This window comes from Lacrimispora struthionigena, assembly GCF_048627165.1.
In the GTDB taxonomy this organism is placed as follows: domain Bacteria; phylum Bacillota; class Clostridia; order Lachnospirales; family Lachnospiraceae; genus Lacrimispora.
This window is the reverse complement of record NZ_JBMBWP010000001.1, coordinates 865,071-980,413: the sequence shown is the minus strand read 5'-3', so window position 1 is coordinate 980,413 and position 115,343 is coordinate 865,071. Positions and strand designations below refer to the sequence as shown.

The window sequence follows — 115,343 nt, the reverse complement described above, 5'->3', positions numbered from 1 at the left end:
AAACACTCTCACCTCCAGATAACAGTATCAGGGAACGGGATCTATCAATACTTGTATAAGTATTCTTCCACTTCCCAGTCCGTTACCTGCGCACGGAACATACGCCATTCAGCTTCCTTTGCCTCTAAGTATTTGGTGTAAATGTGCTCACCCAGAACTTCTTTCATAAACTCATCCTTACGGAACATTTCAATGGCCTCTCCCAGTGTTTCCGGAAGCTGCTCGATGCCTTTTGAAGCCATCTCTTCTACCGACATGGAATAACCATTGCAGTCCACACTTTCCGGCGGAGTCATCTTCTTTTCTATTCCGTCAAGACCTGCCGCCAGACAGGCTGCAAGTGCCAGATAGGGATTGACTGCTGAATCCGGGCTGCGCAGCTCGATGCGTGTACTTTCTCCTCTTGCACAGGGAATCTTAATCATAGAGCTTCGGTTGGACCGGGCTGACCATGCCACATAAACCGGAGCATCATATCCGGGTACAAGACGTTTGTAGGAATTGACCAACGGATTGGTTAAAATAGTCATTCCCTGCATATGATGGAGAATGCCTGCCATAAACTGGTAAGCCGTCTGGCTTAATCCCAGCTCATCCTCCGGATCCTCAAACATATTCTTACCTGATAAATCAGAAAGGGACATGTTAATGTGCATTCCGGAACCATTGACACCAGCCTTGGGTTTTGGCATAAAGGTGGCATGAAGACCGTGGCGCTTTGCAATTGCCTTAACTGCCATCTTAAATGTCATGATGTTATCAGCCGTCACCATACCTTCTGCGTACTGAAAATCAATCTCATGCTGACCCGGGGCAATCTCGTGGTGGGATGCCTCAATCATAAAGCCCATCTCTTCCAGGGTAAGGATCATGTCTCTTCGGACATTCTCTGCCTGGTCAATGGGGGCTACATCAAAATAGCCTGCCATTTCATGGGTATCTGTGGTGGGCTGACCTTCCTCATCCATGTGAAAAAGGAAAAATTCGCATTCCGGGCCTGCATGAAATACAAACCCCATATCATTTGCTTTTTTTAATACCTTTTTCATAACAAACCGGGGATCTCCTTCAAAAGGAGTCTGGTCGGGGCAGTGTACATCGCACATCAGCCTTGCAACTTTCCCCTGCTGGGGACGCCATGGGAATATCTCAAAGGTATCCAGATCCGGATAGAGATACATATCAGATTCTTCACTTCTTACAAACCCCTCTATGGAAGAACCATCAAACATACAGCGGTTATCCAGGGCTTTTGACAGCATATTCTTTGTGATTGCAACGTTTTTTAACATGCCGAATATATCGGTAAACTGAAGACGGATAAATTCCACATCTTCTTCTTCCACAATGCGGAAAATATCTTCTTTGCTGTACTTGCTCATAAAACACTCTCCTTTTCTCATGATTGAATAAAGAGCCCCGCCTTATGGGACTCTTTGCCACTTATGCGATCCTTGCAAAGCGTCTCTGCTCTATGGGGAACGAGGTTCCTGAAGAAAATAATAATACCTGGAAAAAGGGTGGGCAAACACAGCCTCACTTCATGGACCATCTTCGCACCACCCCGTCATATGTGTAAAATATAACAGCTGGAAAAAAATTTGTCAATGTGTTTTTTCATTCCTGCTTTGATACCGGAGCGCCCGGACTGCATTTAAGATCGCAAGCACAGAAACGCCTACATCGCCGAAAACAGCTGCCCACATGGTGGCAATTCCTGCTGCTGAAAGGATCAGAATCAGCACCTTCACACCTATGGCAAAAATAATATTCTGCTTTACAATTCCCACAGTTTTTCTGGCAATCAGGATTGTATCAACCAGTTTCGTAAGCTCATCAGTCATGATTACCACGTCTGCCGCTTCCACGGCTGCATCAGAGCCAATCTGACCCATGGCTATTCCTACATCGGCACGGGCAAGAACCGGCGCATCGTTGATGCCGTCTCCAACAAATGCAATCGCTGCACCCTCATGCTTCTTTGTCAGCAGCTCTTCCACCTTGCCTACTTTATCGCCGGGAAGAAGACCTCCATGAACCTCATCAAGTCCAAGCTTTTCTCCCACCAGTTTTCCTACCTCAGGTTTGTCGCCGGTAAGCATTACCAACTTTTTCACTCCAGCTGCCCTTAAGCCCTTTAAAGCTTGTGGAACATCTTCCCTGATGGTATCTGAAATGGTTACACTGCCCAGATACGTGTTGTTATCTGCTATATAAAGGGTTGTTCCTGCCATGGAATCTGCTGCAGTTACAGCAATTCCCTGTCTTTCCATAAGTCTGGCATTCCCGATATAAAGCTCTCTTTCCTTATTCTGTGTATAAACCCTTGTTTTTACTCCAAATCCTGCAATTTCTTCTGCAGCGCCTACCATTGACGGATCAAGCGCTTTCCCGTAAGCTTCTTTTACCGAATGGGCAATTGGGTGATTGGAATGAAATTCACCATAGGCAGCAAGCTCTAAGAGCTCTTCTTTTGTTCCTGCAAGCGGATCCACACTGGTAACCTGGAATTTTCCGGTTGTTAACGTTCCTGTTTTATCAAAAACTACCGTATCCAGATTTGCCATGGCTTCCAGATAGTTGCTTCCTTTTAACAGAATTCCCTGGCCAGAGGCCGCTCCAAGTCCTCCAAAAAAGCTTAATGGAACGGATATTACCAGTGCACAGGGACAGGAAACAACCAAAAAGCTGCAGGCACGGTAAATCCAGGTTCCCCAGTCACCGGTGAATAAAGGCGGAATAACTCCAAGCATTAAGGCGAGCACTACGACGACTGGCGTATAGACTCTTGCAAATCTGGTGATAAAGTTTTCTGCTCTGGCCTTTCTCGAACTGGCATTCTCCACCAGTTCCAGGATTTTGGCAACTGTGGAATCATCAAAAAGTCTGGTAACCCGAACCTCTAAAACACCACTTAAATTGATGGAACCGCTTATAACCGGATCATTCTCTTTGAGCTCCACAGGCATGGATTCCCCGGTTAATGCTTTGGTATCAAGACTGCTGCTGCCTTTCACCACAACTCCGTCAAGAGGCACTTTTTCTCCAGGCTTTACTATAATGATATCGTCAACTTCCACTTCATAGGGATCTACCTTCTCCTCCGCTCCATCACGAAGCAGATTGGCATATTCCGGATTAATGTCCATAAGATCTGTTATGGATTTTCTTGACCTGTTTACTGCATAATCGTTAAACAGCTCACCGATCTGATAAAACAGCATAACGCCCACTGCTTCTTCCAGAGCTCCGATTCCGATTGCTCCAAAGGTCGCCACTGACATTAAAAAGTTTTCATCAAAGAACTGACCATTTTTTATATTTCTGACTGCTCTTAAGGGGATATCATAGCCTGCAGCCAGGTAAGAGATAATAAATAAGATCCAGTACCAGAAAACTTTTCCCTCGGCCGCCATGGCAAGAGCAAAGAATACGGCACTTATGACCAGTCTGATTCCCATGATTTTCTGTTTCTTTGTCATAACTGCTCCTTTTGCTTACCGAAGGATTTTAAATTCTGCTTCCGGTTCAATCTTATAGGCTGTTTTCTTGGCTGCTTCCATAATCTCATCCACTTTTTCTTCTGATACTTCCATGGTTAATCTCTGGGTCATAAAGCTTAAGGATGCGCTTTCCACACCATTTAATTTTTTAACCTCTTCTTCAATTTTAGCTGCACAGTTTGCACAGCAAAGGCCCTCTAATTTCACTATTTTTTTCATCTTTCCTCTTCTCCTTTTCTCTCTATTTGATGTGAATCCTTATTCGCTTATATGCTCCATTCCCTGAGCCAGGATGGTTTGTATATGACCATCTGCCAGAGAATAAAAAACGGTCTTTCCTTCTCTTTTAAACTTCACCAGACGCATCTGCTTTAACACACGAAGCTGATGGGAAATAGCCGACTGCCCCATGGAAAGCAGATTGGCAATGTCACAGACACACATCTGGGACTGGCTGAGCACATAGAGAATTCTGATTCTGGTTGGGTCTCCAAAAATTTTAAAAAAATCTGCAAGATCCATGAGCTGCTGCTCTTTTGGCATAGCTTTTAATACCTGATTTACAACATTCTCATGAACACAGATAAAATCACACTGATCAATATCTCCATCACGAACTAGTTTCTCTTCTTCTGCCATCTGTTACCTCCTTACATATTAATATGTGAATAACTGTTCATATGTTAATATTAATCATTCATTCATAATTTGTCAAGTACCTTTTGCCAGGGTATTGACACTTTTTTCCTGTGATGATAGACTATAAGTCCTTTTCCATATCTAAACTCACATCTTAATTCAGGAAAAGAGAATATTGATACCACGGTAGAGTCCCCGGAATGAAATCCGGAGAGCTGTGCTGGCTGTTACGCCTGCACTGACCGCTTGGAAAGATATTAGAACGTTCTGACCAGTTATGACAGACCTCTTCCCTTTTATGGCAGGAGCTGCCCGCTGCAGGAATGAACCGTTCACAAATATTACTACCAGGAGGAATTTTTATGATTCAAGTGGAACACATGAACAAGACGTTCAAAGTCACAAGAAGAAGTGCCGGATTTTCCAATGCGGTAAAGGCGCTTTTTCACAAGGAGACCGACACGGTCCATGCTCTGTCCGATATTTCCTTTTCCATCGGAGACGGAGAGATGGTAGGCTATATTGGCCCCAACGGTGCCGGAAAAAGCTCCACCATTAAAATTTTAAGCGGCATTTTAACTCCGGATCATGGGACATGCCAGATTAACGGCCGAATTCCATGGAAGGACAGAAGGGAACATGTAAAGGACATCGGCGTTGTATTCGGTCAGCGCACCCAGCTTTGGTGGGATGTTCCTGTAATTGATTCCTTTGAACTGCTCCGCGACATCTACGAGATCCCCAGTCACCAATACTTAACTACATTAGAAGAACTCACTGAACTTCTTGCACTGGAAGAGATTATTAAAACTCCGGCAAGACAGCTTTCTCTGGGTCAGCGCATGCGCTGCGAAATCGCAGCCTCTCTTCTTCATACCCCAAAGATCCTTTTTCTTGATGAACCCACCATTGGACTGGATGCCGTATCAAAGCTGGCAGTCCGGGATTTTATCAGAAAGCTGAACCGGATCCACAAAACCACAGTTCTCCTTACCACTCATGACATGCAGGACATTGATGCACTTGCAGACAGGGTTTTGCTGATCGGGAAAGGCCGGCTATTATTAGACGGAACTCTTTCTGATCTGAAATCCCGCTGTGAGCCCCCATGCGCCACCCTGGATGAGATTGTCGCCTCCCTTTACCGGGAATTTCAGATTTAGGAGGGGCAAGATGAAAAAATACTGGTCTTTTTTCCGCATCCGTTTTATCCGGGGATTGCAATACCGTACTGCCGCCCTTTCCGGAATGGTGACACAATTTGTATGGGGAGCCATGGAGATCCTTTTATTCCGGGCGTTCTATCAGGCTTCCCCCGAAAGCTTTCCCATGACCTTTGAAGCGCTGTCCACTTATGTGTGGCTCCAGCAGGCATTTCTGGCTCTTTATATGGTCTGGTTCTGGGAATCAGAACTTTTTAATTCCATCACCACCGGAGATGTGGCCTATGAATTATGCCGGCCAATCCGCCTTTACGATATGTGGTTTGTAAGAGGTCTGGCTGTCCGGCTGTCCAAAGCAGTGTTGCGCTGCATGCCCATCCTGATATTTTCCTGGTTTCTTCCTGCTCCCTACGGACTTACGCTGCCGGGAGATGTGAGAACCTGGGCAATTACAATTTTATCCATGACACTGGGACTGCTTCTCATCGTTGCTTTTAACATGATTATCTATATGTCCGTATTCTACACTGTTTCTCCACAAGGGATTAAACTGTTTGTTACCTCTTTAGCGGAATTTTTAAGCGGTTCCGTAATACCGCTTCCCTTTCTTCCAGACCACGTACGAACGATTGTGGAATTTCTTCCCTTTGCCTCTGCACAGAATGTTCCGTTTCGGATCTTTGCCGGAGATATAACAGGACCCGATCTTACCATCAGCATCTTAAAACAGACATTCTGGGTATTAGCATTTGTACTAATCGGTCGGTATTTGGAAAAGCGGGCATTAAAACGGGTTGTCATACAGGGCGGTTGAAAGGAGGATACCATGAGTTCAGTCAGGCTTTACTTTAATTTCTTTTTCATGCATTTAAAAAGCATGATGCAGCACAAAGTTTCATTTTTTATGACATTAATCGGGCAGTTTTTAATCTCCTTTAATGTATTTTTAGGAGTTTATTTTATGATGACCCGTTTCCACCAGGTGAACGGATTTTCTTACAGCGAGGTGCTTTTGTGTTTTTCCATTACTCTTATGGCTTTTACACTGGCAGAAACCGTTTTCCGAAGTCTGGATACCTTTGAAACCATAATTGGAAACGGAGAATTTGACCGTATTCTACTCCGTCCGAAAAACAGCCTGTTTCTGGTTCTTTGCAGCAAGGTAGACTTAACCAGATTCGGACGGCTTATTCAGGCTGTTGTCATGCTGGTTTATGGAATTTGCTACAGCTCCATAAACTGGACACCCCTTCGGTGCATTCTCGTAGTACTGATGATTTTAGGGGGTGTCTGTGTTTTTGGAGCCATTTACCTGATTTTTGCATGCTTATGCTTTTTTACTCTGGAGGGGCTGGAATTTATGAATGTATTTACAGATGGAGCCAGGGAATATGGGAAATATCCCATCGGGATTTATGGGAAAACCGTTCTTTTCATTTGTACTTACCTGGTTCCCTTTGCTCTGTTCCAGTATTATCCTTTTTTATATCTGACTGGGAAATCAGACAACCTGTGGTACAGCCTGCTGCCGCTGTTTAGTGCCCTTTTTCTCATTCCTGCATTTCTGTTATGGAAATTAGGGTTAAGGCACTATCAGTCCACCGGCTCCTGATTCAATAAAAATGCATCCCCACGGCTTTTAAAGTCCGCGGGGATGCATTTTATTATCTCATTTGTTTTATTGCATTAATGACCGCAGCTTTCTCCATGATGGTGATGACCACAATCGTGATCTTCACTTCCCTCATGATGATGGCTGCATTGTGTCTCCGGATCAAACTGAAGGCTTCCTGACAGCAGGGAATTTACCGCCTCATCAGCATTTCCTTCCACTCCCGGATATAACTCGATTCCGGCTTCTGACAGTGCATTTCTCGCTCCTGCTCCAATCCCCCCGCAAATAAGAGTTTTTACACCCAGTCTGGTCAGAAAACCTGCCAGGGCACCGTGACCGTCTCCATTGGTATCCACAATATCCTGTGATATCACATTTTTGTCTTCCACCTCATAGATTTTAAACTGTGTGGTTTGTCCAAAATGCTGAAATACATTTCCTCTGTCATAAGTAACCGCAATTTTCATAGCAAGACCTCCTGTTATTTAGTCAATGACTCAATATCCATATCATAGAATTATTTTCGTCATATGTCAATAACTTTTGTCCCTTTCTGTATGATTCGTCCAAACAAAGTTATAAAAACCAGTATGGATACCATTACGCTTATAAAATCTGAGATTGGTTCTGTGTAAAAAATATAATTAACTCCCAGCCATGCAGGCAGTATCACCGCTCCAAGAAGGAAAATTGTCTTTCTGAACATGGAAAGTGAAATTGCTGCTTTCGCCGCCCCCAGACCGGTGAATCCGTCAACAATAACGTACTGTAGTGCCAAAGGTATTATTCCCATGGTATAGATCTTTATCCCGCTGACAGTCAGATCAACATAAGACTGGTCCCGTGTGAAAATATGTACAAAGACCTGGGGAACTGTATGGGCAATCAGAAACATCACTGTGGTAAAGCCAACTGCCAGAAGGGCAATATGGCGCTCCGCCTGTCTGATCCGCTCCGGTCTTCCTGCCCCTAAATTATAACCCAGAATGGTCTGGGTCCCTGTTGTAATACCTCCAAGAGGCATAGTTACCATTAACATAAAGCTTTGCACAATGGTCATACAGGTGAGAAGCTTTTCACTGCCCTCACCCCCATAATGCATGATTACTGTATTTAACGAAATGATAAGCACGTTATCAAATGCAATAATGAGGAACGGGGAGAGTCCCAGTGTTAGAATTCTCTTCATCACTTCTAAGTCATACCCCTGAAAGGTGATGCGAATGGGAGGGATTTTACCAAAAAGAAATCGAAGAACATAGATACAGGATATCACCTGGGACAGAACGGTTGCGATAGCAGCGCCTTTTACCCCCATTCCGAAAACAAAAATAAAAATGGGATCCAGGATTATATTGCTCACTGCTCCACAGACCACGGATTTCATGGCTGTCCTGGCATATCCCTGACTTACAATGAAAGGATTTAACCCTGCGGAAAGCAATGCAAACACGGTTCCGGTAAGATATACGGTAAGATATTCATTTGCATAGGGAAATACCGTCTTTCCTGCGCCGAACCACATGAGAAGGTGGTCTTTTAACAGAAAGGATACCGCTGTGATAAGAACGGAAAAAGTCAATAAGAGCAGGAAGCAGTTGGCTAGAATCTGGCTGGCAGCTCTCTGGTTTTTCTCTCCCAGACGGATACTCATAAGGGGAGATCCTCCTGCTCCCACTAAAAAAGCAAAAGAAGAAATCAGGGTCACAATGGGACCGCAGATTCCAACTCCTGCCAGGGCGACTTCCCCGATCGCCGGGATATTTCCAATATACATACGGTCTACGATACTATATAATACACTGACAAACTGAGCCAGCATGGAGGGGATTGCAAGCCTCCATACCAGCCCTTTTATATGATCTGAATTTAAATCGTTTTCTTTTTTCACTTGTAACTCCACTATTTTGTCTGATTTGTTATCTCTCCCTGAGAACCAAAGGTATAAGATACATTGTCGATCACCATGGTCTTATCATGAACTACCATTCCATTGGAATCCAGATAATACCACGTTCCATCCGGTTGAATCCAGCCGGTCTGTCTTTCGTAGTTTTTCATGTAATACCGTTCCCCGTCAATGGTTTTAAAGCCATCTGCCGGAATCATGGAACCGTAATCTGCAAAGGATAATTCGATGGTAACATCCCCATCGATTCCTGCCACCCTTCCTTTATCCGTACACTGCCAGATGGTTCTGTTTTGATAATCATTGACCGTTCCATATCTGGCATACCATACATCATAGGGAACCTGGCTCATATCGATATGAAGAGACAGCCATTTATTATTTGCATAGACAATCGGGCGATACCCCGCATCTGCAATGGCTTTACAGAATGCGTTGATATTATCCGTAATCTGCTGTTTGGAAAGCTTATTATCAAGAAGATACTGGGATTCCACGTCATAAGCGATTGGGTAAGAAACTTTGTAATCCTTTACCTGACGCAGCACATACTTTGCCTCTTCCACTGCAGTTTGTGTATCAAGAGCCTGGGTATAAAAAAATACACCGGTTTTAAGCCCATTTTCCGAAGCATGCTTCATATTCTCTGAAAAATAGGGATCCATATCATTGAGATAACCGATCCGAACCATAGCAAAAGAAACTCCGTCCTCTGCCACCTTCTTCCAGTCAATCCCTCCATTTGCCTCATTCTGCCTGTTCTGGTATTTGGTCACTGTAATTCCCTTTGCTAAAACTCCTGTAATAGGATTACCGGATGCATCAATGTATTGTCCGTTCTCCAGTTTCCAGGCTTCTGCCGAATAACCGTTTAAAGGGGTAGCAAATGCCTCAGAAGCCATAAGACATGCAATCAGATAAACGGCGATCTTCAATCTTATGTTTTTTTTCATTGTATCCTCCAATTACTGCTTTTAATCGATATCATCTTTCTCTTTTCTAAACCCATTGATGTCGTGAACCAAGGTCTTTACGCTGTAAAGGAACCGGTCAAAGGCACCAAATTTATAAATGCTGATCACCAGCATTCCAATGGGAACAGCCAGTATCATTCCGGCAATCCCGCTTATTTTAAATCCCAAATATAAAAATAATAATGTCATTAACGGGTCAAGCCCCATGGTATCTCCTACGATCTTCGGCTGAATGATCTGTCTCAATACCAGTGTCAGTACGTAAATCACAATCAGACCTACACCAAAGGCATATTCTCCTGAAACAATCCGAAGAATTGCCCAGGGAATCAGAATAGTACCAGTCCCAAGGATAGGAAGGAAATCAAGAATCGCAATAATGACAGCAAGCAAAAGTGCATACTTGACTCCCAAAACCAGAAATCCTGCCGCCAGTACACCTGCGATAATGAACATTATCTTAAACTGAGCAAGAAAATAGCCTCCTACCAGATGCTTTACGTCCTTTTTCAGATAATCATAATATTTGGAAAACCCATCAGGAGTATACCGGTCTAAAAAAACGAGAATTTTATCCCGGTCCACAATAAAAATATAGGAAGAAAATATGGTTACAACCGTGTAAACAAGTGCTGCAGGAATACTCTTTACCACATTGCCCGCAGCCATAAAGGTAGGCGATGCGATTTTCTGCACCATAACATTTAAATATTCTCCAATATGTGTTACAAATACATTCACCGAATCCTGAATCCCCTTGGGAAGAAAACGCAGCAGATCTTCTGCCGTCAGAAGCATCTTTTGAACCTCAACCCAGGCAGAATCATAGTAAAGGGGAATATCCTTCACAAATCCTGCTGCTTCCGAAATCAGTTTTGATATGATTAAATAAAAAGCACCAATAATAAGAGCCAGTACTGCCACCACAATCAGCACAGAACTATGCTTTCTCACCAGCTTCAGGCGTTTCTCCAACAAACGCACAAGAGGATTGGCAATGGCGGAAATCACCCAGCCAATCACGAAAGGAAGAAAGAAATTCAGTATTCTTGGTCCCCAGATGCAGATTAAATAGGTAAACACAATAGGAATAATAATATTTAATAAGATTCTGCTATATTTTTTTACAAATTCCATGCTTATCTCCTGCCTTTATAATACCCCAAAAAGTCCAAGTGATAAATAGTCTGATCAAAGAAATTTCTCCAGGAAATCATAAAGCTTTTCCATCTCCTCATCCGTACCAATGGTGATCCTTAAATAATTATCAAGCCTTGGTTGTTTAAAGTAACGAACGAAAATCTGTTTTTCTCTCAACGCCAGGTAAATATCTTCCGCTTTTCTCTCTTTATGACTGGCAAAAATAAAATTAGCCATGGAATCAGGGAATACAAAACCAAGTTCACTGAGACGTTTTTTCGCTTTCTCTCTTGTGGTTATAATTTTTTCAATCGTCTGTCTGAAATAACTGTCATCCTTTACCGCTTCCTCTCCCAGAACCTGGGCTGGCATATTCATAGTATAGGAATTATAAGAATACTTCACATCGTTTAAAGCCCGTATCAGTTCTTTGTTACCCATGGCAAAACCGATTCTCATTCCTGCCATAGACCGGGATTTGCTAAACGTCTGCACAACCAGCAGATTATCGTATTTTTTTATCAGCCTGGCCGCACTTTCACCGCCAAAATCAATGTAAGCTTCATCCACAATCACAACCGACTCCTGATTGTGGGCGATGATGTCTTCCACCTCACTTAATGGCATAAAAACGCCAGTGGGCGCGTTGGGGTTCGGGAATATGATTCCCCCATTCTCTTTATAATAATCTTCCTTACAAATCAGAAAATGCTCATCAAGAACAGGTGTCTCAAAAGGAATATGAAACAGCTCCGCCCATACCTGATAGAAGGAATACGACACATCGGGAAATAAGACTGGCTTTTCAGAATTGAAAAATGTGAGAAATGACATGGCAATCACATCATCAGACCCGACTCCCACAAAAATCTCATCTTCATCCATCTGATAGTATTCACACAGTGCCTTTGTCAGAAGGTTGGAAGACGGATCCGGATATTTGCGGAACGTATCATAATCCATCTCACCCATGGCTTTTTTTACCAGAGGTGACGGAGGATAAGGATTTTCATTGGTATTCAGTTTAATTAAGTTCCCGCCCTTTGGCTGTTCACCTGGAACATATGGGGTTACTGTTCGGATATTCGCCTGCCATGCTTTCATCTTATGCCCTCCCGGTCTGCTCTAAGTCCATATTCCTGTGCAATTGCATGAAATGCAGGAAGTGAACGTTCAATCTGTTCATAAGATACACAATACGCAATCCGCGCATAGCCAGGACAGGCAAAAGCACTTCCCTGTACCAGAAGAACGCGGTGTTTTTTACAATACTCACAAAACAGTTTGTCATCTTCCGGAGTTTTTATAAACAGATAAAATGCACCTTCCGGCTTAATACATTCAAATCCGTATTCCGTTAAACTGTTATAAAGAAGCTCCCTGTTTTTATTATAAGCAGACAGGTTTACTTTTTCATCCACGCAGCGAAGAATCACTCTCTGCATCAGAGACGGAGCATTGACAAAGCCCAGAACCCGGTTTGAAATGCTGGCAGCCGCAATCACAGCCTTTGAATCCTCCACCTCATCGGGAATGACCAGATATCCGATTCTTTCCCCTGGCAGAGATAAGGATTTGCTGTAGGAATAGCAGACCACTGTATTTTTGTAAAACAGCGTCACATATGGAACCTCAACACCGTCATAAGCAAGCTCTCTGTAAGGCTCATCTGAAATCAGGAGTATGGAAGATCCATACTCTTTTTCTTTCCGCTCCAGAATAGTGCCAATTTCCCGAAGGGTTTCAGAAGAATAAACCACGCCGGTTGGGTTATTGGGAGTATTTATAATGACTGCCTTAGTCCTGTTTGTGATTCTGCTTTCAAATTCCAGGAGATTGGGCTGAAAGGTTTTTGTATTAGGCGGAATAACAGAAAGCACACCGTCATAATTGCGTACGTATGAACCGTATTCCATAAAATAGGGTGCGAATACAATTACCTCATCACCAGGATCTAATATGGTCTTTAAAATCACATTCAGACCACTGGCGGCCCCTACCGTCATAAGGAGATTACCTCCACGAAAATGAGTCCCGAACCTTCGGTTGATGGACTGTGCTATGCCTTCTCTTACGTCATCAAAGCCTGCATTGCTCATATATCCATGAACCATGGTTGATTCTTCCTCGTTCATAATATCAAGGATGGCCTGCTTTACTGCTTCCGGTGCGGGCACATTGGGATTACCGAGGCTGAAATCATAGACATTTTCTGCACCATATTCGGCAGCCATCTTCTTTCCCTCTTCGAACATGGCGCGGATGGCGGAATTGTTTTCTACAAGGGGTCTCATCTTGTCTGCTATCATATCATTATTCCTTCCTTTATCCTGAAATGGTTTACGTGGATTATAACACATATGAAAAAAGAGGTCTATTCTTTCTTTACAATTCCTGATCTGTACTAAGGGCATTTTTTAACAAAGCATCCTTTACCCTGTCATAGCATTCCTCAAAGTTGTCTTCCTGAACCCGGATTACAGTTAAACCGGCACGAACTGGAAGCAATTCTTTGGATACCTGGCTCATCATCTGATATCTTAATTCCTTTAAAATTCGCCTGCATTTTACCTTAATATCTTCTTCTTTGATATTCCGGCACAGAATCAGGATCTCATAATCCCCATCCAGGCACATGATATCGTCTTCTCTGAAAAACCGTTTCATGAACAATGCCTGTTCCAGAAATGCCTGTCTGGCGGAATTTGGGTCATTGTTTCCACCATGAAAGGAAAACAGCAAAAGACCTGAAGTTAAAAATCTGTGGCGTGATAAATAATTCTGCATCCTTCCCACTGCTGCATCACGGTTCTGGAAGAACCGTACTCCCTCTGGCAGTAACGGAGTTCTGCATTCTTCCACCTGACTATATAACTCGCCAAGTTCTTCAATATCCAGCATCACGCCATAAAGGAAACTGTCTCCTGATTTCACAGATAATCTGGAATGGCAAAGAATCCATTTGTATCCGTTGCGGGTCAGGATACGGTACTCCACGCCCTTTAAGCTCTCATCAGGACTTAAGGTCTCCGTCATTAACCTGATTTTTTCCCTATCACCCGGGTGTATCATATTTAAAAGCCGATTCTGGAAGAGCTCATTCAGCTCATGATTGCTATAGCCAAGTATCTCAAGGAATCGGGGGCTTGTATACAAAAACTCCATATCTTCGGATTTTCTGCAGCGGTAATATCCGCCCAGCATACCGGAGCTTAAAAATTCCAGTTCGTCATTTTTAAACCGCAGGGTCCTGTTGGCTTCCTGAAGACGCTTCTGTGCCAGTACCGTATCGGTAATATCCATGCAGGCGCTTACAATTGCAAATCTTCCATCCTCCGCCTGTACCACCCGGCCCTTGGCCACCATCCACAGCCAGGATCCATCTTTTTTTCTCATCCGGTGACGGAACGTGTATTCCATTCCCGGAGCCATAAAGCGGAGCGTATTCCCCTGTATCATGTTTAAATCTTCCGGGTGCAGAAGGTTTCTTCCTAACCCATCGGTATCCCTGGCAAATTCCTCATAAGAATCGTAATTTAAAATACGAAGCATCTCATTATTGGCAAAATACAAAGGCAGCCCCTTATCACAGTAAACTCCAAATAAACCGCCTGGCGCCATCTGGGCAAAAACCGCGCTTGCTGCCCATTGATTCTCTTCTGCAATATTATTAAAGGAGATATTCTTACCGGCAATCTTAAGTACATCTCTTAGCATGTTCTGGGAGTCTTTCAGCTTCTGCCTCTGCTCCATCTGCTCTGTCGCATCTCTTACTGCCCCATAGTAAAGGCGGTGATCATCCTGCTCCCGTAAAAAGAAGACCCGCAGATGCACCCACATTAATTCTCCACTGGTGCGGTAACGGCGAAATGTACCCTCTGCCCCCTGCAGCGGATTGTTATATGCCTCCTCAAAAATATTCAGAACCCAGTCCATATCCTCTCTGTATACCTTGTTTAACACATACCGTTTTCGTTCTTCCATATCAATTGGATTATCTCCGGTTACACGGTAATATTCCTCATTCACACGGAGAATCTCACACCGGTCCTCGTAGATCTCATACAATGCAATGGCACCAAGCATGTTGTTAAGCATGGCTTCACTGATGATATTCTCATTAAACAGATCTTCCAGTTTCAGCTGCTTTAGCTGCCGTGCCTGAATTCCTCTGTAATCTAAGTTGTTGTCTTCATCCAGAAGTTTTTCTAATACGTGTACCGGGAGGGGCTCATGATAATAAAAGCCCTGTCCGTAAATGCATCCAATATTGATCAGGAAATCAACCTGTTCCTTTTCTTCCACACCCTCTGCTATAACCTTCAGCTGCATCACTCTGGCCATGCGGACAATGGTTTCTAAGATTCCCATCCCTCTTCCCTTACTGTTCTCGTTCATATCAAGGAATTTGGTATCAATCTTGATTACATCCACATTCACATCCTTTAACATGTTTAAGGATGAATACCCGCTTCCAAAATCGTCCATAAATACAGGGAAACCGGCCCTGCGCAGATCTTCCACAACTTTACGGATCAAATCGTAATCTTCTGCATAAGCACTTTCCGTAATCTCAATCTCCAGATATTTGGGATCAATCTCATAGCGGCTCACCAGCTGTTTAAACTTCTCCACAACATCAATGGCATAAATATCCATGCGGGACATATTAACCGAAATCGGGATGGGGCGCCTTCCCTCTTTAATCCAGGTGCTTAACTGTCTGCATACCATCTCCCAGACATACACGTCAAGATATGTAATAAAGCCGTTCTGCTCCAGCAGCGGAATAAATTCTCCAGGTGATATCACCCCTCTCTGGGGGTGCTGCCATCTGACTAAGGATTCCAGACCGATAATCCTGCCTGTCAGCATATTGCACTGGGGCTGGGCATAGAATATAAATTCCTTCTTCTCAAGTGCCCGCTGAATTTCAGAAAGCAGAACCTGATCACTTTCCATCTTCCGCTTCATTCCCGGATCATACCAGCCCACACGTTTCGTATAATTGCCCTTTACAGAATTAAGCGCTATGGCAGCCCTGTCATACATCATGCTTACCGGAAGGCTTAAATCCTCAACCCGGTACACACCAAATGCAGGCATAAATCCTGCGTTGCCCCCATACTGCTTGGCATAGATGTTAATCACATCCTCCAGTTCTTCCAACACAGACAAATCTTCTGGAATGAGGATCACAAAATCATCTCCGCCCATATAACCGGCGACAGAGGAGTAAAACTTCTCGATCTCTTTTAAATAATCGCCAATTCTAATTAAGAAACGGTCCCCCTCCTCTTCTCCGTACCATTCATTAAACAGCTTAAAATGTTCAATATCGATTGCCACCATAAAAAAACCGGTGGAATCTGTATTTTTTAAAAGATAATCTGCTTTCTCAAAAAATGGCCCATAACGGTAAAGACCCGTCATGGAATCCGTCTCTTCCCTTATCTCCCTGAGCCGTCTTTCCTCTTCTTCATCCTTCCTCTTTCGCTCATCGATATCCTGAATATAACACATAATGATGGCATCTTTATCCGGATCTTCCCCGCTGCGGAATAAAACCAGAATCAGATTCATCCAGCAGTATCCGTCACCTGGCATCTTCCTGCGGAACTCTCCCCTTAATACCCGGTCGCTGTCCCTTAAACGGGTGGCCATGGAAGATAAATCCCAAAATTCTTCAAAGCTCTGCTTTTCATCGGGATGCACCATGAAATTCAGTGTTTCCGTAAGAATCTGATCCAACCGGCCTTCCTCAGGAGACAACTCCAATTTTTCGCTATCATGAAATAAAACTTTATAAGTATTCGCTAAAAAATTAAGTTCCAGCAATCCGTCATACACCGTTGACTCAGTCAGGTAATAAAACAGATTTTTATTTTTTTCATCTACCGGCCGTGACATAATAAGCCTGCAGTTTTCACTGCCCGGCCAGTCAATCTGCCCGGAAGAAATTGACATCCAGACCTGAGAAGCAGTATTATAAGAAATCACCGGACCGCTGTTCTCACCTGCCCAGGGGCAGTCCGTACAGGGAGCCGATTTTACTCCTATCCCTTGATAGCAGTGCATTCCTACCTGTAAATTCGGATAATATAATTTTGCCATATCATTCAGATATACAATCTTGTAATCCTGGTCAATTATGTAAATACCAGCTTCTCCGTTTTCACACGACATACGCTTCATAAGCTCCCGCCTCTCCTGCAATATATCTTCTTTGCAGTAACTAAATTAAGGTATATTATAGTATGAAAATGTAGTTTTCGTCAACACGTTAGCAATATACCGTAGCAGAATTTTTATTCATGTCAAATCATAATTATACATATTTTATCAAATACCTGCCCAGTTACATTTCTATAATCATAATTACTCTAGGTATCTTTTCCCTGTTTTTATGATAAACAGGGAATTTTACGTTCTTCTAAATGAAGCCTGTCTATTGATTATTGGACGAAATATTATTAATTCCAGGGTTTAATATACAAGGAATTTTTCTTATTTTATTAATAAATATTTTTATGGAAGAAACAAAAAGCATGACAGCCACGGAAGCTGCCATTTTTTCTCAGACGGCTTCCCTGGACGGCTGTCATGCCTAAATATTTCTTTTTACTGAAGTGCCTTCACCTGCTCTGCAAATTCATGAGACAGGGTAAATCTGCCTACGTAACCCACTTCTCCTGTCATCAGAACACTGTAATCTTCCTTGATTTCCACTTCCAGAACCCCGCCTGGCATATGCACATACATCTTTGGATCTGTCAGCCCCATACGGTATGCGGCTCCTGCTGCTGCACAGCCGCTGGTTCCGGAGGCAAGGGTATAACCAGCTCCTCTTTCATAGATCTCAATCTCAATATTGGTGCGGTCCAGCACCTTTAAAAGCTGGGTATTAATCCGTTCCGGAAAATACTCGGCATTTTCAGAATGCTTCCCGATCCGGCATACCAGATCTTTTGATATATCATTTAACCAGATTACACAGTGGGGATTACCGATGCTTACACAGGTAACGCGGTAAGGGATGCTGCCAAACAGCATGGTTTCATTTAAAACCTCTCTTCTTGGGCCTGTAACAGGTATTTCATAACTGTAAAAGCTGAGTTTGCCCATGGAGACTTTAATCTTGGTTCCCTCTTCATTTAAATACTGGATGGTCTGCTCTCCGCTTAAGGTGTTGATTACAAACTTATTTTTCTGGACATAACCAGCATCCTTTAAATATTTTCCGAATATCCGTACACCGTTTCCGCTTAACTCCGCTTCACTTCCATCAGGATTTAATATTTTTACTTCCAGCTTATCCTGCCCCATGATGGGTCCAACCAACAGCCCGTCTGAGCCTACACCAAAGTTCCGGTCACAAATCAGCCGGATATTCTCCTTTGTCAGTTTGCATTCATTTTTATTGGGATCAAAAATAAGATAATCATTTCCAAGACCATGATATTTTTCCAAAGTTATATTCATTCTAATGCCCCTTTCCCGTGCCTGACAATTAAGTCACACAGTTCCTGATAAGAGATTCCTGCAGCTTTTGCTTCCTGGGGAAGTAAGCTGTAGGGTGTCATCCCCGGTAATGTATTTGCCTCCAGACAGTAAATACTGCCATCTTGTTCCATCATAAAATCCACTCTGGAGTAATAACCAAGTGAAAGAGTCTTATGTACTTTTACAGCCAGATCCGCCAGATGATCCGCTTCTTCTTTTGAAAGACTGGCAGGACAAATCTCCTCTGTCTTACCCGGCTGGTATTTGTTCTCATAATCATAAAAGCCGCTTATGGGCTTAATCTCAATAGCCGGAAGTGCTGTTCCTCCAAGTATACCCACTGAAAATTCCCTACCGGTAATTTTCGCCTCAGCAAGCACCGTGTTTTCACAGGAAAATGCAGTCTCAAGTGCCTTCTTCCACTGCTCTTCCTCTTCCACCATGGTTACTCCTACGCTGGACCCGCAACCGCATGGTTTGACAACACAGGGAAATACAAAAGGCTCTGCGACAGATCCTTTTTCATAAAGTCTCCATTCAGGAGTTGGAATATTCTCCTCCCGCATTAAAAGCTTAGCCAGATGCTTATCCATGGCTTTAAAGCAACCCTCGTATCCAGTTCCCGTATAAGGAATCCCAAAGCCGTCAAGAATTGCCTGAATCTGGCCGTTTTCTCCTGCTCCTCCATGAAGTGCCAGAAAAACCATCTCCGACTCCATACATGCTTCCATTACCCGATTTCCCATAATTCCACGTAGGCTGCCCCTCCGTTTCACATGTTCTAGATCGGGAGCGCTCTCGCCAATGCGACTGGAAAATTCCATACCGTCTTTTAAACGGTAAAACCGGATTTCTTCTCCGTCCGGAATTCCCAGATAAGAATCTATCAAACATACTTCATGCCCCTGCTCCATCAGCGCATTGGTAATCATGGCTCCTGAGGATAAGGACACTTCCCGTTCCGGGCTGTATCCGCCCGCCAGTACTGCTATTTTCATCATTCATTCCTTTTCATTCCAGTATTTGATTGATACTATCTATTATAAACAGCACTTTCCAGCATTTCTATTAATATAATGCTTTATATATTGCAAATTGTGTTGTATTATAAAACGGAAGGGAGGTGTCACCTGTCACAATGAATAACTATGAAAAACGGGGATATTTAAACAGCAATTTTAAGCTGTTTCACCTTATGGACGAAGGTAAGCAAAGCTATGATTACCACTATCATGATTTTGATAAAATAATTATTTTTATTCAGGGATCTGTTACATACCGGATTGAGGGCTGCGCCTATTCTCTGGAACCATATGACATCATTTTAGTAAGCCATAACGACATACACCGGCCGGATATAGCAGCACACATTCCTTACGAACGAATTATCGTCTATCTTTCACCCGGATTTTTGAATGCATACCAGTCAGATGATTATGATTTAAGCGCCTGCTTTCAAAAATCCAGAGAGCTCCATTCCCATGTACTGAGAATCCACTCCATGGAAAAAAGCAGTTTGTACCGGACATTAACCAACCTGGAATATGCCTGCACCCATGACGGCTATGCAAAAGATTTATACTGCCAGGTAGTTTTTCTTGAATTCATGATTCAGTTAAACCGTGCCTCTCTGACAAACAGAGTCCAGTATCTGCCACCGTCTACCGGAGATGCCAGGATCTTAAGTATTATGGATCACATTAACAGCCACCTGACGGAAGACATGACCGTGGATTTAATCGCAGAATCCTTCTTTATCAGCCGCTATCATCTGATGCATCTTTTTAAAGAAGAGACAGGCTATACCCTCTTTGATTATATTACGGAAAAGCGCCTTCTGCTTGCAAGAGAACGCCTAAGAACCGGTATTTCCGTTACCGATGTATGTTTTTCCTGCGGATTTAAAAATTATTCTACGTTCTCCAGAGCTTATAAAAATAAGTTTCACATCTCGCCGTCAGAGACTATAAAAGAGGATACTGGTTTTTTATAATATAACTGCCAGACATAAAACATGCGCATGAGTCCGGTCATTTGCCAGATCCATGCGCATCTTCTTATGAGTATTCTATTATTCATGCCTTCCGTTATTCTTCCAGGAACAGAACACATACAGTGCACCAGTGAGTGCGAAATAAAACCAGGTTGCAGGGTTACTGTACCAGGTTGTAAAAAATGACAGAATTAAATACATGGCGAACTGGGCATAAAACAGATAACCAATTGGATTTCTCACCCGCTTTACAAGCCGCATCAGGAAAAATGCCACTGCCCCCAGGATACAGCTGAACAAGATGACTCCAACGATACCAAAATCATAGAAGGAATCGTAAAAAAGAGTCACTGTAGTCAGTTCTTCTTTGGTCACATAAATAGGAAAATCCACCAAAGCAGGTACCAGGAATTTTAATCCGGAAAGCGCCCATAAAGGAAACAGCGATCTAAGTCCAAAGGTATGGGAAGGAAGCCATTCCACCAGGCAGTTAAAATTGTCATAGTTATTGGCAATATACATGTACGGCTGTGTGATGAAAATAGGCATCTGACTGTATTTCATCTGAAAAATACCGTTTAAGTAGGTAACATCATGACCTCTTGCTATGGTAAGAATCACATAAATAGGAATCATGCCAAGCAAAAGCCCCACTCCGTATATGATCTTCAGCCTGTGTTCCATGGCAATATAGGTAAGAATCGCCAGACCTACAGCCAGGATCAGCTGAAAACGGGAAACACATAATACCGGAATCGCACAGGCGATTAAGTCCATCAGCACTGTAAGAACCAGTCTAAATCCGTTTCGTCCCTGCTCAATACTGAAATACAGCACAGAAAGAGCTGGTATCAGAACGCAGGATACAGTAAAATAATGAATTCCCGTAATATGAAATGTGGAATAGGCATGAGGCATTCCCTTAATGAAAAACGGGATAAATCCCAGTATAGCCGCCTCAATTAAAAATGCGCCAAGAGACAGTACCGTGGTCAGCAGCATAGCCAGAAAAAGAGGTTTTTCGTATCCTTTAAAGCTAAACCAGCTGGAACGCTGTCCTCCTGCAGAGCCCTGTGTTCTGATCATAAATTCAAAGGTCATATAAAAACCCAAGTATGCCACCAGAAAGCAAAGCCAGGTAATGATACTCCAATCAGAAGAAAGCTCAGAAAGCTTTAAGCAGGCAACGCCCTCTCCGCCTACCCAGAACAGGGAAAACAATCCCCGTAAATGAATGATATTCTCCGTTCTCCTGTAATCATACCAGTAGAGAAAGAGTGCCGCAAGCATGAGGATTAAACCGGAAAGCCAATAATAACCGGCTCTTGCAAATAGATAAGATGCTGCATAACTGATCAGATAAACGCTCATCGTAACATATCCCCTTTTGTAAATAATCGCCTTTTCACCTTTTTTCGGAAAAAATGCAGCCGCCTTAACGGCAACAGCTGCATTCTTTCCCATTCATTCCATTAGGAACGGCTAATAAAATCTTTCATATAATCTTCTACTTCTTTTACAGTAACAAAAGTCATGGCCTGCTCGGCAACTTCCTTAAGCTCCTGTGTGCTATATCCGGTAATCAGCTTTCTTGCATTTAAAATAGCAGAAGCACTCATACTGAACTCATTTAGGCCAAATGCCAGAAGAAGGGGGATCAGCATCGGATCGCTTGCAGCTTCTCCACACATCCCTACCATAATTCCTTCTTTTCTTCCACACTCAATCACATGGCGGATGCTTCTTAAAACAGCCGGATTAAGAGGTGAGTAGAGGTAGGATACCTTGTCATTACCACGGTCTACAGACATGGTGTACTGAGTCAGATCGTTGGTCCCGATACTGAAGAAATCAACTTCTTTTGCAAATACATCTGCCATCAGCGAAGCTGCTGCTGTTTCCACCATGATTCCGACCTGAATATCTTTTTTATAGGAAATGGATGCTTCATCCAGTTCTTTTTTAATCTCTTCGATCAAAGCCTTTGCTTCCCGGTACTCCTCAAGGCAGGTCACCATAGGTACCATAATGCGGATATTACCAAATGCGCTGGCTCTTAAAAGTGCCCGAAGCTGGGGACGGTAAACATCATCCTTGCGGTCCAGACAGAAACGGATCGCACGATAACCAAGGAATGGATTCTCATCCTTTTCCAGGCCCATATACGGGATCTCTTTGTCTCCGCCGATATCCAGAGTACGGATAATAACCGGCTTGCCATTCATGGCTGATGCTACCTTGCGGTATGCCTCAAACTGTTCTTCTTCGGTAGGCATGCTTGTACGGTCCATAAAAAGGAATTCCGTACGGAACAGGCCAACGCCTTCTCCGTCATACTGAATAACCTTATCCACATCTTCCGGTTTTCCAATGTTGGCAACCAGTTCAATGGTCACTCCATCTTTTGTTACAGTTGGTTTTCCAATGTACTGTTCCAGTTCTTTCTTTTCCTTTAAAAATGTATCTCTTTTTGCGGTGTACTCTTCTCTTACTGCCTGATCCGGGTCTGCAAATACCACTCCCTCTGATCCATCTAATATAAGCTCTGTACCGTCTTTAATCTGGCTCATGATGCCATCTAATGCAACAACTGCCGGAATCTCCAGGGCTCTTGCAAGAATGGCACTGTGTGAGGTCTTTCCACCCAGTTCTGTCACAATACCAGTTACATTGGCAGGATTAATTCCAGCTGTCATGGACGGAGTTAAATCTCTTGCCACAATCACACTTCCTGCCGGAAGAGCTCCGATATCCACGGAACTGACTCCCAGTAATATCTTTTGCATGCGGGTCTTAATATCCCTCATATCGGTAGCACGCTGCTGCATCAGTTCATCTCCCATAGAGGCAAACATATCCGCATACGTGTTGCATACAGTCTCAATTGCAAATTCGCTGTTAACCATCTCCCCAGAAATGGAAGTTTCAATTTCGCCTACCAGCATGGGATCTGAAAGCAGCAGAAGATGTCCGTTAAGAATCTCCGCCTCCTTTTCTCCCACTCTTGTGGCAAGATCCTTTGCCAGAGCGTCTGTTTCTTCCATCGCCTGGTTTACAGCCCTCTGAAAGCGGGCTTTTTCCGCATCCACATCTGTAATTGTGTCTTTTTTAATCTTCAGTTCTGTCTCTTCTACGATAACGGCTTTCCCAATTCCGATTCCCGCAGATGCGCTTGTTCCTTTAAACATAAAATCCTCCTTATTAATTAAAAAATGATAAAATCTATTCGCCAAGGCCCCCCTCAACAGCCTTGATCATGGTAGCCAGAGCTTCCTCTTCATCTGCTCCCTCACAGACAAAGGTAATCTCATCGCCGCTTTTTACGCAGGCTCCCAACACGCTGAGTACACTCTTTGCATTGGCAGTGGTATTCTTAAAACGAAAACTCACCACTGAATTAAAGTTCATGGCTTCCCTACAAAGAATCCCTGCCGGTCTCAAGTGCAGACCGGTAGGATTCTTTATAACAACTTTAGCACTGACCATACTGAATTCCTCCAACTTTTCTTCATAATACCTCGAAAGGCCCTTTTTACTGTGACGCACTTTCTGATGTGCTTGACACAGTGGTTTCCTGCGTCTGTGCAGGTCCCGTGTGTTCCATGGCTACCGTTACATTAAAAGGCGTGTAAACGGTAATCTCAAACCCTTCTCCAATTTCAAAATGAAGCTGTCCGGGATAAGTGCCTGGATTTAAATCGGAGACTTCAAGTACTGCATTTAAATTTTCTTCTTTCAATGCATCTAAGTCTTCTTTGAGCCCTTTTACGGTAACATCACAGGTCTGTTTATCGAAACTATAGCTGTAATCCGCAGACATGCCCTTTTTATCAAGTTCATTCAGCTGAAGGGTAAATACTCGGGTGGTCAGCGGCTCCACCTTCAGCTTAACGGATACATCTTTATATTTATCACCTGCAAGGGTGGTATTCGGCGGCAGATACTGGCTTAAATCCAGCTGTACCACTTTATCCTTAGTGGCACCGTCAATATTAAGTTTATCAGAAGATACTGCAATGGACGTAAGAGAGGCAAGCACTGACTTGGTCCCTACCACTGAAACAGACTTTACCTCTGTCTCAAGTCCTGTATAACGGTATCCTTTGGCAACCTGACCCGTAACCTCATAATTAAGAGGGAGCTCCTTCGCCTTTAACATCTGGACATAATAATCAATCTCTGGTTTATTTACAGTCACCTTATTTGACAGATCCAGCTTATTGCCATTTGCGTCATAAAAAAGAGGCGTCCCTGAGGAACTGAAATCCGAACTCACATTATTGTTAATCTTGATCTCTACTCCCATGTGATTAATCAGTCCAATTACTGATTCTGGTCCTTCCACCGTTACATTATCCGGTACCAGATTAATGGTTCCAGGTCTGTAACCCTCTTTCCCTGTTCCTATGGTATCCACCTGCAAGTCAAATTTTTTGGTCTGCAGCTGTTCCGCTTTAATCCGGATTACCATGGGTTTCGCCGTAATGGTATCGCTTTTTACCAGACTTTCTTTATCTTTATTGATCTCTACTGTAATAGGAATTGCACCCGTTACATTATAATCCTTTAAATCAACGTACGCATGAAAGTCTGATGCTTTTACCAGAGAACGGTCTCTGGTTCTCACCTGATAGCTGACTGCTACAACATCCTTGCCATCAATTTCATAGGTTAAGTTTGCCGCTTTTAAAGCTTCCTCGTTACGGACTTCAACCGTAACAAGCTGGGAATCGTTAATGACCGGGTTTGATATATTCACCACCGCCATCCAAACTCCAAGTGCTAGCACCAGCGACGCAACCTTCAGTCCAAGGTTATTTAACAGCTTTTCCTTCATTCTTACGCCTTCCCTTCAAAATCCTGAACCTGCTTCCTTCCTCTCCCGCCTGCTTGACTCCTGCCAGAATGGTTCTCAGCATATCTGCATCTGCTATCCGCTTTAATCCTCCCTCTAAGGCAACCGTTACCCGTCCTGTTTCCTCAGAAACCACGATGGTCAGGCTGTCACTGACTTCACTGACTCCAACCGCAGCCCTGTGTCTGGTTCCCAGATCCTTACTGATAGTCATGTTATCAGACAGAGGAAGATAACAGGTTGCTGCTGCCACCCGGTTCCCCCGGACAACCACAGCACCGTCATGAAGAGGGGTATTATGTTCGAAGATGTTAATAAGAAGCTGGCTGCTGACAACTCCGCCCACTTCGATTCCAGTCCGCTCAATCTCTTTTAAGGAATCGCTGCGCTCGATTACAATCAGGGCTCCTGTCTTGACTTTCGCCATCTCAAAGGTGGCTTTCACCAGTTCATTAATGGTCTTATCAGTAAATGCGGAATTGTCTCTTCCATCGTCAAACGTAAGAATTCCGGTAAATGGATTCTTGCTTCCCAGCTGTTCAAGCGCCTTGCGAAGTTCCGGCTGGAAGATCACAATTACCATGGTTACTGCCGGAGCAGCAATCTTATTGAGTATCCAGAAAATATTATCCAATCGGAAAACGTAAGCAAAGACATAGAATACGAAGATCACTATGATCCCTTTTAACAGGGTCCAGGCTCTCGTATTCATAATCCAGGTCAGAAGCTCATACAGCAAAACAGCTATGATAATAATCTCAACCAGATTCGTCTTTGAAATTCTGGGAAGAAATGATACCCAGGAATACATCTTATCTAAAAAATTTGCCATGTGATCCACCTCCCTTTTTGTTCTTCTTACCGTTGCGGTCTCTGGAGCTTTCTGGCATTTATTTTTTGAACTTTTACATCAGGGGTACTGACTGTCAGCTTCGGAACCGCCTTGACATAATAATAATAGTCATCATCTTCAAACTGTACGTACTCCGTACGGGTATAATCCACTGTAAAAACGAAAAAAGTATAAATCCCTGCCAGTATAAGGGAAACAAGCACTCCTCCAAAGAGCCCAAGAACCGATACTGACACATCCGCTGTGATATCCCCGATGAAAATAACGCTAAGCTGTGCAATGGTACCGGCAATAATCGCCACTACCCAGGAATAATCCATAGACAGCCCTTTGATTATCACCACAATTAACAGTGCCAAAACAAAAGCAAGCACCATAATTAACATCAGTTTATTGGCCAGCAGGCTTTTCATCAGCTGCATGAACTTCTGCATCTCATCGGCGGATAAATCATTGGTCAAAACTCCTGCATTCTGTTTTACATACAGAAGGGTAAAATAGATAAAAACACCGCACCCCACTGGGATTACGGAAACAATTCCTCCGGAAAGCCCTACAATCAGGGGTATCGCATAAGGTATCTTTAACAGGAAAAATACCGGTGTCAATACCAGAAGATAGCTGTCCCCCGGCTGGAAGCCATAATACAAAAGGCCAACCACCAGTATAAACACAGCCATAACCAGAGTAACCTCCAGTGAAATACCTGATAAATGGGCGAGCATAAAGCTGGCTGCCACAAAAGAAATGGCTCCATAAGGCAGAAATGAGCAGACTAAAGCCAGAACCAGTGGTATAAACGGTTCTGTCAGCTTCGTCATAAATCCAATATTCTTGTTCATCAATGAAAATGCCAGGAAACTGAATATAAACTTGATAACAGGAGTGATATAGATTCCATACCTTGCATAAAACTCTTTCAGTCGTTCTCTTAACACAAGAAGGCCCATCATGATGTACGCCCTCCTTTTATTCTTTTTATTGATCTGGTGTTTCCATCATAGCGCTTGTCCAGTCGCTTTAATTTTGCTAAATAAACCTTCATTCCCCGGCTTGCATATTCGTAACGCTTCATATATATATAGATGCTGATCCCAAGATATACCGCAAGACCCACAGCGTAAATGATACCGATTCTGATTCCCGTTCCTGTCAGGCTCTTTAAATCCATGGTATTCAGCCACCGCTCCATGTAATAAAGTCCCCACAAAAGAAGACAGGATAAAAAACTAAAGGTGTAGCTGAAAAAGGAGCGGAACAGCTTGCTGCTGACATAGTCACTTTTGAAGTACCGGTTAATCGGAAATATTCTCTTACCTTCATGTTTCTCAAACATCGCGAGATTCGTCATGATTTTAATTTTTTCTTCACTCAGCATATAGTCTCCTCACTATACCATAAGATATCACCCTATTATAGCATAGAACCTTTTACTTTGCGAGCCTTTAAGGAATTTTTTATTTTTCAGAAAAAAAGCACAGCATGCCTGCTGCGCTTTTTACTCATATCGTAAGGCCTCAATGGGATCTTTCCCTGCCGCTTTGGATGCCGGGTAAATTCCAAAAAACACACCCACCAGCGCAGAAAATCCAACCGCAATAATAATTACCATTGGTTTGATGACGACTGTCATTCCAAGAAGGGTACCTCCAAGAAAAACAAGTCCTGCTCCCGTTATAACTCCGATGATTCCCCCCATTGCAGAAAGTATGGCCGATTCAGTGAGAAACTGGACCATAACATCCCAGGTCTTTGCTCCAAGCGCCTTTCTGATACCGATTTCCCGGGTCCGCTCTGTAACAGAAACCAGCATAATATTCATGATTCCGATTCCGCCTACCAGAAGAGAAATTGCTGCTATCCCTCCTACGGCTGCAGACAGACCACCCATAATCTGGTCCACGCTTCCCATTTCGCTGGATACGGAATAAAAGGTAACATCTTCTCTCTTTCTGTTTTTGCTCTTGGCTATATACTGGGAAAAACGGTCAGAAAAAGATTTCATATCAGTCCCTTCTTTTGCGTAAAGCCTGATATTGTAAATGGTATCATTGGGCCAAACCAGAATAGACTCAGGCAGATAACCTTTTTTATTCTCACTAGAACCATTTACCATAGCCATAAATGGATTCTCTTCCTCCCGGTAAACACCTACCACATCATAATCATCGGTATCTCCATAAATCGTCGTCCGAAATGATTTTCCTACAGCATCCTCCGTACCAAACAGCTCTTTCGCCCCTTTTGCTTCCAGAACAACATGATTTTTTCTTCCTTTTATATCTCCCTCATTTAAATTCCTGCCATATATGATGTTAATCTTATGAACATCGGGATAATTAGAATCAATCCCCTCCATGGCGAATTTTACCTTGTTTCTGCCAAAAACAGCTTCCACATTCTGCCGGGAATCACCGTCTATATAAGTGATCTCATCTTTGAAAACTTCCCTGATGCGGTCAATATCATCCACACTGAAATAATCGCTTTGTCTCATATCACTGCCGTCAGAGGGCCAGACATAAACATAAGCCATGGTTGTTCCCACATCTTTATAGATATCAGAAATCATAAACCGCATGGTATCACCAATGGATACAATGGCAATTACCGATCCAATTCCAATGATAATCCCAAGCATGGTAAGAAGAGATCTCATTTTGTTCGCTTTTATGGCATGAACTGCCATTGTCATATTTTCAAACAGCATGCTTCCCTCCTATTCATACCTCAATGCCTCGATTGGATCTGCCTTCGCCGCCTTTGAAGCCGGGTAAATTCCAAAAAATATACCTACCAGCCCGGAAAATCCCACCGCCATAACAACTACGGATGGTCTTACTATTACGGTTGTTTTTAAAACCGCTCCTCCGATCATTACAATTGCCACTCCAAGAATGATTCCAATCACACCACCGCATGCCGACATCAGTGCCGATTCCGTCAAAAACTGAATCATAATATCCCTGGTTCTTGCACCAAGCGCTTTCCGGATTCCAATTTCTCTGGTTCGCTCAGTTACTGACACCATCATGATATTCATGATCCCGATTCCCCCTACTAAAAGAGAGATGGCTGCAATTCCTCCTACTGCTGCAGACATGGCTGAAAGCTTGGAATCCACGCTTCCCATCTGATCTACTACAGTCATAACACGGATATCTGATTCTTTGCGGCCTTTCGTCTTTGCAATATATCTGACGATCTCAGGCTGAAATTCTTTCATGTTCACTCCGTCACGAACATAAAAATTCAGCACCTGAGACCTGTCGCCTTTTGGACTTACCACAGTGTCGGGAATAAATCCAGCCTGTTTTTGCCCATTGCCAAGGAGCATGGCAGCCATGGGAGACAAGTCTTTGTGATACACTCCCACCACGGTAAATTCCTGAGTGTTCTTATTAACAGTCATTCGGAAGGTACGTCCTACACAGTCCGCCGTGCCAAAGAGCTCCACTGCACCCTTATCCTCCAGCACCACGTGGTTTGCTGCTTTTTTTACATCTGCTTCATTAATAAATCTCCCGTAAATAATATTCTGGGGCTGTACGTCTGTATAATTATAGTCCACTCCCTGGAACTCGAATTTCACCTTTTTTAAGCGGTTTATCGCTTCTGTATCCGCGCTGGAGTTGGTATCAATATACGCGATCTTATCATGGAAGACCTCTTTCACACGTTCCATCTCATCCCGGTCAAAATAATCGGTATCACGGAAATCGGTCACTTCCCAGGATACCAGAATGATAGCCCGATTAAGCCCTACATCTTTATATGCATCTGTAAAAACATTTCTCATGCTGTCTCCAACAGACACAATGGCAATTACTGCACTGATACCGATAATAATGCCCAGCATAGTGAGAAATGAACGCATTTTATTGGATTTAATGGCGTGTAACGCCATACTCATATTTTCTCTCAGCATAATGCATCCCCACTCTGATACTCTGGCTCTTCCGGCTCTTCTGGCTCTTCTGGCTCTTCTTTCTTTCGCTTTGATACCGGAATATTGGGTGTATCACTGACCAGGCTTCCATCCCGGAAACGAATGATCCGGTTGGTAAACGCCGCTATATCTTCTTCGTGAGTAACCAATACTACCGTTGCTCCCTCGTTGTGCAGCTTGGAAAACAATTCCATGATTTCCACTGATGAAGCCGAGTCTAAATTACCGGTGGGCTCATCAGCAAGAATCAGGGGCGGCTCGTTAGCCAACGCTCTGGCAATTGCAACCCTCTGTCTCTGACCTCCGGACAATTCATTGGGCATATGTTCGTATCTGGTTCCCAGACCTACCCGTTCCAAAAGCTCAAGTGCTCTTTTTTCTCTCGCTTTTTTAGAAATGTGGGCATAAGTCATGGGAAGTTCCACATTCTTTAAAGCTGATGTTCTGGATATTAAGTTGAAGGACTGAAAAACAAATCCGATTTTACGATTTCTAATGGCAGATAAATCATCAGACGGAAGATCCGCTGTATCAATGCCATCCAGGAAATAATGTCCCATGGTTGGACGGTCCAGACAGCCGAGTATATTCATCAGTGTCGATTTTCCTGAACCTGACTGCCCCATAATGGCCACAAACTCGCCACGCTTTATTGTTAAGTTTACCCGCTTTAATCCCAGAACCTTAATGGAACCGGTATCATAGATCTTAACCATATCAACCAGTTTAATCAGGTCTTCGCTGACATTCTGGGTGATATAGTCAGGTATCACTTCTTTCTTTTTCCACATATAACATCCCCCCTACTGCTGAGACGGAAGCACGTGTACCGTCATTCCATCTGTAATCATAAGGGAAGGAGCTTCAATCAGCTGCAGACCTTCTGTTAAGGCACCCTCTTCGTCCGGAATAATCTCCGCCTCAATATCGCTTTCTACACCGGTCTTTACTGGTATGTATTTTACTGTGTTATTCACAACGGAGGCTACTGCCATAGTTCCATCGGGATTCTGAATCAACGCCGAAATAGGAACTACCCATACATCTTCTGCTTTTTGCAGTTCTATTTTGGCCTTTGCCGTAATTCCCGCTATCAGCTTTGTATTCTGGTCAATAATACGAATGGTGGTTGGGATGACACGTTCTGTAGAACCGCCTCCCTTTTCTTCTCCGGTAGGGGAAATAGCAGTTACTTCTCCTTTTACTGTATCACCATTTAAGATGTCTGCGTTAATGTCTACCGGCTGCCCTACTTTCACCTTGCCGATGGAATATTCACTTACGTTAATTTTCATCTCGAGGACATCCAGGTTATTAATGATAAACATGGGCTTATCATCATCGGTTTTATCCGCAAAACGGCCCACCTTGCAATTTACCCTTACTACAGTTCCTGCAATGGGGCTGGTTACTTTTGTATTCTCCAGTGCTTCTTTTTTCTGCTCCAGCTCAAATGCTTCTTTTTCAATCTGCAAAGAATAGGATTCATTGGCTACTGGTTTTCCATCCTTAATCGTATAGGTGGTAAGCTCCCTGGCAGCATCATTCATGTTATTGGTAGCTGTCTCCAACTCAACTCCTGTGGCACTTCCACCCTGATAAAGAAGAAGGGTTCTGTTATAATTTGCTTTTGCCGTCTCAAACCCCTGCTTTGCCTTGGCATAACCGTTTTCTGCTTCCAGCTGTTTATCTTTATATGTACTGACAGCAAGATCATAAGCATTCTGGGCTATATCCACACCTTTTTTCGCATCCTTATCATCAAGAGTGGCCAACAGCTGCCCCTTCTCTACCTTGTCACCCTCTTTTACCCGTAGTTCCAGGATCTCAGCATGTAAATTGGAAACCACCTCCACACTGTCCGTTCCCTGAACCGGACCGCTTACAGAAAGAACTTCCGTAACTTCACCTTTTTTTAATGGTGTTGCTGTAACCGGCATAACCGCACTTTTTCCGCCCGCTACACTTTTAAAGGCAATAAAAAGGAACACTACAGTAACTGCAGAGCCCACAATAATTTTCTTTTTTCTGCTCCATTTTTTCTTAAGAAGCTTTTTCTTCTTTTTACCCCCGTGCTCCTCAGTCATCAGATGCTCCAATTCTTTTTCAAAGTCATCATCCGCCATAGGACCGGCTTGCGCCACTTGCATCTCTTCTTCTATTTTCTTCCTGAAAAATTTCATGCTCGTACCCTCCATATCGATTTCTGTCTCTATCCTATTATAGCGGGGTGTTATAATGAATTAAATATAAAAATTCTTATAATTTTCTAAATTTTTCCAAATAAATCGTAAAAACTGCTGTAAGTACGTATTTTCCTTACAGCAGTCTCCTGATAATCATTGTAAATTTAAAATTTTTATCATCTTTTTAAGAAAAAGTAATGTAGCAATCAGAAAAAGGATACCCATTCCCTGATTAAGATAAGGGATTGAAAAAAAGCTTAATGTCCATAAAAGAAAAAGAAGAAATGCATCTGCCCTTAAATATGTTCCAAAAGCATAACTAATCCATATCTCCTTCTGTGTCAATTCCTTCTCTCCTGCAAGCAGCCGGCATAGACCGGGGCGGCAAAAGCACTGGGAAAGAATAAAAAACAACACAAAAGAAAAAATCATGATACCAGCCCGCTTTCTCTTAAGAAATCTTTAGCCACATTTTCCGGGGTCTGCTGCTGTTCATCCACTTTATAGTTTAGTTCCACCATAACATCGTCTGTGAGTAACTCTCCCAATTCTTCTAACAATCCTGGTAATTCCGGACACTCTTTCAGTGCTTCTTCCCTTATCACAGGCATTGCAAAGTAAGGAGGGAAAAAATGTTTATCATCGGTCAGCGTCTTTAACTGAAATTTCTTTAAAAGTCCGTCCGTGGCAAATGCGTCCACTACATCCACCTCTTTGCCAGCCAGTGCGGTATAGCGGGGGGAACCGTCAATGGTAAGTTTGTTACCCATTTTAAATCCATAAGCATTTTCTATTCCTGTCAGTCCGTCTTCTCTGTTGGAAAACTCAAACGTGGTGCCAGAAGTCATAGTACCTGCTATCCTGGATAAATCACTGACTGTCTCCAGCCCGTTTTTTTCAGCAGTTTCCTGACTTACTGCCAGTACATAAGTATTGTTAAACTGCATCTGTTTTAAAACAGCAAGATCAAAACGCTCTCCATATTCCTTTTTCACAGTTTCATAGACCTGCTCCATATCACTGATTGGCGGATATTTTAACATATCCGTATATGCTGTCCCGCTGTATTCGATGTAAAGATCAATATCTCCGCTCTTTAGCGCGCCTGCACAAACCTGAGTTCCGCCCAGGCTTAACCTGCGGTTCACTTTAATATCCGTTCTTGCTTCTACCAGATCCGCCACCAGATTTCCCAATATTTCCTGTTCCGTAAAATCCTTAGATCCGATGGAAATGGTCCTGCCCGCCTGATTGCCCGTGCCGATTGAAGTAAATAAAAACACGGCTGCAAGCAGAACTGCCGCTACACCAAGACCCGCTTTCTGAACGGTTCTTTTCTTTATCTTCTCTGCCCTGTCTCCCTTTTGCAGACTGATAGGGGTAACCAGTTTTTCAACCAGTCCGATAATAAAGTCAACCGTTAAAGCCAGCATACACGCTGGAATCGCTCCTGCCAGAATCTGGTTGTTATTCACTGTCCTGATTCCGGAAAAGACCAGATAACCCAGTCCGCCCGCTCCGATAAATGCAGCCATGGTCATAAGTCCTACTGCCGTGACAGATGCAATTCTCACGCCTGCCATAATTACCGGAAGTGCAAGAGGGATCTGAACCTTTGTCAGAACCTGTAAGGGCGTTAAGCCAATTCCCCTGGCTGCTTCAATTGTCTGTGGATTTAAATTTTCGATACCTGTATAGGTGTTTTTTATGATGGGAAGCAGAGAATAAAGAACAACCGCAACAATTGCGGGAACGGTACCAATACCAAGCAGCGGAATCATAAATCCCAGCAATGCCATACTTGGAATGGCCTGAATAATATTAGCTGCTGCCAGCACTGGTTTATTGGCTTTTGATGCATAGGCGATTAATATTCCAAGAGGCACACCAATTAATATTGCAAGTCCTACGGAAATTGCTGTCAGCTTCACATGTTCAATCAGCAAGGTTATGATCTGCGGGTAACTGTCTCCAATATAAGTCCAAAAATTCATTTACGCATCTCCTCCTTCATACTCAAAATATTGCTGACTTAATGTGGTCACCAGACTGCTCTTTGTAATAAGACCTTTTAAACGTCTGCTTTCATCCACAACCGGGACGGCAGATACTTTATAATCGGTAACGATCTTCAAGGCATCCAGAATATTCTCATCTGGCTGCAGTACTTTAAAATCCTGGGTCATATATTCTTCTGCCTGTTTTGACTTATCTTCCACGCTTCTTAACACGCTGGCTTTTACCATGCCTTCCAGGCGCCGGCTTTCCCTGTCAATAATCAACAGCGTGTCTACTTTATTCTGGCGCATCTTATCCACACATTTTAATATGGAAAGATCTTTTGCTGCTGTAACCGGCTGGTCAATCATAATATCAGATACCCGGATAAATTCCGGAGATGACCAGATTCTGTTTTTACCTACAAAGTTTGATACAAATTCATCTGACGGATTATTTAATATATTCTCCGGTGTATCATATTGTAAAATGTCTCCGTCCTTCATAATACAGATCATGTCTGCGATTTTAATGGCCTCATCCATATCATGTGTAACGAATATTATTGTTTTTTTCAGCTTGCCCTGAAGCAGCACCAGTTCATCCTGTAAATCGGAACGGGTCATGGGATCCAGTGCAGAAAACGGTTCATCCATAAGAATAATGTCCGGGTCTGTGGCAAAGGCTCTGGCTACCCCCACACGCTGCTGCTGCCCTCCACTAAGCTCCGTAGGATACCGGTCTAAAAACTCACTGCAATCCAGCCCGACCATCTGCATCAATCTTTTTGTATTCTCTTCCCTGTCCTTTAATGGCATCCTCTCAAGCCTGGGGATCAGCTCTATGTTCTCTCTTATGGTCATATGAGGAAAAAGTCCTGTCTGCTGGATGACATAGCCAATTCTTCTTCTCAAGGTAACTTCATCCATGGCAGCAGTATCTTTGCCGTCAATACAAATCGTTCCGGAGGTAGGTTTTATCAGGCGGTTTATCATTTTTAAAAGTGTTGTCTTTCCACAGCCGCTCTCTCCAATAATTGCCACCAGGCTTCCTTTTTGTACAGTAAAGGTAATATCATTGAGAACCTTTTTTGCTTTATATTGTTTTGAAATATTCTCAAACTTTATCATCAATTACTCTCCTTTCTTGTTTAGTGACAACTTATATTATATGTTAAAGTTGTTACTTTGTCAAATCGCAAAATAAAGCCGCAGGATTTGATACGCTTCCTGCGGCCTTATTTTCATATGGTTTTATTTATTTTCTTACACCCTTTTCATCCACTTCATAGCAATCTATTAGCTAGGATATAAAAATCCCTTTACACGGTCTGCAGTATCATCCTGCGCAATAAAATATATAGTATCGCCTTCCGTCAGCGCCACGTAGGGTCCCGGGGACTTCATCACCAGATCCTTTCTGCTGACAGCGATCACAGTCGCACCGGTATGCTGCCAGAATTGTATCTCGGTAACTGTCTTGTTTAAATAAGCGCAGTCCTTTGTGATCCGAATTTCAAAAGGCATAAACGGATTCATAGACCGGAAATGAACCGAAGCTTCTATCAGGTCATTCATACACTCATTTAAATAGTCCATCTCTTTCTTCTGACGGGATACACTCTTTAATAAATTCTCTTTAATGGTGTCAATGGTCTCCAGTTTACTGTTCTGCTGAATATAATCCGCTGCCTTTCTCTGGGATCGGATTATAATACCGCTGCCCTTTTCTGATGATACAATTCCCAGATCACTGAGTATGCAAATAGACCTGCGGGCAGTTTCCGGCGAAACGCCATACTGGCTCGCAAGGGAAGAACGGGCATATATCTTCTCACCTTCTGCGTACTCCCCATTGGCAATGCGGGCTGCCACCTCGATTGCAATCTGCTGGTAACGGGGAATAACGGTTCTGGTCTTTGGCTCTATGTCCATGTGATTATCATTTCCTTTTCTGATTTATAATATAAAACAGATTTAGTATAGCCTAAAACCAGACGAAAAACAAGCCATGTTAATTCTCTGTCTCACCATCTGCATCCATGAGAATTTCCAAAATTTTAACAGCTTTCTGATAACTGATATCTTCTACCTGATGGAGCCGGTTCACTACCTGCCTTGTAATCAGTCCTTTCTCTCCCTCAGCCCCAGTAACAGTATCTCTTTCCTTGTAATAGTATGTAATACCATTCGTCAGTTTCACATAATCTTCTGCAATTTCTTCCACACTGTAATTGTCTTCATGATCTCCCTCACAGACCGTAATCTTGTCACCAATACAAAGATTCATACCAAAACCTCCCACAAAATAATTAGAATAAAGATAACTATTACTATTATAACATAATTATATTGAAAAATATAGTATTGTCTGCCTTGTTTATATTTTTATACAGCTTTTTATTTTCACCCCTTAATTACACATCCCACATTTTATACACGGCTCCCCATCCATGCATACAGCTTCGCTGGCAGCTGTATATTCCATTATCCGATTCTCCAGAAATAACCTTGCGCATTCTATATCAGCCTCATCGGGATGCTTACGCGACTCCTCATGACGCCTGATCCCCTTTTCATCTAAAAAATGGGGGTGTTCCGGAGGCAGCTTCTTTCGATATTCCGTCCGCTGAATGTCAATTTTCCCCTGAGACAGAAATACTCCCATACAAATGTTGTTCTGTGAAATTGATTGAAAAATGGCTTTTTTCACCTTATTACCATACTCACTGCTGGGATAACCCCCCATGGTTCCCACAGCAATAATCTTTTTATTTTTACAGTGTTCTAAAAACATCTGGCTGTTATAATCCAAATTACCGCGCCGACACCAGAAAAACAAAACAACCAGTTTTCCAATCCCATCAGAAGAGGTAAGAAACTCATTGTCATGCACTGAAAATGAACCAGTTTTTCTGCTCAATTTCTCCAATACGCCCTTTGCAAGCTTCTCCGTATTTCCAGTCAGCGATGATAAATAGACGTATATGTTGTCGTTCATCTTATTCACCTGTTATTTTTATACTTTTTTTACTTTACCATATATTTAAAAATGGTATGTTGCACACGCAACATACCAAAGATAAAATGGTTAAAATAATTATAATCTTAATTTCTAAATTTGTAAATGCCCCTGTCTCTAAGGCTCTATAACTTGCTAATACTTTTTAATCTGATTTAATGCATGGTTTAAATCTTCCATTTTAAAATCAGGGTTCCGGTCTTTATCACGGCCAAGAATACTAAGTAGAGAGAGTCCTAAGGGAATTCCTTCATCCTTTTCTACTGTTTCCGCAGTTGCAGGGGCAAATTTGTAAAATACCTTCATTGCCTCCTGATTTTGCGTGATATCATAAGCACTGTCCTTTAATGAAAAATAGCCTTCTCTTATCAGATCATCTTCTTTCAGGAACCAGTTCCTTACAGCTTTCCCTTCACCGGAATCTGGTAATTGATAGGAAGTCTCTTTTTCAGCCACTTTTTCAAAAACCACCTGATCTTCTGCACAAGCTGCATCTGTTACCACGCTCCGCACCACAAAAGAGTTGTTTCCCTGCTGCAGCCCGATCTCCTTAAAAATAACCGTACCATTTCCATTGTTATATGCAGAACAGATAAATTCATTTCCCTGATTCCCAAACAATGCAACTTCTTCCTGGTTTGTATATACTTTTATATCAATACGGTCCTCTGCTCTTTTAACAAAGCGTTTGGAGCAAATATGGATAAACGGTTCTTCTGACCACATTGCTTTATAATAATAGAAAGCATCTTTTCTTATCTTACGATCATATGTTACAAGACCTTTCTGATTAATATACTTCTTACCCCCCTCATTTCTCCTGAAGCTGGAGAAATCAAACATATTCCAAACAAAGCTGCCCCACAGATAATCCTTGCTGTCAAAAATCTGATATACGGTTTCACTGTATAACGCCTGATATTCTTCCGAGTAATCTCTTACTTTTGGCTGTTCGGAGTGAAGGGCTGTGTTTGTATCTACGCCATACTCGCTGACACCAATGGGCATCTCTGGACAGGCAGCATGAAACTGATCCAGAAAACCATCATAATCATTCATCTCACCATAATACCAGCCAAAATAAATGTTATAACCAATCATATCCGTGATCTTGTTTAACTCACTTTCAAATTTTACCGTATAAAGGTTTGCACCCGTTACAAGCCGGGTATCATCAAGTTCACGGGCATATGAATATAATTCACGGCACATTTCATGCATGTAAGGCGCATCTTTAAACATGGCTATTTCATTTTGGATTCCCCAGAAGCAGATGGAGGGGTGGTGAATGTTTTGTAAAATTAATTCTGTCAGCTGGTATTTTGCATTTTCAAACAGTTCTTTGTCTTCCGTCATCTTAAGCATGGGAATCTCTGCCCAGACTATATAACCTTCCTGATCGCAGCGGTCGTAATGATACTGGGGATGCTGATAATGAGAAAGACGAATGGCGTTTGCTCCAATTTCCTTAATTAATTGAAAACTAATATCCTGCTGCTCTTTGGTCACCGCCGAAAAACTTTCTGCAAAATCCTGATGCATGGATACACCACGGATTTTTTCTTTCCGGCCGTTTAAATAAAAGCCAGTCTGGGCATTCATTTTAATGCTGCGAAAACCAATAGACTCACAGACCTCATCTACAACATTCCCATTCACACATAAGGCTGCGCGCAGCAGATACAGTCTGCCCTCTCCCTTTCCATTCCATAAATATGGATGTGGGATCTGAAATCTCACTGTTTCATTTGCCGGTCCTGATGCCTGGGCTGCCACAGTTCCGTCCTCTTCCAGAACATCGTAGCGGATTATTGCTCCTTCCGGTGCAATTGCGTGAGAATCGATTTCCAGCAATCCATTCCCGCCTTCCAGACTGGTACTTGCAATAATTCCATTGGTACCATAATACAGGTAGTCGAAATGCTCTTTTTCTGTTATTAGTAAATTTACATTGCGATAAAGGCCCCCGAAAATAGTGAAGTCACCGAAAATAGGTGATATTGTCTGGTTTTGTGCATTGCTTACATATACTTCCAGACACAGTTCCTTTTCCGCCAATACAGAATCAGGCAGTTCAACGCGAAAGCAGGAATATGCTCCCCGGTGTTCCCCGATCAGTATTTCATTAACAAATACCTTGCAATGCTGATCTGCACCTTCAAATTCCAGAAATACCTTCTGCCATTCTTTTGATACCGTAAGCAGCTTCCGGTAAACAGCCAGTCCCTGATACTGATCTTCATCTGTATACCATGTGTGAGGGAGTGTAACCTTTAAAGAACCCTTCCCGCTTAATGTCTCCGGTGTATTTGGATTTGAAATATCACCATCGGGTAATTTTAAAAATTCCCACCCCTCATTCAATGATAATTTATTCATTTGATTCCCTCATTTTATAAATAATTCCTTCAATACTTTTCATCTTTTCTGGTGTTAAATCATAAAACTTCATGGCCACAATATTAAATACCGCTCCGATTAATTCCAGACCGTAGTAGAATACAACCGCTACTATCAGCAAAGAGCTGCTGTAAGGTGTTTCAAGATCAGGAAATTTATCTGCAAAGCCAATGGCTGCAAAACCAAATCCTACTAAAAGCGGACCAAAGGAAGAAATCATCTTATCCATGAAGCTGAATAACGTTCCTACCATGCCAGGAATATACTTCCCGCTTCTGCTTGCCTCATAATCGGTAACATCTGCAATCATAGGAGGAATAATGGAACTGGTGATCATCTGGAATCCTCCGCCTAATACAGAAACTAAAAACAGCATAATTGTAAAAAAGGAAAATCCGGCAAAAGCCTGACCATAGCCATTGGTATAACCTGGAAGGTTTAATGTTTTAGGATCACAGAGCAGCCATAAACCGATTGCCAGAACATCCATAATTACAACACCCCAGCTTCCAAGCTGCATGGCTTTTTTCAAACCAAGTTTTCTGCCTATGGTACCAATTCCAAGAGTCATCATTACCAGTCCGATCACTGTGGTGTACATGGTCCAGCCACCGGATAGCTTATAATTTCCTGCTGCAATTCCGTATAGAACCAGTACGATAGCACTTGTCTTACAGGTATTGGCAAGCATATCGGTAGCTCTTGTTATAATCATCATCTGAAGTGGGCGGTTCTTGATCAGTACCTGTATATAATCTGACATTTTTACCTGAGGTGCTTTTTTTGTGCTTGTGTCACTGAACATACGAATGTCCTTTGGTGCGATTGAAATATAAGCAATCACAATACCTAATGTCGCAAGAAGTGCAACAATCAGCCAGTACTCATGGAATAATTCCGCACTTTTAAGAGATCCATATTTTACGGCCAGTGATGCGACAACCATTGTCATTACGGCACGCATAACACGTACAATTACAGTTCCCACAATGCTGAGTATGGGTCTTTGGGATGGGTCATTTGTCAGACACACATTTCCAACATGATTGCTGATATTTAAAAATGTATAGCCAATATAATACAAAAGAGTAAATACAACAAAAAATACGGTTCTGATGCCAGTTTCCGGTAAACGGTCCGTCACATTAAACATCAGGAAACTGTTGACAAACAACATCGTTCCACCGATTACAAGACATAATCTGGTTTTGCCAAACCGTCCGCCAAACTTATCAATCAAAAAGCCTACGATAGGATCTGTAACGCCATCCCACAATCTCATAATTGTTGAAAAACTGGATGCCAATACAACTGCCATTCCTACATATCCATTTAAATAATATGACATAATCATGGTAATGCCCATATAAAGGTTAACGGCCATATTGGCCCCGCTGAATCCGAAAATCCGCCAGACGGGAACGTAATGTATTCCATCCTCCTTCATATATTTTCGGATCTTTTCATTTGAGTTGCTATCCATAATGTCCTCCCTGTTTAATTAAAAACTTGATTCACTTCGCGTATTTAAGATAGCATATATATTATTTTTGTGATAGAATAATATCACTCATAATAGAATTTTATCACAATGTCGTTTAGAAAGGCAATCCTATGAAGAATCATACTTACGAAAAATTTAAAGTTGCCTCCTCACTGATTCAGGATTTTTATCATTTACAGATTAATATACTTGAGCAGGAAGACCAGATAGAGGAATTCATTGATAAAAACCGCCTCCATAGTGTGCAGTCTTTTTTTACCAGTGAGATACTAAAGCTTTATACAAAACAATTTTCTCCAGACAGCATCTATTATCTGACCGATGCATTTATGGTGCATCTGGTTGTTTTTTTTATTGAAGAAGATCCTATTGTTTTAGGTCCTTTCTGTACCCTGCTTATGACGGCAAAAGATGCCCGTACCATCTTTGAGCAATACAAAATAACAAACTTAAGTCAGACAGACTTTTTTTCTTATCTCAGCTCCCTTCCGGCCATAAAAGAATCGGAACTATTCCGCATGATTTCTTCCATGATTCATACGGTCTGCCCACAGGGACCGGAAAAACAGATCAAGAACGTGAACTTCTTTCATCTTCCGGAATCAATACCAGAGGAATATGGAACCAGGGAACATTACACAGTATTACTGGAAAAACGATACACTTACGAACAGCATTTTATTCAGGCGATTGAAAACGGGAACTCCAGATCAGCTATCTTTAATCTTCACAATATGCAGATGGATGTGGCCTATTTAAAACGCATCGGTACTACGTTGGAAAATGAACGGATTGGAGCAGCTATTACAAGAACCACCGTAAGGCTTGCAGCATTGCGCGCCGGTCTTCCGGCAATTGTGGTCGACAGACTTTCATCCCAGAACACAGCAATCACCCATAGTGCAAAAAATGTGGAAGAAATTCTGACTGCAAAAGAAAAGATGATCCGTGAATTCTGTAATGCCATCCACCATCACAAAGATCAGAAATATAGTTTTCTGGTACAAAGTGCACTATACTTTTTTGACCATCAATACTACAAAGAGATCAAACTGAAAGAACTTGCTGATGAGCTGAACGTGTCTCTCAATCATCTGATTTGCGAATTTCGGAAAGAAACCGGATTTACTCCAAATTCATATCTGCAAAAAAACAGAATGAAGCAAGCCTCCATTCTGCTTTCCAGCACCGACATGACCATGCAGGAAATCAGCAGTTCCGTGGGCATATCCGATGCTAATTATTTTATTAAGGTATTTAAAAAATATTATGGGGAAACTCCCACAAGCTATAGAAAAAAATACAGAACTTAGTTTCTTATACTACAGTCTGGTATCCCATCTGTCACAGAATACTTTGTCATTTGCAGTACCAGAGAATTTACTGTTTCCGCATATTTTATCAATTGCAGCTCTGATATTCTCCTGATTGCTGCCATAGGCATTGACAAAGGTATGAAGCTGCGGAACATCGATTAAGTGATTGGTATAATTGAGACTGATTCCAACAGTCGGCACCTCCATATTATACCAGGGGAGCTCACAGCTGTGATTGCAGCTCCAGCGGATGCGGACATTATTCTCCTGTGCATATCCTTTCACGTTTATTACAAGAAATACAATATCATGGTTGTCAATAAATGACTGGCGTGATTCGTGTCCCAGCATCTTCACGAAGTTCATGGGAGAAACTCCGTTTTCGACTTCCAGATCATGGTAGTTGGGACATACGTCAACATCAAAACCTGCTCTCTCTAATTCTTTGATTACGGTTTCTTTCACAGGATCACCTTTGTATGCCTTGCTGGTGGGGGTACTCTGGACATAAACCAGATACGCTCTTTTTTTCAAATGCACATCCACAGGTATGAGCTGCTTTGTGTCTTTCACCAGGGTAATACATTCATCCGCTGCCTGTTTTGTAAAGGCATGGTGTTCCTCACACCCAATCCATTTATCTTTTAATTCCGGACCCGGTATTCTTATTGATTCATTATAAAGGTGTAACTTTGCCTTTAACCCAAGGATTCGGGTAACTGCATCAGTAAGCCGATCCTCAGTTACTATCCCGTTTTTAACTCCTTCCCGAAGATATTCCATATCTTCTTCCACATCATTGGCAAATAAAAACATGTCACAGCCGGCTGCAATGGCTTTGGGAATCGCATCACATCTCTTTACCATGGCAGTCATTCCCACCATATGAGATGCATCCGTCGTAATTACACCGTTGAACTTCATCTCATTGCGAAGCAGATCTGTAATTAATTCAGGGGCAAGTGTTGCCGGCATTATTTCTTCATCTTTTATTCCAGGACGTAACTTTCTGCTCATTTCTGGTAATGCAATATGTCCCGCCATAATTGACTCCAGGCCTTCATCAATCATGGTCTGATATACGTTTCGAAAACTTTCGTTCCATTCTTCCACGCTTAAGGAATTTACACCAAGTGCCAGATGCTGATCCAGTTCTTCCACGCCATCTCCCGGGAAATGTTTGCAGCAACAGGCCATATTGGGATTGGCCTCTTTAATTCCCTTTATGTATGCTCTTGCATTGTCGATGACGACCTGAACATTATCACCATAGCTTCTGGTGTTCACAATGGTATTTCGCCAGTTCATGTAAATATCTGTAATCGGATTAAACATCCAGTTACAGCCCACTGCAGTCGCTTCCCGGCCCGCCGTCAATCCTGTATGATACGCATGATCGGTGCCGCTTCCTGCTCCGCACTGCGCTGCTGTGGCAACAAATGTACCTTCTGGTATACAGCCATTTCCGCCTTCATCGCAATTTGCTGCAATCAGCAAGGGGATCCTGCTGTGCTTCTGATACAGGGTATTCTGCAGATATACGGTTTCCTTATCCCCTCCCTGCCAGCGCAGGCCTCCCTGATGAGACTGACTCAGGGTCTTTTTTATTTGTTCTTCATTTACTCCGGGCGTTGCCTTCAGCAGTATGAACAATTGTCCGATTTTCTCATCCAATGTCATTTCGCTATAAGTCTGTTCCACCCATGAGATCTGTTCCTCATTTAAGCAGAATGGTTTTTCCTTCAAATTTACCATTATATTATCCTCTTTCTTTTTGTACAAAGTTATCATAGAATTTCTTTTTGTAATAAATAGAATCATCTCTAAAATCCTGTTGAAGAAATTTACCAAATGCATGTTCTATAAACTCGTTCCATGATTTTGCTTCCTGTTTCACGAGAATAGGATAAAAAAGAACGTGATTCTCACTTGCAGCTTTTTCATCTCCCGGGGCATCCCCGATCATGATTACATGGTTCGTATCATAGCCCTTTTCTAATAACTCATGGATGCAATGGGATTTGCTTCCAATATTTTGTGATAACAGCAAATCAATATGTTGAAGCAGTCCATTATGAAGCCATTCTTCTCGAACGGCTTCATAATTTGCGGAGGATACGATTGCAATATCAGCATATTGATGTACCTGCTCCAATACATCCTTTACATTTGCAAAAGGCATCTTTTCCTGGGGTAATAATTCTTTGATTCTCTGATTTAATCTTTCTGACCAATCCAATGCTTTTTCCAGGCATACGGTTCTGTTCTTTGAAATTTGTTTCATTAAAGATTCATTTGATAATTCCTTTGTCTCTTTCACCCAATCGAGGAAATGATCCAATGCTTCTATCACAATATACGTTTCATTGATTTCTTTTAACGCCATTGCAAGTCCTTTAAATCGGTTTATCCCTCTTAATTCAGAATACAGGTTTATCTCATACCATCGATTAAGAATTTCCTCTTCCCATTGCTGTAAATTCCACACTTCAATCAGACAGGGACCAAAACACTTTTTGTGTTTGATGTCCATGGTATCCATCGCACATCCGTCCGAATCCACACAGACCAGAAATTGTTTCTTTTTCTGATAATTTTCAATATCTTGCATTATATCATTAACTCCTTACTATTTTGTTCATTCCGATCTCTGTATCTGAAAATACCATAATATCATCCTGGGAATTACTTGTTGCTCTCCATTCTGGAAGTGATTCGCCATTGGGATTTCCACGTTTTGCAAAGTTGCTGAAATACTCCATCATAACATCTGATAACTGATAATCCTTCTCTTCCCATGGCCTCCAGCAATTTTCCAACGCACCAATGGTGTACCAAAGTTCACTGGAATGCCAGGAACCTTTCTCATCACCAGGAAGGTTTCTGGAAAAATAGAAACAATACGAAGGAATCAGCCCCTGTTCAGACTGCAGGATTGTCCAGTCTTTTGCCATTCTGTGCATTTCCTCTGGCAGCAAATCATCCTTTGTACTTCCCATCATATATGGAATTTTTGCCTGCATCCCCTTTGTAATCATTTCATCTGTATGAAAGGGCACAATCCCCCTATCAATAACCGGCATGCAGTTTTGTATCCCATTGGGATATTTCTGCATTACTGCAAACATGGAATCCAGTAAGTCTTTGGCATCGCATTCAATCCATTCTGTTAAAGACGTTCCAACTTGAGACAGAACCTCGTTCCAGAACGGATACGTTTTCTCCGCATAAGTGGCATTTGCAAATGTTTCACTGACACCGCCTCCACTTGTCATAATTGCCTTTGATATATATTCTTTCGCCAGTGGCGTCATACACAACTGCTGCAGACTCATGGCACCTGCGGATTGCCCCATCACTGTGATGTTAGATGGATCACCGCCAAACCGTTCTATGTTATGATAGATCCATTTTAAAGCGGTAAGCTGATCATAAAGACCGTAATTACCAGTATGTCCATCTCTTTTTTCTAATTCCGGCAGGGAGCAGAAGCCAAATGGGCCTAACCGATAATTGCAGGTTACGAAAATAACCCCTTTTTGTGCATAACCAGAACCATCAAACGGTTTCTCATTTCCACAGCCGCCCTGAAACATTCCTCCATGTACGTAAAAGATCACAGGTGCTTCTTTGCAGCATTCCGGTTTCCATATGTTTAGGTAAAAACAGTCCTCACTATAAGTATATACGTCATCTTTCCGAAACTCTTTATAATAAAATGATTCTTCCTGTTCTTTATAAAATGTTCTTCTCTGAATGCCTGCGTCTTTAAACCTGGTTGCATCAAAGACGCCATCCCATCTGGTTACTTCTACGGGATACTCCCACCTTCCAGCAGTTGCATACCGTATACCACTAAATTTGTGAACGCCGGTTTCAGAATCAATCCCTTTTAATTTGCCACAGGCAGTATCAATTGTTATTTCTTTCATTTCTCTCCATCGCCTTCCGATTTACTTCGTCTCTGTGCCAGTTCCGCATAGATCATCTCAGTTTTTGCTTTTGATAAATTAAAGATTAAGCCCATACCAATGATTTCTACAAGTCCCGCAACTGCAGGCATGATTGTTACCATACCTCTTATTCCAGCTCCAACGCCAGCCTGCTGGGTTGCAACACCGGAAACATATCCAATTGCAGCTAAAAAGTAGGTGGAACCACTGTGGGTAATTGATGTTCCGATCTTTTTACTGAACGTATAGATGGAATATAACGTTCCGTCTGCTCTTTTATTTGTTTTGTATTCCTGATAATCAATGCAGTCTGTAATAAACGCCCAGATTAACATCATGAAACCTGTCTGACCTATATTTGCCAATGTGCTTAATACCAGGTATACATAGACGTTGGAAATCGGGAAAAGAAACAGGCAGGAAGAAAATACAATATTATACAATGCACTGGCAATAATTACTTTTCTCTTTCCAAATTTATGGGCAAGTTTTGGGATTAATGGGAATACAAAAAACAAAATTGGAATACTTAACGGAGAAGTCAATGCCATCATTCTGGGAGCGTGATAATATTCTCTATATAAAAAGCTGGATAACGATCCCATGGAAGCTGAAGCGATACAATTTCCGAAAGATGCGACCATTACTCCGATTAATGGTCTGTTTTTGATTGCTTCTTTTAAAACATCAAAGAATTTATAATTATTAGCTATCTGTTTCTTGTTATCAGCCTCAGAATATCTCTCTGTGGTAAATGTTAATAATACGAAATAAAATACAATGCTAAGTACACAGGCAACAATTGCAAGAATGAAAAACGCTTGTGGATTTACTGTCTGATCCTTATTCCAGACAAACATTGGGACTAATGGCAGGAATAATACTCCGACTAATGTTCCGCCAAGGCTTCTTGCCCTTGATAATTTCGTTCTTTCCACCGGATCTCTTGTTATTACAGAAGCCATCGCACCATAAGGCATAGAAGTACCGGTGTAACTCATTCCGTAAATCAGGTAGCCCAATGCAATCCAGATATGCTTCATTGTCATTGACCAGCTGGAAACATCAGCAAAACACATAAGCACTGATATTGCTAACGGGATCATGGCGATTTTAATATAAGGTTTAAATTTATCTCCTGATTTACCAATTCTTATTCTGTCAGGCAACGAACCGATTAATGGATCATTTATCGCGTCCCAGATTTTTGCAAAAAGAAACAATCCGGCCATCCATTTAGCACTAATGCCCAGTACATAGGTACTGAATGTCAGTATGTACAGATCAATGTATAAATTGATCATACTCCCGGCCAAGTCTCCAAAGACGTAACCTAATTGATCTTTAAACCCAAATTTCTTTATTATTTTCTCCATTGTAGTGCCCTCCACTTATGATTATGCATTACGATTGTTCTATCAAATAGTAACAATTTATCAGAAGGGATAACAGAACTATTTTTACTAAAAATAGCATTATTTTTTGTTTTGTATTGATTGATCATGGATTTTATGCTATTTTGAATGAATCAATGCGTTCAGGAGGTGGACCTTATCTATGTACGATCACTACTTTGACTTAGCAAAAAACATATTTGACAGTCAGAACATACAAACGATTCTACTGACTTCCCCATTTGATAATATCAACAAGATCGATTATTCCTTACGCTCCAATTTATATCCGCAGCAACATCCTTATGAAGATATCAAGGACTGGCTGATACAGAAATGTTTATTTCCAAATATCTATATCATGGAAAGCTCGTACCATATCTGTAATGTATATTTGAAGCTTCCTGTTGCAGACCATACCGATTCTTATTTATCAATAGGTCCTTTTTTGTTTAACCGGCCAACTGACCCGGAAATTCGGCAAATAGCAGGAATCTATCCATCTCCACACATGGAACAGGAATTAATATTCTTTTACAACAATCTTCCTTTATCGATCTCCCGCGAACGATTCCAGGCTTTTATTACTGCGCTTTTTTCACCTGTTCTTGGACCTGAAATGCGTATCATCTATCAGAGTGATCCCCATATTTTAGATACTCTGATTCCGACCAATGATTTTGAACATTCTTTTTCTGAAGGGGATCTGTCACTGAATCTGGTGGAACAACGATATCAGATTGAACAGCAAATGATCGCTGCTGTTAAACAGCAGAATTTTAAAGAAGCAATCCGTCTGCATAAGAAAATGCTCCAGTTTAATTACGGACAGAGAACTTCAAACCAGCTGCGTAATTCCAAAAATTTTATGATTGTATTTAATACGTTATTAAGAACTGCGGCCAGGGAATGTGAAGTTCACCCTTTTTACATTGATAAAATATCCCGGCAGTTTGCAATAGAAATTGAACAATCTACCAATGACCTGCAATTAACAAGGCTTACAACTGACATGATACGCAAATACTGTCTATTGATCCACAATCACTCTGTCAAAAAATACTCTGACAACATTCAGGACTGCGTTACCTATATCGATCTTCATTATAACGAACCTCTTACCCTGAAGAGGATAGCTGAATATCAAAACCTCAACAGCAGTTATCTTTCAACTCTGTTCAAAAAAGAACTGGGTAAGACAGTAACGGAATATATCACGCAGACACGCGTCAAGCAGTCTTTATTGTTGCTGAATTCCACCAAACAATCCATACGGGATGTTGCCAATCAATGCGGGTTTGATGATATCAATTATTTTTCCAGGATATTTAAAAAATATCAGGGGATGTCGCCTAGTTCCTATCGGAAGATGATTCAGGACATGTAAATTTATTTTTTAAATCATAAAATAGCAGGCAGATTTTTATCTGCCTGCTATTAAAATAATGTTGGCTATCAACTGACTTCCATTATGAACTCTTACATGGCAACGGTTTCTTCGGACATTTTGGCTTATCCGCTCCCGCCTTTATAATTGCATTCTCCTCGCAGGCATCTATGCAGTTACCGCACCCGGAGCATTCGTTCTGGTCGATGACGTGAATGAATTTCTTTTTCCCAAGTATTGCATCATCTTCACAAACATCAAGACATTCCGTGCAGCCTGTACAAAGATCCGGAAGAATGTGAAACGTTAAAAACTTCTGGCACACTCCCGCTTTACAGCTTTTTTTGGTGATATGCTCCTCTATTTCACTTTTAAAGCAATTAAGAGCGCTCTCCACCGTATTGGCAATGGAAAAACCAGCTTCGCACAGAGATTGCCGCTTCATTTCATGGCACAATTCTAACATTAAATCCAAATCGGATAGTTTCCCTTTTTTTAAAGTCATATCCGTTAAAAGCATACGGATCTGAAAAACACCTTCATGGCCAAATACACATCTCCCACAAGCTTCTTTGCCGTATCTGTCTGCGGTTTTAAGAAGATAGTCCAACATGCAATCGGACTCATTTAAGATTTCAATATAATCCGTGGTCAGTTCAACTGGCTGATCCATCATAGTCTCGTTGATGAAAACGCCCATTGGATGACCGAAGTACATTGCCTTAAATATTCCCTGCACACCAACGGCAGCCAGTATGTCTGCTGGTGTTATCTTCCTGTCCAGATCAAGAATCCCCTTTTTCTCAACCTTACCTGCGACATACACGTTCTTCTTTCCGGCATTTATCAATTCTTCCACCGTCACTACCCTGCATTCGCCAGAATGAAACTCTTCATTGGAGCATAATGGAATGGGCTTTTCTCCCTCAGTTACCTTTTTCAGAGCAGATGCATTCCCATAAGTAAAACCGGATTTGTGACGGGTCTCGATGATTGTCAGACCCTCTGGTTTCTCCCAAAGCCAGCCGCCTTCCGGCACTATCAGGTAACGAATACCGGCAGGCTCTTTCAACAGCGCTTCCATGACCTTTTCCGTGTTATCTTTTAATAGTATAGGGGAAACGGGTGCCTCGTGATAAAGTGGCATTGCATTGCAAATAATCATATCCATTATCCTTATTCCTCCTAGTATTCGTTCCAAAGCCTGGGATTGGTTACATTCAACCTCAGATCACATTGCAGACAGCGCCCGGCCTCACACGTTGCTTCCTCACAGGTAAATGTCTGTTCCACTGCAGCAAAGCTTTTTTTCCGTTCCTGGGGGTCCATAAGAGCCGGTGACAGCCGCTCTAAATTTCCAAAGTCTTCCGTCCTTCCAAGGAACGGATCTGCCGTTTCCTTTTCCAGCAGTTCTTCAGAAATATCTCCGTCTCCACCAAGGTAACGGTCCATCTCTATGGCAGACCGTCTCCCAGCAGCAATTGCCTCTATGACTGATTTTGTTCCGGTTACCACATCACCAGCCCCATAAACCCCTGGCATGCTGGTTGAAAAAGAGCTGTTTACCTTTACATAAGAACCGGGATTTAGTTCGATTCCCAACTCCTCCGTCCCAGCCGGTGCCTGTCCCACAGCAAAAATCACACGATTCACCGGTATGTTCTCCTGGGATCCCTCTACAAGCTCTATGACCGCTTTCCGGTTTTCATCAAAATAAAACTTCTCCACTTTTTGAAGCTCAACGCCTTCCACCTTTGTGTTTCCTGTAATACGGAGAAACGAATGGCTGGAATGAAGAATAATTCCCTCATCTCTTCCTTCCCGTATTTCTTCTGCTGAAGCGGTCATCTGATCACCGCTTTCCAGGCAGGCAATGTGGACTTCTTCTGCCCCCAGACGAAGGGCTGTTCTGGCGCAGTCATAAGCTACATTTCCTCCGCCAAGCACCATCACTTTTTTACCTGGATCATCGATCTTGTTCCTACGTGCATCTTTTAGGAAATCCGTATTCAGCATGACTCCGGAAAGCATATTTCCTTCCAAAGGCAAACGGATGCCCTTATGGGTGCCGGTGGCAATTAAAACCGTATCATATCCCTGTTTTAAAAGGACTTCCGGCGCGTCAGCCGTAGTATTTACCTTCAGCTGAACTCCTACTTCCAAAATATCGCTGATCTCCCGGTCCAGCACCTCATCTGGCAACCGGTAGGAAGGGATTCCATAACGGCACTGTCCGCCCGCTTTTTCATTAGACTCAAAGACAGTTACTTCATGCCCTTTCTTTGCCAGATAATAAGCTGCTGTCAGCCCGGCCGGACCGCCTCCGATCACAGCCACCTTTTTTCCTGTGGGAGCGGCAGTTTTTCTGTTTTTCTTCCATTCATCGGAATGAGCGGCAGCGGCAGCTCTTTTTAATTTGCAGACAGACAACGGCTCTCCGAGCTGATTGCGCTTACAGGCTGTTTCACAAATGTGATTGCAGATACAGCCCAGTGTTTCCGGAAACGGCAGTTTTTCTCGAATGACAGCCGTTGCTTTTTCATATTCTCCCTCTTTTATGTACCTTAAGTACCTGGGGATATCTGTATGTGCAGGACATGCAGTCCTGCATGGAACCACACTTTCCCCGTAAGAGACGTCTTCCCTTATCTGTCCCAGGGCATCCATAATGGAGCCGGTAGGACAGACTTCAATGCAGGCTCCACAGAATTTACAACCTGCTTCTTTCAGGGAAATGTTTCCGTCGGTTCCAATGCGCACTCCATCTTCTGTTTTTTGAAAATCCAGTACCTTCACCCCGCGAAGGTCTCTGCAGGCGCGCACACATCGTCCGCAACGAACGCATCTGGTAAACAAATGCCGGATTAAGGGGTTGCTGTCATCGGTAGGGACTGTTCTTGCTTTCTTCTTCCACCGCTCGGGACCCACTCCAAGATACTGATACATGGATTGCAATTCACATTTTCCGTACTTGGGGCAGCCGGTGCAGTCCGCCGGATGTGTTGCAAGAATCAGCTCCATTGCCGTCTTTCTGGTACTTTCAGCTTTTGGGCCATGAACAGAAACCTTCATCCCGTCCTGCACCTTTATCATGCAGGACGGAACTGCCTGATCCATCCCCTCAATCTCTACCGAACACAGGCGGCATCCACCTATCGCCTCCAGATCTGGATGCCCGCAAAGATGTGGAATGTATATTCCCGCCCCCAAAGCAGCATTTAAAACGGACATTCCTTCTTTTGCCTCTATCTGCTTATTATCAATTGTTAGCCACATATTTCCTCCACTTAGCGGATCAGCCCCCGTATTCTAAGACCTTAATACTCAACCGCTTCTTCTGCTGCATTTTCTCCTGCTATTCTTCCACTGTTTAAGCAAAATCCCATTGAATTTCCGGAAAGGATAAACGGATAGCTGTCTCCAAAAATATTGCAGGCATCTGTCCCAACACAATACAATCCAGGAATTACCTTTGCTTCTTCATTTAATACCTGTGTCTTATGATTAATCTTCACTCCACCCAAAGTGCCGTAAGCCCCTACATTCTGACGGCAGCAATAAAACGGACCTTTCTCGATGGGCTGCATAAATGCCCGGTTTTTTTCAAAAATCTCATCAAATCCGGACTCACACATTTCATTGTACTCTTCCACCTGTTTTTTCAGCCCTTCCGGATCGATTCCGGCTTTTTCTGCCAATTCTTCTATGGTGTCTGCCTGACAGATTGGTTCATATCCATCGGCTAAATCCTTTTCCCACTGATCGTCGAAGTGGTCGAACAGATCGTGAGGATGCACATGAGAAATAATATCCGGACCTTTTTTCTTATATTTCTTTAATAACTTACTGTCAAAGATCGAATAGGCTACAAAGCCAGGCTGAGAGGAAATCGCGTTGCCGGTAAATGTAGTATTGGCAATCTGGTCTTCCGGCATAAAACGGTATCCATTCCGATTGACCCAGAGACATGGCTGGCGGAATGCTCCGTCTAGAATAAAATGATTCATGTTATCCGGAAGCTGGTACATCAGTTCCATGGTGCATGGAGTGCGACCGGCACCGGCTTCCCATGCCATTTTGATTCCTTCCCCTTTCATTCCAGGTATGGCAAAATTAAAGATTGTCTTACCAAATTCATATCCGGTCTGTTCTCTGATCATTTCCGGATTGTCTCCGAAACCTCCGGTTGCAAGAATCACTGCCTTGGCTCTTGCTTCTATTTCTTCACCATCCCTGTCTCTGGCAATAACTCCCACAGCACGTCCATCTTCCACAATAACTTTGGCAACAGGAGTTTCCATGTAAAATACCACTCCCAGCTCTTTTGCCCGTTCCGTCATCTTCTTTGTCATAGCCGTTGCACAGCGTGGCCCAGGAGCTCCGCCGCCTTCCGGTTTCACCACATGCCAGGTAAATTCTCCATCCGAATATGCCCTTGTGGCTTCCGGTGCATTAAACGCCCTCTGCACTCCTAAAAACTCTACTCCCATGTCCATTAGCCATTCAATGGTCTCTCCGGACTTATAATAGTAATCCCGGACCAGACGTGCATCCACCCGGTAATGGGTATAATACATGTGCTTGCGAAATGCTTCGCCAGGTGTGAGAGAAATCATCTGCTGTTTCTGTATGGGAGACCCCACCCCAAGGGGTCCCATTCCCATATTGGCAGCGCCGCCGGTTGTATTGGATTTTTCAAAAATGATTACCTCTGCCCCATTTTCTGCCGCAGCAATGCCCGCTGCCATTCCAGAAAGTCCTGCTGCCACCACAATAACATCTGTCTGTAACTGCTTCATCGAAATACCTCCATTTTTTAATTTTATATTGTTTTAAAATTCAGGTTTTTGTATTTTTCAAGTTTTTCGCCGGCAATTCTGCGTTTCTCCGGATCGGAGAAGAATCCTCCCTGTGTATGAATGATTTCTTCCAAGTGCTTGCCTCTTCCCGCCAGGGTGTTGCGGTCTCTTATCAGACCATTTTCCTGAATCACAAACTTCCACTTTCCCTCTTCTGTTTTTTCAAGGGTTCCGCCAGCACCGCATACCTGGCATTCAATTGGAAAATGAAGCCCATCCCACTGAACTTCTCCCAGAATCAACGCATTGGAATGGCAGTTTGGACACCAGCCCATATCTTCGTCTCCCAGCCATTTGCGCTCTTCCACAGGAGTATTGATTGCTGTCATGACATTCTTTCCCATTTGCCCCACTCGTTCAATCATATCGTCATGAAGGAGACATTGTGCAGGAGCCGGAACTCTTGTAGCAAGATACATATCCACAACCTTAAAGTCCGAAGTGAACATAGCTGCCTGCATGGATTCCAGAGCCATGGACTGCCAGGAACGGGTGGACCCACCTACTGCAATCAAAGCACTGACTCTGTCCTTATGTTCGATTGCCCCGATGGACTCCAGAAATGAGTTCTCATAGCTTAAACTTCTCTGGGCAAACTTTGCAAATACGGAACAGGCCTGCAGATCATATGTAGGTGCTGCAAAAATAACTCCGTCCGCTTCTAACAGCACTTCCATGATTTTCTTCTTATCATCCTTATTGTCCAATACGCAGCCGGTATTCTTTCCCTGTGACATGCCTATGGTACATGAGGTGCATCCGGTACAATCTATAATGTCATAATCTCTCAAATTGACCATTGTAACATCGGCTCCCTCTTCCTGACATGCAAGAAGTGCCTCCTTTAACAAAACATCACAGTTGCTGTTTTTACGACCTGTACTGACTCCTAAAATTTTTACTGACATGAATATTCTCCTTTTCTATTTATCTAAAATTTAGTACAATTATTGAAAGTTATCATAATAAAGTTCTGTTATGTAAATATCTATAAAAATACTGTCTACTGGTTCGTTAAAATAATAACATACTTTAGATAAAGAAGCTTCCATCATTTATCGAAAATTTTTCTCATATTACCGGGATGATTTCCTACATTTGTCTCAAAGAAAAGGAGTTTCAATGGCTTGTTTAAATAATATCATTCAAAAGATACAAGATACATTTCAGGTTCATGTTCACGGGCCCGTTTTTTCCAGCCGGCGGATTGAAAGCGTTTATTATCTGCTGCCTTCTCATGACGGTCAGCTGCAGCCTGATCCCGACACCCTGTACATAGGAACTTATCCGGATCATCAGCCTCTCATTCCAGACGGCTGTATTCTTTTGCTCAACTGTTGTTCCAATGAAGAAAACACAAACATACTTTCCATTAAAGAGAACCTGGACTCCTTTGCGGTCTTAAACTGCATACAGCAGGAATTATACGATTGCCGCAAGGCGGACTTAAAGAGAGATGAAGTATTACAGGTGTTGCAGGCAGGTTATGGTTACCAGAGCATGCTTGACACGGCAATGACATTTCTGAATAACCCCATAACATTATGTACCACAAGCTTCTCTGTGCTTGCCTCCAGCCCTAAGGATTATTTTGATGATAAATTTGATGTCTATGATGAAAAATTCTATTTAAAAAGTAATTTTATACAGAGCATGAAAGAAAAAAAGGTTTTGCAGCATTTGTTTACCTCTTCCTCACCGATCATTGTGGAACATGATGATTCACACGAAATCTCTTATCTGTTCTGCAGCATTCATATCAAACGTGCCGCAGTGGGCTACTTATGCATCAGTTCTCTTAACCGCCCTTTTCAATCTGCTGACAGTTCCTTTGCCATGAACCTGTCTAAGCTGATCTCCCTGGAAATGCAAAAGGATGAGTGTTACGCAGAAAAAACAGGGCTGAAATATGAGTGTTTCTTAACCGACCTGATTGAGCAGAATCTGGACAGCAAAAGCATTGCAGCCCGGCACCTGGCACAGCTGGGAAAGACCTTATACCAGTATTTCTGGGTACTGGGATTCACCTTTCATGGTTTTTCCAATACCCAGTTGAACCCTAATTACTATATTGACCAGCTATCAGGGATATTTAAGCACAGCATGGCCTTCTTTTATAAAGGGACATTAATACTTTTGCACACCAGTAACTGCAAAGATCTTTACCAGTCCATTGACAGACAGAAGCTGTCTCATTTTCTTCAGCTGAACCAGATCCATGCTGCGATTAGTTTTCGATTTGAACAACTACTGGATACCCCACGCTATTATAACCAGGTAATGTTTCTGCTGAGGAATCAAAACTGTATCAGAAAGGAGCACATTCTCACTTATGAAGACAATTATTTAAACCATCTTCTGTCATCCTCTCAAAATCAAATTAATACAGAGACCCTCATTCATCCGGATCTTTTATTTCTGCAAAACTATGACCAGGAAAATAACACAGAATACATAAAGACTCTAAAGGCATATTTTTTAAATAACCGCAATGCCTTAAATACTTCCAATTACCTGCACATTCATAAAAGCACCTTTTTTTACCGCATCGGTAAAATTGCAGACTTGATTAGTTTTGATCCGTCCAATGCAGAACTTCTATTTTCCTATGAATTTTCCTTTCGGATATTGGAATTTTAAAAACAATCTTTGTTCTGTGCGTACACTTCCGGCAAAATGGCTGCTAAGTTGGAAAACTCCTTGATGTTGTGAGCAAAGAGACTTTTGGCAGCGATTTCCGGAATTTTTAAGCCTTCAGGCAGGGCTTTTCGTATAATTCCATTCTCCAGCTTAAAGCCGATCCAGAAGCGGGAGCAGAACATAACCCCATCCTTATAAGGATACCATTTATGGGTCATGGCGCAGGCGCAGGAGCTCTCTCCAATGGCACAGACCATAGACTCACATGCTTCACTTCCCACGATGGATGGATCATAACCGAAATCAGCCGGACTTTTGAAACACAGCTTAAGGAATTCAAAGCCGGGGCCAATATCTTCCATTATATAGTGGTTCACTCCCCAGGTCTTCTCCCTTATTGGTACCTCAGGGTCACAGACGTAATCCGGCCGATCAGCCCTGGCAAAACAATGGTCCTCCGGGTCCCATATTTTGTAGCGGAGATCGGAACCTACACTATGCCAGGGGAACCACCAGTCCAGCATGTCCCCAGTGACGCCGGGCATGTAGGTGGTATTACATACGTAGCCAGTTCCATCCTCATGGATACCGTAACCGTTCTGACAGTATTCTTCATCATTTCCTGCAAGATAAAGGTTTCTTTTTTCAAATGGCACTCCCGCTTTTTTGTCCCCCTGACCATTTATTAAGATGGCTAGCTTTTCCTCCGGTATTTCTGCCATAGGGCGCTCAAAAAACTTATAATAGGATAAGTTCTTTTCTTCCTGGCTTACGCCGACTTTTTTCCCCATATTCCTATCTCCTGTCTTTTATTTTTTATTGCTTAAACTATATTTATAATTCATTTTCTTAAATACTTCAAGTACGGCAACTATTAAAAGCGCCCCATGCACTCCGCCATAATCAGAGGTGCTTCTGTCTTTGCTGCAACCTCTTCCGGTGTGGTGTCCACGGAAACTTCCTTAAGGACAAGACCGTCCTCTGTCACCTCGATAACAGCAAGTTCCGTCACGATTTTATGGACCTTACAGACTGCCGTTGGCGGTAATGTGATATTGTTTAATATCTTTGGAGAACCATCCTTTGCCGTATGGGTCATAGCAATGATCACCTTTTTGGAGCCTGTGACCAGATCCATGGCTCCACCCATGCCCGGAACCATCTTCCCCGGTATGATGTGGCTGGCAAGGCTTCCCCGCTGATCCACCTGCAAGGCTCCCAGAACGGTTACATTCACGTGCCCCCCGCGAATGATGGCAAAGGAAAATGCACTGTCAAAATAGCTGGCTCCATGTTCTACAGTCACAGGTTTCCCCCCTGCATTGACAATATTAGAATCGTATCCGTCGGCTCCAGGCACGGGTCCCATGCCCAGGATTCCATTTTCAGACTGGAGGTGAATGGTCATTCCATCTGGTATGTAATCGGCAACCATGGTAGGAAGTCCAATTCCCAGATTTACCACATCTCCGTCGTTTAATTCTTTTGCCACACGCCTGGCAATCGTTTCTTTAATCGACATAAGGTTCACCTCCTACAAGGAAGTCCACAAATATTCCTGGCGTAGCAACGCTTTCTGCCTGAATCTTTCCTACTTCCACAATCTCTTCAGCCGCTGCAATTACGGTTTCTGCCGCAGTCGCCATCATGGGATTGAAATTCCTGGTGGTTGCCCGGTAGAACAAATTGCCCTTTTCATCGGCAACGGAGGCGCGAATCAGAGCAAAATCGGCTTTTAGTGGCTTTTCAAGAACAAAATGTTTTCCATCCACTTCAATTACCTGTTTTCCCTCTTCAATCTCTGTGCCCAGTCCGGTGGGCGTCAGAACACCACCAAGGCCAGCTCCTCCCGCACGGATCTGCTCCGCAAGGGTTCCCTGAGGTACAAGCTGCACCTCCATCTTTCCCTCATTCATGAGCTGTCCTGTCAGTGGGTTTAAGCCAATGTGGGAAGCGATCAGTCGGCTGACCGCTCCTGTTTTAATGAGGCGGCCAATTCCTGTATCAAGAGTTCCTCCGTCATTTGCAATAATCGTTAAATTTTTAAGATCTTTTTCTATCAGCGCATCAATCAGGATTTCCGGGGTTCCGTTTGACATGAAACCTCCGATCATAATTACGGCTCCGTCATTGATGGAAGCAACCGCTTCCTGGGGCGAAACTTTTTTCATGCGCATTCCTCCTATCGTTCCACTACGATTGCTATTCCCATGCCGCCGCCAATGCATAAGGTGGCAAGACCTTTTTTCGCATCCCGCTTCTCCATCTCATAGAGGAGGGTTGTCAGGATTCTTGCGCCGGAAGCGCCAATGGGATGGCCTAAGGCAATCGCCCCGCCATTTACGTTGGTCTTTGCCGGGTCGAGGCCTAAGTCACGACACACGGCAATCGCCTGAGCCGCAAACGCTTCGTTGGCTTCTGCCAGATCCAGTTCTTCCGCTGTGATTTTGGCATGTTTCATGGCAAGTTTTGAAGCTGGGATCACGCCAAGACCCATGACCTCCGGTTCTACACCTGCAGAACCATAGCCTGTAATTCTTGCCATAATCGGAAGCCCTAATTCTTCCGCCTTTTCTTTGGAGCAGAGAATCACCATGGCAGCTCCATCATTTAATCCGGAAGCATTGCCTGCTGTGACGGTTCCGTCCTTGATAAAAGAGGGACGAAGCGTTCCAAGGGTCTCCTCTGCGGTTCCGAACCGAGGAAATTCGTCCGTATTAAAAACCTTGGGCTCGCCTTTTCTTACAGGGATTAAAACCGGTACGATTTCTTCTTTAAAACGGCCTGCTTCTATGGCCTTTTGTGCTCTTTGCTGGCTTTCTGCTGAAAACCTGTCCTGCTCCTGTCTGGTGATTTTGTACCGCTTCGCAATGTTTTCTGCAGTGACACCCATGTGATAATCGTTATATACATCCCACAGGCCATCCTGAATCATGGTATCTACCAGAGTTTCATTTCCCATTTTGTGTCCGAACCGATGATTGTTTAAGACATAGGGCGCACATGACATGCTCTCCGCTCCGCCAGCCAGGATCAAGTCGGCATCTCCCGCCTTAATAATCTGTGCAGCAAGAGTAACTGCTCTTAAGCCGGAACCGCAAACTTTGCTGATTCCCATAGCGGGTACCTCTACCGGCACCCCTGCTTTTAAAGATATCTGACGTGCCACGTTCTGTCCTGAGCCTGCGCTGAGTACATTTCCTACGATGACTTCATCAATTTGCTCCGGCTTGATTCCAGCCCGTTCGATTGCACCTTTTGCTGCCGTGGCCCCTAAATCCACCGCTGAAATGGCAGCAAGACTGCCGCCAAAGCTGCCGATGGCTGTCCGGGCAGCACTTACAATAACAACTTCTCTCATATTTCCTCTTTCCTGCCCACGCTCTCTGGGCATAAAGGTATACCCATAGGGTGTTCGCTCTTTCCTGCCCACGCTATACCCCAAGTATCTGTCTTGTTTCCTCCGGTGTGGCAACCTCTTTACCGAATTCATGGATGATGCGCTTTGCCCGTTCCACAAATTCCACATTGGACTTTGCCAGTTCACCTTTGCTGTACATAATGTTATCTTCCATTCCCACACGGATATTTCCCCCAAGTGCCAGTGCAGTGTATAGAATGGGAAGGTGACCTTTCCCAATCCCAAGAGCGCTCCAGGTAGAACCTTCCGGAACCAGATTTTTTAAATAGACCAGGTTTTCTACGGTTGCAGGCATTCCTCCTGCTGCACCTAATACAAACTGAAAATGGAGAGGGGCTTTTAAGACTCCTTTTTTTAAGTAATAAAGGGCATTGTAGATCATACCCACATCGAAAATTTCAATTTCAGGCTTTACACCTGCTTCCTGCATGGCGTTGCCAAGTTTCTCTAAAAAAGCAGGGCTGTTTTCAAACACACAGTTGTTCTGCCAGTTCATGGAACCGCAGTCATAAGAAGCCAGCTCCGGTTTTAATTCTTTTAAGGGTCTGATTCTTACTTCATCGTCCAATCCGATCCCTCCGGAGGTTGTTAAATTTAAGACAATATCACAATCTTCTTTGTCTCGGATGAGACGGACGGTCTCTTCGAATTTATTGTAATCCATGGAAGCTTTCGACTGGTCATCTCTTACGTGTATGTGTGCCATGGAAGCCCCGGCTTTATAACAGGCGTAAACCTCCTGCGCGATCTCTCGGGGCTGAATCGGCACATAGGGGGTAATTTCCTTTGTGGGCCAGGCGCCCGTAGTGGCTACGGTCAGAATTACCTTATTGCTCAAATCTCCCATATTAAAATCCTCCATACTGATAGGTTCTTTCCGGAACATCGTTTAAATCGTCCTCATCAATTTCTGCCACGCAACGCGCCATGGAACCGTCACCTAAGTGCCAGCGGAGAGGGAAACAGTAGAAACGGAACCGTTTTCCAGAAACTTTATCTAAGTTGCCGCCTAAGTTCTCTACGCCCACAATTCCGTGTCCCAGCATCTCTTTATGGCACGGCTCCCAGGTTCCCCAGCAGCCGATTGCTTCCAGTTCGCCGAATTTCTCGTTATAGGCTTCCTGACCGTGAAGTCTGATGTATAATTCTTTATCAAATTCCGCATATGCCTCTTCACCGAATTTCTCAATATATTCCTCGGTGATGGGTCTTCCGGAAGCACCTAATAAATTCATTCTTGTCATGCCGTTGTTGCCCATGGCTGTGTGAAGGGGATGGTCTAATGCCTGCATATCCATTGCCACACATTTTACCTTGTGCTCCACAAACCATTTTCCAGCTTCAATGCCTGTGCCGCAGGAATAGTGGTAATATTCCTTGGAATCGTCAAATTTGCGGTGCATTCCGGTGTTTAAGCAGACAATCATGCCCTCCAGTTCTTCCGGTTTGATGTTGGCTCTTTCACATGCATCTTCTAAATGCTTTCCTGTGATAAGCCCCCATGTCTCGATTTCAATTTCCAGACAGATGGCATCTCCGGTATAAGCATCTACTGGCATCTCATGGGTATAACGGGCACGTTTTCCGTCAAATTCCTTCTCCATGACATGTCTTGGTGCATCGCAGTGGGTTCCGGTATGCATGGTGCAGCCTATGTATTGGGTTAGAACACCGCCCTTTGCAAGGGAGTGCTTATTGTCAATGACCGGCTTGTCAAAATATGGCCAGCGGGGAATATCGGCACTGAATGGATGGGTTAAGTCTACGAATACTTTCTTGCTCATGGGTATTTACCTCCGTTATCTAACTTTATATTTTTAATGGTCTGGCTCCAATTAGTTGGCCCAATATCCGCCGTCTGTGGCCACATTGGCCCCAGTCATGAAATCGCTGGCCTTTGATGCCAGAAAAATGCACGGCCCTACGAAATCTTCCGGCTCACCCAGACGTCCGATGGGAAGACGCTTCAAGAAATTCTGGTAAACAGCGCTTTCAGGGTCAAACATCCATTCGGTTAAATCGGAACGGAACACGGTGGGATTGATTGTGTTTACATTGATGTGGTATTTTGCGGTCCACTCACAGGCCAGAGACTGGGCCATTAAGTCAATTCCACCCTTTGCGGTACAATAGCCTGTGTAATTTGCCATGCCCATCTTGGAGCGGGCAGAGGAAACCATAATAACCTTTCCACCTTTGCCCTGCTTTATCATCTGCTCACCTACGTATTTGCAAAAGAGCCAGGTTCCTTGAACGTCAGAATCCATAATCTGCTTCCATGTGGATAAATCCTGTTCGACTATGGGCTGCGGCTTGTTGTATCCTGCCGCTGTCACCAGCACATTGATTTCCCCAAATGTCCTGATGGTATCATTGATCACCTTAATCACATCTTCTTCCACAGCCGGGTCCCCTGTGGAATATCCGCACTGAATGCCCTGTGCTTCTAACTCCTCACAAAGCGCCCTGCAGGTTTCTTCCTTGCGGCCTGTGACCATGACTTTCATTCCCGCCAGACCGTAACCGATGGAAACTGCCTTTCCAAGAGCTCCTGTGGCTCCCGTCACAAGGGCAACCTTGCCGGATACGTCAAATAAATTCCCCATAAATTCCTTGCTTACCATATGGATTTCTTCCTCCTACTCCGGATAATTGATGATGACCAGCATACTTGCCGGACGGTTGGATTCATTAACTAAATAGCGTCCTTCATTGGGCTGAAACGAAATGCTTTCGTTCTGATGGATGACATACTTGGTTCCGGCTTTGTCCGTCACCGTCATCTCCCCTTCCAGAACGTAATATACCTTCTCTAAGGGATTGTCTTCATAGGCATATTCCGCCCCGCCTCCCGGCAAAAAGGTGGACAGTCCCATCCAGAATTTCCTGGCTCCCGTCTCTTCTTTTCCATGAATCCTCATAGCCGTCATACCGAAATGGCCTGGGGCATTGTAGCTTTTTAATTCTTCCAGTGTTCTCTTTATCATTATTTCCCCTCCGTTTTATATGCGTTTGCTGCTTTTAATCGTAATTCTTACTGGCCTTAAGCTGCCGGATTAACCGCTTATGGAACTGGTTCTGAATCTCCTGCTTTTCCTGCTCCGGATAAGCAAAGAACCCTTCTCCGGTCTTAAATCCCAGCTTGCCTTCCATAACCTTTTCCCGCAGAAGCGGGCTCGCCTGGGCTGACCGGTCCATAACAGCCAACAGGTTATCTCCCACGGTGCACCAGATGTCCAGCCCGCCGAAGTCGGTTACCTCAAGCTGACCGGTGGTGGCATACCGGAATGCAGGGCCGTATTTTAAAGCAACATCAATATCTTTCGGATCAGCCGCTCCCATTTCCATGAGAGAAAATACCTCTCTTGCAATCCCCTGCTGGATTCGGTTGGCTAAAAGTCCTGGAATGTCTTTTTTCACCTTTGCAGGTCGTTTCTCAATGGATCGGTAAAGATCCTCCACCTCCTTGTAGCGATCTTCCGGCATATTTCCGAAAAATGACAGCTCCACCAGCGGAATTAAATGGGCCGGATTATACCAGTGGCATACCATGACCCTGGACTTATCCTTTTCATCCAATTTGGCGGTTAAGTCGGAAAATGCGATGCTTGAAGTGTTGCTGGCAATGATGGCATCTGCCGGAGAGTACTTTATGAGGTCTTCAAAAAGCTGCTGCTTTAAATCCAGCCGTTCCGGAATGGCTTCGATCATATAATCTGCATTCTTTACAGCGGTCTTAAGGTCATCAAAGGTCTGGATTCTGACCAGAGATTTTTCTATATCGTCTGGTTCAATCAGCCCCTCCTCCTGGAGAAGTTTATACTGTCTTCTGATTTTTTCCTTGCAGGTATTGCGTACCTCTTCAAAGCTTTCATAAACGGAAACAGGATATCCATACAGGGCAAAGCACCCCGCTATGGCATGTCCCATGGTTCCGGCTCCTATCACAGCGATATTTCGAATCACATGTAACACCTTCCCTCTTTACAAATTGTGACAATGATTGATCATCATTTCATATTGCTTTTGTAATTCCAGTGTATCATTCTTTTGTTTTTATAATAAATTGATAATTTTTATTACTGTGATAGTAATTTTTCATGCATTATAATCATTGTTTTTTTTAACAAGGAGATTTTTGTCGGAATTTATGATATGATAGATGTGTAAAAATGAGTTTTTTTTAGTAAAACGGAGAGTATAGATGAACCTATTTCAATTAGAATATTTTATTGTCCTGGCTGAGACCCTCAGCTACACGAAGGCATCCCAACAGCTTCACATCACTCAGCCGACGTTAAGTAAGCTGGTCATCAACTTAGAGCATTCCATCGGCTCCCAGCTTTTCATTCGAAACAAAAGGGAGGTAAAACTGACTCCCACCGGAAAGATTTTTTACCACGAGATTAAAAAGATACTTCACGCTTATGATTCTGCCGTAAAGAAAGTAAAAGACATGGAAAACGGGACAACAGGAGTCATCAGCATCGGGCTTTTAGGAACTGCCCTTGTCTATCATTTTCCCAGGCTGATCAAGCGGTTCCATGAGCTTCACCCAACCATCAAGGTGAACCCCATGGACTACACCTACGATCACATTATGGAAACTTTGACAAGCGGTCAGATTGATGTTGCCATCTTACCGGATATAGAAATCGACTGCCCGCCTCAGTTTATAAAAAAGACCGTTTTCACAGACCATATGTGCGTCGTTCTGCCTCAAAGTCACAAATTTTCGGAGCTGAAGTCAGTTTCTCTCACCATGATAAAGGACGAGCCATTTATACATATGGACCCTAAGTATTCCAGAACCGACCATAATTTAATTGACAACATCTATTCCCAGGAAGGTTATTCTACCAACACGGTTTATGAGGCCAACTCTCTGATTAATATGATGCTTATGGTAGACTGCCAGCTGGGCATCTCCATTCTTGCCAGTCATATGAAGCAGTTTGCAAATGATACCGTGCGTTTTGTCCCTCTGATGGGTTTTGAAGATTATTTTAAAGTAACATGCCTTTATAACAGGGAATCAAATGATTGTATTGAGAAGTTACTGGAAGTGGCTGATGAATATTTTAAAAGCTGCAGCAACTGAGAGGTAAACCAGTATATAAAGAACAGCAGGCATAAATCCTGCTGCCTGCTGTTCCTCATTTATAAATTACGATTTCTAATTACGACAATTATGGTTCCCAGAATGATGATGATTCCACTTACCAACAGAACTGTGGAAGTAACCGGACTGGGCTTTCCTGCTATAAATACAGACGTTGGGCCATCTGCTCCTCCAATCACTGCAACTGCCTTATTTCTAGTAAACAATGTACCGGCTATTATCAGAACACCCCCGGCTAAGCCTGTAAAACCGCAAATCAATTTTTTCATTCCACTCGCCCCTTTTGTTTTGAATACAATTTTTACCGTCCTTTTAAATTATACCAAATCTTCAGAGCTAAGGCTAGTCATCAGTTGTTTTCCTTAGGAAAGCATCTTGGGTTTTTCAATCGTTTCATTCCGAATCTTTTTTATCAGCTCCGGTACAATCTTTTTCCAGTCCCCCACAATCCCATAATCCGCCACATCAAAAATAGGAGCCGTTTCGTCCTTATTGACCGCAATTATGATATCAGACTCTTCCATACCCGCTACATGCTGGATTGCTCCAGAAATACCAATGGCAAAATATACATTTGGTCTCACAGTCTTGCCGGTCTGTCCTACCTGCATATCCTTGGGCTTCCAGCCCGCATCTACAACGGCGCGAGAACAGCTGACCTGACCATTAAGGGCAGAAGCCAGTTCTTCCAGTAAGCCAAAATTTTCCGGTCCGCCAATGCCCCTGCCGCCTGACACCAGTATTTTGGCGTCCATAATGTCAGCGCACTCCGCTACCGATTTTACAATATCCAGTATCTCAACATACTTATGATCCGGCATGAATCCGGGATCAAATTCTTCCACGATTGCTTTCCGGTCTTTGATGGGTGTGATGGCCTGCATTACACCGGGGCGCACAGTAGCCATCTGGGGACGGTGATTGGGGCACGCTATGGTGGCTATGGTATTGCCGCCGAATGCCGGTCGGGTCATCAGAAGCTGGTTGTGCTTCTGTTCTCTTCCTGCCACCGGATTAAGCGGGAAATCCCCGATCTCCAGTTTGGTACAGTCTGCAGTGAGTCCAGTCGCGACCCTGGCTGAAACTCTTGGTCCCAGATCACGGCCAATTGCAGTTGCACCTACCAATACAATCTCAGGTTTGTATTTCTCAATCACACAGGAAAGAGCATGGGTATATGGTTCTGTCATGTATTCCTTTAACGCCGGATTATCAACCACAATGACATGATCCGCCCCATATTCAGCCAGTTCATCTGCCATCTGTTTTACATCGGAGCCTAACAGGACCGCCGTAACATCAGTCCCCAGATTCTCTGCCAGTTCCCTTGCCTTACCCAGCAGTTCCAAAGCAATTCGGCTAAGCTGATGATCCACCTGCTGGGCAAATATGTAGACACCCTTATATTCTTCTAAACCCATTTTATTCACCTCTTTTCCTTCCATATTAGACGATATGTCTTTCTCTTAGTTTGTTCATAATATAATCAACTGACTCGGGAACGTCCAGATTCACAACCTCCCCGGCACCCTTTCTCACTTTGTCTGATGCCTTTGCAATCTGGGTGGGAGAACCTTTCAGACCAATATTGCTGTCATCAACCTCTTTTAAATCCTGTCTTCCCCACACAGTAAGCTCTGCACCATAGGCATCAAATATGCCGCCTGGCGTCATGTACCGGGGAGTGTTAAGCTCAGAAAGAGCGGTAATTAAGCACGGCATCTTTACCCGGAGCAGATGATACCGGTCTTCAAACTGACGCTCTGCAATTACATACTCCCCATCGATTCTTAAATTCTGTACATAGGAAATGACCGGGATATCAAGATGCTCGGATAACTGGGGTCCCACCTGGGCTGTGTCGCCGTCAATGGCCTGACGCCCGGTGATAATCAGATCATAATCAAGTCTTTTCAGTGCTCCTGCCAATGTGGAGGAGGTTGCCCATGTATCTGCCCCTCCCAGTACCCGGTCTGTGATGAGAATTCCGTTGTCTGCCCCCATTGCCAGAGCTTCTCTTAAAACCTCATCTGCTTTGGGAAGCCCCATGGTGATCACTGTCACCTTTGCGCCGTAATGGTCCTTTATTTTAAGCGCCGCCTCAAGACCCGCCTTGTCGTCCGGATTCATGATTGCCAGCATGGCACTTCTGTCAAGTGTCCCATCCGGATTAAATTTTACACCGCCTTTTGTATCAGGCACCTGTTTTATGCAAACAACAATATTCACTGTGTATCCTCCTTATTTTAGCACGTCGCTGGAAATTACCATAAGCTGTACCTCGCTTGTTCCCTCGTATATCTCCGTAATTTTCGCATCACGCATCATTCGTTCCACATCATATTCGCGGATATATCCATAACCTCCGTGGAGCTGAACTGCTTTTTCTGTTACTTCCATGGCAGTCTTTGCTGCATACAATTTGGCTTTCGCAGCTTCCACACTGTAAGTCTTCTGGGTTTCCTTTGCCAAAGCGGCTTTGTATACCAGCATTTTTGCCGCCTCAATCTTAGTCGACATTTCCGCCAGCTGAAACTGGGTATTCTGGAACTGTCCCAGCGCACGTCCGAACTGTTTTCTTTCTTTCACATATTTTACAGCGGATTCAAAAGCTCCTTCTGCAAGACCGAGAGCCTGGGCGGCAATACCGATTCTTCCGCCGTCCAGTGTATGCATGGCGATACCAAACCCCTTGCCCTTCATTCCCAAAAGATTTTCCTTTGGTATTCTGCAATCATCAAATATAAGTTCATAGGTAGCAGATCCCCTGATACCCATCTTCTTTTCCTTGGTTCCAAATGAGAAGCCGGGCGTTCCTTTTTCCACAATAAAAGCGGATATCTCCTTTGATTGTTTCCCCCGCTTTTCAACGGTTCCTGTCACGGCTATGATAATATAGATATCTGCTTCCTTTCCATTGGTAATAAAGCACTTGGAGCCGTTAAGTACCCACTGTTCACCGTCCAGAACCGCCTTTGTCTGCTGGCCCTGTGCATCGGTTCCAGCCCCCGGCTCTGTCAGTGCAAATGCTCCGAGCTTCCGGCCTGCCGCCAGATCAGGGATATAGTTTTGTTTCTGCTGCTCTGTCCCGTATGTAAGAATGGGATCGATACAAAGGGAAGTATGGGCTGACAGAATTACCGCTGTGGTTCCGCATGCCTTTGCCAGTTCCTCCACGCACATGACGTAAGATAATACATCACAGCCCTGCCCGCCGTACTCCTTTGGAACCGGTATTCCCATGAACCCGCATCTGGCCATCTTTTCTACGGTTTCTCTGGGAAATATTTCTTTCTCGTCCACCTCATGCGCCATTGGCTTCACCTCATTTTCAGTGAAACTTCTGTACAGCGATTGTGCCAGAAGATGTTTTTTTGATAAAGTAAAATCCATATTCTGCTTCTCCTTTTACACACCGGCATAAATGCCGTTATTTACATTCCATTCTGTTATCAGCTGTTGTTTCCAATTCCTGATACAGGGTTTTTCCCGATTCATTTTTGGGGATTTTATTTCGATACCTTACAGCTGCTGCTCTGCCGATTCCAGTTACGCGGTATAAGTAATCCAAAATCTCCTTCCCTGCATCTGGTGATGAGCAATCCGTGTAAATTGTAAGATTGTCATCGGTTCCCACACATGCAAAATCAATTTCTTCATATTGTTCCTTCAAAAGACGTTCCACTTCATCCAGATTCACCCTGCTGCCATACACTTTGATAAAGCGTTTTTTTCTGCCAGTTATATAGTAATAACCCTCACTGTCCCGGATGGCTATATCGCCGGTATGCAGAACGCCCCTCCGTTCATCCGGTTTGATTAGGTCGTCTTTGCAGCAGGCGTAACCAAGGGTTACATTCTTCCCCTGATATACCAGTTCTCCCGGGCTGTCTGGCTCTATAACCTCATTGCCCTGTTCATCCTCCAGCCAGAATCTGCCGCCCGGTATGGCAATCCCCATGCTTCCGCACTTCTCCAGCGATTTATCAGCTGGGAGATACCCCATTCTTGCCGTCGCTTCCGTCTGACCGTACATAACAATGAATTTTCTGTTGGTCCGTTTCGCATATAGGGCAAATTCTTTGTGGAGACTGGCCGGCAGCTTACCGCCTGCCTGTGTCATGGTTTTTAAATCCGGCAGATCCATTTCCATAAAACCAATTCGCTTTAGAATCTGATACGTATAGGGTACACCCGCAAGTGACGAAGCCTTGTTCTTTCTTGCAAAATCCCAGAAGGCAGGCTCCAGCACTCCATATTTGGTGATTAAAAGTGTGCAGCCCATTAAAACATGGCTGTTAATTATGGAAAGACCATATGTATAATTCATAGGTAATGTGGTGATTGGCCGCTCATTGGCATCAATCTCCAGATAGGAAGCTATGGATCTTCCATTGGCATCAATATTCCCGCTGCTTTGCCTGACCAGCTTGGGGCTTCCTGTACTTCCTGATGTAGTCAGCAGAAGGGAGAGTTCACTATAAAGGGCTGGGAGCAGTTTTTCATTTCTTCTGCAAAGGCAGTAACTGCCAAACTGCCAGATGACTTCACTGCCTTCTGCCTTCTCAATACAGGTTTCCGGTACGTACAGGAAGGCGGGGTGATATTCCCCTATGAGACTATTTAAAAGGCTTGGGTGGATACGGCTTTCCAGCATCAGTGGGACAATGCCGGTTTTCAGACAGCCAAGATAACCAAACAGTGATTCTATGGTATTCTCACAAAGAATAAAAATCAGCCTTTTTCCACCGACTTTACTGTACAGTTCTCCTGAAAATGCATCCAACTGATCATATGTGACCTTACTGTCCTTATCATCCACTGCCAGAATTTTGTCACCGTATATCTTTTCCTTTTCAAACAAAAGCATCTTGTGCCTCCCTTCCGATCTGTCTGGACAGCACAGCGATGAAATCCTGACCATCCCATACTGGATCCATATCCGCCGCCCGCCCGGCCGGCACGATCCGATGGACTCCAAAGAGATGATTTTTTATTACAAAATCCACTAATTCCTGTTCTTCTATTCCATGGTATGTTATGGTCTGAAGACGGCCTGATGCCAGATGAGTGAGGGCCTTTCTCCAGTCTCCCCGGTATTCGAAAAACATACCAAAAGCGCCCCGAAGCTGATCAATGTCTGAGGGAATGTCCCCCAGCTCCATTGTATACAGGCGGTTCCCATAACGGCTGATCTTTGTTTCCCCGTCCAGTGTCATGGCATATCTGCACAGCAGTTCATATTTGGCCATTGCTTTATGGGCTGTCAGATCATAAGACCGGGCTTCCTCATCAACTGCATTCCACCAGCGCACTCTGGCGTTTTCTGCTTCTGTTGATTCTTCCACCTGATTCCATATGACAATTGCAGGGCTGGAACAGGCATTCTGATCCAAAAGATAGGTGTCGTTGTAAAACCTGTGGGCGAGATTCTTTAATTCCTCCTCTGTTATCTTTCCCAGCTGCAAGGAATCCAGGATGCAAATGGAATACCGGTTCGGAAAATTCAGCTGCACTGCATCTGGCCTGATGCGCATGCATCTGACTTCCATTATGGTCCTGTCACCGCCCCACACCACACAGCCTGCGCAGTCCGAAAGCGCCTCTCTCACCGCCAGGGAATCCCTCTGACAGGAAAAGACTGAGATCCGCCTCCTCATCCCCTTATATTCAGGGCGGGTCAGAATGCGATCCATGATGCGGCACAGGATTTGATCCTGTTCCTGGCTTTTAGAAGAGATACGGACAGAACAACTGTTACCTGCCAGCAATCCCATCATAAGGCTGTATCCAAACAATACCGGAACATTTGAGGCTGGTATGTGAAAAATAACTCCACGCCCCAGACGAAAACGCCCATCGTCATACCTTTTTCTGAATTCCTCCATGTGAGATCTGCGGCACCAGAAACCAAAGGCCGCCAGCTGTTCATATTTTCTTCTCTCCCTGCGTATTTCCCTGGACAGCTGCTCCAGAAAATCCAGTACCGGAGCCGCAAAGGGTTCCCACGGCTCTTTCTCCAGCTGTCTTACCCCTGCAAGAATAACCACTTCATCCTTCATAGGTATCACTGCACCCCCTGACCGGGGCATATTTGATTCTCCCCGTCACCTTAAAATATTTCCCCAGGCGTCCGCACAGGCAGTCATCTTCGCCTATGATAATCCCTTCATCCTCTGTGAGTATGGAATGTCCCGGATAGGACCGGGGCAGGGGGGATAAAATCTGAATAATACCTTTTTCCCCGTATTCACAGGGAGTAAAATCCACTGCCCTTCTGGTTATAATGTCCGAATAAACACTGGCATGAAGATTGCCGCATGGGCATTCCATGTAAATACAGCCCGTCTGTTCGGCCATTCCATAATAATTATGGATGCGGCTGATCCCTGTTACCGAATATATCCGCTTTTTAAACTCATCCGAAGAAACCGACTGGCTTATCAGCTTCTTCCAGCCTCCGCCATGGACAAGAACAGCATTATCCAGTTCCAGCTTCTTTCCCTGTCTGGCAAGGGCTTCGTAGAAGTATTTCCAGATTATATATGTAAATCCAAAGACGAGTACCCGTGTATCTTTGTATCGTTTCAGGAACCCTTCAACAGCCTCCATATTCAACTCCATGTCACTGGTGAGGGCATAGCATATGTGGGAGGAAAAAATAGAAAACCCCAGTATCCCGGCCCCTCTGGCAGAAAACATCTTCCTGTCTTTCAGTACGTCCGGACTGTCGATTACAAGAAGCGGAAGCCGTTGATCTCCAAAGAAATCTTCCCCTATGCCCGCCAGCGCCAGCTGCTGGTATCTGGCAGTGTCTGTGTCCAGAAAAACCTTTGATACCTCCTGCCCCTTTGTTCCGGAGGAGGTCATTGTTTTAAAAATATGTCCAGGGGGAACGCTCATCAGTTCCATACTCTTAAAAAGACCAATTGGTAGCATGGGGATTTCCTCTTCCTCCATGCTTCTGCCTGAAGGAATCTCCAGAGCTTTTAACAACTTCTCATATGGCGGGCAGTGCTGTCTGTGGTATTCTGTCAGTTCTGTCAGCCATTCCCTGAACAATTCCCTTTTTTCTGCCCTGCAAAGGGAATATGGTTTCCTTGCCAGAATCATTTCATAATCCATGTCAATCTTCCCCTTTTCTTCAGACATCTCGCCAATCATCATACTTAAATCATCACACCATATTTTTTCATTACTTCTTTCCCCTTTTCATAGGAAGAAAAGTTCATAACATCTGCTGTATTAAAGTGAATATCAAACACTTCTTCTAAATCAGTAACCAGATCCATATGTCCCATGGAATCCCAGGTACTGATTCCTCTATACTTCAAATCTTCTAAATCTTCCTTTTTCACCCTTAAATCCTTTATAAACAACTGATCATATTTTTCCAAATTCGTCATTGTCTGATCCCTTTCCTCTGAGGTGGTATTGAATCCGTCTTTAAACAGGTCCGGTTGCTTCGAATAAGCGTTTCATCATCATCTGGCTGCAGCTGGACGTCAACACCCGTTCCCCATACTGATTTTTGCAGGTTCCCCTAAATAATCCCACATAGCAGTCATCCCGTTCCTCATAAGAGAGGAATTCCACTTTAATTTCTATGGTATCTCCCTGATAAACCGGGCGTATGAATCTGGTGGTATGTTCCATATACAACGTGCCGCTGCCAGGAAGCTCCGTTCCCATGACAGAGGAAACCAGAGAATCCAGAAACATGCCGTGAACCGGAGGGCCTTTAAATCCAGCCATCTCTGCAAATCCAGAATCCAGATGCAGCAGGCTTTCATCTCCTGTAAGCGCTGCAAAACGATGTACATCCTCGCTGGTCACCAACCGCCGCCTCACTGCCTTCTCGTGGAGGTGGAGAACTTTCTTTTCCCGGTTATCAGAGGAAGCGCTTTTTTCCTCAGCCCGGATCTCCTGTTCCAGACGTATAAAACCTGTCTCATCCCACAAAAGCACCACCTTTTTGCAGTCCTTAAGACCGCTCACATCTGCGCACCTGCGGCTGCACCCGCAGACCACCATCCAAATGTCGCATACGGCTTCTGTATCTGAGGTAACATACTCATGTCCGGGGTTGGCTTCCCTGAATTTGCGGACCCTGCTGCATCTGTCATATACCGGATTACAGCCGCCGCAGTATTTAATTCCGATTTTCATGTCATACCTCCCCCATCATTCTATTCCCGGGATTCCAGCATACACTGCAGCTTCTTTGCGGCTGCGCTCAACGGCCGTTTGCTGTCACTGACAATGCAAATATCCCGCTGGGGTATGTGCTCATACAGATTTATCTCCACAATTTCCCCCTTTTCAACCAGAGGCCGCGCAAATTCCTCTGGCACAAACCCGATCCCGAGATTCTTAAGGATAATCGGGAGAATCAGATCCATGGACGCTACCTCAATGGATGGACGCATGGTCAGACCGCATGAGCGATAAAATTCCTGAAAAAATTGAAATGTGGTGGTGTTTTCCGACATGGTGATTAGCGGCAGTTTTCCTACCTCTTCCAGATAAACAACCCTTCCCGCATACTCTTTGTATATGGGACCGCCCACCAGTACGCTGTTAAAATCCTTTACCTTTACCACTTTCAATGACTGTTCATGGTCAAAGGGCGTGGTGATAATTGCCAGATCGATCTTTCCGGCTTTCAGCTCATTGAGTGTCTGGGGCGTATTATAGTTGAAAATATTTATTTTTACCTGGATATACTGTTCCTGGAACTGCTTTAAGCTGGCTACCAGGTAAGAAAGCATAGCCATCTGTGTAGCCCCCACATTGATGTACTCATGTTGCTCTCCCAGGAGTTCTCTCAGTTTTTCCTCTCCCTGTATCAGCTGCTGGCAGGCAGGCGCAACATAACTGTAAAGCATTTCTCCTTCTGCAGTCAGCGTAACCCCTTTTCTGGAACGGATAAATAACTTGCACCCTAATATATTCTCAAGATTCTGCATGCAGTAGGTTACTGATGGCTGGCTGGTCACCAGGGCATTGGCCGCCCTGGTAAGGTTTTTATATTTTGCTACGTAATAAAAAATCTTGTAATGTTCAAAATTTGCAGTCATACCACTACTTCTTTCTAATCATTTTTTATCTTTATCCATCAAGTTTTCATATCATGGCATCAATTGACAAACCGTCTGCCCGCTGTTAAACTACAAGGCATAGGAGGGTTACCAATGGAGATCACAATTCAACAAATAGAAGCGATTCTTGATACAAAAGTGCGTCCGGCATTAGCTGAGCACAATGGCGATGTTATGATACAAAGCCTGGAAGATCATGTTTTAAAGGTAAGGTTAACGGGAAAATGTTCCGGCTGCCCGGCTGCCCACAGTACCAATGAGGAACTGATCACTGCCGAAGTCCAGTCTGCTTTTCCTTCCATTCAGGACGTCATTCTGGTAGAAGAAATCAATCCGGAATTAATTGATATGGCCCATAAGATACTGAACCATAAAATCTAGAGGGAAACAAAGCCGGATTATGGTATAACAACCACATCATTCTGACCCGGGCACACCCCGGGTCCCTGACGCAGTGGAGTATGTCACAATTGGTGCGTACTATAATAAGTCTGCTGTTTCTCCCTCTCTAAGCTTATCAAGTTTTACATTTCTTACATAAAGCCACATATCAAATGATATCTCAGCAAAGTTAAGCACATAGAAAAACCAGGAAAGAAAGAACAGCCAGTCATAATTAGATGCATATTGAAACTGAATAAACTTCCTTGCTATGCCAAAGATATATCCCAGCCATATAAAAAATTCAAACTGAAGGCTCTTGCCTTTGGCCGTTTTTGATACATAAGATTTGTAAACGGAGAACGGCCAGGACAAACCAAACCCTACGATCATGAGTGTTTCCAGCAAATCTGAGATCATTGTTACAGTCATATATTACCCCCTTGTACATTGTTATAGTGCTTCCCCAAAACGCTTCTCAAATTCCACTGACAGATCATCCCGGAATGCAGGTGCTGCAATATTGATTAAAGCCCTTGCTCTTGCTCTTAAGGATTTTCCTTTCAGATGAGCGACCCCGTACTCTGTCACAATATAATCCACATCATTTCTGCTTGTGGTGACAGCTGCCCCCTGTGTCAGAAATGGAACAATTTTCGATATGGTTCCTCCCTTGGTGGTGGCTCCGAAAGCAATGATTGACCTTCCGCCTTTGGATGCGGACGCTCCCCTCACAAAGTCCATCTGTCCGCCCACTGCCGAGTACTGCTTGAGTCCGATTGTCTCTGCACAGACCTGCCCCATTAAATCCGTCTGCAAAGCTGAGTTAATGGATACCACATTGTCATTCTGGCTTATGATGAACGGATCATTGACATAACTCACCGGTTTCATGCAAATGGCAGGATTATCGTTGACAAAGTCATACAACTCCTTTGTGCCCATCATAAAGGTAATGACCATTCTTCCTTTATCAATGTTTTTCCGTTTACCGGTAATTGCCCCTGTCTCATACAGATCCATCAGCCCATCGGAAATCATCTCGGAATGGATTCCCAGATCCTTCTTATCACCGAGAAATTTAAGCACTGCATCAGGAATTGCACCGATTCCAAGCTGCAGGCAGTCCCCATCCCGTACCAGTGAAGCTATATTGGCGCCTATTTTTTCCTCCACCTCTCCGATTTCCGGACGGCCATGTTCGTGGATTGGTTCATCACTCTCCACAATTGCTTCCAGATTACTGACGTGAATGAAATTATCACCCATCACCCTTGGCATGTTGGGATTTACCGCGCCGATTACCTTTGTCCCCGGCCTCTCTCCTGCTTCCTTGGCAAAATCGCAGGACAGCCCATAGCTGCAATAACCATGCTCATCCGGCTCAGACAATGTCACAAGGAATACTTCTGCCGGGTCCATATTGGTCACATAGTCCGGTATGCGGTTAAAGAAAACGGGAACAAAATCCCCTTTTCCCTCTGCAACATAATTCCTGCTGCGGGCACCTATGAAGAGGGATGAGTATTTAAAATGCTTCTCCAGCCCAGGCTCAAAAAATTTACAGGTCCCCATATCATGCTGCTGGACAATATGTATCTCTCTTAAATCCTGTTCCACCGCATAATCCACCATTGCGTTTACAAGACAATCCGGCTCTGCTGCTGCATGGCCAATCAGAACGGTATCTCCTGAGTGGATTATCTTTACAGCTTCCTGAGGAGTTTTCAATTTTGAAGCATAGATTTCTCTCCAGTTCATACGGCTACACCTCCTTATATTTTTCGGCAAAACGTCTCTCAAATTCTTCCGCAAGAACGTCCTGAAACTGGGGTGCCGCAATGCGGATCAGCTGACGGGCCCGTTCTCTGAGCGTATTGCCTTTCATCTTAGCGATTCCATGCTCTGTAACGATATAGTCAACGTCATTTCTTGATGTGGTTACGGTTCCTCCCTGGGTCAGATAGGGTACAATTCTGGAAACCGTTCCCGTCTTGGCCGTGGAAGGGAATGCGAGGATTGACCTGCCGCCTTTTGAGAAGGATGCTCCCCTGATAAAGTCCACCTGTCCGCCGATTCCGGAAAACTGTTTCAGCCCCATAGCCTCGGAGCACGCCTCCCCCATCAGATTCACTTCAACCGAAGAGTTGATGGATACCATATTATCATTCTGTCCGATAATGACTGGGTGATTTACATAATCCACCGGGGCCATATAGACACTGGGGTTATCATCTGCAAAATCATAGAGTCTGCGGCTGCCCATAAGGAATGACACCACTATTTTTCCTCTGTTATAATTCTTAGCTACACAATTAATGACTCCCTTTTCATATAAATCAATCACACCATCTGATATCATCTCAGAATGAATGCCCAGATCTTTTTTGTTATCAAGGAATTTAAGGACCGCATCCGGTATCGCTCCGATTCCAAGCTGCAGACAGTCCCCATCGTTCACCATAGAAGCAATGTGCTCTCCAATTGCCATTTCCACATCCCCAATCTGGGGAAGTCCCAGCTCTGGTATGGGGGTGTCGTCTTCCACAATCACATCAATATCGGATACATGGATAAAGCTGTCTCCCAGCGTTCTTGGCATATTGGAATTTACTGCGGCAACCACCTTAGCGCCCTCAACTTCTGCTGCCGGTTTTGTATAGTCACAGGATACACCGAAACTACAGTATCCGTGCTCATCCGGCAGGGATAACGTGACGAAAACCACATCTGGTTTCTTTGTGCTGCGATAAAATTCCGGTGCCTGGTAAAAATAACATGGGGTAAAATCTCCCCGACCGCTGTTCACACAATCTCTGGTCTTTGCTCCAAGAAATAAACTGTTCTCCCGGAAATGTTTCTCCATCCCAGGCTGTGCATAAAGGGAATGCCCCATATCCACCTGCTGATATATTTCTATATCCCTTAAATCCGCCTGCACCGCGTACTCAGTCATTGCATCCACCAGTTTAATGGGTTCGCCCACTGCGTGGCCAATCACCACTTTGTCACCGGATTTTACCACCTTAACAGCCTCTTTTATTGGCTTTAATTTTGAAGTATAGATTTCTCTCCAATTCATACCTGCATATAACCTCCCTCTTAGGTCTAAAATGGGTTTTTAATCCTTTATTTTCGCAATTGCTTTTGCAAGCTCTTTTTTTCTTCCAATATTACCCTGACGGGAAATCATAATCCTCTGTGCCTGGGGCGAGCCAGCTCCATGGAGGGATTCGGTCCTGTATCCCACTGCAGCGGTTCCAAGGGTCAGATTTTCAATTAAACGTAGAATTCTGAGACGGTTTTCGGTGGAGACACCTTCGATTCCCTTTAAATATTTATCCACATAGCCCCCTACAACCGGATCGTTTAAATCCTTCTCAGACGGGGCAGTTACCATAAGACCTCCTGCAATATCCTCTGCCAGACGTGCAATCTCATAGGGATATCTGGTCACATTCTGCTTACATACATTGGCAAGTAACAGGTCGATGATATAATTACCGGAATCGGTGGGTGTTCCTTCCGCGGAGCACGCGATGCCGCAGCAATAAAGTGTTTCATTTAAATGAGTCATCTCAATCAGTTTATCCTTAATATGGGAAACCTTTGGTACGCCGTTATAATCTGCTGCCAGGGCTGCCGCTCCAATTAAAACATCACCTACGCCAACCTTGCATCCGCCGTAGGACTGTCTGTGGTATCCGGCGAACCGTTCCACCAGCATACCGGCATACTCAAATTCACCATTGAGGAAAATGCGGTCGTTGGGGACGAATACGTCATCAAATACAACCAGTGCCTCTACGCCTCCGAATTCACTGTTGCCCACATCCATCTGGGACCCTTCCAGCTTTCTGGTATCGCAGGACTGCCTTCCGATAATCATCACGATTCCTTCTGCATCCACAGGAACTGCAAAGGATATTGCGTAATCCTTGTCATCCGGTCCCATGGCAACGGTAGGCATGACAATCACTTCCTGTGAGTTGATAATACCTGTCTGATGTGCCTTTGCGCCTCTGACTACGATTCCGTCATCCCTTCGCTCCACAACTCTTAAATACATATCCGGATCTGGCTGTGCATGAGGTGCCAGACCCCTGTCGCCCTTTGGATCTGTCATTGCTCCGTCTACAGTCAAATCCTTATCCTGTACCATACGGAGATATTTTTTAAAATTCTCATGATAACTGGTGCCGTATTTTGCATCAATTTCATAGGTCGTTGACCATTCAGCATTGAAAGCATCCATTCCCACACACCGCTGGAAACAGGCAGCCGTCTTCTGTCCGCAGAGCCGTTGCATCTTAACCTTTTTAATTAAATCATCCGTGCTTCTGTGAATGTTAGCAAAACGGTTGATTTTACGTCCATCCTCTAAAGTTACTGTCATAAGATCCTCGTATTCCGGAAGCTGAGCCAGATCGTAGGTAGCTTTCACAGAATTAAGGGACGGTCTTAAAATCGGATGGTCAATTGGGTTTTCAATCTTCTCCCCAAACATGTAAATATTAAGTTTCAGTTTCCGCATACTTTCCACATATTCTTCACCAGTCATTAATGCCATAATCTTCTTCTCCTTTTCATGCGCTCCGACCCTCGTCACCTATCTGGGAGCGCAGTTTTATTTCCATCATTGACAGCCAGATTAATACAGTTCCTGATAAATTTTAAGCACCCGGTCCGCATCAAGGGGTACAAAGTTATTTGCCATAAGACGACCCTGCCGTTCCATGACGCTCTTTGTAAATACCTCAAGCTCTTCCTGCTTTACACCATACTGGCGGAGCGTCTTCTTTGGAAGAATTGTTCCAAGCAGTTCATCAAGCTTGTCATAAACCACATCATTTTGGCAACCCAGCAGACTTCCAAGAAACTGATTCATTACTGCAATCTCGCCGTCCTGCCTGATCTCCATATAATTTTTAAGCACCCCTGTAAACATGGCATAGTTGCTCTCCCCGTGAGCAACGTGATAGGTTCCTCCCAACGGATAGCTGGTAGCATGGACAGCCGCACAGCCGGCCGTTCCAAATGCAATCCCTGCATAGTTGCTTGCAATGAGAAAATCCTTTATAAGGGGAAGTCTTGCATCGATTCCTTCAGCTGCAATTTTCTGATAACCCCTGATGATCATTTCAATTGCTTTGTAACCAAATAGCTTTGTAAATGGCGTTGCCTTGGGAGACAGGCTTGACTCCACCGCGTGAACCAGAGCATCAATGGAGCTGGTGGCAAACACGGCAAATGGCAGTCCGTTTAAAAGTTCCGGAACCAGCACAGCCTCATCCGCATACATATGGGGTGACACCAGTCCTACCTTGGTTCCCAGCCTGGTCCGGTTGATAATGGAAATATTGGTGACTTCACTTCCGGTTCCACAGGTTGTGGGCAGAATCACAAGTTCCCGTTTCTTTTGGATTTTTTCAGGTTCGGCATAAAGGGAATCCAGCGGGTCCCCTGCAGACACCGCCATAACCTTGGCAATATCAATCACCGTGCCGCCGCCTATAGCTATAATCCGCCTGCAGTCTGTCTTTGCAGCTGCTTCAAGGATGGCATCCACCATGATATCTGTGGGCTCTCCCGTCCCGTATTCCTCCTGAAAAATGGTATGGGCATTCAGCCCAAGTGTTCCGAAATACGGTTTGTATATGTATTCGTTGGTCAGTATGAGGTCACCACTTCCAAGGTGGAACTCACTGGCAAATTCTTTACAGGTATCGTAGTAGGATATCTGGGATTTTAAAATAATTTCTTTCATTTCAAGCCTCCCTATGCAAAAATCTCTTCATCCGTCGGCTGTTTCCAATCCTTTTTTACAAATGCAATCCGGCTCTTGTTCATCAGGTGGGTATAGAACAGGTTCTCGCTGATCGCATTGTTGCCCCAGCTTCCGCATCCCAGTGTGGTGGTAGGATTCAAGGAGTTTGCAAACGCACCCCCTGCCATGCTGGAACAGGTCTGATTCACTACCACCCGGCTTACAGGAAGCTTTATACCTGCATATTCAATGTGATTTTTATCGTTGGACTGAATGTCTGCTGAATGGCCCTCACCTTCATATACCAGATTGTCATATGCAATCTGAACCGCCTCTTCCCATGTCTGATAGCTGTATGCAGCCATCATCGGACACATCTTCTCCTTGCTCCATACAATTCCCGGCCCATGTTTCTCAGGCTTTACAATTATGACCTTTGTGCCCTGGGGAACGGAAATCCCGGCAAGGTCTGCGATGGTCTTGACTGACTGGCCAACAACTTTTTTGTTGATCACTCCATTGGGGAATACCACTTCTGCCAGTTTATCAATCACCGCTTTATCATTAATGTAGTAAGCTCCCTGAGACACAAATTCCTTTATCACGGTATCGTAATCTTTCTCCGGTGCTATGATTGTCTGGGTTCCGGAACAGATAATGCCATTGTCAAAGATACGGCTGGCAATCATTCTTCCTGCTGCAGCCTTATAATCGATTCCTTCATCAATCAGTCCCTGCACATTGCCGGGGCCCACGCCATAGCTTGGTTTACCGCTGGAATAAGCGGACTTTACAACACCAGCTCCGCCGGTCGCCAGTACAACATCACAGGCAGCCATCAGTTCGTTGGTAAGCTCGATCGACGGTTCTTCGATTACCAGGAAAATATCTCTTGGAACACCCATGCGGTCCAGCTCTTTGTAATACAGCTCAGCTACTGCCATGGCACATTTTTTGCTGCGCGGGTGAGGTGCAATAATAATCGTATTCTGGCATTTTACGGCATACATGGCATTACACATGGGGGTAACAATGGGGTTGGTGCAGGGTGTGGCAGCTGCAATGACACCCATTGGCTTTGCCACCTCAATCAGCCCTGCTTCCTCATCTGTTCCAATGACGCCAATGGACCTTTTGCTCTTTAATGCATTCCAGATGATTCTGGATTTTCCTCTATTCTTAGTGACCTTGTCTTCATAAACACCCATCCGGCTTTCCTCAACAGCAAGCTTTGCAAGCGGTTCTGCATTGTCAAAAATAACTTTTGCAAACATCTTTACAATGGCATCTGTCTTTTCCTGGTCATAGGAACGCAGAACCTGCTGTGCATTTCTGGAACGTTCTACTAATGATTGGATTAATTGGTTCATTTTTGTTATCTCCTTTGATAGTGATTTTTTTAACATTGTTTCTATGGTTCATTCTAATTCCTTTTGCCTGTATTTAAAAATACTAATAACTTATCATAAACAATAGGATTTTTTATGGTTAATTTTTGGCACTTTTAACAATAAATTAGTAGAATCCAACAATAGTCATATGATTCAAGAGATCAAATCGCAAAATATATCGTTAATTTATTAACTTAGAAACGATAAAAAAACCGTATATAAAGAGATACAATAAACGGATAAGGAAGGTTATTATGGGAAGACGGATGTGATATGTGGATTATGAACGAAACGATATAAAATCGTATTATTAATAAAAGACCGGGATACCGTTGGTCTTGTGGTAAAATATGGGGATACACTTTACTTCTTATATATAGAAGTATATAATAGCTGTTAATATATGTAAAATGTATATATTGTATGTCAGTTATCTAATATTTATATAGCAGATAAAAGGGGGAACTATGGATATTACATATGACTATTACAGAATTTTTTATTATGTGGCTACATGCAAAAGCTTTTCCAAAGCCGCCGGGCTCCTTTCAGCCAACCAGTCCAATATTTCACGTTTCATAAATAATTTAGAGCATCAATTAGGATGTAAGCTTTTCGTGCGATCCAACCGCGGTATCTCTTTGACACCAGAGGGGGAAAAGCTCTATTCCCACGTAAAAATTGCCCAGGAACAGTTCAGAGCGGCTGAGCTGGAACTGATCAATGATAAAAACTTAAGCGGAGGTACCATAACCATCAGCGTCAGTGATACTGCCCTTCACGGTCATCTTCTCCCCATACTTGGGGCATTTCACAGTACCCATCCCGGTATCCATCTTCGCATTCTTACTCACTCCACACCACAGGCAATCCAGGTTCTAAAGAACCGGCTGGTTCACTTTGCAGTTGTGACCACTCCTTCTAATATCAAACCTCCACTGAAAGAAACATGTCTGAAGTCGTTTCAGGAAATATTGATTGGGGGGAAACATTATTCCTTTTTAAAAGACACTCGCCACCATCTGTCGGAGCTGGTTCAGTACCCATTTGTCTGTCTCGGTAAGGATACCGTGACTTATGAGTTTTATTCAAACCTGCTCTTAAAGTATGATCTGGTTTTTAAGCCGGATATAGAAGTGGCATCAACCAATCAGCTGATGCCTATGATTAAAAATGACCTGGGTATCGGTTTTATCCCGGAACGCTTCGCCAAAGAAGCCCTTGAAAATGGGGAGGTTTTCTCAATTCCACTGGAAGAACCGATTCCCAGACGCAGCATCTGTCTGGTGGAAAATACAAGCCGCTGCCTTAGCATTGCCGCAAATGCATTAAAACAGATGATACTATCCCCAGAGTTCTGATACAGTAATCAGTGAGAATGCCTGGAGTCAGGCTGGGGAATATTAATTAATAAAAAAACAAAATAAAGCTTTCATGATATTAATTTTTGTGTTATACTTACTGAGCTAATTTTAAATATGGTACATAATTGGAAACGCACACTCCTCCCGGATGATAACGAACAACACATTCATAATCATTAAGGAGGATTTTTTTATGCCAAAAAACAAATTTCAAGACGTCATTTTCACTGCTATCATGGCAGTTGTAATGGTATATGGAATGATTGTTTACAACGTCGCCCTGAATATGAGAGGGATCACAGCCGGAACATTTATTGCTGCACTTCATGAATTGCCTGTCATGGCTCCAATCGCATTTATTTTAGAATATTTTGTGGTAGGAAAAATAGCAAAGATGCTTGCTTTTAAAGTGGTAAGACCGAATGACAGACCTCAATTTATTACATATGCAATATCGATCTGCATTTGTTGCATTATGTGCCCGGTTATGAGTCTGATTGCAACGATACTCTTTAAAGAACCGGGGTTGGGAACCTGGATCCAGACGTGGGCAATGAATTTCCCAATGGCGATTTTATATCAGATGTTTTATTGCGGACCAGTTGTCAGACTTATTTTTCGACTTATTTTTAGGGAAGCAGAGACTGTATAATTGGGTAAAACTATAAGATACTTGATGGCTATCATTATAAATTGATAAGCGGAGGTTTTCATACCTCCGCTTTTTCTTTATATTTGATGATTTGATTTATTTTATACTAATGTAACACATACGACCTCATATAGGTCTCGTATAGTCAGCGCGACCTTATTTTGTATCTAGCGTGGTATTCAATCGTTTTAACGTATACTTTTACTTTTTTTCCTCTCGAATACTTCAAGCAAAATACACCCAGCACCGTAACATGCAATATCCTTTAGATCAAACACGGAACCTAATACGATTCTTAAAAACCTGTTATCTTCCAGCCCAAGTACGTGTACTAATTTGAAATATTGCAACACCTCTACTCCTGCTGCAAATAAGAATACATACAATGGAAGTAATCTGCATTTTTCTGGTATAAAGATTCTTGTAAAACTGTACACTAAAATTACTACCAACATATCACCTACATATGGCCGTATAAATGAATCATGTACATATAACGCAATTATCACTTCTATAAGCAGGAGCAATGCGAATGCAATCCCATACTTAATTCTTAACTGATTTCTTTTTGTCTTTTGTAAGCTCATAACTCTCTCCAATCATTCTGATAATATCTTTATCTGGAATTGTGCCATCGAGAATTATGGAATTCCAATGTTCTTTATTCTGATGATATGCCGGTATTACAGAAGTAAATGTGCTCCTCCAGAAATCTCTCCACTCCCGGTCACATTTAACGTTTATCCAGATATTGCCTTCCCTCTCATAGATCCAGGCAAATGCTTTCTTATTGGTCTTATGGCGAATTAAAGTCCAGTTACTATCGTGAAAGGGATAATCCTCGTAGACTTCTTTTAATTTCATACATAAAGCTATTACTTCTGAGCGTTCTTTCAAAATCATCACCTTCTTTAAACAATTATGGAAGTAGCAATCTATATTGACATACGAATTTTATCTACTAAAGTTATATCCGCAGGTAACCAGCCCACTGAATTCATTTCATCCTTCGTCAACCATTTTGCATCCTCATGTTCTTTCAAAACAAGATCTCCGGCAACAATTTCTGACCAGAAACAATCCATAGACAGATGAAATGTAGGATAATCATATTCAATGGTATGGATCAACTCTCCTACTGAAATCTCCGTATCTAATTCTTCCTTTATCTCTCTTATAAGTGCCTCTTGAGGAGTTTCACCATCTTCAATTTTTCCACCAGGAAATTCCCAACCACCTTTTAAATCGCCATAACCGCGCTGGGTAGCAAAAATAATTGGTTCTCCCTTTTCATTTAAATCCTTAATCACTGCAGCTATGACCTGTTTGTAGAATTCCATATGGAGAAGACGGTCGGCAAAACTCTTAAGTCTTTGCAGTGTTCTCTTTGCATCGTAATTTACAATATTAATATGACAATATTTTTTGTACTCTTCCTCTTTACTTACAAATTTTCCTTGTAGAACTTCTATCGCATTATTAAAAGAGGTTAAGTCAAGCTCATACCCGTAGGTATCCTGAAACTCCTGTTTAATCTCATCCACATGAATTACTTCATGGTTTTGAAAGCGCTTTAATATCTCAAGTTCATATGGTCTTGTTCCACTCAATATCGTTTTCGACAAATACTCTAATGTAATCATTTCCTGTTCTGTTATCTTTTCTGTATAAAGCGCCTTCTCTACAGACACTAAGAAATTCTGATAGGTCTTATATTCTCTGATTATTAAAAGTGGATCTGTTTCTCCATTTACGTAGAAATCTAAAAAATACGGGACTCTACCCAATCGATTTATCAGAGAAATATAGCTTTCTCTGATAATCGATTTCATTCCTTTAATTTTATCAATTGACGAAAAAATCTTTTCTTTTGCAATCTCATCAAAATGAACCGTAGAAGCACCCGGTACGGTACTGTTTCCACTAATAATATATTTTTGAATCGTATCTGGATTATAAGAACGATCTCCTGATAATGCGACTGGAATCATAAAGTTGTTATTATAATTACCAATAAAATCTAGAATTACAACATATTCTTTTCCTTCCGCCTTCCTTAGACCTCTTCCCAACTGCTGAATAAATACAATCGGTGACTGCGTAGGTCGAAGCATAATTACCTGATTAACTTCAACAATATCTACACCTTCATTTAAGATTTCTACTGAAAATATGTAATCCAAGGGTTGTCTGTTTTCAAAATCAACATCTTTATCCATTGCCAACCTCTCAAATGCTTCCTGCCGTTCCTCCTCAGAGGCATTGCCATTCAAGGCGATTGTTCTATATAATTTACCATTTGACGGATTAATGATCTTGCTGATAGTTCTTCAGACTCGTCTATTCGGCTGCAAAATATTAATCCCTTTACTCTATCGCCACTATATCCGTAATAATTAGCTTGCTCAATAATATGTCGTACTCGTTCAGCCCCAATTAACTGATTAAAATCTCTTTCAGAAATGTTTTTGGCTTTAATCTTCTTATCATCCATCATTGAAATGTCGCTGATTCCAAAATAATGAAATGGATAAAGCATGTTTTCTTCCATAGCCTGCTGAAGACGAATCTCATAAGCTATTTGATAATTAAAAATCTCGTAAATATTCTTCTCCGCGACATTATCATTTCGCGTATCAGGGGTTGCCGTCATGCCAAGCCAAAGCCTGGGTTTAAAATAATTCATTACTTTTTGATAAGTAACTGCAGAGATATAATGAGCTTCATCCAGTATAATACAATCAAACTCTTCATAATTATATTTAAATAAATGTTCATCTCTGTTCAAAGTCTGTACTGTTGCAAATACCTTTTGATAAGATTTCCTGGACTGACGTGCAAGCTGCCCTCTATGAACTAGAAATAATACTCTTTTAAACTCAAGCTCACGCATTGCAAATGCTGAAGCATAAGTTTTTCCTGTTCCCACTCGTGTCAAGGGTGTGACATGGATAGGTTATTTAATTGTCTCGATTCCAGGTAACCTGAAATCAAATACGGTGGCGGGGTATGATTCCCGCTTTGCAATCGCCTGGTGGCTACACCGCTAGATTTCTAATTAAAATTATTACCGTGTAAACGAATACTCGTTATTATATACCTCATCACACTATTGCGTAAGAATCCGTAACGGCACTTTTATGTATACAATATCGTATACAAACTAATCTCCTAACCGTCTTATGAATCAATCTTCATTGAAGGTCTTAACTATATTGTTTAACTGTACTAATTCACCAGTACTACCTCGAATAATTCCAACTTCCCACACTTCCCCATTCTCACTGTTATTAGCAATATCAATTTGATATTCTTTTATTCCTTGTCTCAACGTAATACGCGCTGAGCTTGCTTGTAAATCAACTTCCTTCGAAAAGTTATGAACAATAATTGTGTAATCTTTATTTAACCATTTTGAAATAATAATTTCTTCTGGTCCAAATCCATTCCGCACATCCACTTTATATTCACAAAACGGAAATTGTTCCTTCTTTCCAGAATTTTTATATGATATTTCCATAGAGTCGTTAACATCTTTAATAATTAAACTTAAATCTAAGTCCCTAGGTTTCTCATTCCACTCAAGAATAATCGAAAGTTCTTCTGAAGTATCTAGCATGTAATTACTTATTATTGTTTTTCCCGGAGAATTATAGTATTTATCTATAGTAGTTATAATTTGATTTTTAAACTCAGCAATTTCAGTAGATCTTGGAATGAACTTACCAAAAGCCAACATTCTACTTTTATTTTCTGACTCTATTTTTTCAATCAATTTCGAAGGAATTTTCCCATAATTAACAAGAATCACCTTACTTTCTGGTCGTCCGTCTGCATAATCCTCTAAAGCTTCGCTAAAATTTTTCCTACTTGGTTTTTTATACTGTTTACACTCAACTACAACCAAAGTTGATCTTACATCCTCAATAGGTAAAACAACCAAACTATAATCCGGTTGAATATGTTTGCCTCTTGATTTTCTATTTTTAGTTTCCCCTTTTTCCCATTCAGTTTTTAATTCAGCCCAAATCTGCAATTCTGGGTGAGAATTAACAATTGAAGCAATATGAGAACCACCAAATGAAAATGAAAGTTTTCCGTCTATTACATTGTATTCAATATTATATTTATCTAAAGCTCCCATAATCTCTGTACAAACCCATACTGAATACAATTCATATCTATGTTTCCATACTGGTAATTTAAGAAATTCTTTAATCGTTTTTTCCCAAACTTTATGTTTATCTTTAGTTATAGATGAATAGTTAAAAATTTCGTTTAAACTTTCTATAACTTTCTTTGATAAAGCCAACTTTTCCGCTTCGTTTAGTATATCAAAGTAGTAAGTAAACTTAAACAAATTATCAACAAATATATAAGGCCATTTATCTAGCAATAGATAATAAAATGGCCATTCTTCATTTTCTGCCCTTTTTGCCTTTGCATCATTCGGATTATCAAATACTCTTTTACATTCATTTAAGAATATATCCCAAATATTCCATACTTTTACAATATACTCATCCAACTCATTATTTCCTGTTTGAGGACATTCTAATAGTGATTTAGGCCACTTATTTTCATCGTATTCCTTCAACCAATTAATTGCTTTTATATCAGTAATTTTACTTTGCCAATTTGTAACTTTTCTAAATGGATCTATTAGGCCCCAGGAAACCAATTCACTAATATACAGGTAGACAAATTCTTTCTCTATCTTCTGGACCTGTTCCTTCATCGACTTAAAATGATTTATGTCAAATGAGAAACATTTGCTAGTATTAAAATTGAATTCCAAATTTATGTTATGATCGCTCGTATATGCATTTGCTTCTTCAAACATTTCAAGTAGGCCATTTAACATTTCAGAAAAAGATTTAGTAACTTTGAAAAATTCTGATATAAATTTTTCAAGTGAAATATTGTTTGTACTTAGTATTGTTTCAATTGATTCATTATGTTTTCCTCCTAACGCAATTTTCAACTCCTTAATTAAATCCTTATCATAGTACTTCTCATCAATAGCCCCATATGTACATATGATTTTCCATAATTCTACAACATCATCTATTATCTTTTCCTCATTCATTTCTCACACCTCTTATTTTTATTTATCTAAACCTCAAAATAGCCACCCCTTAATTACTATTCCTTATACCCGTTTGAGCTCTAACAGACCATCGTTTTCAAATTTTGTACTGAAACTAATATTTCATTAATCTCTAATATCTCATTGTTTAAAATATCATCCGAAATATCTATTGCTGGCTGAAAAATACTTAAGTTTCCTTCAAAATGGTTAAACTCATTCAGCAATGTTTTTTTAGATGCTAATTTTGCTTTAGCAAGTCGAATAATCATTTTTTCTCTTTCATCAAAAACTTTATCATCAACCAAGGACTCGTTTAATATATTTGTTAAAAGTAATTTTCTTCCTTTTGTACGTATTTTAAACTGCCTTGTCAAACATCGCTCTACCTTTAATCTCAAGAAAAGATAACATACTGAATGATACAAGGTTTTATTAAGCAAAGGATATTTAGTATTATCTACAATAAAATTGTCATTAATATTCAGCTGTAAAATATCTTTAACAGAGACATAGTACATATCTTCTATTCGACCATTACCTTCTCCGTTTTTACAAAACAGCTTATTGTAGATTTTAGTAATATTAATTCTAGAGTATTCATATCCATGCATAACCTTGGATAGATGCCTATAAGTAGCATTATCACCTATTAGATTCGCGTATCCCCTCATAAAAGGAATAAGCGATATCAAAAACAATTTTTCATTATTAATTACTATTTCATCTCTGTTTCTTAACAAATTCAAAAATTTATCGATTCCAAGCAATATTTCTTTTTCTTTATTATTAACAGATACAAACCCATTTCTTGCACCATCAAAATTATTTAACAAATATAGGGTAAATGAATTATTTAATTGATGTTCTAACAATCGTATTAAATCCGTATTATGAGTCAATACGATTACATTTTTAGCTTGAAGGAACTTGATTATAGAAAATGCAATCTTATTCTTATAAATTGAATCAAAACTCGAAATAGGATCATCTAATACTATTATCTCTTCTGATCTATTCCTTGCTTTTAAAAACTCAAATGTCAGTGAAATAAAATTTTGTTCTCCAGTGCTTAAATGCAAATCGTCAAAATTACTATTGTACAAATTTCTATTATCTATTGTAAGTCGTATATTATCATTATCTCTTACAAGATTTATTTCTCTACCAATAGCATTTTTAACAAATTCTTTGACAAAAAGCAAATCTTCCTCCGTAATTTGTGGTGGTTCTTTATTTAACGAATTATAATCTTCAATCTTGTTTTTTAAGTTGTGTTTCTCAAAAATATCATGCAAATAATTCTGCACAATTGCTTCATTAGTTCTTACATACTGCTTTACTTCATCAATTAAATTTTCTAATTGTCCAGAATCTCCCTCTTGGAGAAACATCAACAAAATTTTCTTAACTTTAAAAGGGTCTTTATTTTCATCTATTACCTGAATGATTTTTTCTAGCACATCTCTACTTGTTGAATCCATATTATCTAGAATTTCTTTATTCTCAGAGGATTTCTTTGTTATTATTTCCTCTGGATGATAATCCACATTATCACATACCACACAAACTTTGCTATCAAAATATCTTTTAACCAAATGAATAGCTTCATTATTTCTTCCAATTACTATAACTCTTCTATCTGTAGCAATTGATTTTCCTTCTAATTGTAGCAATCTATAAAGAATAGAATTTTTGTCAGTATAATTATCTTTCAAATATAGTAACTTTTCCTCTTCATGCTCAGGTACATCAAGTTTTTCTAATAATAAAATGAACTCCATTAATTCCTTACACGAAAAGTTCTTTCTTGATGCAGGAATTAGGATTTTACACATATCTGCCAATTTTTGATTATTGAACACTTCAAATTGTAGATTACTTTTTGCCGAATATCCGTAATCCCTTAAACCTTTATATATTACATTATTAACCAATTCATCAAGTGACTTATCAATTTCCTCTTTTAACATATATTCTCTCTGAATATTATCGCCAATAATATAATCACTTTCTTTCACTTTGATAATATTTCGATTTCTATGATCTTGTATTACATAAAAAAGAGTGTTGTTTTCATTCGTATATGTTATTTTTCTATATTTCACTTCATATGAACAATCTGAATTACTATTTTTCTCGTTTAAAACATTGACCATACTTGTTTTTCCTGTACCATTTGGAGCGTACAAAACAGCAAGGTTTGTAAACCTACCCTTGCCAAATACAATTCGATTATCATCCTGCATGTTCATAAATTCTTGTCGAAATATTGATTGATTCTTTAGTTTGTGAAATACTACACTATTACTCATAATTATTCTACCTCCCCGATATGCCCCATAATTAACACGTTATTTTACATTATACTCCTAAATCTACATTTTTCTCAACAATCAAACTACAATGTTTCTGTTAAACTTCCACTTCACCTCCAGCCTCTCCCCACCAAATAAAACAATCTCTTCCACAAACATATCCACAAGCTCCTTCGTCAATTTCGTCAGCTGAATATTCCCATCCAGCATCTCCAAACCTGCTGCCTCAGGCACCTCCATAGCCGAAAGCTGTTTGACCGCGACCTGCTGTTTTTCTATATTCTCCTGCATTTTCTCCATCATCTGCTCATACATTTTCTTCTGCTCCAAATAAGTATCTTTATCTGTCACCTCCGTTTTGTATGCTTCATAACTTGCACGGAGATCCTGCTGCAAAAGTGTCATTGTGCGTTCCATATCAGACAGATGTTTTTCTGCCGTAACAAGGCGCTCTTTATTCTTAGAACGTTGTACATCTATCACTGACCTGGAATCCACCCGTACATCTGCATATTGCTGAAGCATACCAAGAACTACTTCTTCAATATCCGCATCCAGAATACTTATTCTACAATCCCCACTACTCTGATCCATATATCTCTTATTGCAATAATATTTAGGGCGACCACTATAAGTATGCGCTAGCGTATGACCCCAATCGCCACATTTCATCTTACCTACAAGACAATGCCTTGCATGACGTTTCCCATCGGTAAAGCACTTTGTATTTTCTTTCCGAAGCTCTGCAATTTTCAGAAAGTCCTTCTTTGAAATAATCGGTGGATGACAGTTTTCTATCCGTTTCCATTCCTCTTCTGGAAGAGTCACACATCTTCTGGCACCAACTTCTTTACTCTCATAACGGTTATACACCAATGTTCCAGTGTACTGCTCATTATCCAGAATTCGTATGATAGCTACTGTATTCCAAAGTGGTTTTCTTTGTTTATATCTGGCAAGCATTTGCTCGTTCCCTTCCATTTCACCAATATAAATTCCTGGTGACACGATACCCTCATCATTCAGATTTCTTGCAAATTATACATGGAAATACCTGCTTTGTACTCCTTAAAAATCCGCTTTACAATTTGGGATGCCACCATATCAATTACCAACTGGTGTTTATCCTCTGGGCTTTTCACATATCCATAGGGTGCATATGCCGCAACATAATTCCCTTTTTTCATTTAACTTTTTTAATGCCTTAGGCTCACTAAAATTTAAATAATTGGTTGTTAAAATCTCTCCAGGAATATTTTTCTTCTCAAGTTCCTTTAACGTCTGAAGAAGGGGAGTAATTCCCCCCCATTGCTATAAAAGCAACACTTATTTGAAACTGTTCACATGTTAAAAGCTCATTCTCTATAGTCGATAGTACTTTTTTACCTTCTCTATGATTATTTGAAACAAACTGAGGTTTGTAAGCCAAATTAGATGAAAACGTTCCATCAACATATGCCGTTTCAAACCCATTCCTAATTTCAGCCAATTCTTCTTTTGTCATGTACCCATTCCCCTTTTACCAGATTTGGTACCCTTGTCTTCTTGCCGAATCATAGACCGGCTGCATGTTTTTCTCAAGAATATGATAAAATTCGTCTTTAGAATTTCCTTTTCTATATAGCTCCTGATTAGCCCATATGGAATGCAAATTATCCCGAAAGCAAGATTCGTACTTTTTTCTAATACCTGGCTTTCTTTCATCATGAATTATGCCATACAAAATATACTGGTTACTTGCAAATCGTCCAAAAAACGGATCCCACTTTGGAAGCTTATTACTTTTCGATGAATTTAAAGCGGAATCCATAGGCATTAAATTCCATAATTCATCGTTCATTACGAAGGACCAGGGAATAAAATGATCCACATCGTAACTTCCCTTTACTATTGGTGAATTTTTAAAGACATCCACGATAGGTTTCTCATCCAAAACTGCCTCCCAAAGTTTCCTAACGCTATTAAGCCTGCGCATTTTTTCATCCATTGGTGCCAGCTTATAGATAAGACCTGGGACTTCAGGATTATTATTCTGAAGCCACTTTACCTTTTCATACTGAATCCAGCCAAGAATTGATACGGTATTGTCCTGAATCATCTTCATCCATGATTCATTAAAATAGACTTCTTTCTTAAGTTTACTTCCTGTTCCAAGTGTATAGGGCAATAATGATATCTGATTGACACGTTCAATATAAGATACCATTCTTTGAGTACTACCCCAATCTGCTCTTTCATTATACTTATCAAAAAATCCTGAAAGCGCCCGATATGGAACCATATGAGTTAACTGATCTTTATAAAGCGCTAATTCTTTATCATACTGCTTTATCTTATTCTTAATCTCTATCTTGGAAGCATTTCCTGGAAGTTGGCTTAACTCCTGCAGTGTAAATATAGCCCTTTCCAACCCATCTTTAATCCGTCCTTCAATCACACCGCTTAGATGAATATGAAATTCTAAAACCGTATACCACGCATTTGCAATCATCTCATCAATAATATCGTTAAAGCTGGTCTCTTTTAATCCTTCTGAAATTAAATGAACGATTGCCTCAAGCCAATAGAACTTATAGCAGTATGACGGGTTCTTCATCATAAGAGAGAATGCTTCTATATCAAGACTGTTATAATACTTGCCATCAATATTTAATTGATATCCGATTTTTCCATAATCAAATTGAGGCATTTATCCTCATCCCCCTTGTCTTATGTGAACAGGTGCTAATCGTTTCTCTGAATCATTTCTGTTTTAGCTGATCATATTTTTCCTTACTGCCCTTCGCTAATTCTACTGGATACTTTTCATTGTTTCTCTTAATCTTCGCCTGTACAATCTCATCTATATCAAGACCGCACGCATCTGCCATAAGCACACAGTAATTTATTACATCAGCTAATTCTTCTCTTATCTTGTCCATCTTCTCTGTGCATTTCACATCCTCAGCACTCCACTGAAAAACTTCCAATAGTTCAGCCGCTTCCAGAGAAATTGATATGGCTAAATCTTTGGGATTATGAAATTGTCTCCAGTCGCGTTCATCACGAAATTGCAATATCTTATTTATTGTTTCTTGTGTCATTCATATTCCCTCTTACTTTATCCTGCTTTTTAAAAGAACCGGTGCAAAAAGTTCAAAATATTTTCTTTCCTAACTGGCTCACTGTGACCCACTACTGCCAACTCAAAATCAATCATACATAATTCCTCATATAATTGTTTTGTTTTTTCCAGATCTCTGTAATGATTTTGATAAAAGTCATCATTATAAATATCACCTAAAAATATCACTCTTTCCTCTGGAATGAAAACAGCCACGGAATCATCACTATGGGCGGAGGGAAGGTGCATACATTCGCATGTAATGTTTCCGCAGTCTAATACCATTTTTTGCTCAAAGGTTATCAGTGCTGGAACTACCTTTATTTCTTTTAATTTTGGATACTCTGCCCGGATGTGCTCATCTGCAAACGAGATTTCTTCGCCGGATATCAACCGCTCTTTCATTTTGGAATCGGTAAATTCCCAGGAAGACATTCTGACCAATTCCTGGTTGGTCTTTGTATGTGCAATTGTTTCTGCATCAATGGCATGCAGACCATATGTATGATCCCAATGCCAGTGTGTTATAATACAATATTTCGGCTTTTTTAAGCCTTGCTGCATCAACCATTACCGAACATCGATCCCCATTGATATAACCCAAAACAGGGCGATCGCTGTTGGAATCGCATTCCGTATAGTATATATTTTCTGTTAACCGATTTAATCTCATAGTATGTCTCCTATTCTCCAAAGCCGCTTTCTGCAAAGTTTGCTATAGATAAAATCGCTTCTTTTTCATCTTCGCCCTGGGCTTCAAACGTCAGCCTGTCCCCCTTTATTGCGTTCATATCCATTAAGGAAAGTACATTCTTTGCATTATATTTCCTGGTGAGGTCTTCATTTTTATAGACGGTAATTTCACTTTTAAATCCCATAGCGAGCTTTGACAGTAAACTGGCCGGTCTTGCATGTAATCCATATGGGTTTGGTACGGTCACGATAACGATTTCCATGGTATTCCTCCCCTGCTAATACAATAATAGCGGCATTTAGATGATCATCAATCTCTTTAAGGAAAGTATAGTTTGTAATGGTTGTTCTGTAAAGAAAAAAGTAAGCGAATATGATCAGCTCCAATTCATTTTATCAAATTATGTCCATAAGTTGATGACAACTTTCTGAACACAGATTTTCATTAAATAGAGCCATGCGTCTGGCACGGCCCTGTTCAAATAACATTTATATCTGCATGATCTTATGCACCATACTGCATCTTTTCTTGTCATGTGCTAAACCAACGCACAGAACCTCTCCTGATAATCCTGTATAATATTGATTATCAATTATCTGTTGTAAAGCCTCTTCCCTAAGCCGTTCCAAATCTTCCCCCTGTTTAAACTCAATAATTACATGACTATGAGCAGGCATCAATGCTTCCAGAGTGATATCACTTCTCCCGAATCCGGCTTCTATGTTGCTTGTTACCTTGTAAGTACCTCTTAGTGTAATGCACATTCCTAAAAACAGCATGTGATATGCATTTTCCTTGGCATCCATGTAACTGGTACAAGATATGACAATATCCTGATATAAATCAAAAAACCGTTTCATATCTTTATTAATCAGGCAAGAAAGCATTTGCTGCAAGTCCATTCCGTCAACACCTGATATCTCGGCAATCAATACTTGAAATTCTGACATCACTTCATCATTAGGAATTTTCACCACTGCTGTATTGGAATCAATCCGTTTTAAGGCAGTCAGATAGCCTGAGTTCACCAGAAGTCCCCACAAACTATAATTACTATCTCGTTCTATATATGAAGTTTCTAACGTAAGCCATACAGATATTTCTTTTCCTGATGCCAATTGATCAAAGTCTTCCCAAAATCGCTTATCTGCTGTCCGCAGTGCTTGTTTCACTAAAAAGTTAGAGGATGTATTAATCCAATAGTTATCTAATGAGTCTATATCAGCATAGTTTAAAACAGACCATGGATTGTATATTTCTACTCCTCCAAACCGGTAACCATCATACTTCATACGTACATTTTCGTCCAAAATCAAACCATAATCAGTTAAAAGTTTTTCTGTCTCCCCAACAGTAAGACCAAAATAAGATGCATATTGTTTGTGCATTACCGTGTAAACTCTGGCATTATTAAACTGAGAAAATATACTTTCCTTAGCAACTCTCTGTACTCCCGTGATAAGAGCCTGACCAAGTGATGAATTTCCCTTCATCGCACCCCCATAAAGATTGGCAAAAAAAGGGCCCAGCTGGTTATGGTATCCGTATTCGTAACTGCTCATAATTGGCTGGTCATATTCATCAATTAAAAGTATCGGGCGTATATGATAGAATTCATAAACAACCCTGGTTAAATCCAATAACACACCAGACAAATAGATATGTGTGGATTTCTGATCCATTAACAAATCGTAGGATTCATAAAATTTTTTTGCACTAAAAGAATTTTTGTTTAGTTTATCTCTGAATTTTTCTTCATAGTAACCATATTGCTCCTGCATCGCCAGTTTTAATTGGGCAGTCAGCTCCTCCACCGTGGTTCCTTTAGAATTTTTAAAAGTAAAATAAATAACAGGTCTTGAATTAATCTGATCCGCGTATTCCGTATCCATAATTGCCAGACCATTAAAAATATCTCTGCTATCCTTTTCTATATCAAAAAATTCCTTTAGCATCGTCACATTTAATGTCTTTCCAAACCTTCTTGGACGGGCAATCAGTGTAACTTCATCCTGCATTTCTATAAAATCCTTTATCATTAATGTTTTATCCACGTAATAGGATCCATTTTCACGTAATTTACGAAAATCATCATTTCCTATTGGTAAGATTCTTTTTACACCCATGCCTTCTATCCTTTCTAAAACATCTTAAGTACGTGCTATCTTTATAATAACATATTACTCCCAGTCTTACCAGTCCAGGCCAATGTATTCTAATCATAATATATGATCAGTATTTAGTGACACGCGTTTGCTATTGTGTCAAGTGTAACATTTAAGAAACCATAGACTATCACTCAATAGTCTATGGTTTCTTAAGACATTATCTACTTACATTACATCAAAGCAAAACGGATGTCCCTCTGGGTCAAGCATTACAGCCCAATCTCCGTATTGTACATCTGCTTTTCTTGCTCCAAGTTTTAATGCGTAATCAATCCATTCCTGAAGCTTTGCTTTTTCCATACTAAAATCAAGGTGCATCATTTGCTGTTGCTTGTTAACCTCTTCGGGCCATACTGGAGGAACATACATTTCATTCCTTTGAAAACCAATGTTTACGTTGCACTTTTCTGAATATATAATAATAAAATCATCAGCTTCATAACATTTATTCCAGCCCAGCAAATTAATATAAAAATCAGAAAGTGTTACAGGATTTTTACAATCCAAAACTACTTTGTCAAAATTTATTTCAGCAATATTCTTCATTTCTTTCTTGTATGATAATTAGGAAGTTAATTATCACACGTTCCTTTCTTTTTAATATCGTGGTTATAATACATTCAGATACTGTGGACTTTTGATTTTTTCCTGTAGCTTTGACTACTCAACTGGAGTGTATTGCCGCTACCTTTATCTGAATTGTTTATATGCTGGATGTACCGGAGCACTTTGTTCCAATGAGTACTTATTTCAATCAAGTCTACGATGATAATCGCTGGTGGATATCACGGTATCAGATCTTACGAAAGGGAGGTACAACCTCATGATTTACGTTGGTATTGATATTGCCAAACTTAACCATTTCGCCGCTGCCGTTTCTTCGGAGGGCGAGATACTCATTGAGCCGTTCAAATTCACAAATGACGCTGATGGCTTCCAACTGCTGATTTCCAAAATCGAATCATTCGATAAGGACAGCACCATCATCGGTCTTGAGTCGACGGCACACTACGGTGACAACCTTGTTCGATACCTTGTTGCCAGTCTTTACAGAGTGTGTGTTCTCAACCCTATTAAGACGTCTCAGATGCGAAAGAACAACATTCGCAAAACTAAGACAGATAAGGTCGACACTTACGTTATTGCTAAAACTCTAATGATGCAGGATTCCTTACGGTTCGTCAGCTTCTATGATCTTGATCTGATGGACTTAAAAGCTCTTGGGCGCTTTCGCCAGAAAACGATAAAACAGCGAACCCGCCTTAAAATCCAACTGACGACCTATGTTGATCAGGTCTTCCCCGAATTGCAATACTTCTTTAAATCCGGTCTGCATCAGAATGCTGTCTATGCCCTTCTTAATGAAGCACCTTCTCCTAACGAGATTGCTTCCATGCATATGACTCATCTGGCAAATCTGCTCAAAGTGAAGTCTCATGGTCACTTTACAAAGGAGCAGGCCAAAGAATTAAGAGTTCTGGCACAGAAGTCTGTCGGTGCAAACGACAGCGCTATATCTATTCAGATAACCCAGACCATTCAACAAATCGAGTTACTGGATAGCCAATTAAATAAGATTGAAGCAGAAATGACGGACATCATGAATTTCAATGAATCAGTCATCATGACCATTCCTGGTATCGGATACATAAATGGCGGAATGATTCTTGGTGAAATAGGTGATATTCACCGTTTCTTAAGTCCTAACAAGCTGCTTGCTTTTGCTGGTTTAGATCCGTCCGTATATCAGTCTGGTAATTTTCAGGCTAAACGAACTCGTATGTCCAAACGTGGCTCTCGTGTACTGCGATATGCCCTAGTAAATGCAGCTTGGAACGTTGTAAGAAACAACGACACCTTCAAGGCTTATTATGATGCCAAGAGGGCAGAAGGCCGAACTCACTATAATGCCCTTGGGCACTGTTCCGGCAAGTTAGTCAGAATCATCTGGAAGATGCTTACTGACGAAGTTGAATTTAACCTCGAATAAGAGGTCTGTATACCAATATCGATAGATTTTGAAAAAGCACCCTCAGGGAGCTTTATTAAAGTTACCCTATTTTACCTTTGATACGAAAAAGAAATTTTTTGCTGATTTATGCTTGACTTTTCATAGCTGGTCTCCTTATCATACTATATTCATTTAATTTCTCACACATTCATATTTGATTCCTCTTGTAACTGAGCCGTTTCCTGTTCTAACAACTCAAACTCACTCTTGTTATTAGAATTACTTTTCTTGCTAGATTTACTAAGATTAACTGCGAAGTTCTTCCATTTATGATTATATTCTGTTTTGTTGTTATCAAATTCATTTGCTCTTAATATTTTAAAGTATTGTTTTAAATCATCCTCTGTTAATTCCCCGTTAACTATGGCTGTTATGACAGCGCACCCCGGTTCATTTTGATGCATGCAATTGTTAAACCTGCACATTTTCGCATATTTATCTACATCTGCGTAAACCAGTTCATCATCTCTATCAATATGTGATTTTTTCATTAATAACCATCCTTTTATTTTCTTTGTCAAATTTCAAACAGAATGGCATTTAACCTAATTTAGGGTACAAAAATAGCCACACCAACCACATGTGACCATACTTTTTTCATATTCACAAGAAGATTAGTTATGATAGCATTAAAAATAAAGCCACATATGGCTATCTCTTTTAATGCATCCCAATATTAAGTTAAATGCCAAATACCTCACTTAATATAATATTTTTCATAACAAATCCTCCTTTCAATTTTTATGTAACCATTATAACACGGTGTTTTTTTCTAATCAATAAAAATGTTAAAATTCTAATTATAATTTGTCTTAGATTAGACAAGCATCTTAAACGAATTAAGTATTAAAATAGGAGACCGCAATCTATAAGCTACAATCTCCTTAGATCACTTCCTTTCTCCATTTTAGTTTGGCTTTAAGAACGCAAAAAAAGACATCTCTGATAGTATTGAACCGACCCCCAAAAGTTAGACCTAGAATCTAACGATTGGAGGTCGGTTTTATTATGTCAAAATACAGTTTTGAATTTAAAAAACAGGTGGTTGATGCATATCTACAAGGAAAAGGTGGATATACGTTTCTAGCTGAGAAGTTTGGAGTTACGAATAGGCGTCAAGTTTTAAATTGGGTTCATTATTACGAGAAATTTGGTGATGAAGGACTATTTCGTTCTAGAAAAAATGAGAGTTATTCTTTTGAATATAAGCTTCGTGTGGTAGAGTTATACTTATCAAGTGAAGTTTCATATCAAGAGCTGGCTCTTTCTGAAGGAATTAACAATAATGCATTAATTGCAAAGTGGGTAAATGATTACAGAATTGCCGGTCCTGATGCTTTGAGACCAAAGAAGAAGGGACGTAAGAAATCATTGGATTTATTTAGAAGAAAACAAGATATTCAGCCTACTGAGATTACTCCAGTTGATACTAGTGCTGAACATGTAAAGCAACTTGAGGACGAACTTCTAAAACTTAGGATTGAGAATGCTTATTTAAAAGAACTGAGGAGGCTGCGTTTAGAGGAGGAAGCTCTTCTGAAAGAAAAGCGAGAATCGTCTACAGCCTCCGAGGAGAATACAGACTAAAAGACATTCTCGCAGTTATTGGATTTCCAAAAGCAACTTATATGTATTGGCAAAAAAGATTTGATAGAGAAAATCCTAATCAGGAACTTGAAGATAAAATTTTAGAAATTCATAAAAATAACAAAGATTATGGATACCGTCGTATGTATGGAGAACTTCGTAATCAAGGATTTACGGTTAACAAGAAGAAAGTACAGAGAATTATGCAAAAGCTTAATCTTCAGGTATTCTCCTTTACCAGAAAGAGCCGTAAATACAGTTCTTACAAAGGGAAAGTTGGAACTGTAGCACCCAATAGAATCAGGAGACGATTTAAAACTTCTATACCTCATCAGAAGATTACGACAGATACTACTGAGTTTAAATACTATGAAGTCGATTGCAAGGGACATATGGCAATGCATAAGCTGTACCTGGATCCATTTATGGATATGTGTAATGGTGAAATCTTAAGTTTTGCTATTGATAAACATCCATTGGCTGTTAATGTAATGAATGCATTAAATGAAGCAATAAAAATAACATCTGATTGCCCATATCGCAGAACCTTTCATTCAGATCAAGGCTGGGCTTACCAAATGAAAGCATACTCTCATCGCCTCAGAGAAGAACGAATCTTTCAGAGTATGTCACGAAAAGGGAACTGTTACGACAATTCTGTTATGGAGAACTTTTTCGGACTTTTAAAACAAGAAATTTATTATGGTGTTGTGTATTATAGTTTCGAAGAACTAAAAAGTGAAATAGAAAAATTTATCAAGTATTACAATGAGAAACGAATTAAAGAGAAACTAGGATGGATGAGTCCTGTGCAATACAGACTCAGCCTCTTGGCAGCATAAAAGAAAAAGGCGAAGCGGAAAAATCCACCTCGCCATAAAGTCTAACTTTTAGGGGTCACCTCATATTTCTACTAACTGAGATGTCTTTAACTGGTTTTACAATAGGATTCCTCTCGGGTACCTATTCTATCAATTTATAAGTTTTCATTAACCTGCAACACCTCAATTATAAAGAGCGTACATCGTACCAGGGCCAGCTAATCCGTCAGCACTAAGGCCTTTGCTTGATTGGAAACGTTTAACAGCTGAAGTTGTTCCACTTCCAAAGACGCCATCTACTCCATTTGGATCAAATCCCCTGCAATAGAGCATCCCTTGCAAAATATGAACTGCATTTCCTTTATCTCCGGATTTCAATGTTTTTACAGCTGCTTTGGAGCCAGCTCCAAACACACCATCTGCAGTCACACCAAGAATTCTCTGATATGCTTTTGTTGCTGCTTTCTTTGTATTAGAACCGTATAATCCATCCGCTGTCAGACCAGAGGAATAATTACTGTTCAGCCAGCTCTGAAATGCTCTAATTGTAGAATCTCCTGTTGTGGTTCCACCACTAGAAGTCCCATATAAAAACATTTCCTTTTCTGCTGCCCGCCTTCTAACCAATCCGTCGAGCACCTTACCACCAGCATGAATCCACTTGTCGAATTCATCGGCTGCTCCGTTAATATCTCCTTTGTTTAACTTTTTAAGAAGCGTACTAGAACTAAAGTTACCCCCACCTAAATTAAATGTGAAAGATACCAGCGCATCAAACTGATTCTGACGAATGGCATATGTAACTTTATTGTTTACTGTATTCTCAGCTGATTTTAGATCAGACTTCAAATACGCCTCGGCCTGTGCTTCTGTGATCGTCATACCGGAATACACACCAGAGGTATGCCCATAACCTATAGTCCACACTCCTACAGAATCCTGATACGCCTTCAGTCTCAAACCTTCAAAAGATTTAATTAAATTAATACCTGCTTGTGATGTTGAAAAACTCATAATAATACCTCCGTTCTTTTTTAATGTACATGTACACTTATTAAAAAGAACGAAGGCGATAAAATGTAAACCTCTTTTAAATTCTAATGTATTACTTAATTATTGATATCAAACTCAGCTTTTGTATTAAAACCTATAAAATACAGCGGCTCTTTGCTATTTTTTTTATGTAAAAAAGCAACTGCTCCCTGCTTACTTTCCCCTTTGACCATTGAAAGATTATATATGTTATTTTCCAGATATGATGATACATCCTCCCCATTACTGTCACCATTAGAAAGTGCAAAATACAATTTTCCACTCTCCATAGAACCCCTGTTTTCTGCAAGATAAAGTTCTTCTGCTTCTCCTTCAGTATATGATACATTAAATGTTACGACTATATATTCCATATCATCTGCCGGTTTTGTCAGCTCTGCATTACCTTTGGACAGCAGTTTATAAGCCTCATCTCCCCTTTGGATGCTTTCCAGTTTAAGTGTTGCTTTTACAGGAACCTCCTGACCATCTACCAATTGTTTTCCTTCTATTATTTTTGATACTCCAGAATTCTGCTTCTCTGTATTGGATACATCCTTCTGATTTATGTCAACTTTTGTTTCTTGGTTGCCAGTTGTTTCCTCCTTTTTAGATGTTCCGTTGGATTTACTTTTTGTCTGGGCTTCTTCACTGGAACTTATCTCTTCTTTCGTACCCTTTGTCTCTTCTGAACTGCTCTGCTCAATACGAATCGGCTGGGTCTCCACATTCATAGAATCATCACTGGCCTTTTTACTCTGGCATCCTGATAATACCGATGCAACTACTAACATAGTTAATACATATTTTGTTCTCATTCTCATTCCCCTTCTTAAGCAACTAAGCCCCTGTTGGTGGACCTTGTTATTCATTATATTGACTATATTATAAATATTTATAATTTATTTATTTTACCATAATATTAATTTATTGGCAATATATCAAATATACCTATGCCAGGTTATCTGAATTTCAATTCAAAAGGGGGACTCCTGGTTTGGAAAGGTTCAAATACTGAATCAAAAAAGTTTTGCTTTATAGAAAAAGAAAAGCCCTCACTACTGGTTCATTCAGCAGAAAGAGCTTTTCTTTTTCTATTGTTAGAAACGAACTATAAAAGTTCCATCTTTTATTTATTTCTCCAGACTCTTCATCGTCGGGAACAACAACACATCCCTGATCGCATAACTATCCGTAAGCAACATTACAAACCGGTCAATACCAATTCCAATACCGCCAGTCGGTGGCATACCAATCATCAGCGCATTCACGAAATCTTCATCCATCGAGTTCGCTTCATCATCTCCCGCTGCCAAAAGTGCTTCCTGAGCCTTAAATCTCTCAATCTGATCCAGCGGATCATTCAGCTCAGAATAAGCATTCGCCATCTCCCGCTTTGTAATAAACAGCTCGAACCGCTCTGTATATTCCGGATCACTTGGCTTCTTCTTTGTAAGAGGTGAAATCTCAACCGGATGATCAATAATGAACGTAGGCTGAATCAGATGCTCCTCTACAAACTCTTCAAACAGAAGGCTTAAGATATCGCCCTTTTTATGTCTTGCTTCGTAAGCAACATGGTGCTGATCTGCAAGTGCTTTCGCTTCTTCATCTGTATGAATAGCAGTAAAATCAATATCCTTATATTTCTTCAGAGCGTCAACCATGGAAATACGCTCGAAAGGTTTAGACAAATCAATCTCTACTCCATCATAGGTCACAACTGCTGTGCCAAGCACCTTTAATGCAACCTCACGGAATAAATTCTCCACCAGATCCATCATGCCGTGGTAATCGGTATATGCCTGATAGAGCTCCATCAGTGTAAATTCAGGATTATGTCTGGTATCTACGCCTTCGTTACGGAAAACACGTCCAATTTCATAAACCCGCTCTAAACCGCCTACGATCAGTCTCTTTAAATAAAGTTCCAGAGAAATACGCAGCTTTACGTCCTCATCAAGGGCGTTGTAGTGGGTATCAAAAGGTCTTGCTGCTGCTCCGCCTGCATTGGCCACCAGCATAGGAGTCTCAACTTCCATAAATCCCTGTGCGTCCAGATGATTACGGATCTCCTTAATAATCTGGGAACGCTTAACAAAAGTATCGCGCACTTCCGGATTCATAATTAAATCAACATATCTCTGTCTGTAACGAAGATCGGTATTAGTAAGGCCATGGAACTTCTCAGGCAGAATCTGCAGACTCTTGGTCAGCAGTTCCACGCTTTCCGCATGGATGGAAACCTCTCCTGTCTTAGTGGTAAATGCGGTTCCCTTGATTCCAACGATATCACCGATATCAAGTTTTTTAAATTCTTTATAGGATTCTTCGCCAATGCTGTCTCTTGCTACATAGGACTGAATATTACCCTTTAAATCCTGGACATTACAAAAAGAGGCCTTTCCCATAACCCGCTTGGACATCAGACGTCCTGCGATGGAGACTTCTTTGCCTTCCCAGACTTCATAATTTTCTTTGATCTCACTGCTGTGTACGGTAACATCGTACTTTGTAACCTTAAACGGATCTTTTCCTGATTCCTGAAGCTCTGCCAGTTTCTCCCGGCGAACCTTAAGTAAATGGTTTAAATCCTCTTCTACAACCTGATTCTGGTTTTGATTCTGCTGTTCTGCCACTTGTTTTCACTCCTTTGTGAACTATGTTAAGGAAGTACTCTTAAGACACTCTCTGAATCTCAAGTACTTTGTACTGAATGACTCCTGACTGAGTCTCAACGTCAACAACGTCTCCCACTTTTTTACCAATCAGTGCCTGACCTACCGGAGATTCATTGGAAATCTTGTTCTGAAGGCTGTTTGCTTCGGTGGAACCAACAATCTTGAATTCCATCTCTTCGTCTTCATCCACATCGTAGACTTTTACTTTGCAGCCAATATTAATCTTATCTAAGTCTATTTCATCTTCTACGACTACTTCTGCATTCTTAAGCAGCTTCTCCAGCTCTTCGATACGCAGCTCGATGTCTCTCTGCTCATCTTTGGCAGCATCATACTCTGCATTCTCGGATAAATCGCCCTGTTCTCTGGCTTCCTTTATTTTCTGGGCAACTTCTTTTCTTTTGACTACTTTTAAGTTCTGAAGCTCATCTTCGTATCTCTTAAGACCTTCATAGGTTAAAATATTTTTCTTGTCTACCATGGTTTTTTACTTCCTCCTGGTTACTTACTCGCTAAATCACATTCCAGATATTATAGCGTAAACATCTGTAATTGTCAAGATTCGCGTCCCTTTTTCTGGTTACAATGCTCCAATTCTTTCTCGTACAAAACGCCTTAATTCTTCCATTGTTTCGACCTGATTGATATCGTTTCTCAATTTGGCCGAATGGGGAAGTCCGCCGGTATACCACGCCATGTGCTTTCTCATCTCACGCATGGCAACCATCTCTCCTTTGTGCTCTGCCTGCATGGTTCCATGACGCAGAATCATCTCGCTGATCTCAGCCGGAGTCGGCGGCTGTAACAGCTCTCCTGTCTCTAAATAATGCAGTGTCCTGGAAAAGATCCAGGGATTTCCTTTTGCACCTCTGGCGATCATGACTCCGTCACAGCCGGTCTGATCGATTAAGGCCCTGGCATCTTCCGGCTTAAAGACATCGCCGTTGCCGATGACAGGAATGGAGACAGCTTCCTTCACCTGCCTGATGATATCCCAGTCAGCAGTTCCTGAATAGTACTGCTCCCTGGTTCTGCCGTGGACTGCTATGGCTGCCACGCCGCTGCTTTCTGCCATACGGGCAAACTCCACTGCATTGCAGTCTTCCTCTGTAAAGCCTTTTCGAAACTTTACAGTGACCGGCTTTTTCACTGCCTTTACCATGGCAGTCAGGATCTTCTCCGCCAGCTTTATATCCTTCATCAGCGCGGAGCCTTCGCCGTTATTTACAATCTTTGGTACCGGGCAGCCCATATTCACATCGATTAAGGCAAATGGTCTGGATTCTATGGCAGCTGCCATATTCGCCATGATGTCCGGGTCGGAACCGAAGAGCTGGACACTCACCGGGCCTTCCTGATCGGATACACTTAACAGCTCATTGGTGTTCTTGTTCTTATATAAAATGGCTTTGGCACTGACCATCTCTGTGACCGACAGTCCGCAGCCCTGCTCCCTGCAAAGAAAACGAAATGGCAGGTCCGTAACCCCTGCCATCGGCGCCAGTATCAGATTATTGTCAAACGTTACATTTCCTATTCTAAGTTTCAACTGTCTTTTTCTCCGTCTTCTAATTCTTCTCCCAGATAAAAAACACGGTAGTACATCTCAAGGGACTGCAAAAGCTCCCGTTTTTCCCGCTGGTACTGCTTAATCTTTAATACACTTCCGATTTCATCGAACAAATAGTCCTCTTCCGGTGCGGTTACTTTAAATTCCAACGTTCCTTCTTCGTTAAACTCCAGAACCAGAACTCCGCCAATATCTTCGGTATAGAGCACACACATGATCTGAAGCTCCTGCCGGATGCTTTCCGGGAGACTTTTAAACTGTTCATTAAAATAATATTTCTGTTCATAAGAATTGGCGCCGCACAGCACCACTTTATCTTCAGCCTGCTCCATATCTGTCACCGTTCTTTCTGCCCGACCACGCATTCAAGCATGTTTTGTCCCCCTTCGGATACAAAGCATGCTTTCTGGTGTCGTTATGTTTACCGGTTTATAATTGTACCATACAAAAATAGAAAAAACAATAGCCTAAAAATCCGTTGTACAGCGCTTTACCAGCCTGCAGGGTACCTTGCAGTTCCGGCTGATTTGAGGATCTTTCTCCTGAAGAATCTTCATCATGTTGCTGATGGTTATATTACACAGTTCCTCTACCCGGTTATCAACGCTTGACAGCTCCGGATCGCTGCAGATGGAAAGTGCGGAATTGTTAAAGCCTGTAATACAGATATCCTCCGGTATCTTTAACAGCTTGGCATTTGCATACTTAATTGCTCCCACTGCAAGACCGTCGTCTGTACCGATTACACTGTCAAACCGCAGATCCCGTCGTTCCAGCAAAATATCACGTACGGTGTGGATCCGGTTTTTTACATACAGCTTTAAGTCTCCAAGCACCGGCAGACCATGGCTTTTTAAGGCTGACTCATAACCGGCAAGCTTCCTTACAGCACTGTAGGAATGAGAATCGCACAGAAAGAGAATTCTGCGGCGGCCTGATTCGATCATCTGACTGGCCACATCATAGGTGATCTGATAATCATCTCCATAGGCGCAGTAAATATTCTCACCATCTAAATATCCATTAATTAAGAAGACCGGAACCTGTCTGGCTGCATCAAGCACATACTGCACACGGCTTTCTTCCCCCTCAGCACCTGCATAGGTGGAACCCACCATAATTAACGCGTCAATGCGTTTGGCTAAGAGAAGACTTACATACTTCTCCTTAATTGACTGTTCAAATCCGCTGCAGCACAGAATACAGTCGTAACCGTGTTCATGCATGCGGCTTTCTAAATGGGCAACTGCAGTTGCCATATAGGCATCGGATACATCCGGACATAGGATGCCGATGGTCTTCATAGAATCAAGGCCTAACCCCCTGGCAAATACGTTAGGTGTGTAGCCATTCTCCTCCATGATTGCCCTGACTTTTTGTTTTGTTTTTTCACTTACGCGGGGGCTGTCGTTTACCACCCTGGAAACGGTAGCAATGGAAACTCCTGCAAGCTCTGCAATATCATATATGTTCATCCTGGTGTCCCTCTAAACGTCTTTATTATTCACCGCCTGAATGGAATTCAGACAGACGTTTCCCCTTTTACTGTGCCAGCGTTATTGGTCGCTCTGTTTGGCCATATCAGCAGGGAGCGTAAGCGCTTACACTTATCTCGATTCATTATACATAATATTTCTGCATTACGCAACTGTTATTACCAGGGAAACAGGAAAAATGGTGTATGTTTTTTCTATATTGTTCCCATAATTAAAAGAAATATGTTTGTTTTATTTTTGCCTATTGACTAAGAGAATAAAATGGTGTATGTTTTATGTAAGTACTTACATTGCATCTGAATATCGAAACTGGTACTAAGAAAGGAAAGGAAGCTTATGCAGGACTTTATCAAAATTAATTCCGAAGACAACGTGGCAGTCGCATTAAAGCCGCTTGCTTCCGGCAGTGCTATTGAGGTGGACGGCACAGCGGTTATTCTTCTGGAAGACATCCCACAGGGTCATAAATTTGCCCTGACAGATATACCTGCCGGCTCATCCGTCATCAAATACGGCTGTGCCATCGGCATAGCAAAGGAGAATATTGGGACTGGGGCCTGGATTCACACACACAATTTAAAAACAGGATTAGGGGATTTACTGACTTACACGTACAACAAACAGGAGATCGAAGTTGCTCCAACAGAAGAACGCTTTTTTAACGGTTACCGCAGACCCGACGGACGTGTGGGCGTGCGTAACGAAATCTGGATTATTCCTACCGTAGGCTGCGTGAATAAAATCGCGACTGCCATTGAACGTGCCTCTTTAAAACATGTAAAAGGAAGCATCGATGCGGTTGCTGCTTTCCCTCACCCATACGGATGTTCCCAGATGGGCGATGATCAGGAATTTACCAGAACCATTCTGGCAGATTTAATCAATCATCCAAACGCTGGTGGCGTGCTGGTACTTGGACTTGGCTGTGAGAACAGCAACATTACCGAATTAAAACGCTATATCGGAGAATACGATGAGCGCAGAGTCAAATTCCTGGTAGCTCAGGAGTCAGAAGACGAGATCTCCGATTCTCTTGAACTCATTGATCAGCTGGCAGAGTATGCAGGAACCTTTCACAGAGAGCCCATCAGCTGCAGCGAGCTGGTAATTGGAATGAAGTGCGGCGGTTCCGACGGATTATCCGGAATTACAGCCAATCCTACTGTTGGAGAATTTTCAGATATGCTGGTTTCAAAGGGCGGAACTACGATCCTTACAGAAGTTCCGGAGATGTTTGGTGCGGAAACCCTTCTTATGAACCGTTGCCAGAACGAAGAAACCTTTGAAAAAACTGTTGATTTAATAAATGACTTTAAGAATTATTTTACGAGCCACAATCAGACCATTTACGAGAATCCTTCTCCAGGTAATAAAAAAGGCGGTATTTCCACACTTGAGGACAAGTCCCTGGGATGTGTTCAGAAGTCCGGCAGAATGCCTGTGGTTGATGTATTAAAATACGGTGAGCCGGTACGCAATAAAGGACTGAACCTTTTAAGTGCTCCAGGCAACGATCTGGTGGCTTCCACAGCCCTTGCTGCATCAGGTGCCCATATCGTTTTATTTACCACTGGACGCGGCACTCCATTTGCATGTCCCGTACCAACCATGAAGATTTCCACCAACTCTGCTCTCAGTCAGAAGAAGAATAACTGGATTGATTTTAACTGCGGAGTGCTTGTGGAAGGAACCGATATGGAGACTCTTAAAAATCAGTTTTTTGACTTTGTTATTGAAGTTGCCTCCGGCAAGATGGTGAAATCAGAAGAAGCAGGTTTCCACGATATGGCCATCTTTAAGCAGGGCGTAACATTATAAAATATTTTTGACTACCTATAAGGAGACAAACGGAATGGAAAAGTTAAGCTACCAAACACTGGAAAAGCTGGGTTATGACGGATATTTATTAAAAGATGCACCAGAGCGTGTACTGCAGTTCGGAGAAGGAAACTTCTTAAGAGCGTTTGTTGATTACTTTATCGATGTTCTCAATGAGAAGACCGGATTTAATTCAAAGGTTGTTTTATGCCAGCCAATCGCTCCTGGTCTTGCTGATATGATCAATGAGCAGGAAGGTCTTTATACCCTCTTTCTCCGTGGCTTTGAGAATGGTCAGAAGGTAAATGACAAGCGTGTCATCTCCTGCGTAAGCAGATGTTTAAATCCTTACAGCGAATATGAAACCGTTCTTGCCTGTGCAGAAAACCCGGATCTCCGGTTTATAGCCTGCAACACCACTGAGGCTGGAATTACTTATGACCCTTCCTGCCAGTTTACCGATGTACCGGCTGACAGCTATCCTGGAAAGCTGACTCAGTTCTTATACAGACGTTTTGAGAAGTTCGGCAAGGAAGCTGGAAAGGGATTTGTGATTCTTTCCTGCGAGCTGATTGACAACAACGGAAAAGAACTGGAAAAATGCGTATTAAGCTATGCAAAACAGTGGAATTTAGGCGATGAGTTCTTAAACTGGATTAAAGCAGAGAATATCTTCTGCTCCACACTGGTTGACCGTATCGTAACCGGTTATCCAAGAAACGAGGCAGCTGAGATCTGTGAAGAATTAGGCTATATTGACAACATTATCGATACTGGTGAAGTATTTGGATTCTGGGTAATCGAAGGACCAGACAGCTTAAAGAAAGAACTTCCATTTGAAGAAGCAGGTCTTCCTGTTGTTATCTGCGGAGATCATAAGCCATACAAACAGAGAAAGGTTCGTATCTTAAACGGTGCTCATACCTCTTTTGTTTTAGGAGCCTACCTGGCTGGGCAGGATATCGTGCGCAACTGTATGGATGACGAAGTGATCTGCGGATTTATGAACAAGACCATTTACGATGAAATCATTCCTACCTTAACTCTTCCGGAGGAAGAATTAAAGAGCTTTGCAGCTTCCGTAACAGAGCGTTTCAAAAACCCATTTATTGACCATGCGCTGTTAGCTATTTCCTTAAACTCCACTTCCAAATGGAAAGCCCGCGTAATGCCGTCTTTAAAGGGATATGTAGAGAAGAATCATGCGCTTCCAAGCTGCATCACTGCTTCCTTTGCATTCTATATTGCATTCTACCATGGAACAACACTGACAGAAGACGGACTGACTGCAGTACGTCCTGCTGGTGATACCTATACAGTAAAAGATGATAAGCAGATTCTCCAGTTCTTCTATGACCACAAAGACGAGGATGCAGCTGCTCTTACCCACTCTGTCTGCACAAATACAGAGTTCTGGGGTGAGGATTTAACTGCCATTGAAGGTTTTGAAGCGGCTGTTAGCGGATATTTAAAAGATATCGAAGAAAAAGGCGCTTACGCAGTTATGAAGGAATGTTTATAATTAAAGGGTGAGACTTGTCATACCAATGACGATCACGACAAATACAAGTCCAAACGGATAAAAGAAAGAGCTTTGATTGGTATAAACCAGTCAAAGCCCTTTTTTATTTTTATTAATCAAATGTTATCCGAAACTACTGCTTAATTGCAGCTGTAATTTTCAAGAAACTTTCTTGACCACTCCGCATTATCCGGCGTACTGTCCTCGATTGTCATCTGAATGTATGGTTTGTCTTTCTTTGCAAAATTCAGAATTGTATCATATTTCATAACTCCGGTTCCAGGTGCTCCGGAAACCACTTTATCGCCTTCAATTACGAAATCCTTCATATGAAGAACGTCAGTATACTCTCCCAGATCCTGGATGGCTTCTGTAATCACCTTGTCATATTCACTGCTGTTTTCTACAGACAGTAAGTTAACCGGATCAAGAATGATTCTTAAATTCGGGGAATTGATTGCTTTTAACACCTTAAGAGCCTGCTTGGAATTGTATACGATATGGCTCCATACCGGTTCGATTGCCATGATTACACCGAATTTTTCTGCACATTCCACAACCGGACGAAGGTTGGTAATAAATGTCTGAAGAGCTTCTTCTGTATGGGATGCCGCCTCAAAACGGTATTCTGCATTGGGGTTTCCTGTCTCGGTTCCCACTACGCTGCAGCCTAAGATAGAAGCAAAACGAAGATGGGCAAAATAACGCTCCTGAATCTTCTTAATCTCTTCCGGATCTGGATGCGCCAGGTTTAAATAGCAACCTAAAACAGCGATATCCATATGATACTCTCCGAATTTGTTCCGAAGATAGGAAGCAAATCCCGGTGTTAAGGCAGAATTCTCCACTGAATGATCATTGATTGTCTTTGTCAGCGCCAGGTGTACACAGGAAAATCCCTGTTCGCTGGCTATTTTTAAACGTTCCTCTATGGTACCTGGTGCCACATCGTGTAATCGAATTCCAATCTGCATTGTACTCTTCTCCTTTAGATCGTTTCGTAATGATTAATATTGCTTAATTCAAATGCTTCCCCTTCCTGTCCGGAAATTTGAACATTTTCACAGATTAGGGTGTCCACATTGCTGATACAAAAGCCTTTTTTGGTGCACTCTCCCACTCCGCTTAACATAGCGGGAGCTCCTGACTTCGCCTCTTTCGCAAAGGAAATGGTAACGTTCTTAAATTCAATGCGTTCAATCTTCTTTTCCGGAAGACCATAGAGAAAGGAGGCTGCCACATGACAATTAGCCGCTTTTATATTGGTAAAGCTGAATCTTCCGATCTCAGGCGTTCTGTCATCAACCGGAAGTGGTTCTCTGCACTGAACGTATTCTGATTTTCCATCGGGATCACAGAAGTAGAAGCCATTGACTACAAACGGGGTCATAACATGATCCATATCAATGTGGTCAAAGGCAATATCCGTAAGAACGGAGTCTTTTCCTCTTCCTCTTCTGGTCTTGATCCGCAGACCTCTATCTGTATGGCGGAACAGACAGCGTTCTACCAGGATGTTTTTCACACCTGCACCGACTTCACTTCCAATGGTAACGGCTCCGTGACCGTTTTCCATCAGACACTGGCGAATGGTGATGTTCTCAGAAGGCTTTTTATATCTGCGTCCCATATAAATCTTGCCTGACTTGATGGCAATACAGTCATCACCCAGGGAAAAATGAAGTCCCAGTATCTCCACGTCCTTACAGGATTCCGGATCCAGTCCGTCTGTATTGGGGGAATCTGCCGGATTGCTGATGCTTAAATTTAAAAACTTCAAGTCTTCACTAAAATAAGGATGAAGAACCCAGGTGGGACTGTTTTTTAAAGAAAAGCCCTGAAGCGTAATCTTCCTGCATCGTTCCAAAAATACCATACGCGGGCGGAAGGCTCCCTTCATCACTCTAACATTGTCCCACCAGTTGTCAAAGGAAGCCTGTCCGTTTATGATTCCTCTGCCATAGATTACTACATCTTCCACATCGATACCGGTGATGATGCCTGCAAACATGGGAAGGGGATTGCCCTCCCAGGTTCCCAGATTATAATCATCTTTTTCATCATAACTCTCGATCATTCCGGGGAACTTTGGATACTGATACCGGTCAGTCTCTGCAAGGAGCTCCGCTCCCTCTGAGAGCTCAATCTTAATATGGCTCTTTAAAAACAGACTGGTAACTTTGTATTTTCCTGCAGGAATCAGCACTCTTCCGTCTTTGGGACATGCCATAATCGCAGCCTGAATGAAAGGAGTGTCGTTTTGGATTCCGTCTCCAAGAGCGCCAACTTCCCTGACATTGATGGTAACAAATTCATAATCCGTATGGAAATTTACCTCTGCCTTTTCTCCATTTCTTTCCAGAGAAATATTATAGTCCATATCCGGCTTTAAGTCAAACAATGTAAACACAACCTGCTTTGTCTCTCCCCGGTTCTCTCCGTTTACCAGAATCTGGCCCGGAGTATCAAATTCATAGATTGTTTCTGTGATTGTCTCTATGGTTACAGAACGTGCTGTCTGAAATACAACTCTTAATTCCATACTGTTAAACCTCACCTGTAAGTTTTCCTGTGTTATTGTTTTTTCTATTGAAAAAGAGCGCAGCAATTACATACCACGCCCTCTTTTTGATCTTTAACCTTTTACTCCGCCTGCAGCAATACCATCAATGAAGGAATCCTGCGCACAGAAGAATACAATCAGAGAAGGAATAATGGAGATAAGTGACATCGCCAGAATTCTGTTCCACTGAAATCCTACATCACCGTCCATTGACATACGTAAGTAAATGGAGTTTGTATATTTCGGCATGTCGGAAACGTAGATCAGGGGTCCCATAAAGTCATTGGAAGTCCACATAAACTGGAACAAAGCAACGGATACCAGTGATGGCTTTAACATGGGAACAATGACATACCATAATGTTTTAATTGAATTACAGCCGTCAATCTTAGCTGCCTCTTCCAGCTCTTTTGGCACACCTCTTAAAAACTGAACCAGCATGAATAAGAAGTATGTGTCTCCTGCAAATAAAGAAGGGATTACAAGAGGAAGATAGGAATTTGTCCAGCCCCAGTTATTAAACATAATGTACTGAGGTGCATTTAAAACTACCTGAGGAAGGAACAGGGTGGAAATCATAAGAGAAAAGAGGATTGCTTTTCCTTTGAATTCAAACCGTCCAAAACCGTAAGCAGTAATGGTAGCTGATATTACAGTGAAAATAACCTTTGGCACTACGATTTTATAAGTGTTTAAAAGTGATTTAATCAGGTTGATTTTACCGCCGTAATCAACGAATGCATTGGCATAACCGTCTGTAACCGGGTTCTTAGGCCAGAACCATGCGCTGGTAAAAATCTCTGAGTTGGTCTTAAAGGTCGCACCTACCATCCAGATCAGGGGATAAACCATAATGAATCCAATTAATACGAGAAGAGTATAACGGATTATTGTACTTATTTTTCTTTTTGTCTCTT

At 42.1% G+C, this 115,343-nt stretch carries 105 protein-coding genes and 2 pseudogenes (2 of these 107 cut by a window edge); 15 read left to right on the top strand and 92 right to left on the bottom strand.

Annotation, left to right across the window (positions count from 1 at the left end; all coding sequences use genetic code 11):
* The 5 genes from ACOAOT_RS04485 to ACOAOT_RS04465 all read right to left on the bottom strand — a co-directional run.
* Window positions 1–2, bottom strand: a 2-nt sliver of a protein-coding gene (locus tag ACOAOT_RS04485; protein ID WP_420215884.1) for an ANTAR domain-containing response regulator. It extends 547 nt beyond the left edge of the window; only 2 of the gene's 549 nt are visible here; the start codon is cut by the window's left edge — 2 of its three bases fall inside, at window positions 1–2; the stop codon falls past the left edge of the window.
* A gap of 42 nt (window positions 3–44) precedes the next feature.
* Window positions 45–1,382: a type I glutamate--ammonia ligase gene (gene glnA / locus ACOAOT_RS04480; protein ID WP_420215883.1), complete on the bottom strand. Its 1,338-nt coding sequence runs from the start codon at window positions 1,380–1,382 to the stop codon at window positions 45–47.
* Window positions 1,383–1,604: 222 nt separating this feature from the next.
* Window positions 1,605–3,482: a heavy metal translocating P-type ATPase gene (locus ACOAOT_RS04475; RefSeq protein ID WP_420215882.1), complete on the bottom strand. Its 1,878-nt coding sequence runs from the start codon at window positions 3,480–3,482 to the stop codon at window positions 1,605–1,607.
* Between the two features lie 15 nt (window positions 3,483–3,497).
* Window positions 3,498–3,722 (bottom strand): cation transporter, encoded by a 225-nt coding sequence (locus ACOAOT_RS04470; protein ID WP_420215881.1) that lies wholly within the window; start codon window positions 3,720–3,722, stop codon window positions 3,498–3,500.
* A 39-nt stretch (window positions 3,723–3,761) separates the two neighbouring features.
* Entirely contained in the window at window positions 3,762–4,142 is a 381-nt protein-coding gene (locus tag ACOAOT_RS04465; protein WP_420215880.1) for an ArsR/SmtB family transcription factor, read from the bottom strand.
* 362 nt (window positions 4,143–4,504) lie between these two features.
* Between ACOAOT_RS04465 and ACOAOT_RS04460 the strand changes: the two genes are divergently transcribed.
* The 3 genes from ACOAOT_RS04460 to ACOAOT_RS04450 are packed head-to-tail and all read left to right on the top strand — an operon-like array spanning window position 4,505 to window position 6,917.
* Window positions 4,505–5,305, top strand: coding sequence for an ABC transporter ATP-binding protein (locus ACOAOT_RS04460; RefSeq protein WP_420215879.1), 801 nt, complete (start codon window positions 4,505–4,507; stop codon window positions 5,303–5,305).
* A 10-nt stretch (window positions 5,306–5,315) separates the two neighbouring features.
* Window positions 5,316–6,119, top strand: coding sequence for an ABC transporter permease (locus ACOAOT_RS04455; protein ID WP_420215878.1), 804 nt, complete (start codon window positions 5,316–5,318; stop codon window positions 6,117–6,119).
* 12 nt (window positions 6,120–6,131) lie between these two features.
* Complete coding sequence (locus ACOAOT_RS04450; RefSeq protein WP_420215877.1) at window positions 6,132–6,917, top strand: ABC transporter permease; 786 nt, start codon at window positions 6,132–6,134, stop codon at window positions 6,915–6,917.
* Window positions 6,918–6,991: 74 nt separating this feature from the next.
* Here the strand turns inward: ACOAOT_RS04450 and ACOAOT_RS04445 are convergent, their stop codons facing one another.
* From ACOAOT_RS04445 to ACOAOT_RS04405, 9 genes are all read right to left on the bottom strand, one after another.
* Complete coding sequence (locus ACOAOT_RS04445; RefSeq protein WP_420215876.1) at window positions 6,992–7,387, bottom strand: NifB/NifX family molybdenum-iron cluster-binding protein; 396 nt, start codon at window positions 7,385–7,387, stop codon at window positions 6,992–6,994.
* A gap of 59 nt (window positions 7,388–7,446) precedes the next feature.
* Window positions 7,447–8,811, bottom strand: a complete 1,365-nt coding sequence (locus ACOAOT_RS04440) for an MATE family efflux transporter (protein WP_420215875.1) — start codon at window positions 8,809–8,811, stop codon at window positions 7,447–7,449.
* 11 nt (window positions 8,812–8,822) lie between these two features.
* Window positions 8,823–9,782 (bottom strand): glycoside hydrolase family 25 protein, encoded by a 960-nt coding sequence (locus tag ACOAOT_RS04435; protein ID WP_420215874.1) that lies wholly within the window; start codon window positions 9,780–9,782, stop codon window positions 8,823–8,825.
* A gap of 21 nt (window positions 9,783–9,803) precedes the next feature.
* Complete coding sequence (gene ytvI, locus ACOAOT_RS04430) at window positions 9,804–10,940, bottom strand: sporulation integral membrane protein YtvI (RefSeq protein WP_420215873.1); 1,137 nt, start codon at window positions 10,938–10,940, stop codon at window positions 9,804–9,806.
* 54 nt (window positions 10,941–10,994) lie between these two features.
* Window positions 10,995–12,047 (bottom strand): histidinol-phosphate transaminase, encoded by a 1,053-nt coding sequence (gene hisC, locus ACOAOT_RS04425; protein ID WP_420215871.1) that lies wholly within the window; start codon window positions 12,045–12,047, stop codon window positions 10,995–10,997.
* Window positions 12,044–13,252 (bottom strand): pyridoxal phosphate-dependent aminotransferase, encoded by a 1,209-nt coding sequence (locus ACOAOT_RS04420; RefSeq protein WP_420215870.1) that lies wholly within the window; start codon window positions 13,250–13,252, stop codon window positions 12,044–12,046. The genes hisC and ACOAOT_RS04420 overlap by 4 nt, the downstream gene beginning before the upstream one ends.
* A gap of 76 nt (window positions 13,253–13,328) precedes the next feature.
* On the bottom strand, window positions 13,329–17,138 hold the full coding sequence (locus ACOAOT_RS04415; protein WP_420215869.1) for an EAL domain-containing protein: 3,810 nt from the start codon (window positions 17,136–17,138) through the stop codon (window positions 13,329–13,331).
* A 426-nt stretch (window positions 17,139–17,564) separates the two neighbouring features.
* Window positions 17,565–18,425, bottom strand: coding sequence for a diaminopimelate epimerase (dapF, locus tag ACOAOT_RS04410; protein ID WP_420215868.1), 861 nt, complete (start codon window positions 18,423–18,425; stop codon window positions 17,565–17,567).
* The gene (locus ACOAOT_RS04405; RefSeq protein WP_420215867.1) at window positions 18,422–19,447 is read right to left on the bottom strand and encodes a D-alanine--D-alanine ligase family protein; all 1,026 of its coding nucleotides are present in this window, start codon (window positions 19,445–19,447) and stop codon (window positions 18,422–18,424) included. The genes dapF and ACOAOT_RS04405 overlap by 4 nt, the downstream gene beginning before the upstream one ends.
* Before the next feature lie 137 nt (window positions 19,448–19,584).
* On the opposite strand from ACOAOT_RS04405, the gene ACOAOT_RS04400 reads away from it, so the two are divergent.
* Window positions 19,585–20,439, top strand: a complete 855-nt coding sequence (locus ACOAOT_RS04400) for a helix-turn-helix transcriptional regulator (protein WP_420215866.1) — start codon at window positions 19,585–19,587, stop codon at window positions 20,437–20,439.
* A gap of 78 nt (window positions 20,440–20,517) precedes the next feature.
* On the opposite strand, the gene ACOAOT_RS04395 is transcribed toward ACOAOT_RS04400, so the two are convergent.
* The 18 genes from ACOAOT_RS04395 to ACOAOT_RS04310 all read right to left on the bottom strand — a co-directional run bounded on the left by ACOAOT_RS04395 (window position 20,518) and on the right by ACOAOT_RS04310 (window position 41,184).
* On the bottom strand, window positions 20,518–21,810 hold the full coding sequence (locus ACOAOT_RS04395; protein WP_420216653.1) for an O-antigen polymerase: 1,293 nt from the start codon (window positions 21,808–21,810) through the stop codon (window positions 20,518–20,520).
* Between the two features lie 101 nt (window positions 21,811–21,911).
* A complete protein-coding gene (gene ptsP, locus ACOAOT_RS04390; protein ID WP_420215865.1) occupies window positions 21,912–23,627 on the bottom strand; it encodes a phosphoenolpyruvate--protein phosphotransferase in 1,716 nt (571 codons plus the stop codon).
* A gap of 34 nt (window positions 23,628–23,661) precedes the next feature.
* Window positions 23,662–23,925 (bottom strand): HPr family phosphocarrier protein, encoded by a 264-nt coding sequence (locus tag ACOAOT_RS04385; RefSeq protein WP_104436934.1) that lies wholly within the window; start codon window positions 23,923–23,925, stop codon window positions 23,662–23,664.
* A 46-nt stretch (window positions 23,926–23,971) separates the two neighbouring features.
* The gene (locus ACOAOT_RS04380) at window positions 23,972–25,276 is read right to left on the bottom strand and encodes a CdaR family protein (protein ID WP_420215864.1); all 1,305 of its coding nucleotides are present in this window, start codon (window positions 25,274–25,276) and stop codon (window positions 23,972–23,974) included.
* Window positions 25,254–26,126, bottom strand: coding sequence for a diadenylate cyclase CdaA (gene cdaA / locus ACOAOT_RS04375; RefSeq protein ID WP_420215863.1), 873 nt, complete (start codon window positions 26,124–26,126; stop codon window positions 25,254–25,256). The genes ACOAOT_RS04380 and cdaA overlap by 23 nt, the downstream gene beginning before the upstream one ends.
* A 26-nt stretch (window positions 26,127–26,152) precedes the next feature.
* Window positions 26,153–27,100 carry an ABC transporter permease gene (locus ACOAOT_RS04370; RefSeq protein WP_420215861.1) on the bottom strand — a complete coding sequence of 316 codons (948 nt, stop codon included), beginning with the start codon at window positions 27,098–27,100 and terminating at the stop codon, window positions 26,153–26,155.
* Window positions 27,097–27,525: a hypothetical protein gene (locus ACOAOT_RS04365; RefSeq protein ID WP_277406767.1), complete on the bottom strand. Its 429-nt coding sequence runs from the start codon at window positions 27,523–27,525 to the stop codon at window positions 27,097–27,099. The genes ACOAOT_RS04370 and ACOAOT_RS04365 overlap by 4 nt, the downstream gene beginning before the upstream one ends.
* Window positions 27,526–27,645: 120 nt before the next feature.
* Window positions 27,646–28,857: an ABC transporter permease gene (locus tag ACOAOT_RS04360; RefSeq protein ID WP_420215860.1), complete on the bottom strand. Its 1,212-nt coding sequence runs from the start codon at window positions 28,855–28,857 to the stop codon at window positions 27,646–27,648.
* Between the two features lie 9 nt (window positions 28,858–28,866).
* On the bottom strand, window positions 28,867–30,075 hold the full coding sequence (locus ACOAOT_RS04355) for an ABC transporter permease (RefSeq protein ID WP_420215859.1): 1,209 nt from the start codon (window positions 30,073–30,075) through the stop codon (window positions 28,867–28,869).
* Window positions 30,069–30,887, bottom strand: coding sequence for an ABC transporter ATP-binding protein (locus ACOAOT_RS04350; protein WP_420215858.1), 819 nt, complete (start codon window positions 30,885–30,887; stop codon window positions 30,069–30,071). Before ACOAOT_RS04350 ends, ACOAOT_RS04355 begins: the two co-directional genes overlap by 7 nt.
* Window positions 30,888–30,899: 12 nt before the next feature.
* Window positions 30,900–32,279 (bottom strand): efflux RND transporter periplasmic adaptor subunit, encoded by a 1,380-nt coding sequence (locus tag ACOAOT_RS04345; protein WP_420215857.1) that lies wholly within the window; start codon window positions 32,277–32,279, stop codon window positions 30,900–30,902.
* Window positions 32,280–32,710: 431 nt separating this feature from the next.
* The gene (locus ACOAOT_RS04340; RefSeq protein ID WP_420215856.1) at window positions 32,711–34,276 is read right to left on the bottom strand and encodes an ABC transporter permease/substrate-binding protein; all 1,566 of its coding nucleotides are present in this window, start codon (window positions 34,274–34,276) and stop codon (window positions 32,711–32,713) included.
* Window positions 34,277–35,410 carry a betaine/proline/choline family ABC transporter ATP-binding protein gene (locus ACOAOT_RS04335; RefSeq protein ID WP_420215855.1) on the bottom strand — a complete coding sequence of 378 codons (1,134 nt, stop codon included), beginning with the start codon at window positions 35,408–35,410 and terminating at the stop codon, window positions 34,277–34,279.
* 168 nt (window positions 35,411–35,578) lie between these two features.
* Entirely contained in the window at window positions 35,579–36,214 is a 636-nt protein-coding gene (locus ACOAOT_RS04330; RefSeq protein WP_420215854.1) for a GntR family transcriptional regulator, read from the bottom strand.
* A 79-nt stretch (window positions 36,215–36,293) separates the two neighbouring features.
* Window positions 36,294–36,569 (bottom strand): hypothetical protein, encoded by a 276-nt coding sequence (locus ACOAOT_RS04325; protein ID WP_420215853.1) that lies wholly within the window; start codon window positions 36,567–36,569, stop codon window positions 36,294–36,296.
* A 123-nt stretch (window positions 36,570–36,692) separates the two neighbouring features.
* The gene (locus tag ACOAOT_RS04320) at window positions 36,693–37,280 is read right to left on the bottom strand and encodes a flavodoxin family protein (protein WP_420215852.1); all 588 of its coding nucleotides are present in this window, start codon (window positions 37,278–37,280) and stop codon (window positions 36,693–36,695) included.
* A 156-nt stretch (window positions 37,281–37,436) separates the two neighbouring features.
* Window positions 37,437–39,680: a glycoside hydrolase family 2 protein gene (locus ACOAOT_RS04315; RefSeq protein WP_420215851.1), complete on the bottom strand. Its 2,244-nt coding sequence runs from the start codon at window positions 39,678–39,680 to the stop codon at window positions 37,437–37,439.
* Entirely contained in the window at window positions 39,673–41,184 is a 1,512-nt protein-coding gene (locus ACOAOT_RS04310; protein WP_420215850.1) for an MFS transporter, read from the bottom strand. Before ACOAOT_RS04310 ends, ACOAOT_RS04315 begins: the two co-directional genes overlap by 8 nt.
* 131 nt (window positions 41,185–41,315) lie before the next feature.
* On the opposite strand from ACOAOT_RS04310, the gene ACOAOT_RS04305 reads away from it, so the two are divergent.
* A complete protein-coding gene (locus ACOAOT_RS04305; RefSeq protein ID WP_420215849.1) occupies window positions 41,316–42,518 on the top strand; it encodes a helix-turn-helix transcriptional regulator in 1,203 nt (400 codons plus the stop codon).
* Between the two features lie 9 nt (window positions 42,519–42,527).
* Here ACOAOT_RS04305 and ACOAOT_RS04300 read toward each other — a convergent pair whose 3' ends face one another.
* Genes ACOAOT_RS04300 through ACOAOT_RS04285 form a run of 4 tightly spaced genes read right to left on the bottom strand, consistent with a single transcriptional unit; the run spans window position 42,528 to window position 47,850 of the window.
* Window positions 42,528–44,276, bottom strand: a complete 1,749-nt coding sequence (locus ACOAOT_RS04300; protein WP_420215848.1) for a glycoside hydrolase family 3 protein — start codon at window positions 44,274–44,276, stop codon at window positions 42,528–42,530.
* Window positions 44,277–44,280: 4 nt separating this feature from the next.
* Window positions 44,281–45,132: an HAD family hydrolase gene (locus ACOAOT_RS04295; protein WP_420215847.1), complete on the bottom strand. Its 852-nt coding sequence runs from the start codon at window positions 45,130–45,132 to the stop codon at window positions 44,281–44,283.
* Between the two features lie 7 nt (window positions 45,133–45,139).
* Entirely contained in the window at window positions 45,140–46,453 is a 1,314-nt protein-coding gene (locus tag ACOAOT_RS04290; RefSeq protein ID WP_420215846.1) for a carboxylesterase family protein, read from the bottom strand.
* Window positions 46,450–47,850 (bottom strand): MFS transporter, encoded by a 1,401-nt coding sequence (locus ACOAOT_RS04285; RefSeq protein ID WP_420215845.1) that lies wholly within the window; start codon window positions 47,848–47,850, stop codon window positions 46,450–46,452. The genes ACOAOT_RS04290 and ACOAOT_RS04285 overlap by 4 nt, the downstream gene beginning before the upstream one ends.
* A 181-nt stretch (window positions 47,851–48,031) precedes the next feature.
* Here ACOAOT_RS04285 and ACOAOT_RS04280 point away from each other — a divergent pair, with 181 nt between their 5' ends.
* Window positions 48,032–49,255 carry an AraC family transcriptional regulator gene (locus ACOAOT_RS04280; RefSeq protein ID WP_420215844.1) on the top strand — a complete coding sequence of 408 codons (1,224 nt, stop codon included), beginning with the start codon at window positions 48,032–48,034 and terminating at the stop codon, window positions 49,253–49,255.
* Between the two features lie 82 nt (window positions 49,256–49,337).
* Here the strand turns inward: ACOAOT_RS04280 and ACOAOT_RS04275 are convergent, their stop codons facing one another.
* The 4 genes from ACOAOT_RS04275 to ACOAOT_RS04260 are packed head-to-tail and all read right to left on the bottom strand — an operon-like array spanning window position 49,338 to window position 55,022.
* On the bottom strand, window positions 49,338–50,426 hold the full coding sequence (locus ACOAOT_RS04275; protein ID WP_420215843.1) for an NADH-ubiquinone oxidoreductase-F iron-sulfur binding region domain-containing protein: 1,089 nt from the start codon (window positions 50,424–50,426) through the stop codon (window positions 49,338–49,340).
* Window positions 50,427–50,440: 14 nt separating this feature from the next.
* Window positions 50,441–52,531, bottom strand: a complete 2,091-nt coding sequence (locus ACOAOT_RS04270; RefSeq protein ID WP_420215842.1) for an FAD-dependent oxidoreductase — start codon at window positions 52,529–52,531, stop codon at window positions 50,441–50,443.
* A 41-nt stretch (window positions 52,532–52,572) separates the two neighbouring features.
* Entirely contained in the window at window positions 52,573–54,054 is a 1,482-nt protein-coding gene (locus ACOAOT_RS04265; RefSeq protein WP_420215841.1) for an FAD-dependent oxidoreductase, read from the bottom strand.
* Between the two features lie 23 nt (window positions 54,055–54,077).
* Window positions 54,078–55,022: a flavodoxin family protein gene (locus ACOAOT_RS04260; protein WP_420215840.1), complete on the bottom strand. Its 945-nt coding sequence runs from the start codon at window positions 55,020–55,022 to the stop codon at window positions 54,078–54,080.
* Between the two features lie 214 nt (window positions 55,023–55,236).
* Here ACOAOT_RS04260 and ACOAOT_RS04255 point away from each other — a divergent pair, with 214 nt between their 5' ends.
* A complete protein-coding gene (locus ACOAOT_RS04255; RefSeq protein ID WP_420215838.1) occupies window positions 55,237–56,754 on the top strand; it encodes a PucR family transcriptional regulator in 1,518 nt (505 codons plus the stop codon).
* Here ACOAOT_RS04255 and ACOAOT_RS04250 read toward each other — a convergent pair.
* The 9 genes from ACOAOT_RS04250 to ACOAOT_RS04210 form a co-directional block, all read right to left on the bottom strand.
* Window positions 56,751–57,545, bottom strand: a complete 795-nt coding sequence (locus ACOAOT_RS04250) for a DAPG hydrolase family protein (protein ID WP_420215837.1) — start codon at window positions 57,543–57,545, stop codon at window positions 56,751–56,753. The two genes, ACOAOT_RS04255 and ACOAOT_RS04250, sit on opposite strands and share 4 nt — an antisense overlap.
* A gap of 83 nt (window positions 57,546–57,628) precedes the next feature.
* Window positions 57,629–58,276, bottom strand: coding sequence for a 3-oxoacid CoA-transferase subunit B (locus tag ACOAOT_RS04245; RefSeq protein WP_420215836.1), 648 nt, complete (start codon window positions 58,274–58,276; stop codon window positions 57,629–57,631).
* The gene (locus ACOAOT_RS04240) at window positions 58,266–58,925 is read right to left on the bottom strand and encodes a CoA transferase subunit A (protein WP_277406738.1); all 660 of its coding nucleotides are present in this window, start codon (window positions 58,923–58,925) and stop codon (window positions 58,266–58,268) included. The genes ACOAOT_RS04245 and ACOAOT_RS04240 overlap by 11 nt, the downstream gene beginning before the upstream one ends.
* A gap of 11 nt (window positions 58,926–58,936) precedes the next feature.
* The gene (locus tag ACOAOT_RS04235) at window positions 58,937–60,115 is read right to left on the bottom strand and encodes an acetyl-CoA C-acetyltransferase (RefSeq protein WP_420215835.1); all 1,179 of its coding nucleotides are present in this window, start codon (window positions 60,113–60,115) and stop codon (window positions 58,937–58,939) included.
* A gap of 73 nt (window positions 60,116–60,188) precedes the next feature.
* Window positions 60,189–61,022, bottom strand: a complete 834-nt coding sequence (locus ACOAOT_RS04230) for a beta-keto acid cleavage family enzyme (protein ID WP_420215833.1) — start codon at window positions 61,020–61,022, stop codon at window positions 60,189–60,191.
* A gap of 1 nt (window position 61,023) precedes the next feature.
* The gene (locus tag ACOAOT_RS04225) at window positions 61,024–61,959 is read right to left on the bottom strand and encodes a cyclase family protein (RefSeq protein WP_420215832.1); all 936 of its coding nucleotides are present in this window, start codon (window positions 61,957–61,959) and stop codon (window positions 61,024–61,026) included.
* 51 nt (window positions 61,960–62,010) lie between these two features.
* The gene (locus ACOAOT_RS04220) at window positions 62,011–62,799 is read right to left on the bottom strand and encodes an SDR family NAD(P)-dependent oxidoreductase (RefSeq protein WP_420215831.1); all 789 of its coding nucleotides are present in this window, start codon (window positions 62,797–62,799) and stop codon (window positions 62,011–62,013) included.
* A gap of 15 nt (window positions 62,800–62,814) precedes the next feature.
* Complete coding sequence (locus ACOAOT_RS04215; RefSeq protein ID WP_349671497.1) at window positions 62,815–63,162, bottom strand: cupin domain-containing protein; 348 nt, start codon at window positions 63,160–63,162, stop codon at window positions 62,815–62,817.
* A 34-nt stretch (window positions 63,163–63,196) separates the two neighbouring features.
* Complete coding sequence (locus tag ACOAOT_RS04210; RefSeq protein WP_420215830.1) at window positions 63,197–64,141, bottom strand: 3-hydroxyacyl-CoA dehydrogenase family protein; 945 nt, start codon at window positions 64,139–64,141, stop codon at window positions 63,197–63,199.
* A 238-nt stretch (window positions 64,142–64,379) separates the two neighbouring features.
* On the opposite strand from ACOAOT_RS04210, the gene ACOAOT_RS04205 reads away from it, so the two are divergent.
* Window positions 64,380–65,276 carry a LysR family transcriptional regulator gene (locus tag ACOAOT_RS04205; protein WP_420215829.1) on the top strand — a complete coding sequence of 299 codons (897 nt, stop codon included), beginning with the start codon at window positions 64,380–64,382 and terminating at the stop codon, window positions 65,274–65,276.
* Between the two features lie 59 nt (window positions 65,277–65,335).
* On the opposite strand, the gene ACOAOT_RS04200 is transcribed toward ACOAOT_RS04205, so the two are convergent.
* The 10 genes from ACOAOT_RS04200 to ACOAOT_RS04155 all read right to left on the bottom strand — a co-directional run bounded on the left by ACOAOT_RS04200 (window position 65,336) and on the right by ACOAOT_RS04155 (window position 74,377).
* A complete protein-coding gene (locus tag ACOAOT_RS04200; protein ID WP_420215828.1) occupies window positions 65,336–65,566 on the bottom strand; it encodes an oxaloacetate decarboxylase in 231 nt (76 codons plus the stop codon).
* A gap of 93 nt (window positions 65,567–65,659) precedes the next feature.
* A complete protein-coding gene (locus ACOAOT_RS04195; RefSeq protein ID WP_420215827.1) occupies window positions 65,660–66,718 on the bottom strand; it encodes an electron transfer flavoprotein subunit alpha/FixB family protein in 1,059 nt (352 codons plus the stop codon).
* Window positions 66,719–66,743: 25 nt separating this feature from the next.
* Window positions 66,744–67,526 carry an electron transfer flavoprotein subunit beta/FixA family protein gene (locus ACOAOT_RS04190; protein ID WP_420215826.1) on the bottom strand — a complete coding sequence of 261 codons (783 nt, stop codon included), beginning with the start codon at window positions 67,524–67,526 and terminating at the stop codon, window positions 66,744–66,746.
* A gap of 12 nt (window positions 67,527–67,538) precedes the next feature.
* Window positions 67,539–68,690 (bottom strand): acyl-CoA dehydrogenase family protein, encoded by a 1,152-nt coding sequence (locus tag ACOAOT_RS04185; protein WP_420215825.1) that lies wholly within the window; start codon window positions 68,688–68,690, stop codon window positions 67,539–67,541.
* 37 nt (window positions 68,691–68,727) lie between these two features.
* Window positions 68,728–70,167: an AMP-binding protein gene (locus ACOAOT_RS04180; RefSeq protein WP_420215824.1), complete on the bottom strand. Its 1,440-nt coding sequence runs from the start codon at window positions 70,165–70,167 to the stop codon at window positions 68,728–68,730.
* Window positions 70,154–71,389 (bottom strand): acyl-CoA reductase, encoded by a 1,236-nt coding sequence (locus ACOAOT_RS04175; protein ID WP_420215823.1) that lies wholly within the window; start codon window positions 71,387–71,389, stop codon window positions 70,154–70,156. Before ACOAOT_RS04175 ends, ACOAOT_RS04180 begins: the two co-directional genes overlap by 14 nt.
* On the bottom strand, window positions 71,349–72,422 hold the full coding sequence (locus ACOAOT_RS04170) for a LuxE/PaaK family acyltransferase (protein ID WP_420215822.1): 1,074 nt from the start codon (window positions 72,420–72,422) through the stop codon (window positions 71,349–71,351). The genes ACOAOT_RS04175 and ACOAOT_RS04170 overlap by 41 nt, the downstream gene beginning before the upstream one ends.
* A gap of 44 nt (window positions 72,423–72,466) precedes the next feature.
* Window positions 72,467–72,703, bottom strand: a complete 237-nt coding sequence (locus tag ACOAOT_RS04165) for an acyl carrier protein (protein ID WP_104436959.1) — start codon at window positions 72,701–72,703, stop codon at window positions 72,467–72,469.
* A 40-nt stretch (window positions 72,704–72,743) separates the two neighbouring features.
* On the bottom strand, window positions 72,744–73,466 hold the full coding sequence (locus tag ACOAOT_RS04160; RefSeq protein WP_420215821.1) for a MaoC family dehydratase: 723 nt from the start codon (window positions 73,464–73,466) through the stop codon (window positions 72,744–72,746).
* 20 nt (window positions 73,467–73,486) lie between these two features.
* Window positions 73,487–74,377 (bottom strand): LysR family transcriptional regulator, encoded by an 891-nt coding sequence (locus ACOAOT_RS04155; protein WP_420215820.1) that lies wholly within the window; start codon window positions 74,375–74,377, stop codon window positions 73,487–73,489.
* Window positions 74,378–74,491: 114 nt separating this feature from the next.
* Here ACOAOT_RS04155 and ACOAOT_RS04150 point away from each other — a divergent pair, with 114 nt between their 5' ends.
* Window positions 74,492–74,779, top strand: coding sequence for a NifU family protein (locus ACOAOT_RS04150; RefSeq protein WP_420215819.1), 288 nt, complete (start codon window positions 74,492–74,494; stop codon window positions 74,777–74,779).
* Between the two features lie 99 nt (window positions 74,780–74,878).
* On the opposite strand, the gene ACOAOT_RS04145 is transcribed toward ACOAOT_RS04150, so the two are convergent.
* From ACOAOT_RS04145 to ACOAOT_RS04120, 6 genes are all read right to left on the bottom strand, one after another.
* Window positions 74,879–75,211, bottom strand: a complete 333-nt coding sequence (locus ACOAOT_RS04145) for a hypothetical protein (protein WP_420215818.1) — start codon at window positions 75,209–75,211, stop codon at window positions 74,879–74,881.
* A gap of 21 nt (window positions 75,212–75,232) precedes the next feature.
* Window positions 75,233–76,540: an acetyl-CoA hydrolase/transferase family protein gene (locus ACOAOT_RS04140; RefSeq protein WP_420215817.1), complete on the bottom strand. Its 1,308-nt coding sequence runs from the start codon at window positions 76,538–76,540 to the stop codon at window positions 75,233–75,235.
* A 4-nt stretch (window positions 76,541–76,544) separates the two neighbouring features.
* On the bottom strand, window positions 76,545–77,861 hold the full coding sequence (locus tag ACOAOT_RS04135; RefSeq protein WP_420215816.1) for an acetyl-CoA hydrolase/transferase family protein: 1,317 nt from the start codon (window positions 77,859–77,861) through the stop codon (window positions 76,545–76,547).
* 39 nt (window positions 77,862–77,900) lie between these two features.
* The gene (locus tag ACOAOT_RS04130; protein WP_420215815.1) at window positions 77,901–79,349 is read right to left on the bottom strand and encodes a 4-hydroxyphenylacetate 3-hydroxylase family protein; all 1,449 of its coding nucleotides are present in this window, start codon (window positions 79,347–79,349) and stop codon (window positions 77,901–77,903) included.
* Between the two features lie 81 nt (window positions 79,350–79,430).
* The gene (locus ACOAOT_RS04125) at window positions 79,431–80,546 is read right to left on the bottom strand and encodes a 4-hydroxybutyrate dehydrogenase (RefSeq protein WP_420215814.1); all 1,116 of its coding nucleotides are present in this window, start codon (window positions 80,544–80,546) and stop codon (window positions 79,431–79,433) included.
* Between the two features lie 11 nt (window positions 80,547–80,557).
* On the bottom strand, window positions 80,558–81,916 hold the full coding sequence (locus ACOAOT_RS04120; RefSeq protein WP_420215813.1) for an aldehyde dehydrogenase family protein: 1,359 nt from the start codon (window positions 81,914–81,916) through the stop codon (window positions 80,558–80,560).
* Window positions 81,917–82,404: 488 nt separating this feature from the next.
* Between ACOAOT_RS04120 and ACOAOT_RS04115 the strand changes: the two genes are divergently transcribed.
* Window positions 82,405–83,298 (top strand): LysR family transcriptional regulator, encoded by an 894-nt coding sequence (locus ACOAOT_RS04115; RefSeq protein WP_420215812.1) that lies wholly within the window; start codon window positions 82,405–82,407, stop codon window positions 83,296–83,298.
* A gap of 196 nt (window positions 83,299–83,494) precedes the next feature.
* Window positions 83,495–83,953, top strand: coding sequence for a DUF2798 domain-containing protein (locus ACOAOT_RS04110; protein WP_420215811.1), 459 nt, complete (start codon window positions 83,495–83,497; stop codon window positions 83,951–83,953).
* A 188-nt stretch (window positions 83,954–84,141) separates the two neighbouring features.
* Here ACOAOT_RS04110 and ACOAOT_RS04105 read toward each other — a convergent pair whose 3' ends face one another.
* From ACOAOT_RS04105 to ACOAOT_RS04030, 16 genes and pseudogenes are all read right to left on the bottom strand, one after another.
* On the bottom strand, window positions 84,142–84,540 hold the full coding sequence (locus tag ACOAOT_RS04105; RefSeq protein ID WP_420215810.1) for a ribosomal maturation YjgA family protein: 399 nt from the start codon (window positions 84,538–84,540) through the stop codon (window positions 84,142–84,144).
* Window positions 84,500–84,850 carry an MmcQ/YjbR family DNA-binding protein gene (locus ACOAOT_RS04100; RefSeq protein ID WP_420215809.1) on the bottom strand — a complete coding sequence of 117 codons (351 nt, stop codon included), beginning with the start codon at window positions 84,848–84,850 and terminating at the stop codon, window positions 84,500–84,502. The genes ACOAOT_RS04105 and ACOAOT_RS04100 overlap by 41 nt, the downstream gene beginning before the upstream one ends.
* A 38-nt stretch (window positions 84,851–84,888) precedes the next feature.
* Complete coding sequence (locus tag ACOAOT_RS04095) at window positions 84,889–85,293, bottom strand: (deoxy)nucleoside triphosphate pyrophosphohydrolase (protein ID WP_420216652.1); 405 nt, start codon at window positions 85,291–85,293, stop codon at window positions 84,889–84,891.
* A gap of 21 nt (window positions 85,294–85,314) precedes the next feature.
* Window positions 85,315–86,226, bottom strand: a pseudogene (locus tag ACOAOT_RS04090) (DUF8090 domain-containing protein); the annotation flags it as partial.
* The gene (locus ACOAOT_RS04085) at window positions 86,223–86,882 is read right to left on the bottom strand and encodes a DEAD/DEAH box helicase (RefSeq protein ID WP_420215808.1); all 660 of its coding nucleotides are present in this window, start codon (window positions 86,880–86,882) and stop codon (window positions 86,223–86,225) included. The gene ACOAOT_RS04085 and the pseudogene ACOAOT_RS04090, both read right to left, overlap by 4 nt.
* 258 nt (window positions 86,883–87,140) lie before the next feature.
* Window positions 87,141–89,042 carry a DUF8600 domain-containing protein gene (locus ACOAOT_RS04080; RefSeq protein WP_420215807.1) on the bottom strand — a complete coding sequence of 634 codons (1,902 nt, stop codon included), beginning with the start codon at window positions 89,040–89,042 and terminating at the stop codon, window positions 87,141–87,143.
* An 80-nt stretch (window positions 89,043–89,122) separates the two neighbouring features.
* Window positions 89,123–91,357, bottom strand: a complete 2,235-nt coding sequence (locus tag ACOAOT_RS04075; protein ID WP_420215806.1) for an AAA family ATPase — start codon at window positions 91,355–91,357, stop codon at window positions 89,123–89,125.
* Between the two features lie 81 nt (window positions 91,358–91,438).
* Window positions 91,439–92,368 carry a recombinase family protein gene (locus tag ACOAOT_RS04070; RefSeq protein WP_420215805.1) on the bottom strand — a complete coding sequence of 310 codons (930 nt, stop codon included), beginning with the start codon at window positions 92,366–92,368 and terminating at the stop codon, window positions 91,439–91,441.
* Between the two features lie 256 nt (window positions 92,369–92,624).
* Window positions 92,625–92,864, bottom strand: coding sequence for a hypothetical protein (locus tag ACOAOT_RS04065; protein WP_491711664.1), 240 nt, complete (start codon window positions 92,862–92,864; stop codon window positions 92,625–92,627).
* Between the two features lie 15 nt (window positions 92,865–92,879).
* Window positions 92,880–94,049, bottom strand: coding sequence for an HNH endonuclease domain-containing protein (locus ACOAOT_RS04060; protein WP_420215804.1), 1,170 nt, complete (start codon window positions 94,047–94,049; stop codon window positions 92,880–92,882).
* Window positions 94,050–94,101: 52 nt separating this feature from the next.
* A complete protein-coding gene (locus ACOAOT_RS04055; protein ID WP_420215803.1) occupies window positions 94,102–94,443 on the bottom strand; it encodes a nucleotide pyrophosphohydrolase in 342 nt (113 codons plus the stop codon).
* A 29-nt stretch (window positions 94,444–94,472) separates the two neighbouring features.
* Entirely contained in the window at window positions 94,473–95,027 is a 555-nt protein-coding gene (locus ACOAOT_RS04050; protein ID WP_420215801.1) for an MBL fold metallo-hydrolase, read from the bottom strand.
* Entirely contained in the window at window positions 94,945–95,136 is a 192-nt protein-coding gene (locus tag ACOAOT_RS04045; protein WP_420216674.1) for a hypothetical protein, read from the bottom strand. Before ACOAOT_RS04045 ends, ACOAOT_RS04050 begins: the two co-directional genes overlap by 83 nt.
* Window positions 95,137–95,146: 10 nt before the next feature.
* Window positions 95,147–95,419, bottom strand: a complete 273-nt coding sequence (locus ACOAOT_RS04040; RefSeq protein ID WP_420215800.1) for an HPr family phosphocarrier protein — start codon at window positions 95,417–95,419, stop codon at window positions 95,147–95,149.
* A 226-nt stretch (window positions 95,420–95,645) separates the two neighbouring features.
* Window positions 95,646–97,283: an AAA family ATPase gene (locus tag ACOAOT_RS04035; RefSeq protein WP_420215799.1), complete on the bottom strand. Its 1,638-nt coding sequence runs from the start codon at window positions 97,281–97,283 to the stop codon at window positions 95,646–95,648.
* Between the two features lie 207 nt (window positions 97,284–97,490).
* Window positions 97,491–97,871, bottom strand: coding sequence for a VOC family protein (locus ACOAOT_RS04030; protein WP_420215798.1), 381 nt, complete (start codon window positions 97,869–97,871; stop codon window positions 97,491–97,493).
* Window positions 97,872–98,148: 277 nt separating this feature from the next.
* Here ACOAOT_RS04030 and ACOAOT_RS04025 point away from each other — a divergent pair, with 277 nt between their 5' ends.
* Window positions 98,149–99,315, top strand: a complete 1,167-nt coding sequence (locus ACOAOT_RS04025; RefSeq protein ID WP_420215797.1) for an IS110 family RNA-guided transposase — start codon at window positions 98,149–98,151, stop codon at window positions 99,313–99,315.
* A gap of 161 nt (window positions 99,316–99,476) precedes the next feature.
* Here ACOAOT_RS04025 and ACOAOT_RS04020 read toward each other — a convergent pair whose 3' ends face one another.
* Complete coding sequence (locus tag ACOAOT_RS04020; RefSeq protein ID WP_420215796.1) at window positions 99,477–99,827, bottom strand: hypothetical protein; 351 nt, start codon at window positions 99,825–99,827, stop codon at window positions 99,477–99,479.
* Window positions 99,828–100,344: 517 nt separating this feature from the next.
* On the opposite strand from ACOAOT_RS04020, the gene ACOAOT_RS04015 reads away from it, so the two are divergent.
* Window positions 100,345–101,765, top strand: a protein-coding gene (locus ACOAOT_RS04015; protein ID WP_420215795.1) for an IS3 family transposase whose coding sequence is annotated in 2 segments (ribosomal slippage) — window positions 100,345–100,831 and window positions 100,831–101,765 — 1,422 coding nt in all. Because the reading frame shifts where the segments join, the coding sequence is not laid out codon by codon here.
* Window positions 101,766–101,927: 162 nt separating this feature from the next.
* Here ACOAOT_RS04015 and ACOAOT_RS04010 read toward each other — a convergent pair.
* From ACOAOT_RS04010 to ACOAOT_RS03980, 7 genes and pseudogenes are all read right to left on the bottom strand, one after another.
* Window positions 101,928–102,758, bottom strand: coding sequence for a glycoside hydrolase family protein (locus ACOAOT_RS04010; protein WP_420215794.1), 831 nt, complete (start codon window positions 102,756–102,758; stop codon window positions 101,928–101,930).
* 95 nt (window positions 102,759–102,853) lie between these two features.
* Entirely contained in the window at window positions 102,854–103,594 is a 741-nt protein-coding gene (locus tag ACOAOT_RS04005) for a hypothetical protein (RefSeq protein WP_420215793.1), read from the bottom strand.
* A 324-nt stretch (window positions 103,595–103,918) separates the two neighbouring features.
* Window positions 103,919–105,415: pseudogene (lysS, locus tag ACOAOT_RS04000) on the bottom strand (lysine--tRNA ligase); the annotation flags it as partial.
* 40 nt (window positions 105,416–105,455) lie between these two features.
* Complete coding sequence (gene greA, locus ACOAOT_RS03995; protein WP_104436990.1) at window positions 105,456–105,938, bottom strand: transcription elongation factor GreA; 483 nt, start codon at window positions 105,936–105,938, stop codon at window positions 105,456–105,458.
* A 99-nt stretch (window positions 105,939–106,037) separates the two neighbouring features.
* Window positions 106,038–107,006, bottom strand: a complete 969-nt coding sequence (gene dusB, locus ACOAOT_RS03990; RefSeq protein ID WP_420215792.1) for a tRNA dihydrouridine synthase DusB — start codon at window positions 107,004–107,006, stop codon at window positions 106,038–106,040.
* Window positions 107,003–107,392, bottom strand: coding sequence for a DUF6145 family protein (locus ACOAOT_RS03985; RefSeq protein ID WP_277406655.1), 390 nt, complete (start codon window positions 107,390–107,392; stop codon window positions 107,003–107,005). Before ACOAOT_RS03985 ends, dusB begins: the two co-directional genes overlap by 4 nt.
* Window positions 107,393–107,494: 102 nt before the next feature.
* Complete coding sequence (locus ACOAOT_RS03980) at window positions 107,495–108,502, bottom strand: LacI family DNA-binding transcriptional regulator (RefSeq protein WP_420215791.1); 1,008 nt, start codon at window positions 108,500–108,502, stop codon at window positions 107,495–107,497.
* A 357-nt stretch (window positions 108,503–108,859) separates the two neighbouring features.
* Here ACOAOT_RS03980 and ACOAOT_RS03975 point away from each other — a divergent pair, with 357 nt between their 5' ends.
* Together ACOAOT_RS03975 and ACOAOT_RS03970 are read left to right on the top strand one after the other, a co-directional pair.
* Window positions 108,860–110,341, top strand: a complete 1,482-nt coding sequence (locus ACOAOT_RS03975) for a UxaA family hydrolase (protein WP_420215790.1) — start codon at window positions 108,860–108,862, stop codon at window positions 110,339–110,341.
* 34 nt (window positions 110,342–110,375) lie between these two features.
* A complete protein-coding gene (locus ACOAOT_RS03970) occupies window positions 110,376–111,863 on the top strand; it encodes a tagaturonate reductase (RefSeq protein WP_420215789.1) in 1,488 nt (495 codons plus the stop codon).
* Window positions 111,864–112,003: 140 nt separating this feature from the next.
* On the opposite strand, the gene ACOAOT_RS03965 is transcribed toward ACOAOT_RS03970, so the two are convergent.
* The 3 genes from ACOAOT_RS03965 to ACOAOT_RS03955 all read right to left on the bottom strand — a co-directional run.
* The gene (locus ACOAOT_RS03965; protein ID WP_420215788.1) at window positions 112,004–112,837 is read right to left on the bottom strand and encodes a sugar phosphate isomerase/epimerase family protein; all 834 of its coding nucleotides are present in this window, start codon (window positions 112,835–112,837) and stop codon (window positions 112,004–112,006) included.
* A gap of 14 nt (window positions 112,838–112,851) precedes the next feature.
* Window positions 112,852–114,405, bottom strand: coding sequence for a glycoside hydrolase family 28 protein (locus tag ACOAOT_RS03960; protein ID WP_420215787.1), 1,554 nt, complete (start codon window positions 114,403–114,405; stop codon window positions 112,852–112,854).
* Between the two features lie 93 nt (window positions 114,406–114,498).
* On the bottom strand, window positions 114,499–115,343 hold the 3' portion of the coding sequence (locus tag ACOAOT_RS03955) for a carbohydrate ABC transporter permease (RefSeq protein ID WP_420215786.1). 7 nt of this gene lie beyond the right edge of the window; only the last 845 of its 852 coding nucleotides appear in the window; the start codon falls outside the window, past its right edge; the stop codon is at window positions 114,499–114,501.

Excerpts from the sequence above, each read along its gene's own strand:
- ACOAOT_RS04415 (WP_420215869.1), bottom strand. The coding sequence starts at position 17,138 with ATGAAGCGTATGTCGTGTGAAAACGGAGAAGCTGGTATTTACATAATT.
- ACOAOT_RS04345 (WP_420215857.1), bottom strand. The coding sequence starts at position 32,279 with ATGAAATTTTTCAGGAAGAAAATAGAAGAAGAGATGCAAGTGGCGCAA.
- greA (WP_104436990.1), bottom strand. The coding sequence starts at position 105,938 with ATGGTAGACAAGAAAAATATTTTAACCTATGAAGGTCTTAAGAGATAC.
- ACOAOT_RS04295 (WP_420215847.1), bottom strand. The coding sequence starts at position 45,132 with ATGCAAGATATTGAAAATTATCAGAAAAAGAAACAATTTCTGGTCTGT.
- ACOAOT_RS04020 (WP_420215796.1), bottom strand. The coding sequence starts at position 99,827 with ATGAAAAAATCACATATTGATAGAGATGATGAACTGGTTTACGCAGAT.
- ACOAOT_RS04405 (WP_420215867.1), bottom strand. The coding sequence starts at position 19,447 with ATGATGAAAATAGCAGTACTGGCGGGCGGATACAGCCCGGAACGGGAA.
- ACOAOT_RS04120 (WP_420215813.1), bottom strand. The coding sequence starts at position 81,916 with ATGAACCAATTAATCCAATCATTAGTAGAACGTTCCAGAAATGCACAG.
- ACOAOT_RS04460 (WP_420215879.1), top strand. The coding sequence starts at position 4,505 with ATGATTCAAGTGGAACACATGAACAAGACGTTCAAAGTCACAAGAAGA.
- ptsP (WP_420215865.1), bottom strand. The coding sequence starts at position 23,627 with ATGTTTAAAGGAACAAGCGCATCTGCGGGAATCGGAATTGGGAAAGCC.
- ACOAOT_RS04140 (WP_420215817.1), bottom strand. The coding sequence starts at position 76,540 with ATGAACTGGAGAGAAATCTATGCTTCAAAATTGAAAACTCCTCAGGAA.
- ACOAOT_RS04170 (WP_420215822.1), bottom strand. The coding sequence starts at position 72,422 with ATGGATTATGAAATGATTCTGGCAAGGAAACCATATTCCCTTTGCAGG.
- ACOAOT_RS04050 (WP_420215801.1), bottom strand. The coding sequence starts at position 95,027 with ATGCAGCAAGGCTTAAAAAAGCCGAAATATTGTATTATAACACACTGG.
- ACOAOT_RS04315 (WP_420215851.1), bottom strand. The coding sequence starts at position 39,680 with ATGAATAAATTATCATTGAATGAGGGGTGGGAATTTTTAAAATTACCC.
- glnA (WP_420215883.1), bottom strand. The coding sequence starts at position 1,382 with ATGAGCAAGTACAGCAAAGAAGATATTTTCCGCATTGTGGAAGAAGAA.
- ACOAOT_RS04040 (WP_420215800.1), bottom strand. The coding sequence starts at position 95,419 with ATGGAAATCGTTATCGTGACCGTACCAAACCCATATGGATTACATGCA.
- ACOAOT_RS04270 (WP_420215842.1), bottom strand. The coding sequence starts at position 52,531 with ATGTGGCTAACAATTGATAATAAGCAGATAGAGGCAAAAGAAGGAATG.
- ACOAOT_RS04255 (WP_420215838.1), top strand. The coding sequence starts at position 55,237 with ATGGCTTGTTTAAATAATATCATTCAAAAGATACAAGATACATTTCAG.
- ACOAOT_RS04400 (WP_420215866.1), top strand. The coding sequence starts at position 19,585 with ATGAATAACTATGAAAAACGGGGATATTTAAACAGCAATTTTAAGCTG.
- ACOAOT_RS04260 (WP_420215840.1), bottom strand. The coding sequence starts at position 55,022 with ATGTCAGTAAAAATTTTAGGAGTCAGTACAGGTCGTAAAAACAGCAAC.
- ACOAOT_RS04475 (WP_420215882.1), bottom strand. The coding sequence starts at position 3,482 with ATGACAAAGAAACAGAAAATCATGGGAATCAGACTGGTCATAAGTGCC.
- ACOAOT_RS04180 (WP_420215824.1), bottom strand. The coding sequence starts at position 70,167 with ATGCTTTTGTTTGAAAAGGAAAAGATATACGGTGACAAAATTCTGGCA.
- ytvI (WP_420215873.1), bottom strand. The coding sequence starts at position 10,940 with ATGGAATTTGTAAAAAAATATAGCAGAATCTTATTAAATATTATTATT.
- ACOAOT_RS04065 (WP_491711664.1), bottom strand. The coding sequence starts at position 92,864 with ATGACAAAAGAAGAATTGGCTGAAATTAGGAATGGGTTTGAAACGGCA.
- ACOAOT_RS04155 (WP_420215820.1), bottom strand. The coding sequence starts at position 74,377 with ATGACTGCAAATTTTGAACATTACAAGATTTTTTATTACGTAGCAAAA.
- ACOAOT_RS03985 (WP_277406655.1), bottom strand. The coding sequence starts at position 107,392 with ATGCGTGGTCGGGCAGAAAGAACGGTGACAGATATGGAGCAGGCTGAA.
- ACOAOT_RS04380 (WP_420215864.1), bottom strand. The coding sequence starts at position 25,276 with ATGAAGGAAAAGCTGTTAAATAACCTTGGACTGAAGGTTGCGTCGCTG.
- ACOAOT_RS04185 (WP_420215825.1), bottom strand. The coding sequence starts at position 68,690 with ATGGATTTTACTTTATCAAAAAAACATCTTCTGGCACAATCGCTGTAC.
- ACOAOT_RS04175 (WP_420215823.1), bottom strand. The coding sequence starts at position 71,389 with ATGCCCCGGTCAGGGGGTGCAGTGATACCTATGAAGGATGAAGTGGTT.
- ACOAOT_RS04355 (WP_420215859.1), bottom strand. The coding sequence starts at position 30,075 with ATGCTGAGAGAAAATATGAGTATGGCGTTACACGCCATTAAATCCAAT.
- ACOAOT_RS04450 (WP_420215877.1), top strand. The coding sequence starts at position 6,132 with ATGAGTTCAGTCAGGCTTTACTTTAATTTCTTTTTCATGCATTTAAAA.
- ACOAOT_RS04235 (WP_420215835.1), bottom strand. The coding sequence starts at position 60,115 with ATGAGAGAAGTTGTTATTGTAAGTGCTGCCCGGACAGCCATCGGCAGC.
- ACOAOT_RS04280 (WP_420215844.1), top strand. The coding sequence starts at position 48,032 with ATGTACGATCACTACTTTGACTTAGCAAAAAACATATTTGACAGTCAG.
- ACOAOT_RS04230 (WP_420215833.1), bottom strand. The coding sequence starts at position 61,022 with ATGGGAGATTTGAGCAATAAGGTAATTCTGACCGTAGCCACTACGGGC.
- ACOAOT_RS03970 (WP_420215789.1), top strand. The coding sequence starts at position 110,376 with ATGGAAAAGTTAAGCTACCAAACACTGGAAAAGCTGGGTTATGACGGA.
- dapF (WP_420215868.1), bottom strand. The coding sequence starts at position 18,425 with ATGAATATAACTTTGGAAAAATATCATGGTCTTGGAAATGATTATCTT.
- ACOAOT_RS04080 (WP_420215807.1), bottom strand. The coding sequence starts at position 89,042 with ATGAATGAGGAAAAGATAATAGATGATGTTGTAGAATTATGGAAAATC.
- ACOAOT_RS04145 (WP_420215818.1), bottom strand. The coding sequence starts at position 75,211 with ATGACTGTAACAATGATCTCAGATTTGCTGGAAACACTCATGATCGTA.
- ACOAOT_RS04320 (WP_420215852.1), bottom strand. The coding sequence starts at position 37,280 with ATGAACGACAACATATACGTCTATTTATCATCGCTGACTGGAAATACG.
- ACOAOT_RS04200 (WP_420215828.1), bottom strand. The coding sequence starts at position 65,566 with ATGAAAAAATTGATTTGCGGTTTTACAGGCTTAGCCGGGGGTGTTCTG.
- ACOAOT_RS04165 (WP_104436959.1), bottom strand. The coding sequence starts at position 72,703 with ATGACGAATTTGGAAAAATATGATCAGTTGTTTATAAAGGATTTAAGG.
- ACOAOT_RS04305 (WP_420215849.1), top strand. The coding sequence starts at position 41,316 with ATGAAGAATCATACTTACGAAAAATTTAAAGTTGCCTCCTCACTGATT.
- hisC (WP_420215871.1), bottom strand. The coding sequence starts at position 12,047 with ATGAAAGCATGGCAGGCGAATATCCGAACAGTAACCCCATATGTTCCA.
- ACOAOT_RS03960 (WP_420215787.1), bottom strand. The coding sequence starts at position 114,405 with ATGGAATTAAGAGTTGTATTTCAGACAGCACGTTCTGTAACCATAGAG.
- ACOAOT_RS04105 (WP_420215810.1), bottom strand. The coding sequence starts at position 84,540 with ATGAGCTTACAAAAGACAAAAAGAAATCAGTTAAGAATTAAGTATGGG.
- ACOAOT_RS04125 (WP_420215814.1), bottom strand. The coding sequence starts at position 80,546 with ATGAAAGAAATTATTTTAAAATCCCAGATATCCTACTACGATACCTGT.
- ACOAOT_RS04275 (WP_420215843.1), bottom strand. The coding sequence starts at position 50,426 with ATGGATATGATTATTTGCAATGCAATGCCACTTTATCACGAGGCACCC.
- ACOAOT_RS04455 (WP_420215878.1), top strand. The coding sequence starts at position 5,316 with ATGAAAAAATACTGGTCTTTTTTCCGCATCCGTTTTATCCGGGGATTG.
- ACOAOT_RS04095 (WP_420216652.1), bottom strand. The coding sequence starts at position 85,293 with ATGGAATTCTACAAACAGGTCATAGCTGCAGTGATTAAGGATTTAAAT.
- ACOAOT_RS04130 (WP_420215815.1), bottom strand. The coding sequence starts at position 79,349 with ATGGCATTAATGACTGGTGAAGAATATGTGGAAAGTATGCGGAAACTG.
- ACOAOT_RS04365 (WP_277406767.1), bottom strand. The coding sequence starts at position 27,525 with ATGCTGAGTGAAGAAAAAATTAAAATCATGACGAATCTCGCGATGTTT.
- ACOAOT_RS04195 (WP_420215827.1), bottom strand. The coding sequence starts at position 66,718 with ATGGGTTTAGAAGAATATAAGGGTGTCTACATATTTGCCCAGCAGGTG.
- ACOAOT_RS04035 (WP_420215799.1), bottom strand. The coding sequence starts at position 97,283 with ATGGGTGTAAAAAGAATCTTACCAATAGGAAATGATGATTTTCGTAAA.
- ACOAOT_RS04335 (WP_420215855.1), bottom strand. The coding sequence starts at position 35,410 with ATGATAAAGTTTGAGAATATTTCAAAACAATATAAAGCAAAAAAGGTT.
- ACOAOT_RS04370 (WP_420215861.1), bottom strand. The coding sequence starts at position 27,100 with ATGATGGGCCTTCTTGTGTTAAGAGAACGACTGAAAGAGTTTTATGCA.
- ACOAOT_RS04135 (WP_420215816.1), bottom strand. The coding sequence starts at position 77,861 with ATGAATTGGAGAGAAATCTATACTTCAAAATTAAAGCCAATAAAAGAG.
- ACOAOT_RS04300 (WP_420215848.1), bottom strand. The coding sequence starts at position 44,276 with ATGGTAAATTTGAAGGAAAAACCATTCTGCTTAAATGAGGAACAGATC.
- ACOAOT_RS04150 (WP_420215819.1), top strand. The coding sequence starts at position 74,492 with ATGGAGATCACAATTCAACAAATAGAAGCGATTCTTGATACAAAAGTG.
- ACOAOT_RS04395 (WP_420216653.1), bottom strand. The coding sequence starts at position 21,810 with ATGAGCGTTTATCTGATCAGTTATGCAGCATCTTATCTATTTGCAAGA.
- ACOAOT_RS04160 (WP_420215821.1), bottom strand. The coding sequence starts at position 73,466 with ATGAAAATCGGAATTAAATACTGCGGCGGCTGTAATCCGGTATATGAC.
- ACOAOT_RS04005 (WP_420215793.1), bottom strand. The coding sequence starts at position 103,594 with ATGAGAACAAAATATGTATTAACTATGTTAGTAGTTGCATCGGTATTA.
- ACOAOT_RS04060 (WP_420215804.1), bottom strand. The coding sequence starts at position 94,049 with ATGCCTCAATTTGATTATGGAAAAATCGGATATCAATTAAATATTGAT.
- ACOAOT_RS04075 (WP_420215806.1), bottom strand. The coding sequence starts at position 91,357 with ATGAGTAATAGTGTAGTATTTCACAAACTAAAGAATCAATCAATATTT.
- ACOAOT_RS04110 (WP_420215811.1), top strand. The coding sequence starts at position 83,495 with ATGCCAAAAAACAAATTTCAAGACGTCATTTTCACTGCTATCATGGCA.
- ACOAOT_RS04465 (WP_420215880.1), bottom strand. The coding sequence starts at position 4,142 with ATGGCAGAAGAAGAGAAACTAGTTCGTGATGGAGATATTGATCAGTGT.
- ACOAOT_RS04250 (WP_420215837.1), bottom strand. The coding sequence starts at position 57,545 with ATGGGGAAAAAAGTCGGCGTAAGCCAGGAAGAAAAGAACTTATCCTAT.
- ACOAOT_RS04030 (WP_420215798.1), bottom strand. The coding sequence starts at position 97,871 with ATGAAGAATATTGCTGAAATAAATTTTGACAAAGTAGTTTTGGATTGT.
- ACOAOT_RS04245 (WP_420215836.1), bottom strand. The coding sequence starts at position 58,276 with ATGTCGATTAAAGAAACGATTGCCAGGCGTGTGGCAAAAGAATTAAAC.
- ACOAOT_RS04290 (WP_420215846.1), bottom strand. The coding sequence starts at position 46,453 with ATGAAAGAAATAACAATTGATACTGCCTGTGGCAAATTAAAAGGGATT.
- ACOAOT_RS03965 (WP_420215788.1), bottom strand. The coding sequence starts at position 112,837 with ATGCAGATTGGAATTCGATTACACGATGTGGCACCAGGTACCATAGAG.
- ACOAOT_RS04340 (WP_420215856.1), bottom strand. The coding sequence starts at position 34,276 with ATGAATTTTTGGACTTATATTGGAGACAGTTACCCGCAGATCATAACC.
- ACOAOT_RS04055 (WP_420215803.1), bottom strand. The coding sequence starts at position 94,443 with ATGACACAAGAAACAATAAATAAGATATTGCAATTTCGTGATGAACGC.
- ACOAOT_RS04240 (WP_277406738.1), bottom strand. The coding sequence starts at position 58,925 with ATGAAAAAAGTTTCGCCCCAGGAAGCGGTTGCTTCCATCAATGACGGA.
- ACOAOT_RS04420 (WP_420215870.1), bottom strand. The coding sequence starts at position 13,252 with ATGATAGCAGACAAGATGAGACCCCTTGTAGAAAACAATTCCGCCATC.
- ACOAOT_RS04435 (WP_420215874.1), bottom strand. The coding sequence starts at position 9,782 with ATGAAAAAAAACATAAGATTGAAGATCGCCGTTTATCTGATTGCATGT.
- ACOAOT_RS04360 (WP_420215860.1), bottom strand. The coding sequence starts at position 28,857 with ATGCTGTTTGAAAATATGACAATGGCAGTTCATGCCATAAAAGCGAAC.
- ACOAOT_RS03980 (WP_420215791.1), bottom strand. The coding sequence starts at position 108,502 with ATGAACATATATGATATTGCAGAGCTTGCAGGAGTTTCCATTGCTACC.
- ACOAOT_RS04265 (WP_420215841.1), bottom strand. The coding sequence starts at position 54,054 with ATGAAGCAGTTACAGACAGATGTTATTGTGGTGGCAGCAGGACTTTCT.
- ACOAOT_RS04115 (WP_420215812.1), top strand. The coding sequence starts at position 82,405 with ATGGATATTACATATGACTATTACAGAATTTTTTATTATGTGGCTACA.
- ACOAOT_RS04350 (WP_420215858.1), bottom strand. The coding sequence starts at position 30,887 with ATGTGGAAAAAGAAAGAAGTGATACCTGACTATATCACCCAGAATGTC.
- ACOAOT_RS03975 (WP_420215790.1), top strand. The coding sequence starts at position 108,860 with ATGCAGGACTTTATCAAAATTAATTCCGAAGACAACGTGGCAGTCGCA.
- ACOAOT_RS04010 (WP_420215794.1), bottom strand. The coding sequence starts at position 102,758 with ATGAGTTTTTCAACATCACAAGCAGGTATTAATTTAATTAAATCTTTT.
- ACOAOT_RS04310 (WP_420215850.1), bottom strand. The coding sequence starts at position 41,184 with ATGGATAGCAACTCAAATGAAAAGATCCGAAAATATATGAAGGAGGAT.
- ACOAOT_RS04205 (WP_420215829.1), top strand. The coding sequence starts at position 64,380 with ATGAACCTATTTCAATTAGAATATTTTATTGTCCTGGCTGAGACCCTC.
- ACOAOT_RS04220 (WP_420215831.1), bottom strand. The coding sequence starts at position 62,799 with ATGGTAAGCAAGGAATTTATGGGGAATTTATTTGACGTATCCGGCAAG.
- ACOAOT_RS04445 (WP_420215876.1), bottom strand. The coding sequence starts at position 7,387 with ATGAAAATTGCGGTTACTTATGACAGAGGAAATGTATTTCAGCATTTT.
- ACOAOT_RS04385 (WP_104436934.1), bottom strand. The coding sequence starts at position 23,925 with ATGGTCAGTGCTAAAGTTGTTATAAAGAATCCTACCGGTCTGCACTTG.
- ACOAOT_RS04330 (WP_420215854.1), bottom strand. The coding sequence starts at position 36,214 with ATGGACATAGAGCCAAAGACCAGAACCGTTATTCCCCGTTACCAGCAG.
- ACOAOT_RS04325 (WP_420215853.1), bottom strand. The coding sequence starts at position 36,569 with ATGAATCTTTGTATTGGTGACAAGATTACGGTCTGTGAGGGAGATCAT.
- ACOAOT_RS04025 (WP_420215797.1), top strand. The coding sequence starts at position 98,149 with ATGATTTACGTTGGTATTGATATTGCCAAACTTAACCATTTCGCCGCT.
- ACOAOT_RS04215 (WP_349671497.1), bottom strand. The coding sequence starts at position 63,162 with ATGATAAAGAGAACACTGGAAGAATTAAAAAGCTACAATGCCCCAGGC.
- ACOAOT_RS04045 (WP_420216674.1), bottom strand. The coding sequence starts at position 95,136 with ATGAGATTAAATCGGTTAACAGAAAATATATACTATACGGAATGCGAT.
- ACOAOT_RS04470 (WP_420215881.1), bottom strand. The coding sequence starts at position 3,722 with ATGAAAAAAATAGTGAAATTAGAGGGCCTTTGCTGTGCAAACTGTGCA.
- ACOAOT_RS04285 (WP_420215845.1), bottom strand. The coding sequence starts at position 47,850 with ATGGAGAAAATAATAAAGAAATTTGGGTTTAAAGATCAATTAGGTTAC.
- ACOAOT_RS04225 (WP_420215832.1), bottom strand. The coding sequence starts at position 61,959 with ATGAGCAAGAAAGTATTCGTAGACTTAACCCATCCATTCAGTGCCGAT.
- cdaA (WP_420215863.1), bottom strand. The coding sequence starts at position 26,126 with ATGGCAAATTTTTTAGATAAGATGTATTCCTGGGTATCATTTCTTCCC.